Source organism: Tundrisphaera macrotermitis (assembly GCF_051175315.1).
GTDB lineage: Bacteria > Planctomycetota > Planctomycetia > Isosphaerales > Isosphaeraceae > Tundrisphaera.
The window spans coordinates 4,832,581-4,946,535 of the sequence record NZ_CP195100.1; the positions used below are offsets into that span (position 1 = coordinate 4,832,581).

At 70.9% G+C, this 113,955-nt stretch carries 101 protein-coding genes (1 of these 101 only partly in view); 53 read left to right on the plus strand and 48 right to left on the minus strand.

Features of this window, described 5'->3' with window-relative positions; genetic code table 11:
• Positions 1-11 precede the first annotated feature (11 nt).
• Entirely contained in the window at positions 12-830 is an 819-nt protein-coding gene (locus TA3x_RS19515; RefSeq protein ID WP_435016338.1) for a zinc-ribbon domain containing protein, read from the plus strand.
• A gap of 13 nt (positions 831-843) precedes the next feature.
• Here the strand turns inward: TA3x_RS19515 and TA3x_RS19520 are convergent, their stop codons facing one another.
• Positions 844-2,109: a competence/damage-inducible protein A gene (locus TA3x_RS19520; RefSeq protein WP_435016339.1), complete on the minus strand. Its 1,266-nt coding sequence runs from the start codon at positions 2,107-2,109 to the stop codon at positions 844-846.
• 214 nt (positions 2,110-2,323) lie between these two features.
• On the opposite strand from TA3x_RS19520, the gene TA3x_RS19525 reads away from it, so the two are divergent.
• The 5 genes from TA3x_RS19525 (at position 2,324) to mobA (ending at position 5,706) form a co-directional block, all read left to right on the plus strand.
• On the plus strand, positions 2,324-2,920 hold the full coding sequence (locus TA3x_RS19525) for an HNH endonuclease (RefSeq protein ID WP_435016340.1): 597 nt from the start codon (positions 2,324-2,326) through the stop codon (positions 2,918-2,920).
• A gap of 66 nt (positions 2,921-2,986) precedes the next feature.
• Positions 2,987-3,955 (plus strand): NAD-dependent epimerase/dehydratase family protein, encoded by a 969-nt coding sequence (locus TA3x_RS19530; RefSeq protein WP_435016341.1) that lies wholly within the window; start codon positions 2,987-2,989, stop codon positions 3,953-3,955.
• Positions 3,956-3,992: 37 nt separating this feature from the next.
• Complete coding sequence (locus TA3x_RS19535; protein ID WP_435016342.1) at positions 3,993-4,460, plus strand: SMI1/KNR4 family protein; 468 nt, start codon at positions 3,993-3,995, stop codon at positions 4,458-4,460.
• 79 nt (positions 4,461-4,539) lie between these two features.
• Positions 4,540-5,067, plus strand: coding sequence for a ChuX/HutX family heme-like substrate-binding protein (locus tag TA3x_RS19540; protein WP_435016343.1), 528 nt, complete (start codon positions 4,540-4,542; stop codon positions 5,065-5,067).
• A gap of 3 nt (positions 5,068-5,070) precedes the next feature.
• On the plus strand, positions 5,071-5,706 hold the full coding sequence (gene mobA, locus TA3x_RS19545; protein WP_435016344.1) for a molybdenum cofactor guanylyltransferase: 636 nt from the start codon (positions 5,071-5,073) through the stop codon (positions 5,704-5,706).
• 85 nt (positions 5,707-5,791) lie between these two features.
• Here mobA and TA3x_RS19550 read toward each other — a convergent pair whose 3' ends face one another.
• From TA3x_RS19550 to TA3x_RS19565, 4 genes are all read right to left on the minus strand, one after another.
• Positions 5,792-7,897, minus strand: coding sequence for a choice-of-anchor Q domain-containing protein (locus tag TA3x_RS19550; protein ID WP_435016345.1), 2,106 nt, complete (start codon positions 7,895-7,897; stop codon positions 5,792-5,794).
• A 158-nt stretch (positions 7,898-8,055) separates the two neighbouring features.
• The gene (locus TA3x_RS19555) at positions 8,056-8,277 is read right to left on the minus strand and encodes a Trm112 family protein (protein ID WP_435016346.1); all 222 of its coding nucleotides are present in this window, start codon (positions 8,275-8,277) and stop codon (positions 8,056-8,058) included.
• Positions 8,278-8,425: 148 nt separating this feature from the next.
• Positions 8,426-8,848: a Mov34/MPN/PAD-1 family protein gene (locus TA3x_RS19560; RefSeq protein ID WP_435016347.1), complete on the minus strand. Its 423-nt coding sequence runs from the start codon at positions 8,846-8,848 to the stop codon at positions 8,426-8,428.
• Between the two features lie 157 nt (positions 8,849-9,005).
• Positions 9,006-10,097 carry a hypothetical protein gene (locus TA3x_RS19565; RefSeq protein WP_435016348.1) on the minus strand — a complete coding sequence of 364 codons (1,092 nt, stop codon included), beginning with the start codon at positions 10,095-10,097 and terminating at the stop codon, positions 9,006-9,008.
• Positions 10,098-10,338: 241 nt separating this feature from the next.
• Between TA3x_RS19565 and TA3x_RS19570 the strand changes: the two genes are divergently transcribed.
• Together TA3x_RS19570 and TA3x_RS19575 are read left to right on the plus strand one after the other, a co-directional pair.
• Complete coding sequence (locus tag TA3x_RS19570) at positions 10,339-10,908, plus strand: hypothetical protein (RefSeq protein WP_435016349.1); 570 nt, start codon at positions 10,339-10,341, stop codon at positions 10,906-10,908.
• Complete coding sequence (locus TA3x_RS19575) at positions 10,905-11,435, plus strand: hypothetical protein (protein WP_435016350.1); 531 nt, start codon at positions 10,905-10,907, stop codon at positions 11,433-11,435. The genes TA3x_RS19570 and TA3x_RS19575 overlap by 4 nt, the downstream gene beginning before the upstream one ends.
• A gap of 4 nt (positions 11,436-11,439) precedes the next feature.
• On the opposite strand, the gene TA3x_RS19580 is transcribed toward TA3x_RS19575, so the two are convergent.
• The 4 genes from TA3x_RS19580 to TA3x_RS19595 form a co-directional block, all read right to left on the minus strand.
• Positions 11,440-12,999, minus strand: coding sequence for an MFS transporter (locus TA3x_RS19580; RefSeq protein ID WP_435016351.1), 1,560 nt, complete (start codon positions 12,997-12,999; stop codon positions 11,440-11,442).
• Entirely contained in the window at positions 12,996-14,516 is a 1,521-nt protein-coding gene (locus tag TA3x_RS19585; RefSeq protein ID WP_435016352.1) for an efflux RND transporter periplasmic adaptor subunit, read from the minus strand. The genes TA3x_RS19580 and TA3x_RS19585 overlap by 4 nt, the downstream gene beginning before the upstream one ends.
• A 72-nt stretch (positions 14,517-14,588) precedes the next feature.
• Entirely contained in the window at positions 14,589-17,393 is a 2,805-nt protein-coding gene (locus TA3x_RS19590; protein WP_435016353.1) for a PAS domain S-box protein, read from the minus strand.
• A 391-nt stretch (positions 17,394-17,784) separates the two neighbouring features.
• Positions 17,785-18,732: a choice-of-anchor A family protein gene (locus TA3x_RS19595; RefSeq protein ID WP_435016354.1), complete on the minus strand. Its 948-nt coding sequence runs from the start codon at positions 18,730-18,732 to the stop codon at positions 17,785-17,787.
• Between the two features lie 409 nt (positions 18,733-19,141).
• Between TA3x_RS19595 and xseA the strand changes: the two genes are divergently transcribed.
• From xseA to TA3x_RS19610, 3 genes are read left to right on the plus strand one after another with little or no spacing between them, the layout of a single operon-like run.
• Positions 19,142-20,941 carry an exodeoxyribonuclease VII large subunit gene (gene xseA / locus TA3x_RS19600; protein ID WP_435016355.1) on the plus strand — a complete coding sequence of 600 codons (1,800 nt, stop codon included), beginning with the start codon at positions 19,142-19,144 and terminating at the stop codon, positions 20,939-20,941.
• Entirely contained in the window at positions 20,938-21,210 is a 273-nt protein-coding gene (xseB, locus tag TA3x_RS19605; RefSeq protein WP_435016356.1) for an exodeoxyribonuclease VII small subunit, read from the plus strand. Before xseA ends, xseB begins: the two co-directional genes overlap by 4 nt.
• Before the next feature lie 23 nt (positions 21,211-21,233).
• Complete coding sequence (locus TA3x_RS19610; protein WP_435016357.1) at positions 21,234-21,605, plus strand: hypothetical protein; 372 nt, start codon at positions 21,234-21,236, stop codon at positions 21,603-21,605.
• 97 nt (positions 21,606-21,702) lie between these two features.
• On the opposite strand, the gene TA3x_RS19615 is transcribed toward TA3x_RS19610, so the two are convergent.
• The 6 genes from TA3x_RS19615 to TA3x_RS19640 all read right to left on the minus strand — a co-directional run bounded on the left by TA3x_RS19615 (position 21,703) and on the right by TA3x_RS19640 (position 29,468).
• Positions 21,703-21,993, minus strand: a complete 291-nt coding sequence (locus tag TA3x_RS19615; protein WP_435016358.1) for a hypothetical protein — start codon at positions 21,991-21,993, stop codon at positions 21,703-21,705.
• 64 nt (positions 21,994-22,057) lie between these two features.
• Positions 22,058-22,738: a hypothetical protein gene (locus tag TA3x_RS19620; RefSeq protein WP_435016359.1), complete on the minus strand. Its 681-nt coding sequence runs from the start codon at positions 22,736-22,738 to the stop codon at positions 22,058-22,060.
• 634 nt (positions 22,739-23,372) lie between these two features.
• Positions 23,373-23,903, minus strand: a complete 531-nt coding sequence (locus TA3x_RS19625; protein WP_435016360.1) for a hypothetical protein — start codon at positions 23,901-23,903, stop codon at positions 23,373-23,375.
• 302 nt (positions 23,904-24,205) lie between these two features.
• A complete protein-coding gene (locus TA3x_RS19630) occupies positions 24,206-27,304 on the minus strand; it encodes an efflux RND transporter permease subunit (RefSeq protein ID WP_435016361.1) in 3,099 nt (1,032 codons plus the stop codon).
• Positions 27,305-27,320: 16 nt separating this feature from the next.
• A complete protein-coding gene (locus TA3x_RS19635; RefSeq protein ID WP_435016362.1) occupies positions 27,321-28,907 on the minus strand; it encodes an efflux RND transporter periplasmic adaptor subunit in 1,587 nt (528 codons plus the stop codon).
• Between the two features lie 189 nt (positions 28,908-29,096).
• Entirely contained in the window at positions 29,097-29,468 is a 372-nt protein-coding gene (locus TA3x_RS19640) for a hypothetical protein (RefSeq protein WP_435016363.1), read from the minus strand.
• 237 nt (positions 29,469-29,705) lie between these two features.
• Between TA3x_RS19640 and TA3x_RS19645 the strand changes: the two genes are divergently transcribed.
• From TA3x_RS19645 to TA3x_RS19695, 11 genes are all read left to right on the plus strand, one after another.
• Positions 29,706-30,041, plus strand: a complete 336-nt coding sequence (locus tag TA3x_RS19645) for a thioredoxin family protein (RefSeq protein WP_435016364.1) — start codon at positions 29,706-29,708, stop codon at positions 30,039-30,041.
• Positions 30,042-30,223: 182 nt separating this feature from the next.
• Positions 30,224-32,821: a glutaminase domain-containing protein gene (locus TA3x_RS19650; protein WP_435016365.1), complete on the plus strand. Its 2,598-nt coding sequence runs from the start codon at positions 30,224-30,226 to the stop codon at positions 32,819-32,821.
• A gap of 383 nt (positions 32,822-33,204) precedes the next feature.
• A complete protein-coding gene (locus tag TA3x_RS19655; RefSeq protein ID WP_435016366.1) occupies positions 33,205-34,188 on the plus strand; it encodes a hypothetical protein in 984 nt (327 codons plus the stop codon).
• Positions 34,189-34,238: 50 nt separating this feature from the next.
• Complete coding sequence (locus tag TA3x_RS19660) at positions 34,239-34,721, plus strand: hypothetical protein (RefSeq protein WP_435016367.1); 483 nt, start codon at positions 34,239-34,241, stop codon at positions 34,719-34,721.
• A 2-nt stretch (positions 34,722-34,723) separates the two neighbouring features.
• Complete coding sequence (locus TA3x_RS19665) at positions 34,724-35,323, plus strand: PIN domain-containing protein (protein ID WP_435022399.1); 600 nt, start codon at positions 34,724-34,726, stop codon at positions 35,321-35,323.
• Between the two features lie 76 nt (positions 35,324-35,399).
• Positions 35,400-37,727, plus strand: a complete 2,328-nt coding sequence (locus TA3x_RS19670; RefSeq protein ID WP_435016368.1) for a TRAFAC clade GTPase domain-containing protein — start codon at positions 35,400-35,402, stop codon at positions 37,725-37,727.
• Positions 37,728-37,733: 6 nt separating this feature from the next.
• The gene (locus TA3x_RS19675) at positions 37,734-39,074 is read left to right on the plus strand and encodes a hypothetical protein (RefSeq protein WP_435016369.1); all 1,341 of its coding nucleotides are present in this window, start codon (positions 37,734-37,736) and stop codon (positions 39,072-39,074) included.
• Between the two features lie 53 nt (positions 39,075-39,127).
• Complete coding sequence (locus TA3x_RS19680) at positions 39,128-39,976, plus strand: class I SAM-dependent methyltransferase (RefSeq protein WP_435016370.1); 849 nt, start codon at positions 39,128-39,130, stop codon at positions 39,974-39,976.
• A gap of 47 nt (positions 39,977-40,023) precedes the next feature.
• Positions 40,024-40,314 (plus strand): hypothetical protein, encoded by a 291-nt coding sequence (locus TA3x_RS19685; protein ID WP_435016371.1) that lies wholly within the window; start codon positions 40,024-40,026, stop codon positions 40,312-40,314.
• A gap of 31 nt (positions 40,315-40,345) precedes the next feature.
• Positions 40,346-40,678 carry a hypothetical protein gene (locus TA3x_RS19690; protein ID WP_435016372.1) on the plus strand — a complete coding sequence of 111 codons (333 nt, stop codon included), beginning with the start codon at positions 40,346-40,348 and terminating at the stop codon, positions 40,676-40,678.
• A gap of 121 nt (positions 40,679-40,799) precedes the next feature.
• The gene (locus tag TA3x_RS19695; RefSeq protein ID WP_435016373.1) at positions 40,800-41,156 is read left to right on the plus strand and encodes a hypothetical protein; all 357 of its coding nucleotides are present in this window, start codon (positions 40,800-40,802) and stop codon (positions 41,154-41,156) included.
• A 12-nt stretch (positions 41,157-41,168) separates the two neighbouring features.
• Here TA3x_RS19695 and TA3x_RS19700 read toward each other — a convergent pair whose 3' ends face one another.
• From TA3x_RS19700 to TA3x_RS19735, 8 genes are all read right to left on the minus strand, one after another.
• A complete protein-coding gene (locus TA3x_RS19700; RefSeq protein ID WP_435016374.1) occupies positions 41,169-42,500 on the minus strand; it encodes an alkaline phosphatase family protein in 1,332 nt (443 codons plus the stop codon).
• A 126-nt stretch (positions 42,501-42,626) separates the two neighbouring features.
• The gene (locus TA3x_RS19705) at positions 42,627-43,514 is read right to left on the minus strand and encodes a pirin family protein (protein ID WP_435016375.1); all 888 of its coding nucleotides are present in this window, start codon (positions 43,512-43,514) and stop codon (positions 42,627-42,629) included.
• Positions 43,515-43,783: 269 nt separating this feature from the next.
• A complete protein-coding gene (locus TA3x_RS19710; protein WP_435016376.1) occupies positions 43,784-44,560 on the minus strand; it encodes a FliA/WhiG family RNA polymerase sigma factor in 777 nt (258 codons plus the stop codon).
• A 253-nt stretch (positions 44,561-44,813) separates the two neighbouring features.
• Positions 44,814-45,734 (minus strand): P-loop NTPase, encoded by a 921-nt coding sequence (locus TA3x_RS19715; protein WP_435016377.1) that lies wholly within the window; start codon positions 45,732-45,734, stop codon positions 44,814-44,816.
• Positions 45,735-45,817: 83 nt separating this feature from the next.
• Positions 45,818-46,981, minus strand: coding sequence for a GTP-binding protein (locus tag TA3x_RS19720; protein ID WP_435016378.1), 1,164 nt, complete (start codon positions 46,979-46,981; stop codon positions 45,818-45,820).
• Positions 46,978-49,155 (minus strand): flagellar biosynthesis protein FlhA, encoded by a 2,178-nt coding sequence (locus TA3x_RS19725; protein ID WP_435016379.1) that lies wholly within the window; start codon positions 49,153-49,155, stop codon positions 46,978-46,980. Before TA3x_RS19725 ends, TA3x_RS19720 begins: the two co-directional genes overlap by 4 nt.
• A gap of 275 nt (positions 49,156-49,430) precedes the next feature.
• Positions 49,431-50,198, minus strand: a complete 768-nt coding sequence (locus TA3x_RS19730) for an SDR family NAD(P)-dependent oxidoreductase (RefSeq protein ID WP_435016380.1) — start codon at positions 50,196-50,198, stop codon at positions 49,431-49,433.
• Positions 50,195-50,746: a cob(I)yrinic acid a,c-diamide adenosyltransferase gene (locus TA3x_RS19735; RefSeq protein ID WP_435016381.1), complete on the minus strand. Its 552-nt coding sequence runs from the start codon at positions 50,744-50,746 to the stop codon at positions 50,195-50,197. The genes TA3x_RS19730 and TA3x_RS19735 overlap by 4 nt, the downstream gene beginning before the upstream one ends.
• A 129-nt stretch (positions 50,747-50,875) precedes the next feature.
• On the opposite strand from TA3x_RS19735, the gene TA3x_RS19740 reads away from it, so the two are divergent.
• Positions 50,876-51,943: a TolB family protein gene (locus TA3x_RS19740; RefSeq protein WP_435016382.1), complete on the plus strand. Its 1,068-nt coding sequence runs from the start codon at positions 50,876-50,878 to the stop codon at positions 51,941-51,943.
• A 36-nt stretch (positions 51,944-51,979) separates the two neighbouring features.
• Complete coding sequence (locus TA3x_RS19745; protein ID WP_435016383.1) at positions 51,980-52,474, plus strand: DinB family protein; 495 nt, start codon at positions 51,980-51,982, stop codon at positions 52,472-52,474.
• 3 nt (positions 52,475-52,477) lie between these two features.
• On the opposite strand, the gene TA3x_RS19750 is transcribed toward TA3x_RS19745, so the two are convergent.
• A complete protein-coding gene (locus tag TA3x_RS19750) occupies positions 52,478-53,125 on the minus strand; it encodes a uracil-DNA glycosylase family protein (protein ID WP_435016384.1) in 648 nt (215 codons plus the stop codon).
• A gap of 117 nt (positions 53,126-53,242) precedes the next feature.
• Between TA3x_RS19750 and TA3x_RS19755 the strand changes: the two genes are divergently transcribed.
• Positions 53,243-53,701, plus strand: a complete 459-nt coding sequence (locus tag TA3x_RS19755) for a hypothetical protein (RefSeq protein ID WP_435016385.1) — start codon at positions 53,243-53,245, stop codon at positions 53,699-53,701.
• Between the two features lie 68 nt (positions 53,702-53,769).
• On the opposite strand, the gene TA3x_RS19760 is transcribed toward TA3x_RS19755, so the two are convergent.
• The 3 genes from TA3x_RS19760 to TA3x_RS19770 form a co-directional block, all read right to left on the minus strand.
• A complete protein-coding gene (locus TA3x_RS19760; RefSeq protein WP_435016386.1) occupies positions 53,770-54,063 on the minus strand; it encodes a glutaredoxin family protein in 294 nt (97 codons plus the stop codon).
• The gene (locus TA3x_RS19765; protein WP_435016387.1) at positions 54,060-56,147 is read right to left on the minus strand and encodes a molybdopterin-containing oxidoreductase family protein; all 2,088 of its coding nucleotides are present in this window, start codon (positions 56,145-56,147) and stop codon (positions 54,060-54,062) included. Before TA3x_RS19765 ends, TA3x_RS19760 begins: the two co-directional genes overlap by 4 nt.
• Positions 56,148-56,234: 87 nt before the next feature.
• On the minus strand, positions 56,235-57,260 hold the full coding sequence (locus tag TA3x_RS19770) for an FAD:protein FMN transferase (RefSeq protein ID WP_435016388.1): 1,026 nt from the start codon (positions 57,258-57,260) through the stop codon (positions 56,235-56,237).
• A 90-nt stretch (positions 57,261-57,350) separates the two neighbouring features.
• Between TA3x_RS19770 and TA3x_RS19775 the strand changes: the two genes are divergently transcribed.
• The 4 genes from TA3x_RS19775 to TA3x_RS19790 all read left to right on the plus strand — a co-directional run bounded on the left by TA3x_RS19775 (position 57,351) and on the right by TA3x_RS19790 (position 61,763).
• Positions 57,351-58,406 carry a formylglycine-generating enzyme family protein gene (locus TA3x_RS19775; protein ID WP_435016389.1) on the plus strand — a complete coding sequence of 352 codons (1,056 nt, stop codon included), beginning with the start codon at positions 57,351-57,353 and terminating at the stop codon, positions 58,404-58,406.
• Positions 58,407-58,505: 99 nt separating this feature from the next.
• Positions 58,506-59,786, plus strand: a complete 1,281-nt coding sequence (locus TA3x_RS19780; RefSeq protein ID WP_435016390.1) for a Gfo/Idh/MocA family oxidoreductase — start codon at positions 58,506-58,508, stop codon at positions 59,784-59,786.
• Positions 59,787-59,894: 108 nt separating this feature from the next.
• Positions 59,895-60,791: a ThuA domain-containing protein gene (locus TA3x_RS19785; RefSeq protein ID WP_435016391.1), complete on the plus strand. Its 897-nt coding sequence runs from the start codon at positions 59,895-59,897 to the stop codon at positions 60,789-60,791.
• A gap of 93 nt (positions 60,792-60,884) precedes the next feature.
• A complete protein-coding gene (locus tag TA3x_RS19790; protein ID WP_435016392.1) occupies positions 60,885-61,763 on the plus strand; it encodes a DUF1559 domain-containing protein in 879 nt (292 codons plus the stop codon).
• 261 nt (positions 61,764-62,024) lie between these two features.
• Here TA3x_RS19790 and TA3x_RS19795 read toward each other — a convergent pair whose 3' ends face one another.
• Positions 62,025-63,161 carry an IS481 family transposase gene (locus TA3x_RS19795; protein WP_435016393.1) on the minus strand — a complete coding sequence of 379 codons (1,137 nt, stop codon included), beginning with the start codon at positions 63,159-63,161 and terminating at the stop codon, positions 62,025-62,027.
• A 253-nt stretch (positions 63,162-63,414) separates the two neighbouring features.
• On the opposite strand from TA3x_RS19795, the gene TA3x_RS19800 reads away from it, so the two are divergent.
• The 4 genes from TA3x_RS19800 to TA3x_RS19815 all read left to right on the plus strand — a co-directional run bounded on the left by TA3x_RS19800 (position 63,415) and on the right by TA3x_RS19815 (position 71,556).
• Complete coding sequence (locus TA3x_RS19800) at positions 63,415-65,382, plus strand: hypothetical protein (RefSeq protein ID WP_435016394.1); 1,968 nt, start codon at positions 63,415-63,417, stop codon at positions 65,380-65,382.
• Positions 65,383-65,402: 20 nt separating this feature from the next.
• Positions 65,403-66,446: a hypothetical protein gene (locus tag TA3x_RS19805; protein WP_435016395.1), complete on the plus strand. Its 1,044-nt coding sequence runs from the start codon at positions 65,403-65,405 to the stop codon at positions 66,444-66,446.
• Between the two features lie 28 nt (positions 66,447-66,474).
• Positions 66,475-69,252 carry a hypothetical protein gene (locus tag TA3x_RS19810; RefSeq protein WP_435016396.1) on the plus strand — a complete coding sequence of 926 codons (2,778 nt, stop codon included), beginning with the start codon at positions 66,475-66,477 and terminating at the stop codon, positions 69,250-69,252.
• Positions 69,253-69,450: 198 nt separating this feature from the next.
• A complete protein-coding gene (locus tag TA3x_RS19815) occupies positions 69,451-71,556 on the plus strand; it encodes an ATP-binding protein (RefSeq protein WP_435016397.1) in 2,106 nt (701 codons plus the stop codon).
• Positions 71,557-71,583: 27 nt separating this feature from the next.
• Here the strand turns inward: TA3x_RS19815 and TA3x_RS19820 are convergent, their stop codons facing one another.
• On the minus strand, positions 71,584-72,804 hold the full coding sequence (locus TA3x_RS19820; RefSeq protein WP_435016398.1) for a substrate-binding domain-containing protein: 1,221 nt from the start codon (positions 72,802-72,804) through the stop codon (positions 71,584-71,586).
• A 323-nt stretch (positions 72,805-73,127) separates the two neighbouring features.
• Here TA3x_RS19820 and TA3x_RS19825 point away from each other — a divergent pair, with 323 nt between their 5' ends.
• Positions 73,128-74,177: a DUF1559 domain-containing protein gene (locus tag TA3x_RS19825; protein WP_435016399.1), complete on the plus strand. Its 1,050-nt coding sequence runs from the start codon at positions 73,128-73,130 to the stop codon at positions 74,175-74,177.
• A gap of 80 nt (positions 74,178-74,257) precedes the next feature.
• Here TA3x_RS19825 and TA3x_RS19830 read toward each other — a convergent pair whose 3' ends face one another.
• The 4 genes from TA3x_RS19830 to TA3x_RS19845 all read right to left on the minus strand — a co-directional run bounded on the left by TA3x_RS19830 (position 74,258) and on the right by TA3x_RS19845 (position 80,641).
• Positions 74,258-74,647 (minus strand): hypothetical protein, encoded by a 390-nt coding sequence (locus tag TA3x_RS19830; protein ID WP_435016400.1) that lies wholly within the window; start codon positions 74,645-74,647, stop codon positions 74,258-74,260.
• Positions 74,648-74,828: 181 nt separating this feature from the next.
• The gene (locus TA3x_RS19835; protein WP_435016401.1) at positions 74,829-75,902 is read right to left on the minus strand and encodes a DUF1559 domain-containing protein; all 1,074 of its coding nucleotides are present in this window, start codon (positions 75,900-75,902) and stop codon (positions 74,829-74,831) included.
• Between the two features lie 404 nt (positions 75,903-76,306).
• Positions 76,307-77,725 carry a DUF1501 domain-containing protein gene (locus TA3x_RS19840; protein WP_435016402.1) on the minus strand — a complete coding sequence of 473 codons (1,419 nt, stop codon included), beginning with the start codon at positions 77,723-77,725 and terminating at the stop codon, positions 76,307-76,309.
• A gap of 12 nt (positions 77,726-77,737) precedes the next feature.
• Positions 77,738-80,641 (minus strand): PSD1 and planctomycete cytochrome C domain-containing protein, encoded by a 2,904-nt coding sequence (locus TA3x_RS19845; protein WP_435016403.1) that lies wholly within the window; start codon positions 80,639-80,641, stop codon positions 77,738-77,740.
• A 189-nt stretch (positions 80,642-80,830) separates the two neighbouring features.
• On the opposite strand from TA3x_RS19845, the gene rfaE2 reads away from it, so the two are divergent.
• The 6 genes from rfaE2 to TA3x_RS19875 all read left to right on the plus strand — a co-directional run bounded on the left by rfaE2 (position 80,831) and on the right by TA3x_RS19875 (position 85,241).
• Positions 80,831-82,396 carry a D-glycero-beta-D-manno-heptose 1-phosphate adenylyltransferase gene (gene rfaE2, locus TA3x_RS19850; RefSeq protein ID WP_435016404.1) on the plus strand — a complete coding sequence of 522 codons (1,566 nt, stop codon included), beginning with the start codon at positions 80,831-80,833 and terminating at the stop codon, positions 82,394-82,396.
• 54 nt (positions 82,397-82,450) lie between these two features.
• Complete coding sequence (locus TA3x_RS19855; RefSeq protein WP_435016405.1) at positions 82,451-83,242, plus strand: hypothetical protein; 792 nt, start codon at positions 82,451-82,453, stop codon at positions 83,240-83,242.
• 198 nt (positions 83,243-83,440) lie between these two features.
• A complete protein-coding gene (locus TA3x_RS19860) occupies positions 83,441-83,947 on the plus strand; it encodes a hypothetical protein (protein WP_435016406.1) in 507 nt (168 codons plus the stop codon).
• Entirely contained in the window at positions 83,944-84,282 is a 339-nt protein-coding gene (locus TA3x_RS19865; protein WP_435016407.1) for a hypothetical protein, read from the plus strand. The genes TA3x_RS19860 and TA3x_RS19865 overlap by 4 nt, the downstream gene beginning before the upstream one ends.
• 202 nt (positions 84,283-84,484) lie before the next feature.
• Positions 84,485-84,775, plus strand: coding sequence for a ribbon-helix-helix domain-containing protein (locus TA3x_RS19870; protein WP_435016408.1), 291 nt, complete (start codon positions 84,485-84,487; stop codon positions 84,773-84,775).
• 1 nt (position 84,776) lies between these two features.
• Positions 84,777-85,241, plus strand: coding sequence for a type II toxin-antitoxin system VapC family toxin (locus TA3x_RS19875; protein ID WP_435016409.1), 465 nt, complete (start codon positions 84,777-84,779; stop codon positions 85,239-85,241).
• Between the two features lie 34 nt (positions 85,242-85,275).
• Here TA3x_RS19875 and TA3x_RS19880 read toward each other — a convergent pair whose 3' ends face one another.
• From TA3x_RS19880 to TA3x_RS19890, 3 genes are all read right to left on the minus strand, one after another.
• Positions 85,276-85,992 (minus strand): prolyl hydroxylase family protein, encoded by a 717-nt coding sequence (locus TA3x_RS19880; RefSeq protein WP_435016410.1) that lies wholly within the window; start codon positions 85,990-85,992, stop codon positions 85,276-85,278.
• Positions 85,993-86,334: 342 nt separating this feature from the next.
• Entirely contained in the window at positions 86,335-86,754 is a 420-nt protein-coding gene (locus TA3x_RS19885; RefSeq protein WP_435016411.1) for a hypothetical protein, read from the minus strand.
• A complete protein-coding gene (locus tag TA3x_RS19890; protein WP_435016412.1) occupies positions 86,738-87,709 on the minus strand; it encodes a DUF1559 domain-containing protein in 972 nt (323 codons plus the stop codon). The genes TA3x_RS19885 and TA3x_RS19890 overlap by 17 nt, the downstream gene beginning before the upstream one ends.
• Before the next feature lie 209 nt (positions 87,710-87,918).
• Between TA3x_RS19890 and tmk the strand changes: the two genes are divergently transcribed.
• Genes tmk through TA3x_RS19905 form a run of 3 tightly spaced genes read left to right on the plus strand, consistent with a single transcriptional unit; the run spans position 87,919 to position 90,673 of the window.
• Positions 87,919-88,572, plus strand: coding sequence for a dTMP kinase (tmk, locus tag TA3x_RS19895; protein WP_435016413.1), 654 nt, complete (start codon positions 87,919-87,921; stop codon positions 88,570-88,572).
• Positions 88,544-89,578, plus strand: coding sequence for a DNA polymerase III subunit delta' (holB, locus tag TA3x_RS19900; protein WP_435016414.1), 1,035 nt, complete (start codon positions 88,544-88,546; stop codon positions 89,576-89,578). The genes tmk and holB overlap by 29 nt, the downstream gene beginning before the upstream one ends.
• A 39-nt stretch (positions 89,579-89,617) precedes the next feature.
• Entirely contained in the window at positions 89,618-90,673 is a 1,056-nt protein-coding gene (locus TA3x_RS19905; protein WP_435016415.1) for an HAF repeat-containing protein, read from the plus strand.
• 12 nt (positions 90,674-90,685) lie between these two features.
• Here the strand turns inward: TA3x_RS19905 and TA3x_RS19910 are convergent, their stop codons facing one another.
• Positions 90,686-91,693 (minus strand): hypothetical protein, encoded by a 1,008-nt coding sequence (locus tag TA3x_RS19910; protein WP_435016416.1) that lies wholly within the window; start codon positions 91,691-91,693, stop codon positions 90,686-90,688.
• Positions 91,694-91,949: 256 nt separating this feature from the next.
• On the opposite strand from TA3x_RS19910, the gene TA3x_RS19915 reads away from it, so the two are divergent.
• The gene (locus tag TA3x_RS19915) at positions 91,950-92,690 is read left to right on the plus strand and encodes a MerR family transcriptional regulator (protein ID WP_435016417.1); all 741 of its coding nucleotides are present in this window, start codon (positions 91,950-91,952) and stop codon (positions 92,688-92,690) included.
• Positions 92,691-92,751: 61 nt separating this feature from the next.
• Here TA3x_RS19915 and TA3x_RS19920 read toward each other — a convergent pair whose 3' ends face one another.
• Both TA3x_RS19920 and TA3x_RS19925 read right to left on the minus strand, forming a co-directional pair.
• Entirely contained in the window at positions 92,752-93,105 is a 354-nt protein-coding gene (locus TA3x_RS19920) for a hypothetical protein (RefSeq protein ID WP_435016418.1), read from the minus strand.
• Positions 93,106-93,440: 335 nt separating this feature from the next.
• Entirely contained in the window at positions 93,441-94,589 is a 1,149-nt protein-coding gene (locus TA3x_RS19925; protein ID WP_435016419.1) for an IS481 family transposase, read from the minus strand.
• A 241-nt stretch (positions 94,590-94,830) separates the two neighbouring features.
• Between TA3x_RS19925 and TA3x_RS19930 the strand changes: the two genes are divergently transcribed.
• Complete coding sequence (locus tag TA3x_RS19930) at positions 94,831-96,423, plus strand: TlpA family protein disulfide reductase (RefSeq protein WP_435016420.1); 1,593 nt, start codon at positions 94,831-94,833, stop codon at positions 96,421-96,423.
• Positions 96,424-96,441: 18 nt separating this feature from the next.
• Here TA3x_RS19930 and TA3x_RS19935 read toward each other — a convergent pair whose 3' ends face one another.
• The 6 genes from TA3x_RS19935 to TA3x_RS19960 form a co-directional block, all read right to left on the minus strand.
• Positions 96,442-97,005, minus strand: coding sequence for a hypothetical protein (locus TA3x_RS19935; RefSeq protein WP_435016421.1), 564 nt, complete (start codon positions 97,003-97,005; stop codon positions 96,442-96,444).
• Positions 97,006-97,126: 121 nt separating this feature from the next.
• Positions 97,127-97,522 carry a hypothetical protein gene (locus TA3x_RS19940; RefSeq protein WP_435016422.1) on the minus strand — a complete coding sequence of 132 codons (396 nt, stop codon included), beginning with the start codon at positions 97,520-97,522 and terminating at the stop codon, positions 97,127-97,129.
• A gap of 94 nt (positions 97,523-97,616) precedes the next feature.
• On the minus strand, positions 97,617-98,255 hold the full coding sequence (locus TA3x_RS19945) for a DUF1559 domain-containing protein (protein ID WP_435016423.1): 639 nt from the start codon (positions 98,253-98,255) through the stop codon (positions 97,617-97,619).
• Positions 98,256-98,707: 452 nt separating this feature from the next.
• A complete protein-coding gene (locus TA3x_RS19950) occupies positions 98,708-99,436 on the minus strand; it encodes an Imm52 family immunity protein (RefSeq protein ID WP_435016424.1) in 729 nt (242 codons plus the stop codon).
• A 173-nt stretch (positions 99,437-99,609) separates the two neighbouring features.
• Complete coding sequence (locus tag TA3x_RS19955; protein ID WP_435016425.1) at positions 99,610-101,400, minus strand: hypothetical protein; 1,791 nt, start codon at positions 101,398-101,400, stop codon at positions 99,610-99,612.
• 30 nt (positions 101,401-101,430) lie between these two features.
• A complete protein-coding gene (locus TA3x_RS19960) occupies positions 101,431-102,096 on the minus strand; it encodes a hypothetical protein (protein WP_435016426.1) in 666 nt (221 codons plus the stop codon).
• Positions 102,097-102,216: 120 nt separating this feature from the next.
• Between TA3x_RS19960 and TA3x_RS19965 the strand changes: the two genes are divergently transcribed.
• The 4 genes from TA3x_RS19965 (at position 102,217) to TA3x_RS19980 (ending at position 104,483) form a co-directional block, all read left to right on the plus strand.
• Positions 102,217-103,065 carry a carbon-nitrogen hydrolase family protein gene (locus tag TA3x_RS19965; protein ID WP_435016427.1) on the plus strand — a complete coding sequence of 283 codons (849 nt, stop codon included), beginning with the start codon at positions 102,217-102,219 and terminating at the stop codon, positions 103,063-103,065.
• Positions 103,066-103,115: 50 nt separating this feature from the next.
• On the plus strand, positions 103,116-103,622 hold the full coding sequence (locus TA3x_RS19970) for a DUF4279 domain-containing protein (protein ID WP_435016428.1): 507 nt from the start codon (positions 103,116-103,118) through the stop codon (positions 103,620-103,622).
• 294 nt (positions 103,623-103,916) lie between these two features.
• Positions 103,917-104,066: a hypothetical protein gene (locus tag TA3x_RS19975; RefSeq protein WP_435016429.1), complete on the plus strand. Its 150-nt coding sequence runs from the start codon at positions 103,917-103,919 to the stop codon at positions 104,064-104,066.
• Between the two features lie 108 nt (positions 104,067-104,174).
• Positions 104,175-104,483 (plus strand): hypothetical protein, encoded by a 309-nt coding sequence (locus TA3x_RS19980; protein WP_435016430.1) that lies wholly within the window; start codon positions 104,175-104,177, stop codon positions 104,481-104,483.
• Positions 104,484-104,700: 217 nt separating this feature from the next.
• Here TA3x_RS19980 and TA3x_RS19985 read toward each other — a convergent pair whose 3' ends face one another.
• Positions 104,701-105,876 carry a trans-sulfuration enzyme family protein gene (locus TA3x_RS19985; RefSeq protein WP_435016431.1) on the minus strand — a complete coding sequence of 392 codons (1,176 nt, stop codon included), beginning with the start codon at positions 105,874-105,876 and terminating at the stop codon, positions 104,701-104,703.
• 13 nt (positions 105,877-105,889) lie between these two features.
• Entirely contained in the window at positions 105,890-107,053 is a 1,164-nt protein-coding gene (locus TA3x_RS19990) for a PP2C family protein-serine/threonine phosphatase (RefSeq protein WP_435016432.1), read from the minus strand.
• A 293-nt stretch (positions 107,054-107,346) separates the two neighbouring features.
• On the opposite strand from TA3x_RS19990, the gene TA3x_RS19995 reads away from it, so the two are divergent.
• The 3 genes from TA3x_RS19995 to TA3x_RS20005 all read left to right on the plus strand — a co-directional run bounded on the left by TA3x_RS19995 (position 107,347) and on the right by TA3x_RS20005 (position 112,584).
• Entirely contained in the window at positions 107,347-110,022 is a 2,676-nt protein-coding gene (locus TA3x_RS19995) for a M16 family metallopeptidase (RefSeq protein WP_435016433.1), read from the plus strand.
• Positions 110,023-110,349: 327 nt separating this feature from the next.
• Complete coding sequence (locus TA3x_RS20000) at positions 110,350-110,793, plus strand: hypothetical protein (RefSeq protein ID WP_435016434.1); 444 nt, start codon at positions 110,350-110,352, stop codon at positions 110,791-110,793.
• A 201-nt stretch (positions 110,794-110,994) separates the two neighbouring features.
• Positions 110,995-112,584 (plus strand): prenyltransferase/squalene oxidase repeat-containing protein, encoded by a 1,590-nt coding sequence (locus TA3x_RS20005; RefSeq protein ID WP_435016435.1) that lies wholly within the window; start codon positions 110,995-110,997, stop codon positions 112,582-112,584.
• A 12-nt stretch (positions 112,585-112,596) separates the two neighbouring features.
• Here TA3x_RS20005 and TA3x_RS20010 read toward each other — a convergent pair whose 3' ends face one another.
• Complete coding sequence (locus tag TA3x_RS20010; RefSeq protein WP_435016436.1) at positions 112,597-113,388, minus strand: hypothetical protein; 792 nt, start codon at positions 113,386-113,388, stop codon at positions 112,597-112,599.
• A gap of 260 nt (positions 113,389-113,648) precedes the next feature.
• Between TA3x_RS20010 and TA3x_RS20015 the strand changes: the two genes are divergently transcribed.
• On the plus strand, positions 113,649-113,955 hold the start of the coding sequence (locus TA3x_RS20015; protein ID WP_435016437.1) for a serine/threonine-protein kinase. 1,418 nt of this gene lie beyond the right edge of the window; 307 of the gene's 1,725 nt are visible here — the first part of the coding sequence; it begins with the start codon at positions 113,649-113,651; its stop codon lies beyond the right edge, outside the window.

The window sequence follows — 113,955 nt, forward strand, 5'->3', positions numbered from 1 at the left end:
GGTCGAGGCTGATGGAGCAAAAAATGAGTGATCTTGGTTGTGATAAACGCCTTCGGAGACTCCCCGAACTCCCGGACAATCTCGTTCCCCATCCTCGCTTTGGCGTGGCATATCGCCCCGATGTGGTGGTCCCGGCTGATCTCACCCGGCAGAATTTCACGGCCTATCCAATTCCCCATTACGTGGATGTCCTCCGGCAGTGCCGGAACTGCGGACGTCCATTCATCTTCTTCGCCCTCGAACAGAAGCATTGGTTCGAAGACCTCCACTTCCACATCCACTCTAGCCAATGCGTCCGCTGCACGGAGTGCCGCAGGCGTCAACACCACCTGAGCGAGCGCCTTCGGCGTTACTCCCGGCTTGTCGTCCGGGACGACCTGAGCGATTCGGAGTTGGAATCACTGGTCGGCGAGGCGGCTTATTTATTCGGGACGGGTCATCATGTGGGAGAGAATCGTCTCAGACGGATCAAGAATCTCGCCCTGGCCCGAATCCCGGACTCCTTGGCCACGAAACAGATCCTCGCCACGATCGAGGGAATCATCGAAATCGATGGTCAGCGACTGACACCTGTCGAGGCGATGATGCTCCGTGGCATCCTCGGCCTGATCGACGCCGGTGCTTCGGTCGTCAAGGAGGCCGAGGCGAAGGCCACGATCATCCCTGCCGATGACCTCGATCGGGAGCTGATCCCCTCCTACGCCGATTCGTTCAAGACGCTTCTTCGCCGGGGTTTCCTGACCTGGGGTCAGGATCGATACGGTACCTGGGGGGCACGCCCCTCGCCGGCGGCGATCGAGGGGCTTCGTGGGGGCTCGCAGGACTCCTGAGCTTCGGTCCGTCTCACGTGTCGGATCGATTGGAGAGATGCCGGATCGTAAGCCGGGCCCAGTTGAGGGCCTGCTTGGTGGCGCGGCGGCGGATGATCTCGCGGGGCTGTTCGGGGCCGACCTCGATCTTGCGGGTCTGGACCTTCTCGGAGGTGGCGATGCCGAGGTAGACCAGGCCGACCGACTCGGGGGGGACGCCCTCGCCGGGGCTGGCGTAGCCGGTGACGGAGACGCCGATGTCCGAGCCGAACCGCTCGCGGACCTGCTCGGCCATCGCGGCGGCGACCTCGGCGGAGACGGCGCCGTGCTCGATGAGGAGGGACGTCGGCACGCCCAAAACCTGGGCCTTGGCCTGGTTGGAATAGGAGACGATGCTGCCCGGGTAGTAGCGGCTGACGCCGGGGACCGAGGTGAGCTTCTCCGCGATCATCCCGCCGGTGCAGGACTCGGCGGTGGCGATGGTGAGGTCGGCCCGCTTGAGTTCGCGGACCAGCCCGTCGACCACGTCGTCGGCCCCCTCGCCCACGATCAGGTCGCCGAAGCGGCGGTAGATCTCGGCGACGGTCGGCTCCATCAGGGCGACGGCCTCGGCCTCGGTCGCCCCCTCGGCGATCACCCGGAAGGCGATCGTGGCGTCCGACGCGGTGATGCCCACCTCGGGCACGCGGCCCCGGGCGGTGAGGTCCAGGGCGTCGGCCTCGATCTCCGACTCCCCCTTGCCGAACATGTTGATCTTGCGATGGACGATCGTCCGGGAGATCCGCCCGGTGCGGCGGAGCAGGGGGACGACCTGATCGAAGAACATCTGCTTCAATTCGCGAGGGACGCCGGGCAGGCAGGCGACCAGGGTGCCATCGATCTCCATCGCCATGCCGGGCGCGGTGCCGATGGCGTTGGGCAGGGGGGTCGCCCCGGCGGGGAGCAGGGCCTGGATCCGGTTCCGCTCGGCCATCACCCGGTTGCGGCGGGCGAACATGGTCCGGATCGCCTCCAGGGAGGCGGCGTCCTCGACCAGCGTCACCCCGGCCGCGGAGGCCAGGGCCTCGCGGGTGAGGTCGTCCTGGGTCGGCCCCAGTCCGCCGCCGGTGATGACCAGGTCGGCCCGGGCGATCGCGGCCAGGAACACGCCGACGTTTTCCGCGAGGTCGTCCCCCAGCGCGGTGATGTAATGGACCGATATCCCCAGCTCGCCCAACCGCTGGCAGAGCCACTGGCTGTTGGTGTCGAGCGACTGCCCGCTGACCAACTCGCTGCCGATCGCGATGATCTCCGCCTTCATCGTCCGCCCTCGTCCTGCCCGGTCGATTTCGCCCTGAACCTCATCCTAACCGGTCGCTCTGGAGGAGGGACACGGCGACCGTCGGCGATCGGGGCGTTTCTCGCGGCCGTCGGGTATGTTGTAATAGTCCGACGCGCGTCCCGCCCGGTTCGCGCCCGGTCCCGCCATGGGGGTTCGACTCCCCCGGTCCCCTGACCCGCTCGGGAGGCTTCGCATGGTTGGTAGCTGCGTGCTGGAACGTCCGACCCTGGTGCTCAACCGGCACTGGATGCCGGTGAACGTGGCGACCGTCGCCCGGTCGCTGACGATGCTGTGGAACGAGGCCGCCTACGCGATCGACCCCGAGGACTTCCGGCCCTACTCCTGGGCCGACTGGTCGCGGCTCGCCCCGCGCGACGGCGACCCGTTCATCCGCACGGCCGGGTTCCGGATGCGGGTGCCCGAGGTGCTGACCCTGACCCGCCACGACCGGCCGCGTTCCGACGCCGTCACCTTCTGCCGCCGCAACCTGTTCAAGCGCGACCACACGACCTGCCAGTACTGCGGCGCCCAGCCGGGGACCTCGGAGCTGACCATCGACCACGTCATCCCCCGGTCCCGGGGCGGGGCCACCACCTGGGAGAACTGCGTCCTGGCCTGCGTCCCCTGCAACTCGCGCAAGGCCAACCGCACCCCGGAGCAGGCCCACATGAAGCTCCGGAAGGCCCCGGTCCGCCCCCAGTGGAGGCCGTTCTACGACGCCTCCCCGATCCGCATCGAGAGCTGGTCCCGGTTCCTCAGCGAAGCCTACTGGAATGTCCCGATCGACTGATGGGCGCCCGGCCGGCGGGGCCGCCCCCGAGCGGGACGCCCGCCGACCGAACCCGAAGGGTCTCCCATGCATTATCTGATCACCGGCGGCGCGGGGTTCATCGGCAGCCACCTGGCCGACCGCCTGCTGGCCGACGGCCATCGCGTCCTGGTGCTCGACGACCTGAGCACCGGCCGGTACGAGAACGTGGCCCATCTGGAGGGGAGGCCCGGCTTCGAGCTGCGGGTGGCCAGCGTGATCGACCCGGCCATCGTCGAGCGGTGCGTGGTCGAGAGCGAGGCGGTGTTCCACCTGGCCAGCGCCGTGGGGGTGCGGCTGGTGGTGGACCAGCCGGTCAAGACGATCGAGACGATCGTGGGCGGCACCGACACCGTGCTCCGGTCGTGCGCCCGCTATCGCCGCCCGGTGCTGCTGACCTCCACCAGCGAGGTCTACGGCAAGAGCGAGAAGATCCCGTTCGCCGAGGGCGACGACTGCGTGATCGGGCCGACCAACACCCGCCGCTGGGCCTACGCCTGCGCCAAGGCCCTGGACGAGTTCCTGGCCATGGCCCACTGGAACGAGACCCGGCTGCCGGTGGTGATCGCCCGCCTGTTCAACACCGTCGGCCCCCGCCAGACCGGCCAGTACGGGATGGTGATCCCCCGGTTCCTCGCGCAAGGGCTGGCCGGGGAGCCCTTGACCGTGTACGGCGACGGCCGGCAGACCCGCTGCTTCGCCCACGTCGCCGACGTGGTCGGGGCCTTAATCGCCCTGATGGGCCGGCCCGAGGCCCGGGGCAACGTCTACAACATCGGCAATGATGAGGAGGTGACGATCCTCCAGCTCGCCGAGCGGGTCCGGGCCCTCACCGGCGACCGCAGCCCGATCCGGATGGTCCCCTACGGAGAGGCCTATGCCGCCGGCTTCGAGGACATGGTCCGCCGCGTCCCCGACCTGGGCAAGATCCGCCGCCTGATCGACTACCGGCCGACGCGGAAGCTCGACCAGATCCTCGCCGACGTCCTGGACGATTTCCGGGGCCCGCCCCGCTGAACTCCTTCCGCCGTGACCCCGCGGGAGCCTCCGCCCGATGCCCGACGACCTCCGATCGATCTGGGAAGAGGATGAGTGGGACGACCCCGCCCCCGCGGTGAGCGCCGAGCGGGTCCGGGAGTGGGAGCAGGAGTTCGGCGTCCGACTGCCGGCGACCCTCGCCCGGATGCTGATGATCCGGAACGGGGGCGTGGTCCGGGGCACCGATGGGCTGCTCGGCATCGAGCCGCTGGAACGCTTCGAGCCGCTCTCCCTGCCCGAATGGGACCACCTCTTCCGCGACGACAACGACCGGGACGCCGACACCGGGGAGCCGATCTACCGCATCGGCGATCCGGGGCAGGTCTTGCGGATCGGGAATCTCGATGCGAGCCACCTGCTGCTCGACTACAACGCGGGGGAGGAGCCGAGGATCCTCTGGATCGCCGAGGACGATATCGACCTCGACGAGGAGCCCGAGACCTTCGACGAGCTGATCCGGCGGGTCATCGACCCGGGCGATTGACCCCGCAGGGCTCGCCGCCCGGGGCCTCGCTCGGTTATCCTGGATTCCGACAAACCTGGAGATGGCCCTGGAGACGGACATGGAAACGAACGTGGCGACGGATGCCGATGTCTTCGAGCAGATCCGCGAGCAGTTCCGCGCCGACCCCTCGCGGATGACCATGATGGCGGCGCGGAAGTTCGGCGTCCCCGAGCGGGATGTGGTCGAGGCGCTGGTCGGCATCCTGCCGATCGTCCGGCTCGACGCCGGTCGGTTCCGCGAGCTGGTCGAGTCGTTCCCCGCCCTGGGGACGATGCGGGTCTTCGTCCGGAGCCGGGCGGCGGTGATCGAGTCGGTCGGGGAGTTCGGCGGGTTCAGCGACCAGGGGCCGTTCTTCAACGTCCAGACCGACACCCTGGACATGCACATCCTCCACGAGGAGATCGGGTCGATCTACTCGGTCCGCAAGATCGGCCACGACTCGACCTGGGCGACCCACTCGTTCCAGTTCTTCGACCGGGCCGGCGACGCCGCCTTCAAGGCCTTCCTCTGGGAAGACTTCCCCGACGTCCCCGCCGCGCGGATCGCCGGGTTCGACGAACTCACCGCCCGCTTCGCCGCCCCCTGACCCATGAGCATCGGCGGGGTCATCCTCTGCGGCGGCCGGGCCCGGCGGATGGGGAACGACAAGGCCAGCCTCCGGTTCGGCCCCGAGATGTTGCTCCAGAGGGTCGTCCGCCTGGTCGCCGCGTCGGCCGGGCCGATCGTGGTGGTCGCCGCCGCCGCCCAGGATCTGCCCCCGCTGCCTCGCGGTGTCCGGGTCGTCCGCGACCCCGTCCCCGACCTCGGCCCTTTGCCGGGCCTGGCGGCGGGATGCCGGGCCCTGCCGCCCGAAACCTCCCTGGCCTATGCCACCGGCACCGACGCCCCGTTCCTCCATCCGGGCTGGATCGAGCATCTGGCCGCCCTGATCGGCGACCGCGACGCGGCGGTCGTCCATGCCGGCGGCTTCCCGCACCCCCTGGCCGCCCTGTATCGGGTCGCGGCCGTGTTGCCGGCCATGGATGGGTTGATGAGGGAAGGCCGGTCGCGGCTCCGGGACATAATCGACGTCCTCGACACCCTGAAGCTGCCCGCCGAGGCGATGCGAGAGGTCGACCCGGACCTCGCCACGCTCCGCAACCTCAACACTCCCGAGGACTACCGCGAGGCGGAGGCCGAGGCGGGATTCGGCCCGGCCGGCCGTACTGACGGTCCCATCCCCTGATGCGGGGCCGGCGGCCGGACCCTGCTGCTGGCCTCCCGATGCGGCGAGGCGGCCCGCCCTGGGCTCCCGGACCTATCGGGGCGGGTCAGCGACGGCCCGCCTTCGCCGGCTCGCGGAAGGTCGCGACGAAATCGCCGCCGGGCCGGCCGTCGCCATCGCCGTCGAGGAGATGGCCGGCCGCGTCGGCGATCCCGCCCGGGGGCATGCCGTTGAGCGTGAGCCGGAACCGACCGCGGAGGATGAGCCGGGCCGGGGGCCGGAGCGTGACCGTGGCCGTGGCTTGGTCGTAATCCGCCGACCGGATCCGGATCCGGAGATCGTCGCGGGTGCCGAACCGGCCGTCGCGGCCGGGGCCGACCAGGCGATAGTTGGCCAGGTCGGAGGCGCGGGCCGGGTCCAGCGGCTCGCCGAAGGCGAGGGTCAGGGAGGCGTTCCGCCGGCCGAAGTTCGATCGCCGGAAGCCCACGACAGCCGGGCCGATCCGGTCGGGTCGGGGGCCCACGCCGGGGTCGGTCCGGTTGGTCAGCCGGAACGGGATGCCGGCCGCCCCGGAGGTGCCGGCGAAGACGGCGTAGGACCCGGCGATCCCGTTGGCCACGGCCTGGACCGCCGCCCGGCCGTCCGCGTCGATCGTCTCGGTGCCCACGGTCCCGGCAATCGAGGCGCCGGCACTCGGGGCGGCGAAGTTGACCCGGCCGCCGGCCACCGGCTCGCCGAACGGGCTGGTGACGGTCACGGCGAGCGGCCGGGCGAACGTGGAACCGACCGTGGCGGACTGGTCGTCCCCCTCCTGGATGGCGATGACGAAGCCGCGCGACTCGAAGGCGCCGATGTCCGGGGCGGAGCCCTGCGGGCGGGCGACCCCCCGCTGGTCCGTGCCCGGATCGGCCGAGGCGGCCCCGGCGTCGATGGCCGGGCTGCCCGGGACCGGGGCGTGGGTCCAGGTCGGGCCGCCGAAGTCGCCCAGGGGGGAGAGGATGGGGTCGGTGTTCACCAGGTCGGTCGGGTCGAGGGGGACTTCGGGGGCGTCGGTGAACAGGTTGTGGCCCAGCGAGGTCACCCGGCCGTTCATGTTGAACACGTTGCGGCCGAAGCTGGGGACGGACTCGAAGTAGTTGGCCAGGATGGTCGAGCCGATGGCTATCCGGCCGGTCTCGGCGTTGTAGATCCCGTCGCCCGGCCCATTCGTCAGTCGCCCGCCGGCAAAGTTGCCCACGAGGGTGGAGCTGGTGACCGTCAGCAGGCCCCCGTTGTCGATCGCGCCTCCCCGGCCCGTCGAGCCATATCCACTCGTGACGTTGGACGAGTTGCGGCTGAACGTGGAAGTGGTGATCGTCGCCGTGCCCGCGTTGGCGATCCCGCCGCCGTTGCTGGACCCGCCGAAACTCTCGTTGTTGCTGAGGGTGGAGCGGATGACCGTCAGCGTGCCCAGGTTTTCGATCCCACCGCCCGCGCCGGGGCGGAAGAAGAACTGGCCCCCGCCGTTGGCCGAGTTGCGGTCGATCGTGGTGTCGGCGATCGTCATCGTGCCCGAGTTGGCGATCCCGCCGCCCGAGGCCGCCCCGGAGGGCGTCGGCTTCAAATCCTCGCCATTGCTCCCGTTGGCCCGATTGCCTTCGATCCGGGCATTCTCGATCGTCATCGTGCCCGCGTTGTTGATCCCACCGCCCCGGCCATCGCCCGCCCTGATCCCGCCGCCGGGATCGGGGGCCGCCCGTCCCTGGGCCTGATTCCCGGAGACGGTGGCGTCGGCGAGCCGGAGGGTGCCCGCGTTGTCGATGCCGCCGCCGGTCTCGGCCTGGCCGCCGGAGATGGTCAGGCCGGTGATCTCCACCCGGGCGAACGCCGTCACGGTGAAGATGCGGAAGGGGGAGGGCCCCGCCCCGATGCCGCGGGTCACGGTCAAATTCCGCGAGCCCGGGCCGGCCATGGCGATGTCGGTGGACAGGTCCGGCAGGGCGGAGGCCAGGCCGATCTCCCCGACGACCGACGGGGCGAACGCGATCGTGTCCCCGCCCGGGTCGAGGTTGGCCCGCTCGATGGCGTCGCGCAGGGTGCCGGGTCCGGCGTCGCCGGTGCTGGTCACCAGCAAGGTCGCCGGCACGGCCCGCCCTTCCAGGGGCTCCGGACGCGGCGCCAGGCCGAACGCCCGGCGGATCCCCCGGCGATTCCCGTTCGCGTCGCGTCGCATGCCACCCCCGGAGCGCACGGGCCCGTTCGCGTCGGGGCCACGGCGTCCCCACGACCTCCTGAAGTTTACAGGATGGATCGCGGGGTGGCATGGAGACGATGAAATTCTTCGATCCCGGGCATGGGACCGGCGATGCCTCGGGCGGTCGGTCGGCCGGATCAGGCCGGGTTGGATCCGGCGTCGGCCTTGGCGCAGGCCAGGTCATCCAGGCTGGCGACGCCGGGGGGGAGTTCGGCCTCCTCGACGATCATGTTGGGGATGTCGTCGTTGATGGCGAACTTGAGCCCGCAGCGGGTGCAGATCAGCGCGTCCCCCTCGCGGCGGAGCGGGGCGTGGCCCATCGGGCAGACCAGAAGCGACAGGAAATGATCGCTCACCATCGGCGTCTCGGCCCCTCGTCGTTCGGTCGTCCCGGCCCGCCCATCCCGGTCGGGGCGGCGCGGGCGGGGGGATCTGTGGCCCCGGGAAAGCCCCATTATGGGGGGATTTGCGTCCCGTTGAAAGCCGAATTCGCCGCCCCCGCCCGGATCAGCGGGCCGTGCCGTCCTCGACGATCCGCCAGGGCAGTTCTTCGTAGGTCTCCGGGTCGAGCCGCCAGGTCCGGACCTCGGGGGTCGGGCCCAGCAGGGAGACGATGATCCGGGGGACCGGGCCGTAGTGGTTCTCGCGCAGGTCGGTCTTGCTGGGCACGGCGGCCCAGCGCGGGTGCGAGTGGTAGATGGCCAGGATCTCCGCCCCCCGGGCGCGGAGCGACTGCACCGCCTCGATCAGGTCCTTGGGGTCGGCGTCGTACCGGGTCTCGCTGGCCGACGCGTTCCGCATCGGGTGGAACGACGAGACCAGGGAGTCGACCCCGCCCAGCAGCCCGCAGCATTCCAGGGGGGCCTCGCGGACGCAGTGGCCCACCATCGCGTCGTGGATTTCGCGGGGGATCGCGAGGGTCGGGGGCATGGCGGACTCATCCGGGGGCATCGGGCGTGCGGGACGTTCGCCCCGGGCGTGGCCGGGCCGACGGTCGGCCGATCGGGCGCGGACCTGCCCCCATCCTAACCGGATTGTCAAAGAACGTCCGCCGCACCCGGCCCGTTCGGGGCCCGGGCCTCGGGGTTCAGGCCGGTCCCCGGGCACCTCCCCAGGCCATCGCCATGCCTGGAGCGGCGACGGCGGGCATCGGGGCCCCGGTCGTTGGGTTCGTTTCGAAAGGACGCGGCGCCGACGGCTTCGGCTTCGAGACGGGCTCCTCGCGCAGGAGGGTCGGGGAGGGGGACGCGGCCCGGGGACGCGGCTCCCGGGTCGGGGCGGGGGCCGGTGCCCCATCGGCGGCGGCCTGCTTCTCGACCTCGTGGAACTCGCGGAGCGCCCGGAACAGCCCGCGCTCGGCGGCGGCCTCGTACCGGCGGGCGAGCTGCCCCTCTTTCGACGCGTCGAACAGGGCCCGCTCGGACGCCTCGGCGCGGTCGTTGGCTTCGTTTTCGTCGTCCACGATCGCGCGGAGTTCGCCGAGGGCCTGGACCTCGGCGTCGATCAGCAGGGCCAGTTCCGCCCGCGCCCACGCCTTGCGATCCTTCCGATCCAGGCCGGCGCCCTGATCGTCGGTCAGCCCCGAGAAGTCGCCCCCCGCCGCGCGGGCCAGCGGGCCGAACGGGGTGGGCGGGTGCATCCCGACGAAGCGCCCGAGCAGGTGTTCGACCCGGTCGACGTGCGCCTCGGTCCAGCGCACCCGGCGGGGCAGGGAGAGGTCGCCGCGGATCCGGAGCCAGGCGGAGATCACCCAGTCGACCCCCTCGGGCAACTCCAGGAGGCGCGGGATGGCGCGGGTCGGGTCGGCGTCCAGGGTCGCGGCGATGGCGTCGACCTCGGCGCGGCGGGCGTCGTCGCGGGCCTTGCCGGCGTCGCGGACCCGCCGGGCGGTGGCCGCCTCATCGTGCCGCTCGCACCGTTCGAGGCGCCGGGACAGGACGGCAACCCGGCGGAGCAGCATCCGCCCCATCGCGCCCGAGGGCTTCAGCTCGGCCTCGAACTCCGCCGACAGGGCGTCGACCTCCTCGGCCTCGCCGGGGGGGAGGACGACGCCGGCCCCGGTCATCCCATGCTTGAGAGAGTTCCTGGACGAGGCCGCCTTCCCGGCCGGCGACCGGGGGCCGGTGCTCCGGCTCGCGTTGCGCACGTTCGCTGCCAGGCGGGCGGGGCTGCAGGGCATGGCTCGGGCTCCTCGGTGATCGTCGATGGTGGCGGACGACGCCGGAAGCCGGGGCCGTCGCCCGACATAATCTGAATTTCGAGGGGCCTTCATCACACTTTCTGGCCGGGTGCGGCGATTTTCCCCGGAAAGTCGCCGATTTGTCCCGGATGATCCCCCGCCGCCTTCCGGGCCGGGTGCCTTGAGTCGGCCCGGGCGGGGTGCTAGGCTGGCCCTGCCCGACACCCGTCGAGGACCGGCCATGCCCCCCCGCCGCTTCACCATCGCCGATGGGATGATCCTGGTTCCGGCCGCGGCGCTGGGGGCGCTAATGCTTCGCGCCTACCTCCCCGGCCATTATCGCCAACTCGCGATCGTCCCGACCCTGATCCCCGACCCGTGGGGGGCCTGGCGGGTGCATGCCTGGGTGCGCGGGCCGGGCTCCTGCTTCGTCGTGCCCGTGATGGCGGCGTTGATCGTCCTGCGGCTCCGGCCGCCCCGGCCGGGGCGGATCCGGTCCCAGCCCGGCTTCGTCGCCTGCCTGGCGGTGATGCTCGCGGTGCTGGTGGGGGTCGCCCGGGTCGCCACGATCTTCCATCGCCCGAGTTTTCATTCTGAGTCGGGATTCGAGCAGATCTGGGGGAGCGTCACCGCCCGGGCGAGCTGGGCCGTGATGGGAGCCTGGCTCGCCCTCCATCTTTCCGGGGATTGGGACGCCGAGCCTTCGTGGGTCGATCGTGCCGGCCGGTTGCTGGGCGTGTTCTGGATCGCCCCGATGCTGATGCTCCTCGGGGCCCAGTGGCTCGATCGGCTGGTGGAGTTGTGCTCATGACCCCCCGCCGCCGGGCCGAGTTCGCGATCCTGCTGACGTCGTTCGCGCTGGGCGTGGTCCTGGTGCGGTGGGCCGATGAGCAGTTGGGGCCGTTCACGATGCCGGGCGAGGGCTTCCGGTTCCCCGGGCGGCCGGCCTGGTACCTGGCGATGCTCGGGGGCTATCGCCGCCTCCAGAATGCGTGGATCTGGGCCTGCGTGGCCGCCACGATCGGGATGGCGGGGCTGGTGCTTTTGGATGAGCGGTGGCGCCGCCCCTGGCCGGCCGGGTCGATCCTGGTCGCCGTCGCCTTCCTGGTCGGGGGTTCCATGGCCGCGAGTTATGTCATGATCGCGCCGCCGATCTCCCGGCGGGCCGGGCTCTGCTCGGGGCTTCACGGCACGCTGGAAATCGTGGTGCCGGGGGCGGTCCTGGGGGCCTATGTCGGCACCCTGGGGCGGCCGATCGACTGGCGAGGCCGCCTGGTGGGCGGGATGTGGCTCGCGGAACTCGGGATGATGATCGCCTCCGGCCTGATTTTCGGCTGATCGGTCAGGCCGGGTCGGGGGCGGACCGCCGCCGGTCCAGGAGCAGGACGAGCGGGATCAGCGCCGCGGCGGCGACGCCGCACATCAGGAGGGTGTCGAAGTCGGCGAGCGACTGCGCCTGCCGCTGCCGGAGGTCGTCCAGCGACTTCAGGGCGAGCGTCCGGGCGGCGACCGGGTCGCCCGCCGCCGGCCCGGGGAGGAGCCGGGCGGCCGTGCGCCGGAGCAGGTCGACCACGGCCGGGTCCAGGACGCCGAGGTGGGCCTCGGTCAGCCGGCTCAGGCGCGATTGGAGGCCCCGCTCGCCGGCCACGGCGACCAGGCAGACCCCGAAACTCCCGCCCAGGTTGCGGAAGAAGTTGTAGACCGACGCGGCGTCGGCCCGCCGCCCGGGGTCGATCCCGCGGAGGGCGGCGGCGTTCACCGCGCTCAGGGTCAGGGTCATCCCGACGACGATCACCGCCCGGGGCCAGAGCACCTGGTCCGGCGCGATCAGGAGGTTGGCGGAGGAGAGCCACAGGGCGCCCCCGGCGATCGTCGCGAGCCCGGCGGCGGGCATCAGCCGGCCGCCCACCCCCCCGGCCGAGGCCGCCAGCGCCGGGACCAGCACGAGCAGGGCGAGGGCGGCCGGCGCGGCCAGCTCCGCGACGTTCCCCGCGGCGTAGCCCATCAGCCCGACGACCATCCGGGAGATCACGCTCAGCGACCCGATGTAGATGCCCGTGGTCGCGGCCCCCAGGGCGACGCAGGCGAGGAAGTGCCGGTCGCGCAGGAGGTCGAGCCGGAGGAGCGGGTCGGGGGCCCGCAGGGACCGGGCCGCGAACACCCCGAGCGCCGCCGCGGCGCCGGCCGACAGGGCGAGCACCGCCGGGGAGTCGGACCAGTCCCAGGCCTGCCCCTGGACCAGGACGACCTCCAGGCAGGCCAGCCCGGCGACCAGCAGGGCCGCGGCGATCCCGTCGAACCGGCCGGGGGCCGGGCGCCCGGGGGCGTCGTCCGGCAGCCAGCGGGAGCACACCGCCAGGGCGAGCACGCCGACCGGGACGCCGGCCAGGAACATCACGCGCCAGGAGGAGGCGTCGGTCAGCCACCCGCCGATCGCCGGGCCGAACGCCGGGCCGATCAGCAGGGCGATGCTGAAGGCGGCCGCGGGGTTCGGCCGCCCCGGCCTCGCCAGGTCCGCCAGGCTCGCCTGGGCCAGCGGCACGAGGATGCCGCCGAGCAGCCCCTGGAGCAGCCGCGCGGCGATCAGCGAGCCCAGGGAGTTGGCCATCCCGCACAGGGCCGTGGCCAGGATGAACCCGGCGATGCACCCGAGGCACGCCCCCCGTCGGCCGACCCGGTCGGCCAGGCGGGAGGCCAGGGGGGCCGCGACGACGCTGGCCGCCAGGTACGCGTTGACCACCCAGATCGCATCGCGCCGGGCCGCGCCGACCCCGCCGGCCACGTGGCGGGTGGAGGCGACCGGCAGGCTCACGGAGACCACCGCCAGGAGCGTCATCCCGGCCAGGGCGAGCACGGCCGCCATCCCCCTCCGGTCCGGCCCGCCCCCGGCCGGAGGGGTCATCGATCCCGGCCCGACTGGAGCCGGGCCCCGGCGTCGGGCCCGGTGGGGGTCTCCCGCACCCGGACCGCCGGCACCACGGACAGCCCGGCGGCGAGCGGGGCCTCCGGCGAGTTCGGTTCGGCGAGGTCCACCCGGACGGTCAGCCGCTGGACCACCTTGACGAAGTTCCCGGTGGCGTTCTCGGCGGGCAGGACCGCCAGGGCCGCGCCGGTCCCGGGCGCGAACCCGCTCACCCGGCCCCGGAACACCCGGCCCGGGTAGGCGTCGACCCGGAGGTCCACGGGGTGGCCGATCCGGATGGCGTCCAGCTGGGTCTCCTTGAAGTGGCAGTCCACCCAAACCTCGACGAGCGACCGGACGGCCATCGTCTGCTGGCCGGCCACGACGTGGTTGCCGGGGTTGACCGCCCGGCCGGCGACCACCCCGTCGATCTCGGCCCGGACCTCGCAGTAGCCCAGGTCCAGCTCGGCCAGGGCCAGCTCGCGGCGGGCCCGGGCGAGCCCGGCGCGGGCCTGCCGGACGGCCGGGGCGTCGGGCACGATCCGGGCGAAGATCCGGTCGACGTCCCCGGCCGCGTCCTGCTTGCGGAACTCGGCCAGGAACTGGGACGGCGTGGCCTCGCCGCCGGCCAGGGGGAGGCCGACCTTGGCGATGGTCTGGATCAGGTCGGCCAGCGCCTGGCGGACCCCGGAGAAGGTCTGGTCGAGGTCGGCCGGGACCTCGGCCGGGTCGCCGGAGGGCGGGTCGGGCGGGAGCCCGAGCGAGGCGCGGGCGACGCGCACCTCCTCGGCCGCCTGGCGGACCTGGGCCTCGGCCACCCTGGACGCGCTGGTGGCCTGGTCGAACTCCTCGCGGGAGGCCGCGTTCCTCCGGAGCAGCTCCTCGGTGCGGGCGAGCCCGATCCGGGCGAGGTCGCGCGATGCCTCCTTGCTCCGGAGGGCGGCCACGTCGGAGCGGAGGGAGGCCACCTGGTTGTTCACTCCCTCGATGGCCATCTGGAGCTTCCAGCGCTGGGCCCGGGCCAGGGCGAGGTCCCCCCGGACTCGGCTCTCGGCCGCCGCCAGGTCGGCCTCGGCCGTCTCCACGCCGGCCCGCTTCAGCTCGACCTGCTCCCGGTACGGCTCGCGGTCCAGCTCGATCAGGAGGTCACCCTTCCGGACCCGGGCGTTGTTGTCCACCAGCACCCGCGTGACCTGCCCGGCCACCCGGGGGGCGACGAGGGTGACGTGGCCATCCACGTAGGCATCGTCGGTCCTGACGGTGGAGAACCACTCGACGGCCCGGGGCCAGGCCCACCATGCCGCCGCGGCGCAGGCCAGGAGGCCGGCGGCCAGTCCGGCGGCGCGACCCCATTCCCGCCCGCTGGGGGGCGGGGCCGGGGACGCCGGCGACGCGAGCCCCGCCGATGCCGGCGCGTCCGGGGTGGTCGTTTCCTGGGCCGGCTGTGGTCGGGAGTCGTGGCTCAACCCTTCGGACTCGCGGGGGACCTGGAGCGTCGGGATGCCCGGGCGCCCCATCGTACCCCGCGCCGGGCCTCCGTCCCAGGAGGGCCGGCGTGAATTCGCCGGTTGGCCTCGCGCCGCGCCGCGTCATGCCGCCCCGAACTGGCCGAACGGTGCCGGATCCAGGCCGTCGGGGCGGCCGGGGGAGGGGGGGCCGACGGCGGGGAGAAGGGCCGACGGGTCGGGCGGAGGTGGGCCCGCTTCCGGGCCGGGGCGGTGCTGGGTGGTCCGGTCTCGCCCCATCCTCTTGGAGTGGTACAGCGCCTCGTCGGCCCGATCCACGAGGGACCAGGGATCATCCCCGGCGACGCCCGAGGTCGCCACGCCGAGGCTGACCGTGACCGGGCGATAGGGCCAGGGCTGGGACTTCACCGCCCGGCGGATCCGCTCGGCCACCTCCATCGCGCCGCCCGCCCCGGTCCCCGGCAGCAGGATCACGAACTCCTCGCCGCCGTAGCGCGCCGCCAGGTCGCCGTGGCGCAACTCCCCGACGATGGTCGAGGCGACGGCCCGGAGGACCCGGTCGCCGGCGGGGTGTCCGAAGGCGTCGTTGTATTGCTTGAACTGGTCGACGTCGGCCAGGAGGACCGACAGGGGCTCCCCCCGCGCCGAGGAGTTGGCATGGACCGCGGGGAGGGCGTTGTCGAAGTGGTGCCGGTTCTTCAGCCCGGTCAGGCCGTCGGTCGCGGCGACCTCGGCCAGGCGGTCGTTGGCGAGGGACAGCTCGCGGCGCTGTTCCTCCAGCTCCCGGTTCAGCCCGGTGGCGATGCGGAGCTGCTCGGCGACCAGCCGCTGGCTCCGGCGCAGCTCCTCCTCGACCATCAGGCGGGCGGCGAGGTCCATGCGATGTTCGATCTCGGTCATGACCGAGGCGGCCAGGGCGTCGAGGATCTCCAGGTCGACTTCCGACCACTGCCGGGGGGTGAAGTCGATCACGCAGAACGAGCCGAGCACGTTCCCGTCGGAGGTCGCCAGGGGCACCCCGGCGTAGGCGAGGACGCCCAATTCGGAGATCGCGAGGTTGCCGCTGACCCGGGGGTCGACCCGGGTGTCGGGGATCACCAGGGGGGCCGACGATCGGACGACCTCCCGGCAGATCGAGTGCGACAGGGGGGTCTGGCGGGCGGACGACCAGGGCTCCGGCAGCCCGCAGCTGCTCTTGAAGAACTGGCGGCGGTCGTCGACCAGCGACACCAGGGCCACCGGGGCCCGGAGGACCTTGCTGGCCAGGTGCACCAGCCGCTCGAACGCGTGCTCGACCTGGCTATCCAGCAGGCCCGTGCCCCGGAGGGCCGCCAGGCGGGCGGGGTCCAGCACCGGGTCGGGGAGGAGGGCCGGGGGCCGGGATTCCGGCCCGTCCGGCGGGGTCGGGGCGGCGGCCGGCGGCTCCTCCTCCGGCATGTCGTCCGCGATCAGGGCCAGGAAGACCGGGACGATGGCCGGGTCCAGGTGCGTCCCGGCCAGGGAGCGGAGGTGCTCCCGGGTGCGGGCGACGCTCCAGGCGGCGCGATACGGGCGGTCGTGGGTCAGGGCGTCCCAGATGTCCACAACAGCGAACACCCGGGCCGCCAGCGGGATCTCCTCCCCGGCCATCCCTCGCGGATAGCCCGTGCCGTCCCACCTCTCGTGGTGGTAGCGGGGGATGTCCAGCGCGGGTCGGAGGAACTTGATGGGCGCGAGCATCATGGCGGCGAGGTCGGGATGCCAGCGCATGACCTCCCATTCGTCCTCGGACAGGCCCCCCTGCTTCAGGAGGATGGAGTCGGGGATCCCCATCTTGCCGATGTCGTGGAGCAGCGCCCCGCGGCGCACGTGGACCAGCTCGGATTCCGGCATGCCGATGGCCATGGCCAGGCGGAGGGTCAGGTCGGTGACGCGTCGGCTGTGCCCCTCGGTCTCGTGGTCGCGCAGGTCCAGCGCCCGGGCCCAGCCGGCGATCGTCTCATCGTAGGCCTCCTGCAACTCGGCGTGGAGGGCGGCGGCCCGGGCCTCGGCCCGCTTTCGGGGCGTGACGTCCTCGATCTGGGCGACGAAGTGGGCCGGCCGGCCGGCCAGGTCGCGCGCCGCCGAGACGCTGATCCGGGCCCAGACGATCTCGCCCCCCTTGCGGAGCAGGCGCTTCTCCCTCTGGAACGAGCCGATCTCGCCGGTTAGGGTCCTCCCCATCAGCGAGATGTCGGCCTCGCGGTCGTCGGGGTGGGTGATCGACTGGAAGGTCAGGTCCAGGAGCTCCTCCTCGGTGTAGCCGAGGATCTCGCAGAGGGCCGAGTTGACCCGCGCCCAGCGGCCCCCGGGGTCGGCCAGGGCCATGCCGATGGCGGAGGCCTCGAAGGCCCCCCGGAACAGCTCCTCGCCCAGGCGAAGTGCCTCTTCCATCCTCTTGCGTTCCGTGATGTCGGTGGAGATCCCGCAGAGCGCGTAGGGGATCCCGTCGGGGCCGATCAACGGGACCTTGACCGAGATGTAGGTGTGGATCCCGTCGGGATGCGGGGCGACCTCCTCGAGTTCGACGGGGCGGCCTCCCCGCAGGATCCTGATGTCGTTGTCCCGGAAGGCGTCGGCGACCTCGGCGGGGAAGATGTCGTGATCGGTCAGCCCCACGATCGACTCCTTCGTCACCCCGAAGAGCTCGGCCCACCGCCGATTGATGAGCCGGTAGCGGCCCTGCGGATCCTTGAGATAGACGATCGCCTTGGAGCTGTCGACGATCGTCCTGAGGATGTCCTCGCTCCGGCGGCGGGCCTCGTCGGCCGCCTCCGGCGATCCCCCCAGGGCGTACGGCGCCTGGATCGCGTACGAGGCTACGGCGCCGGGCAGGGCGTCCCCGGGAACGGCCCGGGCGATGCCGGCCTCGGCGGGTCGAATCGAGGCGGTCTGGGTCGGTATGACCATCGGCGTGTCCGCATCCGAGTAGCTCGTCGTAGGTCAATGTCCGACGGCCCATGATGGATCCCGAGGGGTGGCACGTCGGCCCGGCCCAAGGTCGATCGTGCAGAATCCGCGGCCTCCCCGGCACTCGGCCAGGATCGATCCGCGGCGGTCGGGTTGGACACGGCACCCGGCACCCGGCGGCTCATCTTCGAGCACCACCCCTCACCCATCGTGAGTGTCTCGCACACACGAGCCTAGGTCACGTTTCCGCCGGTGGGGGACGCCCCGCGGATTCCGCCCCGCCGGCCGCCGCGGGTCCCCGATCCTCGGCCGGCCTTCCCGGCGCGCAAGGCCGCCCCGGAGGCTCGCTCCGGGGCGGCGTGGGCGGCCGGTCGAACGGCGTCCGGGGCGATCAGGCGGCCTTCGGCGCCCGCCGCCGGGCATAGCCCAAGAGGCCGAGGACGCCCACCCCCACCATCGCGATCGAGGCGGGCTCGGGGACGGCCTGGGAGAACGGCTGCCCGGTGAAGTTCGGGAGGTGGACTTCCGTCGTCTGCGTGAAGTTCTTCACGAACAGCGAGCCCTCCTGGGTGTTGAAGCTGGTCAGCGTCGCCTTCGGCGCCAGGACGGCCCCGTAGAAGTTCTGCGAGGCGGTGATGTTGGTGGCCGACGCGAAGTTGAAGATGATGTTGGAGCGATTCTCCTTGAACCCGTCCAGGAAGTTGCCCTGGTTGAAGTTCACGGTCGTGCCCAGGACGTTGATCACGAAGGTCGTGGCGTTGTTGGCGATGAGCTTGTAGCTCTGCGAGAGCTGGCTGCTGAACAGCGAGGCGTCGACGCTGAAGACGGCCACGTTGTTGGCGCCGGCCACGGCGTTGAAGATCACCGGCCCGGGCTGGTTGTTCGGGGCCAGCGTCACCGTGCTGTTGGTGCTCAGGCCGGCATAGTAGGACGAATAGTTGGCGATCTCGGCCGCGGCCTGGCTGACCAGCCCCGATGCGGTCGCGGCGTTGATCCCGATCGAACCGCCGCCGGAGATCCCGAACACGTTGTTGGGGTTGGCGCTCAGCAGGGCGTTGCCGCCCTGGACCTTCAGGTCGTTCGGGTTCAGGTTGCCCGTGATCGTCCCGCCGACGACGAGCCCATAGCCCGGGGAGTTGGCCGGGAGCTTGAAGGCGAAGTTCGACGCGTTGGCCACGTTGACGTTGTTGACGATGGCCCGGCCTTCCACCTCGGACCCCGTGGTCAGGGTGCCGGTGACGACGAGGTTGTAGTCGTGGAGGAAGTCGGCGGAGGCGTGGGACTGGAGCGAGGCGGCGATGATGGCCGATGCGAGGACCCGGGAGAAAATCCGCTTCATCGAGTCTGAAACCCCTGAGGATGGCCCATCCTTGGCGGAGGCCGAGGATCTGACGGCGATCCTCCGGCGATCGGGATGCGATGGGACGCGTGCGGGGATCGCCGCGCGGCGACCCGGGCCGTGGCCGGCCCTCGACGCTCAGGTTTTCTACGTTGGCCGCGTGGATGGAGGGACGGATGATGTCGTTTTTCAACGGCCGGGATGGCTTTAATCAACCGGCCCACGCTCCGACTGGAGTGTGGTGCTTCTTATGGCATCGAATGCCATAATCGCCCAGGGGCCGCGGCCGCCGACCTGTCATCCTGTCCAGGAAATCGCGTTGACGGGCCGGGCCGGGTGTGATTGAGTGGCGGCCTCGGCCCAGGACGGGCCGGTCGAGAATCGCCGATCGAGCCAGGGACCCGGCCGGATGCCCATCGAAACCCGCATCGATCTCCACGTCCCGTTCGCCCAGAAGGACGACGCCAAGGCCCTGGGGGCCCGGTGGGACGGGGCCCGGCGGACCTGGTACGCCCCGCCCGGGACCGACCTCGAAGACTTCCGCCGCTGGATGCCCCCCGGTTTCGCCGCGGCCGAATCCGCCAAGGCCGAGGCCGAGGTGCCGGAGGAGGCCGAGGCGGGCGAGAAGGGGGTCGGGCTGTCGGAGCTGCTGGCCGGGGTCAAGCGGGTCATCGACCGGGGGATGCCGGCGGCGGCCTGGGTCCGGGCCGAGATCTCCGAGCTGAGGAGCAAGAACGGCCACGTCTACCTGACCCTCACCGAGCGCGACGAGCGCGGCGACGCCCTGGCCAACGCCAAGGGGATCCTCTGGAAGACCCGCGCGGCGGGCGTGGCCGAGAAGTTCGAGCGGGCGACCGGCGAGGGTCTGAAGCCGGACATCAAGATCCTCTGCCTGGCCCGGGTCCGGTTCGAGCCCCTGTTCGGGCTCGACCTGATCATCGAGGACGTCGACCCCTCCTACACCCTGGGCGACCTGGCGGCCAAGCTGGCGCGGATCCGCCGCCGGCTGGCCGACGAGCGGCTGATCGGCCTGAACCGGGCGCTGGCCCCGCCCGTCGAGTACGTCCGGGTGGCGGTCATCAGTCCGGAGACATCGGCCGGATTGGGCGACTTCCGCCGCGAGACCGACCGGCTCCAGGCGGCTGGGCTGTGCCTGTTCGCCTATCATGGCGCGACGTTTCAGGGCCCCGGCGCCCCGTCGTCGATCCGCACGGCGATCAACGAGGCATTGGCCGGGCATCGCCGCAACCCCTATGACGCCCTCGTCGTGATCCGGGGCGGGGGATCGGCCACCGACCTCGCCTGGCTCAACGACCTGGAGCTGGCCCGCCTGGTCTGCCAGGCGCCGATCCCGGTGCTGACCGGCATCGGCCACGAGCGCGACGGGACGATTCTGGACGAGGTCGCGCACCGCCGGTTCGACACCCCGTCCAAGGTCGCCCTGCACATCTCGCATTCGATCCGCGACAACGCCTTCGCCGCATTGGCGGCGGCCGGGCGGATCGAAACCGAGGTGGCCCGGATCCTGGCCCACGAGCGCGGGGCGATCGACGCCCAGGCGGGCCGGGTCGAGGCGGGGGCCGTGCAGATGGCCCGCCGGGCCGGGGACGAATCGCGGGCCCTCCGCGACGCGGCCCGGGCGTCGGCGCGATCGCTGGTGCGCGAGGCCGCGACCACGCTCGACCTCGGCCGATCCCGCCTGATCGAGCAGGCCGGCGACGCCCGCGACCGGGCCGAGGGGCTCGCCCTCCGCGCCTTCGAGTCGATCGCCCACCGCTCGCAGATCCGGGTCGAGGCCCTCCGGTCGGCGATCGCCCGGGTGGCCGACGCCGTGGCGATCCGGGCCCGCAATGCCTCCGAGGCCGCCCGCCGGGATGTCGACCACCAGCACGGGCGGCTCGAATGCGACGCGAAGCGGGCCGTCGAGCATGCGGCCGAGGCGTTGGAACGCGATCGGGATGCGATCGCCGAGGAGTCGCGATCCCGCGCCGAGGAGGCGCGGGAGGCGGTGGCGAACCTGGCGCGGATCGTGGTCGGGCTCGGTCCCCGGGCGACGCTCCTGCGGGGGTTCGCCCTGGCCCGCGACGGCTCCGATCGGCCGATCACCGGGCGCGACCAGGCGCGGACGCATCGCGCCTTCACGATCCAGTTCCGGGACGGGGCCATGCCCGTGACCAACCCGGACTTTCAGGAAAGGGATGCCGGATGAGCGACGAACTGGACGGGGCCAGCTTCAACAAGAACTACAAAATCCTCCGCGAGACCGCCGACTGGCTGTCCGGCCAGAAGGAGCCGGACATCGACCGGCTGGTCCCCCGGGTCGAGACGGCCATGAAGGCGTACCAGATCTGCAAGGACCGGCTGGACAAGGTCCAGGCCACCCTGGGACAGTACTTCGACCTGGCCGGCGAGGACGGCGGCGAGCCCGGCCGCCGGCCCCGGATCGCGCCGACCGCCGACGAGACCGAGGTCAACTGACGCCCGAGATCGGAACCTCTGCCATGCGATTCGCCCGCATCGTCTATCGAGTGGCCGCCATCACCGGCCTGATCGGGCTGATCCCGATGTATTTCCTGGAAGGGCGGGTCGGCCGCGACCAACCGCCCGCGATCACCCATCCCGAATATTATTACGGGTTCCTCGGGCTGGCGGTCGTCTGGCAGGTGGCCTTCCTGGCCATCGCCCGCGACCCGGCCCGGTATCGCCCTTTGATGCTGGTGAGCGTGCTGGAGAAGGCGTCGTTCTCCCTCCCGTCGCTGATCCTGTACGTCCAGGGCCGCATGGCGGGGGCGATGCTCATCCCCGTGTCGTTCGACATGGCCCTGGGCATCCTGTTCGCGATCGCCTATTTGAAGACGGCTCCTCGAATCTGAGGGTGATCGGTCAGGTCTCCCCACGGCCACCCGGCCGCAACCTCAAGCGATCCAATGGTTCGATTGGCAAATCTCACCCATCGGCGAGACGCTCCATCTATTTCGGCTCGGGCGGGTCGGGCTCGATGGGCAGCCAAGGGTAGCGGGCGGCCCGCTCGTACTTGGTAGCCAGGTCGATGTGATGAAGTTCCTTGTCTGATAAGTACAAGTCCGGGAACGCTCCCGTATTCGGATGGATTTTCGCATAGGCGAGCCTATGGAGGGTGGCCCGACGTCGGAACTCCGAGGAACGCCTGAGCAGGGACGCAGCCAGGGCGAACACCACGCTAGCCATCGCCACGGCGACCATCATCCGCCGCACAGTGAACCGCACGTGAGGCAACTTCATGCCGGGTCCTCAAGTGGCGAGGGGACGAGCGTGGCGATACTTCGCCGCTGGCGCACGGAGGGATTCATCGAGGTGCGAACCGAGGAGAGGGTTGCGCCGTGGTCGCCTGGTCGAGATCGCCGATCCAGGTGGGCGGTGATGACCGACTCCCCGGCCTCGCCCAGATTCGCCGCGATGCGATCGCCCCCGCCCACCCGGCCGCCAGGGCGAACAGGCAATGGCCGACCACGCGGAATGACTCGTGGTCGGCTGCCCCGGGTAGGAGGCTTCCCCACAATGGCGAGGAGGGGTTCGGGACAGTCTTGATGACCGTCCTCGTCCGCAGCCCTGGCGGTTCTGGGTTCAGGAAGGAATTCCCCCGATTCGCCCTCGCCGGCACGTAGTAGCTGACGGTGGATTTCACCGTTCGCGTCGGGGCCGCTTGCTGATGGGCGTAGAGCAGGAGTCGGGAAGTCGGCAGCCGGGCCAGGCCGGCCTCGGTGAGCACCAGGAAAGCGAGCGCGAAGTAGCCGCCGCCGAATGCGACGAAGCCCAATCTCCCGGCCCGCGGGGCATCCTTCCCGAAAAGGCCGCCGATGATGGCGAGGGCGAGAAGCAGCGTCGTGGCCGTGAGAAGCACATCGGCCAAGGGCTTGATCATCAGGAGCCTGCCTAGCCCGAGGTCGCCGGCCCTGCGGGTGGCGAGGCAGGCCATCGCCACGGCGAGGATGAGGCCCATCAGCGACCGGGTCGAGAAGCGTCGCATCGTGCACCCTTCACTGGAAAGGATTCCGGCGGGATTGGGCCAATGGATGTCAGACCCTTTGGAATGCCTCGTCGCAACTTCCGCCGTTCCAACCGGCCGACTGGCAAGTCTCGTTCATAAACCATCCGTGCCAACCTTCACCAGAGAAGGTCGTGCGAGCCTGGCTTTCCAGTGTGCCCGTTCACGGCGGGGATCATTAGCAGTCCGATGAGTGTGAAGATGGCAAAAACGACGACCAGTTCGCCCGTTGTTAATCGCTTGGCGAATGAAGCCGTGAGAGAGGTCAAGGAGGCGGCTGTAACGATCACGATCCCTAGCCGAAGATTTCCGGGCAACTGGAAGTGTGGGGTGAGCCATCCGAAGCGAGTGGCGATAATCATCGTTGCTACAAGCAGTAACCCTAAAGTTAAGCGAAGTCCGATGTGTACGGACGATAACCATGAGTGCTGATGCATGGCTTTTCCTCGGCGGCTCTTGAACCGCCTGTGTAGTTCGCCGATTGTCAACTCCCGTCGCGACTTCATTCGTTCTACATTCGATGTGACGTAAGTCTTGAACCGGTGGGCAAAACTCTAATGAATTCAGGAGGATATTCACCTGTAAGAGGAGTCGTAGGCTGGGTCGAGACCCAGCTTCAAGGCGTTTGCTGGGTCTCGACCCAGCCTACGACTGCTTGCTTTCGGCGTGTTATCAGCTTGGAAACGACCCCGCCGATCAGGGCCAGGACGAGTTGCGGGAAGGAGAAGATCAGGGCCAGGACGAAGATGCGGGCCGGCAAGTAGGGGAGATAGACTTCCCCATTTATCATGAGTCCTTTCGCCCCGGGGAGATGCCTGGAACTGTAGTCGGCCAGATGTTCGCCGGTCCATCTGAAGGCGTAAGATTGAGCCGAGGGGAAGGCGAGCATCCAGCCCACTTGGGCCAAAAGCCCAATCAGGCCGCCGTACAGGAATCCGACCGAAAACGGGCCTAGCCCGCCGGGAGTCGTCGCGCGGCGGTAGCCGAGGACTGACAAGAAGTTGATCATAACCCATGCGGTATTAATCGATGACTTGGCGAATTCCGTGCCGATCTGACTCGACAAGAACTTGTAGGCGCCCAGATTGACGGCGACCAACATGATCCAGAGCATCGCAACGGTGAGCGAGACTCGCGGCATTCGCATGGGATCTACCTCGGGATCGATTGTCGCATCTCACCGCTACTTCACCCGTTTCCCATTCGATTCGACGTAAGTCTTGAACCAGCGGATGATATCTTGAGGTTTTCGGGGGATATACGCCCGTGACACTTCCGACGAGTGTCGGAAGTGTCGATCTTCGTCGAGCCGAAGATCCTCGTCAACACGGGAGAGAAACGCTCGCATGTGAAAGGAATCCGAGGTCGCTTCCGCCCAGGGCCGGATGCCGGGGCGATGCTCGTCCCCGCGTCGTTCGACATGGCCCTGGGCGTCCTGTTCGCCCTCGCTTATGTGAGGACGGCCCCCGGGTCGGGCGACGCCGTCAACTCGTCCGGCCCTTCCCCGAACAGCAGGTAGAGGACGGGCAGGGCGAGCATGGTGAGGAAGGTGTCGCACGCCATGCCGAAGAAGACGACCGTGGCCAGGGGACGCTGGACCTCGGCGCCGATGCCGGTGGAGAGCATCATCGGCAGGAACCCGAGGGCGGCGACCGTGCCGGTCATCAGCACCGGACGGAGACGCGCCAGGCGGGCCGACTCGATGGCCTCGCGTTTCTCCATGCCGTGCGCGATGCGGTCGCGGATCGCCGAGACCAGGATCAGCCCTTCGAGCATCGACGCCCCGGCCAGGGCGACGAAGCCGACGCCGGCCGAGATCGTGAAGGGCAGGCCCATCACCCAGAGGCCGAACACACCGCCTACCCGCGCGAACAGGACGCCGCTGAAGATCATCAGGGCGTCCCGGATCGAGTGGAATGTGAGGTAGAGCAGGCTCAGGATCAATGCCAGGGCGAGGGGGACGACGATGAGGAGCCGGCGCTCGGCCCTTTGCATGTTCTCGAACTGGCCGCCCCAGCCGATCGTGTAGCCGGGTTCGAGCTTCACCCCCGAGGCGACACGTTCCTGGGCCTCCTCGACGAACGAGCCGATGTCGCGGCCCCGGATGTTGGCCTGGACCACGATCCGCCGCCGGCCCCACTCGCGCTGGATGGTGGAAGGGCCCTCGGCCTCGGCCAGCCGGGCGAGCTTGGTGAGGGGCAGGCGCTGGCCGGTCGCGGTCGGGATCAGGATCCGTTCCAGGGCCCGGGGGTCGTCGCGGTAGGACTCGGGGAGCCGGACCACCAGGGGGAACCGCCGGCCGGGCTCCTGGATCTCCCCGACGTTGATGCCGCCGGCCTCGGTGATGGTGTCGAGGACGTGGCGGGCCGGCACGCCGTAGCGCGACAGGGCCTCGCGGTCGACCTCGATCCGGAGCACGGGCAATCCGGTGATCTGCTCGGTCGAGACGTCGACCGCACCCCGGATCCCCTTGACGACCCGCTCGATCTCGGCGGCCTTGGCCTTCAGGATCTCCAGGTCTTCGCCGAACAGCTTGATGCCGAGGTCGGCACGGATGCCGGCGACCATCTCGTTGATGCGGAGTTCGATCGGCTGGCTGTAGACGGCCCGCATGCCGGGCAGGGTCTCGGTGATCTCGGCCATCGCGGCGACGAGCCCGTCCTGGGTCTTCGCCCTTTTCCAGGCCTCGCGGGGCTTGAGGGTGATGTACACGTCGGAGACCTCGAAGCCCATCGGGTCGGTGGCCACCTCGGCGGTGCCGGTCCGGGTCCAGATCTGGTCGATCTCGTCGGGGAACTCCCCCTTGAGGATGGCCTCGATCCGGGTGCCGTAGGCGATCGACTCCTCCAGGCTCACGCTGGCCAGCCGGATGGTGTTGATCACGATGGCCCCCTCGTTCAGCCGGGGCACGAACTCCGAGCCGAGCGTGGTCCCCAGGATCGTCGTCGCGACCGTGATCACGCCGACGAATCCGAGCGTCGCCTTCGGGAACCGGAGCCCGAGGTGCAGGAGCGGCTGGAACAGCCGGTGGGCCAGCCGATCGACCAGGGTCTCCTTCTCGGACGGCCTCCGGCCGAGCCCCAGCGACGCGAGCGCGGGCATGAGGGTCAGCGACAGGACCATCGAGCCGGCCAGGGCGAAGATGACCGTCAACGCCATCGGACGGAACAGCTTCCCCTCGACCCCCTGGAGGGTGAGGATCGGCAGGTACACGATCATGATGATCAGCTCGCCGAACATCGTCGGCTTGCGGACCTCGACGGCCGCATCCCGGATGATGTCGACCTTGCTCCGCCCCGTCCGGTCGTGGGCGAGGTGGCGGACGCAGTTCTCGACCATCACCACCGAGCTGTCGACGACCAGCCCGAAGTCGATCGCCCCCAGGCTCATCAGGCTCCCGGCGATGCCGACCCGCTCCATCATCGTGACGGCGAACAGCATCGACAGAGGGATGGCCGAGGCCACGATCAGCCCCGCCCGGAAGTTGCCCAGGAAGGCGAACAGGACCGCGATGACCAGCACGGCCCCCTCGAACAGGTTCCGCCGGACGGTGTGGAGCACCTGGTCGACGAGGTGGGTCCGCTCATAGGCCACGGTCACGTCCACGCCGGCCGGGAGGGATGCCTTCACCTCCTGCATCGCCCGGTCCAGGGCCATCGTCACGTCGCGCGAGTTCTCGCCCATCCGCATGAAGGCGAGGCCGAGGACGACCTCCCCCCGGCCGTTGGCGGTCACGCCGCCCCGTCGGATCATGTGGCCGACGCCGACCTCGGCCACGTCCTTGATCCGGATCGGCACGCCGTCGCGGGCGGTGACGACGATCTTGCCGATCTCGTCCAGGGTCCGGGCCCGGCCGACCCCCTGGATCAGGCTCGACTCGCCGGCGCGGACGACGTAGCCGCCGCCGACGTTCTTGTTGTTCTCGCGGAGCGCGAGGGTCACCTCGTCCAGGGTCAGCCGGTACTTGGCCAGCTTGGTCGGCTCGGCGCGGACCTCGAACTGCTTGGCCAGGCCGCCCCAGGAGTTGACCTCGGCCACGCCCGGCACGCGCCGGAGGCGGGGCCGGACCACCCAGTCTTCCAGAGACCGGAGTTCGGCGAGGTCGTAGACCCGGCTGGACAGGAAGTAGTGGTAGACCTCGCCCAGCCCGGTGGCGACCGGCCCCATGGTCGGGCGACCGGCCCCTTCCGGCAGTTGGGCCTCGCCGAGGCGTTCGTTGATCTGCTGGCGGGCGAAGTAGATGTCGGTGCCGTCCTCGAACAGGGCGACGACCTGGGAGAGCCCGAACTTCGAGATCGAGCGGACCTCTTCGAGCCCCTTCAGGCCGCCGAGGGCCTGCTCGATCGGGAAGGTGATCTGCCGCTCGACCTCCTCGGGGGCGAGTTCGGGGGCGACCGTGTTGATCTGGACCTGCACCGGGGTCGTGTCCGGGAAGGCGTCGAGCGGCAGCCGCAGGGCGGCCCGGACGCCCAGGGCGACCAGGATCCCGGCGAGCAGGAAGACGACGAACCGATTGCGCAGGCTGGACTGGATGAGGGCGTTGAGCATCGCGGGCCGGGCTCCTTTATTCGCAGCAACCCGCCCCGATGGCGCCCTTCATGATCTCCGTCTTGAGGAGGAACGCCCCCTGGCTGACGACTTTTTGCCCGGCCTTCAGGCCCCAGGTGACTTCGAGCATGTCGGCCCGGTCGATGGGGCTGGTGGTCACCCGCTGGGGGCGATAGACCCCGTTGCCCTCGGGGAGGAAGACGACGTCCACCCCGTCCTTGCGCTGGACGGCCTCCTTCGGGACGACCAGGGCGGTGTGCTCGGAGCCGACCTGGATGGTGGCCTCGCCGAACTGGTTGGCCCGGAGCTTCCCGTTGGGGTTGGCGACCTCGGCCCGGATCCGGCTGGTCCGGGTCTGCTCGTTGACCTCGGCGCCGATCCAGGTCACCTGGCCGGTGGTGGCGAACCCATCGTCGGGGTTCCCGCCCGATATGGCGAAGCTCACCGCCTGGCCCGGCTTCACCTTCTGGATGTCGGCCTCGTAGACGTCGACCCAGACCCACATGCGCGAGGTGTCGGCGACCGCGAAAAGCTGGGTCGTCGATTGGACGGCCTCCCCCCGGACGGCGTGGCGGGCGACCACGGTCCCGTCGATCGGCGCGACGATGTTCAGGAGGTTCTTGATGTCCTTGGTCTTCTGGATCTCCAGGAGTTCGGCGTCGCCGAAGCCGAGGTTGCGGAGCTTCTGCTCGGCGTCCATCATGCCGGCCTGGGCCTGGTTCAGGGCCGTCATGACCTCCAGTTCCGCCTTGCCCGCCACGGCGCCGCTCTGGAACAGCGACTGCATCCGGTCGGCGGTCGCCCGGGCCAGCTTCAGCGAGGCCTCGGCGGTCAGGTACTGGGCCTTGGCCCCGCTCACCTCGGACGAGTCGACCACGGCGAGCAGCTCCCCCTGCTTGACGGGCTTCCCCAGGTCGGCCCTGACCTCGCGGATGTAGCCCGAGACGCGGGGCGTGATGTCGGCGAAGTGGTTGGCGTCGTAGGCGGTTTCCGCGTTGGCGATCAGCTGGTGGGCGTGGATGTCCTCGGCGACGGCCGCGACCTGGATGCCGATCTTGTCGGCGAGCAGCCCGGAGGCGAGCCGGACGGTCGCCAGCGGCTTGCGGCAGGCCTTCTCCGTCCCGACCTTGAAGATCGGGAGCGTCTTGCCCTCCGACGCGGCCTGGAGGCACTCCCGGCACAGGGCCTCGGGCTTGCCGTGGGCCGAGCACCAGCCGTCGTCCGGCTCGGCCAGCGCGGCGGAGGGTCCGGTGCCGCATTCCGGGCAAAAATGCTTCGGCAGGCCGTGCCCCTTGGGGCACATCTCGATGTTGTTCTTCTTCTCCACCTCCGGGTGGCAGAGCGTGCAGATGTCCTCGGGGAGGTCGCCGTGCTCCTTGCAGAGCAGCAGCTTCTCCTTGAGTTCCTCGTGGCAGAGGGTGCAGAACTTCTCGGGGACGCCGTGCTCCTTGCAGTAGAGGCCGGTGTCATCGGGCGTGGCCTCGGGGGCGGACCCCAGGCGGGCCCACGCGGGCATCAGGTCGGGGCGGACCTTGGAGAGGCCCAGCCCCCCGGCCGCGACGGCCAGGAGGATCACGGACGAGACGATCAGCGTGCGCTTCATCGGATTGTTCCCGCTGCGTGCCAGTGGACCACGGACCATCCGCCCTCTCGCCCGGGAAAGTCCCCGAGGAGTCGTGGCGATGGCGGAATCACGCGGTTGTCGGGCCGGCCGGGGAGGGGGCCGGGAGGCGACGGGGCGCGGGCGCGCAGGGGCGTCCGGCCTCGGTGCCTCGTTGCGGACGGGCCCGACTCAGCAGCGGAAATTCTGGAGGAATGCCCTCACGGCCGATGGGCTCCCCCAGGCGGCCAGGCCGGCGGGGGTGCCGTCCCGGGTGAGGTGGGACGGCGCGTGGGACGGGCCGTGGGCCATCAGCCCCGCGAGCACCCCCAGGGGCAGCGGCAGGCCGATGGCGTCGATGCCCGGGACCCGGACGTCGCCGTTCGGGACGGCCCCCCGGCAGACGCAGCTATCCGCGTCCTCGGGGCAATGGGCCGGGGCCGGCGCCCCGGGCTGGCCCGTGCCGTGATGCTCGTGCGCACCCCCCACCGCCTCGGCCGCCCCGCACAGGAAGGGGCAGGCCAGGATCAGGCCGGTCAGGAAGAGGGTGAAGGCGGTTCGCACGTTCGGAGCCCGGGGAAGGGAGAGGGATGCCCCAACTCCTAGAGTAGGGCAGACGCCGCGCACGTCAAGCGAGGTTTCGGCGTCCGCGGGGGATCGCCGCGCCTCTTCTCATCTCATCGGGCGGCCGGGATGGGATCTGAAGCCCGAATGCCGCCGAGCGGCCGGCATCATTCCTGCCGATGGATCGACCCGATCGCTTCGATTTCGACCCCATACCCCCCGGAGGGATGACCGACGATGTCCCGCCCCGATCCCGACCTCGCGGGCACCCCGACCCGCGCCGAGGTCGATGCCATGGCCGGCCCGGTCCTGCTGGAATTCGGCGCGACCTGGTGCGGCCACTGCCGACAGCTGGCCCCCCAACTGGCGAAGGCCCTGGAGGCCCACCCCGACGTCCGCCACATCAAGGTAGAAGACGGGCCCGGCCGGCCGCTCGGCCGGTCGTTCCGCGTGACCCTGTGGCCGACCCTGGTCTTCCTCCGCGACGGAATGGTCGTCCGCCAGGTCGCCCGGCCGTCGCGGCCCGAGGTCGTCGCCGGGCTGGGCGAGATCGACGGATCGGCGGATTCGTAAGGTTCGGTCATCTATCCGCCGGGGCGACGCGTTGGTTATGATCCTTGGAGACTATTCGTCACGCCGGCGCGGGTGAGGCCCCGCCCGGATCATCTCCGACGACCGATCCGTCGCCGAGCCCCGGGCGAGGCCGCCGCCGCCCGCGCCCGACCGACGATCGGCAGACATCCTGGGGAAGATCGATGCTCCGTGGACTGACCCTCATCGCCGGCTCCGCGATCGCCTTCGGGCTCGCCGGCGCGGCCCCCGCGCCGGCCGCCGATCGCGAACTGCGCCCGCCCGCCGTGCCCCTGATCGCCTGCGACCCGTACTTCAGCGTCTGGTCGAACGCCAACCGGCTGACCGACGCCCCGACCCGGCACTGGACCGGGAAGAGGCAGGCGCTCTCCAGCTCCATCCGGGTCGACGGCAAGCCGTATCGCCTGATGGGGAACGAGCCGAAGGCGGTCCCGCCCCTGGAACAGACCTCGGTGAAGGTCCTGCCGACCCGGACGATCTACACGTTCGAAGGGGCCGGCGTCGGCGTCACCCTCACGTTCATGACCGCCGCGCTGCCCGACGACCTGGACGTCCTGTCCCGGCCCCTGACCTACGTGACCTGGGATGTGGCCTCCCGCGACGGCAAGGGCCACGCGGCCAGGGTCTACTTCGGGGCCAGCTCCGAGCTGGCGGTCGACACCCCCGACCAGAAGGTGATCTGGAGCCGCGAGACGGTAGGAGACCTGACCGTGCTCAAGGTCGGGACCGAGGACCAGCCCGTGCTCCGCCGCAAGGGGGACGACCTCCGGATCGACTGGGGCCATGCCTACGTCGCCGCGAAGGGCGAGGGGAGCATCTCCTCGATCGGGATGGAGCAGCAACTCGCCGATGCATTGGTCTCGGGTCCGGGCATGCAGAAGCGCCCCAGGCAGACCCAATCGCAAGCGGTCCGGGAGGGCGTGCCGACCCTGGCGTTCGCGTTCGACCTCGGCACCGTCGCGGCCGATCGTCCGGCGAATCGCCACCTGATCGTGGCCTACGACGACGAATACTCGATCAGCTTCTTCGGCAAGAAGCTCCGCCCCTACTGGCGGCGCAACGGCGCCGATGCCGCCCAACTCCTGAAGCAGGGCGAGGCCGAATACGAATCGCTGCTCAAGCGCTGCGTCGCGTTCGATGACGAGCTGATGGCCGACCTCGCGAAGGCGGGCGGGGCCAGGTACGCCGCGATCGCCGGGCTGGCCTATCGCCAGTCATTGGCCGCCCACAAGCTCGTCGCGGACGCCAACGGCCAGCCCCTGCTGTTCTCCAAGGAGAATTTCAGCAACGGCTGCATCGCCACGGTGGACATCACCTACCCGACCGACCCGATCTTCCTCCTGCTCAGCCCGACATTGGCCAAGGCGTCGCTGGCGACCGTCCTGGGCTATGCTGCCTCGGACCGCTGGAAGTTCCCGTTCGCCCCGCACGACATCGGCACCTATCCGCTGGCCAACGGCCAGGTCTACGGCGGCGGCGAGCGGAGCGAGGACGACCAGATGCCCGTCGAGGAGACCGGCAACGTCCTGATCCTGCTGGCGGCCATCGCCAAGGTGGAGGGGAACGCCGACTTCGCCGCCTCCTACTGGCCGACGCTGAGCAACTGGGCCAAGTACCTGGAGGCCAAGGGGTTCGACCCCGAGAACCAGCTCTGCACCGACGACTTCGCCGGCCACCTGGCGCACAACGTCAACCTCTCCGCCAAGGCGATCATGGGCATCGCTTCCTTCGGCTACCTGTGCGACCTCAAGGGGGAGAAAGAGGAGGGGGCCCGCTACCGCGCCGTGGCCGCCGCTCTGGCCAAACGCTGGGTCCAGGAGGCGACCGAGGGCGACCACACCCGCCTGGCGTTCGACCGCCCCGGCTCTTGGAGCCAGAAGTACAACCTGGTCTGGGACCGCCTGCTCGGCTTCAACCTGTTCCCGGCCGAGGTGTTCCGGTCGGAGATCGCGTTCTATCTCCGGAATCAGAACGCCTACGGCCTGCCGCTCGACAGCCGCAAGACCTACACCAAGCTCGACTGGATCGTCTGGACCGCCACCATGGCCGACGACCCGGCCGACTTCGAGGCCCTGATCGCGCCGGTGTATCGGTTCCTGGACGAGACGCCGACCCGCGTGCCGATGTGCGACTGGTACGACACCCAGGACGCGAAGCAGTCCGGCTTCCAGGCGCGGTCGGTGGTCGGCGGCGTGTTCATCAAGATGCTCGCCGACCCGTCGACCTGGAAGAAGTGGGCGTCCCGCGACAAGGCCAGGGCCTCCGACTGGGCCCCGTTGCCCAGGCCGCCCGCCCTCACGGCGGTCGTCCCCACCGCCCGGGACCAGGCCGCGTCCTGGCGGATGACGACCCGCAAGCCGGCCGAGGGCTGGGCCGATCCCGGCTTCGACGACTCGGGTTGGGCCAAGGCCGAAGGGGGCTTCGGCACCCGGTCGACCCCGGGCACGGCGGGCGCCCTGCGGACCGAGTGGAACACGCCGGACATCTGGATCCGCCGCGAGTTCACGATGCCCGAGGGCTCGTTCGCCGACCTCCAACTCTCCTGCTTCCACGACGAGGACGCCGAGATCACCATCAACGGCGTCCCCGCCGCCCGGCTCTCGGGCTTCACCACCGATTATGACCTCGTGCCGATCAACCCCAAGGCCCGCGCCACGCTCAAGCCGGGCCAGAACGTGATCGCCGTCCACTGCCACCAGACGACCGGCGGCCAGTACATCGACGTCGGCGTCGTGGACGTGAAGGAGGGCGGCGGGAAGTAAGGTTGAGGATCCCCGGCGATCGCCCGGCATATCCCTCGACGCCCCTCGCGGATCGTCCGGCGATTCGCGAGGGGCGATCGCCGCTTGCCGTTCCCGCGGGCGATGGGCCATGATAGAGTCGGGAGGATCGTCGGAACCGGACCATGCCCGAGACTCGCCGTCCGGGAAGTCTGGATCGGGAGGGGGGGCCGGCTCGATCTTGATCGAGTCGGGCCGATGGCCGGCGCGTGCGACCTCCCGCCCGATTTCGATCCAATCCCCCGGCCCGACGAACGAAGACCCGGTTGACGCGCCCGGCCGGGGCGCCGGCCCGGTGATTGCCCCGACCCCGATGCGATGGCCCGCCCGCCCGGCGGGGAGTCGCCGATCCCGAGGATCCTGCCATGCGTCAGCGAACGAATCGCCGCCCCCGGTTGCTGATGGCGTGGCCCACCCTGGCCCTGGCGGCGGTCGCCCTGGCGGCGTCGGCCCGGCCGGCGTCGGCGGGCAAGATGGCGTGGCTCGACGAGGTGGTCCAGGAGGTCATCGTCGAGGCCCGCGCCGGCGGCAAGGCGATGGCCAACGGGGAATCCTCGGCCATCCGCGCCGGGGGCAAGCTGTTCGTCCGCGAGGCCGACGAGGGGCTGGAGGCGATCGCCCGCCGCTCCGAAGGGATCGCCCGCGCCGGCGGCAAGGTCGAGGCGCCCAGCGAGGCCCTGCTCAACGCCCGGTTCCGCCGCCTGATCCGCCCGGATGCCGACGCCGCCCGCGCCTTCGGCAACCTCGCCCCCGCCGAGAAGAAAGTGGTGGTCGAGATGGGCGAGGCCGCGCAGAGCCTGGCCCGGCGCTATCCCGGCCAGGCCGAGGCGATGGTCCGCGAGCTGGGCACGGAAGGCCTGTCGGCCGTCCGGGTCTACGGCGACGACATCGCCGAGGTGGTCGTCAAGGAAGGCCCCGAATCCCTGGGCGTGCTCCGCAAGACGGGCCGGGGGGGCTGGGAGTTCTTCACCGGGACGGTCCTGCCCCACAAGAAGAAGCTGGCCGCCGCCGGCGTCCTGGCCCTGTTCCTGGCCGACCCCGACAAGTTCGTCGACACCGCCGGCCGCGTCACCGAATACGCGGTCAACGAGTTCGCCAGGGCCGGGCTCAACCTGGCCGGCGCCGTCGGCGCCGGGGCCGCCCGCGGCCTGGAGGGCTCGATCGGCACGACCCTGGCCGCCTACGGCCTCAACCATGCGGTGCTCCGCTACCTCGGCATGGGCCTGGCGGGCCTGCTGGTCATCGGCTCGGCCATGGTCCTGCTCGGCCTGCCGGTCCGCTGGATGCTCCGCCCGATCACCGGCCCGCTGCGGCTGCTGCGGGGCCGTCGCGCCGTCCCGACCCGCTGAGCGGGTGGCCGCCACTTCGAGGAGACCGACGACCGCCGGAGGAGGATCGCATGGCGACGCGGATGCGGGGGGGGAGGCCGGAGACCACGATCGTGGCGGACATCGTCGCGATCAAGGAGGAGTCGATCCCGCTGGTCGTCAAGGTCAAGGCCATGAAGGACGCCGCCAAGATCGGCGTCCCCTGGCTGGCCGAGGAGATCGGCCAGCTGGTCGCCAACGGCTACATCGTCGACTTCGGGATGTTCGTGGACCTCGACGAGATCCGGATCATCCGGGTGGGCGAAGGCGGCGCGGTCGAAACCGTTTGCATCTTGCCGATGGCCGAGATCCTCGGGACCTACGACTCGAGTGTCGTCGATCGCCGCATCCACCAGGATTATCTCCAGAGGCTCGTCGCAAGGTGGTTGGAGCATTTCGCGAAAAGCTATTTTCCCGGCACCCCGCCAGGCGTCGACCGGATCCGCTCGCTCGGACTTGCCGACCTGCTTGAGGGCGCCGAGGTCGAGGAACGATCCGAGTTCATCGTTCGTTGATTGTGTATATCGAGACGAACTTCCTGGTCGGCTATGCCTCGGGGCGCGACCCGGGAGCGGTGGATCTCCTGGCAGCCGCATCGAAGGGCATCCGCCTCGCCGTCCCCGGGGTCTGCTTCATGGAAGCACTCTCCCTGATCGAAGCAGAGCGGAAGCGGACTCATCGCCTCGGCGATGACCTCGGCAACGAGCGGCGATCGGCAGAGCTTGATCTCGTCTCGTCGGACTCGCCCGGTTTGGCCCTCCGCCTCGCACAAGCCCAATCAGGCGTTAGCAAGCGTTTCGAGGTCTTCTCGGATCGACTGGATGAGGTGTTTCTGATCCTTTCCGACGTGGCGGAAATCATTTCTGTTTCTTCAACAGTCCTCCGGTCCCACACCGATCGGAAGGCGATTGCGGAGCCGACCGACAACTTGATCCTGGCCTGCATCCTGGATCACGCCGCCGATCATCACGGTACTCGCAAGGCGTTCTTCTCGGAGAACCGGAAAGACTTCTCCCAGAACACATTCGTGGCCGGGTTGCTCAAAGACGCAGGGATCAAATATTTCGGCCAGGCCGCGAAGTTGTTGGAGTGGGCCGGATCGGGGTCGGGGGCGTAGAATCGGGCGAGGTCCCGGCGGGAGAGGCCGGGGGGCGGGACGAGGGTCGAGGTCCAGGAGGAGTCGAGTTCAGGCCATGTCGAATCGTCGCAAGACCCATCTCGACGCCCTGGAAGCCCGGCTGACCGGGCCCAAGCGGATCGCCCTGTTCGGCCACCGCAACGTCGGCAAGACGACGCTGCTGGCGATGTTCTACCGCCAGGCCAGCACCGGGCAGGTGCCGGGCGTGCGCCTGGCGGCCGTGGACCCCGCCAGCGCCGAGTACCTGGCCGAGAAGATCGCCCAGATCGAATCCGGCGAGCCGCCGGCCGGCACCCTGGCCGAGACCGAGCTGAAGCTCCGGCTCTACCACGGCCCGGCGCGGTTCGACCTGATCTTCAAGGACTACCAGGGGGAGCACGTCACGCTCGGCTCGCAGGAGCCGATCCGCGAGTTCTTCGCCGACTGCGATGCCGTCCTGCTCTGCCTCGACCCCGACGGCTCGACCCAGCCGGCCGAGCGGAGGAGGCGGCAGCAGGAGGTCGAAGAGCTGCTGGAGCGGTACATCGAGAAGTCCGACGACGGCACCGTCGGCCGCCCGGTCGCGCTCCTGCTCACCAAGTTCGACCGGATCCTGGCCCGGGGCGAGGCCGGGCAGGGGCTGGACCAGGTGGAGCGGCTGGTCGAGGCCCGGTACGGGATGACCCGCCACCTGCTGGCCCGGCACGTCCCGGACGGCGCCATGTTCGCCGTGAGTTCCTACGGCCGGGGCTCGGTCGACGGGCGGCCCCCGGCGGAACTGCACCCGCTCGGCCTGGAAGGGCCGCTGTGCTGGCTCGCCGAGCGGTTGGAGGCGGTCGACCGCGACCAGCTCGAATGGCTCTGGGACCTCGCGCCCGACGACCTGCCGCGGCTGGCCCGGTGCGTGGCCGCGTACGAGAAGCGCTACCCCCGCTCCGACCGCTCGGCCGACTTCCGCCGCCGCCTGGCCGAGGGCCGGCGCCGCCGGAGGCGGAAGCTCGTGGTCCGGGGCACGCTGGCCGCCGGGGCGATCGTCGCCGGGCTGGCGGGGTACGACGCCTGGGGCTATCGCAACGCCCTGGCCTTCGAACGCGACACCCCCCCGCAGGCCGTGGCCCGGCACTGGGAACAACTGGCGACCTGGCACCCGACCCTGCCCCTGTTCTGGCCCAAGTCGGCCGTCGATGCCCGGTTCAAGGCCGCCGAGTGGAAGGTGAAGGCGACGCAGGCCCGGATCCTCGCCGGGACCGCCCCGCCCGACGCCGGAGAGAAGCTCGCCCCGCTCAAGGACCAGGTCCCGGAGCTGGTCGACCGGATCCGCGAGGTCGAGGCGGCCCAGGAACGCGAGCGGCAGGAGAAACGCTGGCAGGCGGTCAAGTCCGAGGCCGCCGGGGCCGCCGACGAGCCCGACGCTCCGCTGATGGCGATCAAGGGGTTCCTCCGCGAATTCCCCGACACCCAGCACCGGGCCGAGGCCGAGGCGCTGCTGAACTCGCTCAAGGGGAAGGTGGAGACCCGCCAGTCGGGCCGCGAGCGGCAGATCATCGACGACATGATCCGATCGGCCTCGCTCCCCAACGCCAGCTTCCCCGACCTGATCGACCAGGCCCGCCAGTTCATGGCGGAGCACCCCGACAGCCGCTATCAGCCCGAGGTGGCCCGCCTGCTCGAAGGCTACGTCAAGACGCTGGACGACCGCGACATCGAGAAGGCCCGCGAATTCTCGCGCCGGAACCCCAACGAGTTCGCCCGGCGGATCGAGCGGTACGACGAGTACCTGCGGGCCCACCGCAACGGGGGCCGCTACATCAGCGAGGCGACCGAGGCCAAGGACCGCGTCCTCCGGGCCTGGGACGTGGCCGACTATCGCCGGGGCTATGACCACTTCATCGCCCACCCCAACGACGTGGCCGAGGTGGCGCGGATCCTCCGCGAGTACCTCCGCCACCACCCGGACGGGCAGCACGCCGCCGACGCCAATCGCTACCTGGCGTGGTGGGACAAGGTGTCCGTGCCCAACGACTATCGCGTGACCCTCCGGCGCGGCGAGTTCGACCCCAAGCTCGGCACCGCCTTCGGCGGCGCGCCGGACCTGGGGGTGACGCTCGAAGTGGCCGGGATCTCGTACGGCCCCTCGCCGGTGATCCGCAACAACTTCAAGCCGATCTGGGACTACACCTTCTCGCGGCCGATCCGCTGGAAGCTGGGCGACCCGGTCGTCGTGCGGGTGATGGCCCACGGCTTCTGGTCGGACTCGCCGGCGGTGATCCTGAGCAGCAAGAAGGGGGATCCGCTGGCCATGAAGATGCTGTCCGGCACCATCCGCCCGACCAAGGGGGGGACGACCACCCTGGTGTTCGAATCCGACTTCCCCCTCCCCTCGCTCCCCAAGCCGGGGCCCTGATCCATCATGCCCGGCAAGCCGATCCTGGTGGAGCAGGTGGTCTACGGCAGCTTCGCGTTCTGGGACCGTGGCTATGCGGTCCTGGCCCGATCCCCGGGCGTGCGCGACGAGTGGCTGTCCGACCTGCTGGCCGCGTGCCGACGCTACGGGGAAGCCCCCCGGGGCGCGGCCCCGTCCCCGGCGCTGTTCTCGCTTTCGCTGCCCTCCGGCCCCCGCGCCGTGGTCGGGGTGTTCCCGCAAGGGTGCGACGATCGCGGGCGGCCGGGTGCCCTGGCGTTCCACGGCCTCCTGATCGCCGATCGCGACTATCGCCGGCTCGGGGCCGACCCGTTCGCGTTCGCCGGGGCGCTGCGGGGCGAATGGACGGCCGAGGCCGTGGCATTGCCCGGGTTGACCTGGCCGGAGCCGGCGCCGGGCCCGCCCCCGGAGCCCCGGGCGGCCGAGGATCCCCGCGCCGCGAAGGTCGCCGCCGCGCTGGGCCGGGGCCGTCGCGTGGCCCTGGAGTCCGACGCCCCGATCGACGCGCTGGCCCGCGATGCCTGGCGGCTCCTGCCGGAATCGGCCCGGCGCCGGGCCTCGGTGGCGACCTGGGCCTTCGGCAACGACAACCATTTCGACCTCCTCGCCGCGCCCCGGCTGGCCGGGGTCGCCCTCGACGGGTCTTACCTCCTGCCCGGGCTGATCGACGACCCCGACCCTCTCCCCGAGCCCGCCGACCCGGCCCGGCCCGTGGCCCGTCGGCCGTGGCTGGCCCCGGCGTCGGTCGCGGCGGGGCTCATCCTGATGGCGGCGATCGTCTTCTGGCCCCGGGGCCGCGACGAGGCCGAGCTGGTCGAATCGAGGCCGGTCGTCGGGGCGACCCCATCCCCGCCCGATCCCGCCGAACTCGCGCGATTCGAGGACGGGTTGCGGCGGCTCGCCGAGCGGTTCGCCGTCCCCGATCCCGGCGATCCGGCCGGTCTGATGGCCCGCTTCGCCGAGCAGGTCCGCTACCGGGGGCCGACCTTGACCGATCAGGAGGTCGCGCGGCTGGCCGCCGAGTCCGACCCCGACCGCGATCGGGCCCTGGCCTGGCACGACCAGATCGGCCGGCTTCGCGACGACCGGCCGTGGCCCGAGGACTTCGCCCGGCTCGACCCGGGCCGGCAGATCGTCGCCTTCGCCGGATCGTATCATCTGGACGGGAAGGATCAGCCCATCGCCGGGATCCCGGACGCCCTCGACGAGGCCCTGTCCCGGCCCGGCCCGGTCGTACCGACCCCGCTGGCCTCGCGTTATCCGGCCCTGAGCGATTACACGCGGTTCCTCGCCCGCCTCCCCCGGAGAAAAGAGGGAAGTCGCCCGTAGCCATGCGGGGATCGGCCGGGGACAATGTGAGCCATGCCCAGACCCTCGCCGGCATGACCGTCGGTCGTTCCGACCGGGTGCCGGCCCTCGCCACGACGGCCCGCACCGTGCCCGAAACCACCGATCGCCAGGACCGCCAGTGGAGCCGCCAGGCGGCCAAGTATGACGACCTGTTCCTCGACCCGTTCCGCCCCGGCGTCGAGAACCCTTTGATCGACGCCATCCGGGCGATCCCCGACCCCGGCTCCAGGCAGGTGGCCGACCTCGGGTGCGGCACCGGCCCCTTGATCCCGCTGCTGCTGGAACGCTTCGCCGGGGTGGTGGCGCTCGACTTCGCCCCCAAGATGGTCGACGTCGCCCGCAAGCGGCTGGTCGCCGAGGGCGTGGAGGGGGCCGACCGCGTCCGGTTTATGGTCCGGCCGATGTATGAACTGGACGAGCTGCGCGGCCAACTGGACGTGGCGATCGCGGTCAACTCGATCGTCATGCCCGACGTCCGGGACATCGACCGCACGATGGCGGCGATCCGGGCCGCCTTGAAGCCGGGCGGGACCTTTTTGGGGATCCTGCCGTCGATGGACGCGATCCATTACCATACGATGCTGCTCAACGACGAGGCCCTGGACCGGGGGCTGAGCCCCGAGGAGGCCGAGCGTCACGCCGCCTTCCAGGGGGAGCATCACTTTTACGAGTTCGCCTTCGGCCGGTTCCAGTTCCGGGGCCTCCACCAGAAGTTCTGGCAGCCGTTCGAGGCCCACCACCGCCTGAGCAAGGCGGGATTCGTCGACGTCGCGCTGGAGAAGGTCCTCTATCCCTGGGATGACACGATCACCGGCGGGCCGGCCTTCGCCGACCATCCCCGGAGCTGGGACTGGTTCTTCCGCGCCCGGGCCCCGGAATAAGACCGCCTCGCCTCCCCGATCATCCTGACCCCGACCGGAACCGCCCCATGTCCCCCGACCCGCACGCACCACGGACGCAGGAACAATCGATCAAGGCCCGGAAGCACCAGCTCTTCGAAGATGACGACGTCGTCTCCTCCGGCCCCTCGCTGCCGTTCCCCGAACTGCTCAAGGTCACGCCGGCCGAGCCCCTCTCGCCGGCGATCAAGGCCCTGCTTTGGGTCGTCGGCTCGCTGGTGGTGCTGATGCTGCTGGCCGCGCTCCTCACCTCCGGCGGCCGAAAGAAGCCCAAGAAGGCCGGCGCCTCGGTCGCGCCGGCCGTTCGCGCCTTGGGATGAACCGGTTCCTCGTGGTTTGGGCGACTCTCCAGTGAATGAGATCGACCCCAAGATACGGGCCGATGCCGCGCGGCGATATCTCGGCCTGCGACGCAGGTACTGGCGGTTCTTCCGCGTCGCCATCTCGTTGCTTGCGGTTGATCTGGTCCTCTCCGCCGTCGGTCCGCGATTGGGGCTGGATGTCGGCGACTGGCTGGTCGATCCTTTCGCCATCGGGTTCGTCTTGTGCGCCTTCGGCAGTCTCATCACGTTGCCGGCGCTGAGAAATTTCCGTTGCCCGCGATGTGGCGAGCGGTTCACTCGCTTCTATGCTCACACTCGGCCCATCCCGGCCTGCGAGCACTGCGACCTCAACCTGCTGTGATGCGCGATGCTCCTGGATGAAAAATTCGATCCGTCGGCTGAGTTTCCCGCCGGTCGGATCTCCTCCACGGCGATGCCGGCCGGTCTCCACGATCCGAGCGAACGAGAAGGGTGGAAGTCCGTTGGGCGAGATCGACGACGAAGCCAGGGCCGATGCTTCGCGGCGTTTCATGAGCCTGCGAAGGAGGTCTTGTCGATTCTTCCTCGGCATGCCCGTGTTTTGGTTGATGGGGGTGATCACTTCCGCCGTTTGTGAGCGATTTTGGCCGGCCGGCAAGGCCATCATGGCCGTCCCGCTCCTCGGGTTTCTGACGTGCTGGGTCGGCGCCGCCCTCGCGTGGTCCGGGCTCACGGAGTTCCGTTGCCCGCGATGCGGCAAGCGGTTCATCATGTCCTGGTCCAATACCTTGCCCACCGCGGCCTGCAAGCATTGCGGCCTGTACCTGGGGAGGCCGCGGCGGGGCTGGACGAGGGGATGACGAACCATCACCTCAATGGCCGGCGTCGAGGATCTCCTCCAGGACGCGGCCGTCGGACTGGTCGAGGGTCGTGCCGAGCAGGCGGGCGACGGTGGGGGCGACGTCGACGTTGTCGACCGTCGGCAGGGTGGCACCGGCCTTGATCCCCGCGCCCGAGGCGACGAACACGGCGTTCATCTCGGCGACGGTGGACAGGTAGCCGTGCGACCCGGTGGGCGGGTCGTTGGCGACGACCTCATCTTCGCCCTTGAAATCGCCCGCCACGGAGTAGCCGGCCTTGGGCACCAGGATCAGGTCGCACATGGCGCCCGGGGGGCCTGGCTTGGGCATGTGGAGCCGGGGGAAGTCCTCGGGGCCGAGGATCGATTCCACCCCCTCGGCCTCGGCGAACAGCTTCTTGACCGCCTCCCGATCCTGGTCGGCCGTGTCCGGGTCGTTGAGGTAGACCATGCCGATCCCGCCCTCGGGGATGACCTGGACCCGGGCCGAGGTGATGGCATTCCCGTCGGTGGCGAGGAAGCCCCGGCGTCGGAGCGCGACGTTGGGCCGGAGGGCCTTCTTGACGGTGCTGAAGCCGTGGTCGGCCAGGATGATCACGGTGGTCCGGTCGCGGACCCCGGCCTGATCCAGGGCGCGGAGGACCCGGCCGACGTTGGCGTCGGTCAGGGCGGCGGCGGTGTAGCCCGGGGTTGTCCTGGGGCCATACTTGTGGTGGGTCCCGTCCAGGTTGAGCAGGTGGAACGCCATCAGCCGGGGCATCCGGTTCAGGATCACCCGGCAGGCGGCCTCGGTCCACACGTCGTCGCGGTTCACGGGGCCTCCCCGTTCGAACCGGGCCAGGTGGCCGGACTGGGCCAGCTCCTCCTTGAGCCGGGGGGTGGTGTACCGGAGCTGGTCGGGGACGTCGGGGAAGTTGTCGTCGATCGACGATGAGCCCCGGGTGCAGGGCCAGTTGATCGCGGCCGAGGTCATCCCCTTCGCCTTGATCACGTCGAACAACAAGGGCACGCCGACCAACTCGGCCTGGGTCTTGGCCGGGACGACCCGGGCCGGCATCGCCTTGCCCTGGCGCTCCAGGACGCCGTTGAACAAGACCCCGTGGCGCTCCGGGTGGACGCCGGTCATCAGGGTCGTGTGGTTGGGCCAGGTGACCGAAGGGTTGGAGACGATCATCCCCGCCTCGGACCAGGCCCCCTTGGCCCGCAACGCGCGGATCTCGGGCAAGGACGCCTGCGGGTCGTCGAGCAGGTAGGCGGGCAGGCCGTCGATCGTGATCACCACCACATTCCGATCGGGGGCGTCGGCCGCCCGGACTGTGCCCGCGATCAGCAACAGAGCCAACATCCATCTCGTCATGACCGGACCTCACTTCTCGGCGTCGAATTCATTCGGGAGACGCCGAGCATCTGACCACGGCCCCGCCCCGCCCGCAAGCGCCGGGCGGGGCGGGGCCGGGATCTTCATCGAACCTTACCGGGCCGCGCCGGCGGGCTCGATCACGCCCATCTTGCCGGACTGGAAGTCGGCGATGGCCTGGCGGATCTCCGCCTGGGTGTTCATCACGAACGGCCCGTAGGCGGCGATCGGCTCGTCGATCGGCTCGCCGGCCAGGACCAGGATCTTGCTCCCTTCGCGGGCCTCCAGGGTGAAAATCTCCTCATCGCGGGGGAAGACAATCAGGTCGGACTCGCCGGCCACCTGCCCGTCGCCGACCGCGACCTGCCCCTTGAGCACGACGACCAGCTTGGTCCAGCCGGCCGGGCGGCGGAACTCGACGCGGGCCCCGGGGTTCAGCTCGGCGTCCCACAGGTCCAGGGGCGTGAACGTCCGGGCCGGCCCCCGGGCCTCGCCGAGGCTGCCGGCGATCACCCGGAGCGTGCCGGCCCCGTCGGGCAGGGCGACGCGGGGGATCTGGCCGTCGACGATCGCCTGGTAGGCCGGGGACGCCCCCTTGTCGCGGGCCGGGAGGTTGACCCAGAGCTGCACCATCTCGAAGACGCCGCCCTTGGAGGTGATCTCCCGGCCGTGCTTCTCCTCGTGGAGCAGGCCCGACCCGGCGGTCATCCACTGGACGTCGCCGGGTCCGATCCGCCCGCCCCCGCCGGCCGAGTCCCGGTGCTCCACGTCGCCCGAGTAGGCGATGGTCACCGTCTCGAACCCCTTGTGGGGGTGGGAGTCGACGCCTCGGGGCTTGTCGGTCGGGCCGAACTCGGCCGGGCCGGCGTAGTCGAGCATCAGGAACGGCGAGGTCGTCCGGGAATCGGCCGGGTTGCCGTGCGAGAACAGGCTGCGGACCGGGAAACCGTCGCCGACCCAGTGGCCGGCGGGGGCGCGTCGGATGGCGATCGTGGTCGACATGATGGGCTCGATGACCTCGCGGATAAGTCGTGATTCGGATGCGTCACGACCCCATGATAGGCCCGTCGAACCCATGGACAAGTCGGCACCAGACCCCTCCCAGGGCACCGATCGGATACCGACCCGGGTTTGGTCCGGGCCCAAATCGAGAGCCCGCCCCGCCGCCTCCCGGGTGGGTCCGGGGGGGCGGCGGGGCGGGCTCGGGGATGGGATCGACTGCGGGGATGAGGGCGAGGCCCGCTCGTCCGGGCCGGTCGGATCGGGCCGGATCAGGTGCCGAATTCGGGGCGGCGGGCGGAGAGCTGGGCCTGGAGGCGCTGGATGATCGACGAGTGCATCTGCGAGACCCGCGACTCGCTCAGGTCGAGCGTGGCGCCGATCTCCTTCATCGTCAATTCCTCGTAGTAGTAGAGGATGATGATGAGGCGCTCGTTGCGGTTCAGGCCCTTGGTGACCATCCGCATGAGGTCCTTGCGCTGGAGGCGGAGCGTGGGGTCTTCCCCCTTCTTGTCCTCCAGCACGTCGATCTCGCGGACGTCCTTGTAGCTGTCGGTCTCGTACCACTTCTTGTTCAGGGAGACGAGGCCGACGGCGTTGGCGTCGTTGGCCATCTTCTCGAATTCGGCGGGGGGCAGGCCGAGGCGTTCGGCCAGCTCGGTCTCCGTGGGGGGGCGGCCGTGCAGGGCTTCCAGCGCCTTGCGGGCCTCCTCCAGCTTGGAGTGCTTGGACCGGACCAGGCGCGGGACCCAGTCCATCGTGCGGAGTTCGTCGAGCATCGCCCCGCGGATGCGGGGGACGCAGTAGGTCTCGAACTTCACGCCGCGCGACAGGTCGAAGGCGTCGATCGCGTCCATCAGGCCGAAGACGCCGGCGGAGATCAGGTCGTCGAGGTCGACGCCCTCCGGCAGCCGCTGCCAGATCCTCTCGCCGTTGTATTTGACCAGCGGCAGATAGCGTTCCACCAATCGATTGCGCAGGGGCGTGGTGGGGTGTTCCTTGAACTCGCGCCAGAGTTCGGTCACATCCACGTCCAGCTTGGTTGTCATCCCTGACCTCCATGTCGGCGTCGTGAGAGGGGGCACATCCTGTGCTCGCGGCGGTCGACCGGCGTTCCGGCCGACCGTCCCGCATCCGCCGTCCGGCCCGGCCCGACCCCGAAGGGGCTGGCACCGGCTCGCGTCCGACGTCCTCTCGCGGTCCAAGGAACCCGTATCAGAATCAGTATCGGCCAGTCGGCAGGATCGTCTTGAGCCTTGCCGACACGATAATCGGAATGACCGGACACGCCGGCCGGATTTTTCATCGAGCGACCCGACCCAGGGCCCGGCGGGCCGCCAGCGCGGCAAAGAACCCGGGGCGGCGGGGGCGGGGCGAGGCCGGGCCCGGGCGGCAATCCACCACGGCGCGGGCCAGCCTCCGCACGTCGCGCGAGGCGACCGATGTGGGCGAGGCGATCGAGAACGGCGTCCGGGCCCGCACGGCGAGCGGCACGTTCGCATCCGCCCGGACGTAGCCCAGGCCGTCGACCACGGCGCCGAAGAACTGGCGGCTGGAGGCGGTGAGCCGGGCCAGCACGTCGGCCGCCTCGGCCGAGTTCCGCGCCTGGTTCACCACGGCTCGGAGGATGGTCGGGGCGTCGAGCCGGCCGTACCGGCGGATCGCCGCGTGGGCGTCGGCGGTGGAGGTCGGCTCGGGGGTGGTGACCAGGATCACCTCGTCGGCGGCCGCGGCCAGGGTGCTGATCGAGGCCCCCAGGCCGGTCCCGGCGTCGATGATCAGGTAGTCCGCCCCCTTCTCCAGGTCGGCCAGCTCGTCGATCAGGCGGCGGGGGGCATCCCCCAGGGCCTCGATCAAGGTCCGTGCGCCGTGGGCCCCGGGGACGATCCGGATGCCGCCCGGGCCGGAGACGATCGCGTCGTCCAGCGGCCGCCCCCCTTCCAGGACGTCGCCCAGGTCGCACGCCGGCGCCAGGCCACATAGCAGGTCGATGTTGGCCAGGCCGAGGTCGGCGTCGATCAGGACCACCCGCTCGCCGCGCTCGCCCAGGGCGATCGCCAGGTTGAGCGCGAGGTTGGACGTGCCGACTCCCCCCTTGCCGCTGGTCATCACCAGGGACAGGGCGGTCGACGGCGGCGTGGCCGTCGGGGGGGCCTCGGCGAGCGCCACGGCCCCCGATCGCGCCCGGACCAGTTCTCGGAGCCCGTCGGCTTGGTCGGACATGATCCCTCCGGTCGGAAAGGGCGGGACGATCCCGCTGGTGCTGGGTTCTGGCGGCGTTTCGATGCCGTACGGGTCGGGGCAGTTCAAGCGACGACCTCCTGGCCCAGGATCAGCCGCGCCAGGCGGGCGCGGTCGGCCGGCTCGATGTCGTCGGGGACGGCCTGCCCGGTGGTCAGGTAGCTGACCGGGCGGTCGGCGTGGCCCAGCACGGCGAGCACGCCGCCCAGGCCGTCGGCCTCGTCGAGCTTGGTCAGGATCAAACGATCGGCCCGGGCCACGGCGAACCGCTCGACGGCGGCCCGCAGGCTCCGCTCGCCGGCCACGGCGCTGAGGACCAGGTGGACCTCGTCGGGCCGGACGGCGGCCAGGAAGTCGGCCAGCTCGCGGATCTTGACCTCGTCGCGCGGGCTCCGCCCGGCGGTATCGATCAGGACCAGGTCCACGTCCCCCAGCTCGTCGATGGCCCGGCGCATCTCCGACGGGGCGTTGGCCACGGCCAGGGGCAGGTCGATGATCTCGGCGTAGGTCCGGAGCTGCTCGACGGCGGCGATCCGGTAGGTGTCCACGGTCACCAGGCCGGGCCGGAGCCCGTGGGAGAGCTTGAAGTTGGCGGCCAGCTTGGCCACGGTGGTCGTCTTGCCCACGCCGGTCGGCCCGACCAGGGCGACCACGCGGCGGGTGCCGGGCACGGCGGCGATGGGCGGGGCCACCGGGACGCACGCCTCGACCGCCTCGCACAGGGCGTCGCGGAGGGCGCCGGGGCGGTGGAACTCGTCGGGCTCGATCCGGTCGGCGACGTGGCGGACCAGCTTGCGGGCCAGGACCTCGGGGACCTCGGATTCGAGCAGCTGGGCGTAGATCGGCACCAGCCCGGCGGGCAGGTCGGGCAAGAGGTGGTCGATCCGCCCCTGCCGGCTCAGGTCCGAGACCATCGCGTGCAGGCGGCCGAGCTGCTCGCCGAACTGGGCCTGCAGCGCGTGGTTGGCGGGCGTGACGATCGCGGCCGATCCGGCGGACGAGCCGTCGGCCGAGGCCGTGACCTCGATCATCTCCCGCCCGCCCAGGCCGAACAGCCGGCGGCGGCGGACCTCGCGAGTCCCGTGGATCACCGCGCGGCTTCCCAGGTCGCGGCGGACCTGCGCCAGCGCTTCCTTCATCGTCCCCGCCCGGTAAGTCTTCGAGCCCGCCATGCCGTTCTCCGCCTCCTCGATTTTCCGGATCGAACCTCGACGCGTCGCGACGGTCATTCGTCGCCGATCCCGACCAGGGCGGCCGAGCCGGCCGTCGAATAGGAGGTGACCACCGGGATCTCATCCTCGACCACCGTGCCGACCGACTCGATCGGCGTGTCCCGCGGGATCTCACGCTGGCTCAGGACGATCAGGCGGGGCAGGTCGGCCCGGGTCAGGTCTTTGAGCACCGGCCGGGCCTCGGCCGACCCCAGGACGATCGGCGGGTGGCCCGCCTCGATCATCGGGGCGATGGCCCGGGCCACGGCGCGGACGATGCCCTGCGTGGTGGCCGCGCCCAGGGCGGCGGCCGGCCGGGTGTCGTCCAGCCCGCCCACCACGCCGAGCCGGGCATCCAGGGCCCGGGCCAGGGTGGCCACGCGGAGCCGTCCGTCGGCCCCCAGGTATTGCTGCGTGATCCGCCGGGCCAGCCCGCGCCGGACCCGCTCGATCAGCACGTCGATGTCCTTGGTCCGGGCGGCGTGAACGGCCAGGGTCTCCAGGATCGTCTCCTGGTCGCGGACGCTCACCCGCTCGCGGAGCAGGCCTTGCAGGACCTGCTGGACCTCGCCGGCCCGGAGCAGTCCGGGGACGACCTCGTCGACCAGGGCCTGCGACGTGGTCCGGGCCCGGTCCAGGAACCGGCCGACCTGGTCGCGGCTCATCAATTCGTCGGCGTGGCCCAGGACGATCTCGCCGAAGTGGCCGGCCACCACGGCCGACGCCTCCAGGACCCGGCACCCCGCCAGCTCGGCGACCTCGCGGCCGTCGGCGTGGATCCAGACGGCCGGCTGGCCGGTGGTCGGGTCGACCCCGTCGCGGCCGTCGGGGCGGGACCCCAGCCCGGCGGGCGGCACAGCCAGGAGCCGGCCGGCGTAGGCCACGCCCTGTCCCACCACGGCGCCCCGGAGCTTGAGCCGGTAGTCGTGCGGGCCGAGGCCGATCTCGTCGCGGATCCGCACCTGCGGGACGATCAGGCCGAGGTCGCGGGCCACCCGCTGGCGGATCGACCGGAGCCGGTCCAGCAGGTCGCCGCCCCGGGTCGGGTCGGCCAGGCCGATCAGCCGGTAGCCGATCTCCAGCTCCAGCGGGTCGACGTGGAGCAGTTCCTCCATCCGGTCGACGGGCGTCTCTGGGTGGGCCGGGGCGGCCTCGGCCGGCTCGGGGGCCTCGTTTTCCGCGTCGTCCTCGGCCGGCTTCCGCTTCGCCAGGATGTACGAGCCGGAGCCCAGCGCGGCGGCCAGGGTCAGCAAGGGCAGCTTGGGCAGGGGGGTGAGGGCGAGCAGGCCGAGGAACACCGCCGACGCCCCGAGCACCTCGGCCCGGCCGAACAGCTGCCCGACCACGTCGGCCCCGATGTCGCTGTCTTCCGACGACCGGGTCACGATCAGGCCGGAGGCCAGCGAGATCAGGAACGCCGGGATCTGGCTCACCAGCCCGTCGCCGATCGTCAGCTTGGTGAAGACGTTGACCGCCTCGCCCACGGGCATCCCGTGCTCGAAGACGCCCAGGAACAGCCCTGCGCCGATGTTGATCAGCGTGATCAGGATGCCCGCCACGGCGTCGCCGCGGACGAACTTGCCGGCCCCGTCCATGGCCCCGAAGAAGTCGGCCTGGCGATACACGGCCTCGCGGCGGCGCTGGGCCTCGCGCTGGTCGATCAGGCCGGCGGACAGGTCGGCGTCGATGGCCATCTGGCGGCCGGGCAGGCCGTCGAGCATGAACCGGGCGGCGACCTCGCTGATCCGGGTGGCCCCCTTGGTGATGACCACGAACTGGATCACGATCAGGATCGCGAACAGGATCACGCCGACCACCACGTTGTCACCCGCGACGAACTCGCCGAAGGCTTGCACCACCCCGCCGGCCGCGTCCAGCCCGTCGGCCCCGTGGGTCAGCACCAGCCGGGTGGTGGCGACGTTGAGCACCAGTCGCGTCAGGGTGGTCGTGAGGATGATCGTCGGGAACGCCCCGAACTCGTGCGGGGCGCGGATCGACAGGGTGGTCAGCAGGATGATCACCGCCAGCGTGATGTTCAACGCCAGCAGGAGGTCGAGCACCGCCGGGGGCACCGGGACGATGAACACCAGGATGGCGCCGATCAGGGTCGCGGGCAGGGCCGCGCCGGCGATCCGGGCCAGTCCGGCGCCCGAGTTCGGGCCGGCGGCGGTAGTGTGCAGAGCGGGAGGCATCCGTTCCTCTCCTCGACCCAAGTGTGACGGCGATGGCGGCCCGGGAGGGGGCCCGATCCTCCATGATCGCGGCGGCGAGCATCCTTGCTCGGCGATGCCGCGGCATGGCCTGTGTGCGGGTGGACGGCCTGGCTCGATGGTGGGTGCGGGCTCGGTGGGGCGTCGTCAGTCGGCGTCGGACGTGTGGCGGGACGATACTCCCGATCGGGGCGAGTGTCCAGGGGAAGAACCCCCCGGCGGGCAGTTTGGCCTCGCCGCCGGAGGTTTTCTTTAACTTATTCCGGGCCGGGTGCGATGAATCGGCCTCCGTCAACCCGGAAGCAGGCCCCGGTGGCGAAATCGGTGCCTTCCAGGAGGTAGAGGATGAGGTTGCTGAGGTCGTCCGGCGTGCCCCGGCGGCGCAGGGGGGTGGCGTCGACCACGGCGGAGACCTCGGCCGGGGAAAGGTCGGGGGGCGGCTCGATCATGGCGGGCTGGACCAGGTTCACCGCGACCCGGGGGGCCAGCTCGGCGGCGAGGGCCAGGGTCATCGCGGTGAGCCCGCCCTTCGCCACGATATAGGGGAGATAGCCGGGATAGGGGCGATCGGTGGCCCAGTCCCCCACCGTGATGATCTTCCCCTGGAGCAGGCCCTCACCGGGGTCGGCCGGGCGATCGACCATCCGCCGGGCCGCCGCGACGGAGGTGTGATAGGGGGCGGCGAGGTTGGCCGCGATCATGGCGTCGAAGTCGCCCGGGGCGAGGGTCGCCAGCGGCGTCGGCCGGTAGATGCTCGCCATATTAATCAGGACGTCGAGCCGGCCGAACCGCTCCACGACCCGGTCGACCGCCGCCTCGGCCTGGGCGGCGTCGGACAGGTCGGCGGCCACGGCCAGGGAGCGGGTGCCCCGAGCCTCGACGGCGGCGGCGGTCCGCTCGATCGCCTCGCGGCTGGTCATGTAGGTCAGGCCCACGTCGGCGCCGCGGGCGGCGAGGAGCAGGGCGAGTTCGCCCCCGACCCTGCGGGCGCCGGTGATCAGGACGGATTTGCCGCGGAGGTTCATAGCCCGGTCCAGGGGATGTCGGGCGACCCGGCGCGGTGGTTCGCGGCGCGGGCCAGCACGAACAGGAGGTCGCTCAAACGGTTGAGGTAGGCGATCAGGTCGACCGGCACGTCCTGGCCTTCGATCCGCCCCAGGTGGACGGTGGATCGTTCGGCCCGCCGGCAGATGGTCCGGGCCAGGTGGAGACGGGCCGCGGCGGCGGTCCCGCCCGGCAGGATGAACTGGGTCAGCGGGGCCAGCTCGGATTCGAGGCGGTCGATCTCCGATTCCAGCCGCCCGGCCAGTTCCGGCCCGACCGCCTTGTGGAACCGGCCCGAGGGGTTGGGGTCGGCCAGGGCCGCGCCCACGGCGAACAACTCGTCCTGGACCCGGGCGAGCAGGGCGTCGATGTCGGCGTCGAGCCCGCCCGAGGCCCGCGCCAGGCCGAGCACGGCGTTCAACTCGTCGACCGTGCCGTAGGCCTCGATCCTAGGGTCGTCCTTGGCCACCCGGCCCTGGCCCAGCAGCCCGGTGGTGCCGTCGTCGCCGGCCTTCGTGTAGATCTTCATGGATCGCTCGCGTCCCGATCGGCGCCCGCCATTCATTGGCGGGCCGCCCGCATGGCCCTATACTAGGCGCTCGCCCCGCGACCGGGAAGCGCAGCCGGCTCGCCCCTCACCGACGACGGAGACCTTCGCATGCTCGCCCAACTGGCCCTGGCCTTCTCGGTGATCGCCCAACCGCCGGCCCCGCCCGACACCCGCGAGGCCGATGCCGCCGAGGCGGTGCATCTCCGGAACATCCGCCAGGTGACGACCGGGTTCGCCAAGGCGGGCGAGGGCTACTTCCGCCGCGACGGCCGGGCCATCATCTTCCAGGCGGTGCCCAACCCGCCCCCGGGCGTGTTCGCCATCCCCAAGGCGAACCAGGACGATTACCAGATCTTCACAGCCGACCTCGCAGACGGGTCGGTGCCGAAGCAGGTCAGCAACGGCCGGGGCAAATGCACCTGCGCCGATTTCCGGCCCGACGGCAAAGGCGTCCTGTTCGCGTCGACCGAGCTGCACCCCAGCCTCGACGAAGCGGCCAAGCCCGGCGGCCCCAAGGCCCCGGCCTACAGCCGGTCGGAGCGGTATCGCTGGGATTTCGACCCCAACATGGACATCCTCATGGCCGGGCTGGACGGGTCCAACCCCACCCGGCTGACCGACACGCCGGGCTACGACGCCGAGGGGAGCTACTCGCCGGACGGCAAGACCATCGTCTTCACCTCGATGCGCGACGGCGACGCCGAGATCTACCTGATGGACGCCGACGGCAAGAACCCCCGGCGGATCACCCACGCCAAGGGGTACGATGGCGGCCCGTTCTTCTCGCCCGACGGCAAGCGCCTGCTGTATCGGAGCGACCGCAAGGAGAACGACCTCCTCCAGCTCTACATCTGCAACGTCGATGGCACGGGCGAGCGGGCCCTCACCAACAACGAGTTCGTGAACTGGGGCCCGTACTTCCACCCGGACAACCGCCACATCATCTATGCGACCAGCCGCCACGGCCACGGGAATTATGAACTCTACCTGATGGACGTGGATTCCGGGGCCGAGGAGCGGATCACCTTCCGCGAGGGGTTCGACGGCCTGCCCGTCTTCTCCCCGGACGGCAAGAAGCTGATGTGGACCTCGGGCGGACGCACCGCCGACAAGAAGAGCCAGCTGTTCATCGCCGACTTCGAGATGGGCGTCGCCCCCCCCTCCGCCGCCCGCTGACGGTTTCCTCCCCTCTCCCCTTCAAGGATGCGACGAATGGATGCCAAGGTCCCCTGCCGCCAGACCCTCCAGGGCAGCGACATGTTCGTCGGGATGTATCTCAAGGATCTTTCCGACGAGGATATCCTGATCAAGCCGCTCCCCGGGATGAACCCGATCGCCTGGCAGCTCGGCCACCTGATTTCGGTCGAGCGGATGATCCTGGAGACCATCCAGCCCGGTTCCAGCCCGGCGTTGCCGGAGGGGTTCGACGCGGCCCACGGCAAGGGCAAGGGGCAGGCGGAACCGCCCGCCGGCTTCTCGACCCTGGCCGAATACCAGGCCCTCTGGAAGGCCCAGCGCGACGCCACCCTGGCCTTGCTGGAAGCCCAGTCCGACGCCGACCTCGACAAGCCCAACCCGGTCGAGCGGCTCCGGCACCGGGCGACCACGCTCGCGGAGCTGTTCAACTTCATCGGCCTGCACACGATGCTGCACGTCGGCCAGTTCGTCGCCGTCCGCCGCGCGAAGGAACGTCCGATCGCCCTCTGACCGTCAGATCCCCAACTCGTCGACCCACCCGCGGAGGTGGCCCATCGCCCGCGCGACGGCCTCCACGTTGGGCGGGTCGTTGTGCCACCGGCTCACGCCCGACGGGTGGGGCAGGGGGAGGTAGCGGATCCCATCGACGACCCGCGCCGTGCCGACCACGGCGGCCAAAGACGGCACCGGCCCGAGGATCGTCCGGATCGCCAGCAGGCCGATTAAAAGGACGACCTCGGGATCGACCAGCGTCACGACCTCGTCGAGCCAGGGCCGGCACAGGGCCCGCTCGGCCGGGGTGGGGAGCCGGTCCCCCTTCGCGCCCGGCAGCCGTCCGGGGTAGCAGCGGGTGACGGCGGCGAAGTGGATCTTCCGCCAGAAATCCTCGCGGGCGATCCCACCCAGCTCGAACCAGGCCCGCAATCGATCGCCCGACGGCCCGGTGAACGCCGGGACGTCGTTGCTCCCCCTTAGGCCCGGGGCCTGCCCGATCAGGAGGATCCGCGGCCTCGGCACGCCGGGGTCGGGGTCGCGTGCGATCGGCACCGATTCCCGCTCGTCGAGGAACCCGGCGCGGTGGCACTTCCGGCACGCCCGGACCCGGGCATTGAACGCCCGGATCAACGACTGCGTCGGGTCTGATCCCGGATGAAATTCCATTCGGAATCACCTTGGTGGACGCTTTTCACGCATGTGGTACAAGTGTAAGATAAGGCGAGAGAGGATGCCGACCTCGGTATCCCTCGTCGGACGGTGATCTTGGCCCAGAGGATCTCGATGAGACGTGTTTTCCTCGAATGGGCCCTGATCTTTGCCGTCGGGATGACTCTTTCGCTCACATCCCTCTGGGCAGTTTCCAGGTTCTTCGATCGAAGGATTTATCACCTGAGGATTCAGACTTCGCCGAGCCTGGGAGATCATTTTTACGTGATCGTGGGCGGCGGTGATCTCTCTTTATGCGACGATTTTGACTCGGATGCCTCCGGTAACATCCGACCCTACATCGTCGATCCACGGCGGATGATCGCTTCGGACATCCTCCGGGGAGATCGCGCCGGGCAATTCACGGTCCCCGGGATCGATCTGCATTATTATCGCTTGATGCCGGCCGGATCCGTGATCTGGTCGCTGAGGTTGTCTCTCCTATGGCCCTCACTGATATCCCTGTCGGGTGCATTCGTCCTTCACTCGCGGCTGAAGAGGCTGCAGTCCCGTCTCGGGCGAGATTCCGCTTGAAACATCAGGCCGAGGCCCGAGTCGCTGCGTCGGTTCGGGCGGGCGCATCGCCCGACCTGTGCGGGAGGTCAAATCGCCGATGCGGCCAGCAGGCGGTCGAGCAGGACCGGGTTGATCAGGCCCCGGAACCGGACCTTGTCGTCGATCACCACGACCGGCGTCAGCCCCTCGAAGTTGCGGGCGAGGTCGGGGTCGGAGGCGATGTCGATCGTCTCCACGACCAGCGCCGGGTGGCGCTCCTGGGCGTCCGCTAGGACGGCCAGGGCCTTGCGGCAGCAGTCGCAGCCGTCGCTCGTGTAGACGGTGGCGACCACGGCCTTGGTGGAAGGGGCGACGGCGACGGGGCGGGCGAGCAGGCTCATGATCGGTCCTCCGGGATCGCGCGGACGTCGACGAGGTTGTCGAAGAAGGTGGCCCCGCCCCCCATGTCGGTCAGGGCCGAGGACGTGGTGCAATTGGCGTTCCCGCCCCCCGGCACCAGCTTGTTCCAGTAGAGCCCGGTGGCCACCGCCACCCCCGGCCGCACCGAGCCCGCCAACGCGACCCGGGCCCGGAACCGGCCCCGGTCGTTGTAGACCTCGGCCCACTGGCCGTCCACCAGCCCCCGGCGGGCGGCGTCGGCCTCCGACATCTCGACGGTCGGGTCGCCGGCCGCCGCGCGATGGCTGGCGGAGTTGGCGAACGTCGAGTTGAGGAACTGGGGCCGGGGCGGGCTCAGCAGTTGGAGCGGGTACGACGCCGCCAGGTCGGGCCGGGTGGCCGGGTCCTCCAGGGGCGGGGTGTAGGTCGGCAACGGGTCGAGCCCGGCCGCCTCCATCGCCTCGGAGTAGAACTCGCACTTGCCCGAGGGGGTGGGGAAGCGCCCCTCGGCCAAAGGCAGGAACGGCGCGGGGATGCCCAGGCGGATCGAGGGCTCGTCGCGGAGCCGTTCCAGGGTGATTCCCTCCAGGTGGGGCCCGCCGTCCAGGGCCTCGCGGATCAGGGTCTCGTCGTCGGGGAACAGTTCGGGCTCGAACCCCAATCGCCCGGCCAGGGCGCGGAAGACGTCGGTGTTGGACCGGCACTCCCCCCGGGGGGCGATGCTCGGGGTGTTGAGCATGACGAAATGATGGCCGTAGGAGCCGTGGAGGTCGGGGTGCTCCAGTTGCGTGGTGGCGGGCAGGACGATGTCGGCGTAGTCCGCGGTGTCGGTGGCGAACTGCTCGTGGACGACCGTGAACAGGTCCTCCCGCATCAACCCGGCGATCACCTTCGCCTGGTCGGGGGCCACGGCGGCGGGGTTGCAGTTGTAGACGTAGAGGGCCCGCACCGGAGGGCCGGGCAACTCGCCGGCCAGGGCCTCGGCCAGCTGGTTCATGTTGACGGTGCGGGTGCCGGCCGGGGAGAGGTCGGGCCGGGTCAGCCGGTCCATCGCGAAGTCGTAGGTGCCGCTGGTCGAGAGCAGGGCCCCGCCCCCGGCATGCTTCCAGGCCCCGACCACCGCCGGCAGGCAGGCGATGGTCCGCACGGCCATGCCGCCCCCCCGATGGCGCTGGAGGCCGTAGTTCAGGCGGATCAGGGACGGGTGCGACCCGGCATAGAGGCGGGCGAGATCCTCGATCGCCTGCGGCTCCAATCCCGTGATCGCCGCGACCCGATCGACCGGGTACTCCTCCAGGGCGCGGCGGCGGAGCTGGTCGGCGCCGACGGTGGCACGACTGAGGTAGTCCTCGTCGGCGAGCCCGTCGCGCCAGAGGACGTGCATCATCCCCAGGGCGAGCGCCGCGTCGGTGCCGGGGCGGGGCTGGATGTGGAGGTCGGACCGCGTGGCCGTGGGGCTGCGATAGGGGTCGATCGCCACCAGGGTCGCCCCGCGCTGGCGGGCCTTGACCATCAGGCTCCACAGGTGGCTGTTGGTGTGGGCGGTGTTCGACCCCCAGTTGAGGATCAGGCGGCAGTCGGCCGCCGCCATCGGGTCGGCCCCCGGGTTGCCCCGGCCCATCGTGTAGCCGTAGCCCGCCGCCCCGGCCGAGGCGCAGATGGTCCGATCGAGCAGGCTGGCCCCCAGCCGGTGGAAGAACCGGCGGTCCAGGCTGCTCGCCTGGAGTTTGCCCATCGTCCCGTAGTAACTATAAGGAAGGATCGCCTGGGGCCCGTCGGCCGACCCGGCGATCGCCGCGAACTTCGCGGCGATCTCGTCGAGGGCCTCGTCCCAGCCGATCCGCCGGAACTGCTTCGACCCCTTGGGGCCAACCCGGCGGAGCGGCGTTTCCAGGCGGTCGGGGCTGTACACCCGGTCGAGGTAGCGGGCCATCTTCTGGCACAGGAACCCCCGGGTGAACGGGTGATCGGGGTCGCCCTTCAGTGCGACGGCGCGGCCCGCCTCCACCGTCACCAGCATCGAGCAGGTGTCCGGGCAATCCAGGGGGCACACCGCCTTCACCACCCGCGAGTCGTCGTCCGCCACGGCGCATCCCCTCCCCGGTCCGCTCGTCCGCCCGCCGATCGCCCATTGTAGGCCCGCCGGGATCGCCCCGCCAACCGAGGGTGCCCCTCACGGGTTGGAGGGCCAGCCCTTCGAGGTGGTTCGCTCGACGCCGTCCGGGCCGATGCGGAGGAACAGGGCCGAGGCGCCGGGGGTGGACTCGACCAGGGCCATCCCGCGCCCGGGGCCGAGGATGCAGGCGGCGGTGTCCAGCGCGTCGGCGGTCGTGCCGTCCGGGGCGATCACGGTGACGCTCCGGCGCTCGGTCAGGCCCAGGCCGGTGCGGGGGTCGACGACGTGGGAGTAGCGCACGCCGTCGATCTCGACGAACTGCTCGGCGTCGCCGGACGTGGACACGGCGGCGTCGCGGAGTTGGATCGTCGGCCCGGTCGCGTCGGACTCGACCGGCGACAGCGACGCCACGGAGATCGTCCAGCCGTCCTGGCCGGGCGGGGGCCCGGACACGACGATGTCGCCCGACCCGGCCACCAGGGCGCGGTCGATCCCCTCCCGCTTCAGCACAGCGATCGCCTCGCCCGAGGCGTATCCCTTGGCGATCGCCCCCAGGTCGAGCCTGGTCCCGGGGCGGGTGAGTTGGGCAGTCCGCGCGGTGGGATCGAGCCGGATCGTGTCGCCGCCGACCAGGTCCAGCGCTTTCCGCAGGAGGTCGGGGTCGGGCATCTTGCGGTCGCGGCGGGCCCGTCGCCAGAGCCGGACGGCCGGGCCGATGGTGATGTCCAGCGCCCCGTCGGACCGGTGGTAGAACTCCTCGGACCGCGCCAGGACGGCGAACAGGTCCGGGCCGACCGGCACCGGGGGGCCGCCGGCGCGGTCGCAGAGCCGCATCAATTCGCTGTCGGGGCGGTAGTCGCTGAGGGCGGCGTCCAGCTCGGCGATCCGGGCGAAGGCGAGCCTTGAGGCGCGAGTGGCGGCGGCCTCGTCGGGCGAGTAGAATAGGACGCGAAACTCGGTCCCCATGTGGGGCTCGGCGAAGCTCCAGCGTCGTAACGGCGCGGGCCGATCCTCGCCCGCCCGGGCCGGGATCGTCGCGGCGAGCCCCACGGCGATCGCAGCCCAGAACCCCCGTCGGACCATCGTCGATCCTCCCCTTTATATGCCCGCGGTCGACCGCCCCGGGGTTGCAGCCCCCGCGCCGCGCCGGCCGATCCCAGGAGATTACCACACGTGCGCAGGATCCCGAAGCCTCGGCCCGCCGCCCTCCTCCTGCTGGCGGCGTTCGGCGTCGCCGCCCCGTCGGCCCGAGCCCAGGAGGCGCCCCCGACCGCCGAGACCGCGGCCCAGATGAAGCCCTACGTCCAGGACATCGCCGGCTCGAAGCTCAAGTTCGAGATGGTGCCGATCCCCGGCGGGACGTTCGTCCTGGGCAGCGGCGAGGACGAGGAGGACCGCAAGGAGGACGAGGGGCCGACCGTCAAGGTCGAGATCGCCCCGTTCTGGATGGGGGCCAAGGAGGTCACCTGGGACGAGTTCGACGAATACTGCTTCAGCCAGGACATCAAGCGCAAGGAACGCGCCGGGGTCGACCTCGCCAATCAATCCGAGGCCGAGAAGAAGGCCGACGCCTCGACCCGCCCGACCAAGCCCTACGCCGACATGACCTTCGGGCTGGGCCACGACGGCAACCCGGCGATCTGCATGACCCACCACTCGGCCATGGAATATTGCCGGTGGCTGTCGGCCAAGACCGGATTCAACTATCGCCTGCCGACCGAGGCGGAGTGGGAATACGCCTGCCGCGCCGGGTCCACCACCCCCTACAACTTCGGCAAGGACAAGGACAAGCTGGGCGACTATGCCTGGTACGTCGAGAACGCCCAGGGGCCGCAGAAGGGGGGGCAGAAGAAGCCCAACGCCTGGGGCCTGTATGACATGCACGGCAACGTCGCCGAGTGGTGCCTGGACTTCTACAAGCCCGACGCCTACGCCGAGTTCGCCAAGATGGGCGACCTGGCCACCCGGCCGGTGATCCTGCCCACGGCCAAGGAATATCCCTACGTCGCCCGGGGCGGGTCGTGGGACGACGACGCCGAGGACCTCCGCTCGGCCAGCCGCAAGGTGTCCAACCGGGAGTGGTCGGTGCAGGACCCCCAGAGGCCCCAGAGCATCTGGTGGCACACCGACGCCACGTTCGTCGGGTTCCGGGTGGTCCGCCCGCTGGTCGAGCAGGAAAATCTGCTCGGGTTCCGGTCCCCGGTTGTGAAGGGGAAGGGCACCCGGTAGGCTGCGTGGTGAGCCGCCTTGCCGGCCTCGCCCGCTTCCGTCGTGCCTCCCCGCCCATCCCGTCCGCCACATAGACCGAAAACGTCCGGAGACCGTCTCATGACCGATCCCGTCGGGAACACGAGCGCCTCGCGTCGCGACTTCCTCAGGACCTCCGCCCTGGCCGCCGCGGCGACCGGGCTGGTCGCCACGCCGTCGGTCCACGCGGCCGGCAGCGACATCATCCGGGTCGGCCTGGTCGGGTGCGGGGGCCGGGGCACCGGCGCCGCCGAGCAGTCGATCAACTCGTCGTCCAACGTCAAGCTGGTCGCCATGGGCGACCTGTTCCGCGACCACCTGGCCAACGCCCGCGAGAAGCTGTCGCGGTTCGGCGACAAGGTGGAAGTGACCGACGACCGCTGCTTCGTCGGTTTCGACGCCTACCAGAAGGTGATCGACGCCGGCGTGGACCTGGTCATCCTGGCCACCCCGCCGGGCTTCCGCCCCGCCCACATCAAGGCCGTGGTCGACGCCGGCAAGCACCTCTTCACCGAGAAGCCGGTCGCCGTCGACGGCCCGGGCATCCGGATGGTCCTGGCCGCCGCCGAGAAGGCCAAGGAGAAGAACCTGGCCGTGGTCGCCGGCACCCAGCGCCGCCACCAGGCCGGCTACGTCGAGGCCATGAAGCGGATCCACGACGGCGCCATCGGCGACGTCCTGACCGCCCGCTGCTACTGGAACCAGGGCGGCCTGTGGAAGCGCGACCGCCAGGAGTCGTGGTCCGACGTCGAGTGGCAGGTCCGCAACTGGCTCTACTTCACCTGGCTGTCCGGCGACCACATCGTCGAGCAGCACGTCCACAACCTCGACGTGGTCAACTGGGCCATGGGCGCCCACCCGACCCGCGCCGTGGCCCTGGCCGGCCGCCAGGTCCGCACCTCGCCGGCCTATGGCAATGTCTTCGACCACTTCGCCGTGGATTATGAGTTCGCCAACGGCGCCCACAGCCTCAGCATGTGCCGCCAGATCGACGGCTGCGAGAACAACGTGTCCGAGTCGATCGTCGGCACCAAGGGGACCTTCGACCTCCGCCCCGGCCAGTACCGCCTGATCGGCGCCTCCGGCGCCCCGCTCCGGTTCAAGGGGGAGCGCAACCCCTACGAGCAGGAGCACATCGACATGGTCGAGAGCATCCGCTCGGGCAAGCCCCTCAACGAGCTGAAGACGGTCGCCGAGAGCACCCTGACGGCGATCATGGGCCGGATGTCCGCCTACACCGGCAAGGCCGTCACCTGGGAGCAGGCCCTCAACTCGGAGCTCAACACGATGCCCGAGAAGCTGGCCTTCGGCCCGATGCCGACCCCGCCCGTCGCCGTCCCCGGCGAGACCCCGTTCGTCTGATCCGACCGGCCCCGGCCGATCGCTCGCCGACCCCACCGACGCCACGGGTCCCCACGATCGGGGGCCCGTGGCGTCTTCGCGACCCCACCCCACCCGCGAGGCACACCCATGACGCAACGATTCGGATGGATGGCGCTGGCCGCCCTGGCGGCGCTGGTCCCGGCCCCCGCCCCGGCGCAGGCCGAGGACGCCAAGATCGTCCTCGTCGCCGGCAAGCCCAGCCACGGCCCCGGCGACCACGAATTCAACGCCGGCTCCAAGCTGCTGGTCGACTGCCTCAAGCAGATCCCGGGCATCGACCCGGTCTTCGTCGCCGGCGGCTGGCCGGCCGACGAGTCCGTCTTCGACGGCGCCAGGGCGGTCGTCTTCTACATGGACGGCGGCAAGAACCACCCGATCATCCAGGGCGACCACCTCGACAAGATCCAGAAGCTGATGGACAAGGGCGTCGGGCTGGTGGCCATGCACTACGCCGTGGAGGTCCCCAGGGACCGCGGCGGCCCCGAGTTCCTCCGCTGGATCGGCGGCTACTACGAGGACCGATTCTCGACCAACCCCCACTGGACGGCCGACGTCGCGACCCTGCCCGAGCACCCGATCACCCGGGGCGTGAAGCCGTTCGCGGTCAAGGACGAGTGGTACTACAACATCCGCTTCGCCCCCAAGGGGGAGGGCCCCGCCGTCACCCCGATTATCGTGGCCAGGCCCGACGAGGAGACCCGGCAGGGCAAGTCCTCCTCGCCGCGCGGCCCGTACCCCCACATCGTCGCCGACAAGGGCCGCGAGGAAGTGCTGGCCTGGGCCATCGAGCGCCCCGACGGCGGCCGGGGCTTCGGCTTCACCGGCGGCCACTCGCACAAGAACTGGGGCAACGACGACTTCCGCACCCTGGTCCTGAACGCGATCGCCTGGTCGGCCAAGGTGGACGTCCCCTCGCAGGGCTTCCACATCCCGGTGAGCGACGAGAAGCTCGCCCAGAATCTCGACCCCAAGGGCAAGAAGTAATCGGACAACCGTCCGGGTAGGATGGAGATCGGATCGCGCGGCCCGCTCCCACCCCGGGGCGGGCCGTCCGGCCATCCACCCCGGGAGGTTGCCATGATCCGCGCCATCGAGTCGTTCCGCCGGGCACCTGCGGCCCGCAAGGCCGGCGTCCTCGCCATCGTCCTGGGCCTGCTCGCCGGGTCGGTCGGCCTGGGGCGGATGGCGATCGAGGCGTCCCGCGAGTCGGCCCGGCGGTCGCAGTGCCAGCTCAACCTCAAGCTGATCGGCATCGCCCTGTCCAACTATCAGGTTGCCAACGACTGCTTCGTCCCGGCGGCGTTGCCCGGCGAGGGGACGACGCCCGACCGTCGCGTGGGCTGGCCTTTGGCCGTCCTGCCGTACCTGTTCTGCCCCCATTGCTGGGGGATGGACAACTACGGCCGGATCGACTTCGCCAAATCCTGGGATGCCGGGGTCGCGGAGCCGTATGGCTACCGGCCCATCACCTACCTCGAATGCCCCTCCTCGGCCCATGCCCGCGAGCATGACGGGCAGTCCGGGGGAGCCTGGGGCCGCCGCCAACCTGCGAAAATCCTGGAGCCCACCACCTACGTGGGCGTCACCGGCCTGGGCCCGGACGCTGCCGCGTTGCCGAAGACGGACCGGCGGGCGGGGATGTTCGGCGACGATCGGCGGATCACCCCGGCCGACCTCCGCGACGGGGCCGCGACGACGATGATGGTGGCCGAGACCGCCGACCTCCGCCCCCCCTGGACGGCGGGCGGATCGGCGACGACCCGCTGCGTCGACCCCGCGAAGCGGCCCCACCTCGGCCCCGGCCGCCCGTTCGGCGGCAACCATCCCGGCCGCACCGAGGTCCTGTTCGCCGATGGGTCGGTCCGCCCGATCCGGGACGGGATCGCCCCCGAGGTCTTCGAGGCCCTGTCCACGATCGCGGGCGGCGAAGCCCTGCCCGGCGGCTGGGATCGCTGACCGGGGCGTGAGCGAGGAACGTCCTGCGATTCCGGTCGGCATCACCCCCGCGACCCGGGCGTTGGGTGGCTGTGGTTGGCTTGCCAACCACAGGACCGGTGATGTGGATCGATGGGTCCGGCCACCAATCGGGCCGATCGCGCGTCCCGGGTCCGTCTCGTCGGCCCCGTGGTTGGCAAGCTGTGCGATGCAGGGACATGGGTGGCGCCGGGCGCAGGGACATGGGTGGCGCGCCCGGCCGATCGAAGTTTACACCATCGTCTATGCCGTCACGCCGGGCTTCAACTGCTCCGCGGCGATGACCCGGGCCCGGTGGGTCCCGTAGTACACCTCCACCTGGTGCCCCTGGTCGGCCACCCTCACCCGCTCCCCGGACAGCCCCACCCCCACCTTGATCCGGGCGCGACGCCAGCGGATCGACCCGTCCTGGCCCACCACCCGCACCTCCGCGTCGGCCGGGTAGGTGATCTCGGGCACCGCGTCGGGCCGGCGACGCGGGCTGGGCGCCCAGCGGGTCGCCGGCGGCTCATCCCCCAGCGCCTCGTGCGGCCGGACCGAGTTGTACACCGGCCGCCACGCCTCCAGGTCGGCCCGGAAGTGCTCCGACTCATCGCGCCTGACCTTGGGCCAGACCTCGCGTTCCAGGGTGCCGTGGAACCGCTCGACCTTGCCCTGGGTCTGCGGGTGGTAGGCCCGCCCGTGCAGCGGCCGGATCCCCAGGCGGATCAGCCAGGCGTCGAAGCCCGACAGCCCCACCCCGGTGTTGCGGGCCGAGAAGGCGTTGTCGCAGAGGATCGCCTCGGGCATCCCGACCTCCCCGTACAACCCCCACAGGACCGCCTGGGTGGTGGCATAAGTCATGTCGGCGCAGGGCCTCAGGGCGAGCAGGTAGCGGCTGTGGTCGTCGATGATCGAGAGCGTGACGACCCGGGCGCGGCCGACCTCCAGCGGCCCCTTGAAGTCGAGCTGCCAGAGCTGGTTGGGCCCGGGCCTCTCGAACCGCTGGGGGGCCGGGGTGGGCGGCGGGGCGGCGGCGGGTGCGGCGACGCGGCCGTGGCGGCGAAGGATCGCGGCGATGGTGCGGATCGGCGGGGCCTGGTGCCCCTGGGCCTTGAGATGGGCGTGGAGCTTGCGGGGCCCCCATCCGTGGCGATCGCGGGCCTCCAGGACGATCAGCTCCCGGTCGTCGGCGGTGCGGGAGGGGCTTCTGGCCGGGCGTCGAGAGCGGTCGGCCAGGGGGCGATCGGGCTCGGCGTCGTGGCGGGCCAGCCACTTGAAGGCGGTCTTGCGGCTGACGCCGTAGCGGCGGGCGGCCTCGGCGACGGAGAGGCCGGCGGTGCGGACGGCATGGACCAAGGCGATGCGCTGCTCGGTCACGGGATCGACTTTCCAGGGCATCTCGGGCCTCCTTTCGAGGCCCGATTCTCCCCTCCAGGCGCCACCCATGTCCCTGCACTCACCGTAACCCATGTCCCTGCATTGAACAGCAAGCCAACCACAGCCACCCGGCCGCTGATCGGGAAGGGGCAGAGTAAAGCCCCTGGCGACCGGCGGCATCGACCCCGCGACCCGGGCGGGCGGACTCGGTACAATCAGGGTTTGGAATCGGACGGGGCGAGCTGGCCCGGTCGGGATCGAGGGAGACGCGGCGATGTCGATGGCGGACGGAGAAACGGAGGTCGGGGCCGGGGAGGCGGCCCGTCCGAGCCTGGGGTGGGCGGATTCGGTGGCCGCGAGGCCGATCGGGTTCGGGTGGGATGCCGAGGCGGTCGCCTTCGAGGCCGGGCGGGGCACGCCGGCGCTCCTGTTGGTGGCCGCCAATGGCGGGCGGCTGGCGCGGTTCTACCGGCCGGCCGGCGAGCGCGACGGTCGGCCGTTCTACGATGCCGGGACCGAGGTCGAAGGGCTCCAGGGCCTGCGCTGCCTCTGCCCGTTCCCGGCCCGGGGCGGGGGCCGGCTCGACCTGATTGCGATCGGCCCCGACGGCCTGGTCCGGCTCCGCGACGAGGGTTCGCCCGACCAGCCCCGCTACGCCGCCCCCGAGCCGCTGGGCCTGCCCGCCGACCTCGGGCTGGGCGAGGTCCGGGTGGCCCAACTCGTCGCGGTGGATTGGGACGGCGACGGCAAGCTCGACCTTTTGGTCGGGCTCGATGACCTGGCCGACTACTGGCCCGACGGCGAAGAATTCCCGCTCGAACAGCAGGTCGGATTCGACCAGGGGGGCGGCCACCCCGGCTACGACGACCAGGGCCGCTGGCGCGGGCAGACGCCGGAAGGCAGGATCCGCTGGATCAAGAACGTCGGGGACGACGAGCATCCCCGGTTCGAGGTCCAGGACGAGATCGACGCCGACGGCCGGCCGATCCAGGTCGGCCTCCACCCCGCCCCGCTGATGATCTCGTGGCACGTCGAAGGCAACGCCGAGTTCTTGCTGGCCGACGAGGGCGGGCGGGCGCGGGTGTTCCGCAACTTCGGCGGGATCCTGCCCCCGGCCGTCCTCAGCCCCCGGACGATCCGGGTCGGCGATGCTCCTCTGGCGCTCCCCGAGGACCGGACCAACGTGTCGGCGGCCGACCTCGACGGCGACGGCCGGGCCGAGCTGATCGGCGGCCAGCGCGACGGCCGGGTCTTCGCCATCCGCACCGCCTCGCTCGACGCGGCCCGGCCCCCGGAGCTGATCACGCAGGAGCCGGGGCCGCTCTGGCTGGGCGGTCATGCGGTGGTGGCGGCGGCCGACCTCGACGACGACGGCGGGCTCGACCTCGTCGTGGGCGACGGCCCGGGCCACCTGTCCTGGCTCAAGGACGTGGGCACCGGCGTGGAGCATCGCTACGGCCTGCCCACCCGGCTGGAAGCGGGCGGTGACCCGTTCCGGCTCGACCCCGGCGTGGACGGCCGCCTCCTGGGCCCGGCCTCGCCCCGGCTCGGGTATGCCTGCCCGGCGGTGGTGGACTGGACCGGCAACGGCCGGCTCGACCTGATCGTGGGGGGGGCCGGCGGTGAGGTGATCCTCCTGCGCAACGACGGGGCGAAGTACGACCCCCGGTTCGGCTCGCCGGTCGGCCTCCGCTGCGCCGGGTCGCCGCTGGTGACCCCGCCCCGGGTCCGGCCGGCCTGCGCCCGGTGGGGCGGCGACGGGCCGATGCACCTGATCGCGCTCAACCTCCAGGGGTTCCTCTGCGTCTACCGCCAGCGCGACCCGCACGCCCTGGACGCCCCGGTGCCGCTGGTCGACTCGCTGGGCCGGTTCATCCGGCTCGACGGCGGGTTCGGCCTGGCCGGCAACGTCTCGCTGTGGGCCGGCCCGTGGACCGAGCCGGGTCGGGTCGACATCCTGGTCGGGCTGTCCCGGGCGGCGGCCCCGTTCGTCGTGCCCGCCGTCACCGGACGGCCGGGCGTGCCGCCGGCGGGCCCGACCGTGCTCCTGCTCGAAGACCGGGGGCTGGACGGCTACGTCCCCCGGGTCGTCGGCTTCCCCGACGGCGTCCCGCTGGGCCTGGGCGGCGACGCGTGCAGCCCGTCCGGCGTCTCGGCGCGGGGGGACGGCACGCTCGACCTCCTGGTCGGCTCGGACGACGGCCACGTTTACCTGTTCCGCCGCGAAGACCTCCGCTGGTGAGTCGAAAGGAGCCCTCCCGAATGCCCGGCCCGAACCGAACTCCCGACGACCCCCAGCCGATCGCCGACGCCGCCTCCTTCTTCCAGCCCGAGGAACGTCCCGCCCCACCCCCGGCGCCCCGGGGCGGGGCCGACTTCGGCACCGACGAGATCCGGGTCGTCGACTGGATCGCGGACCCGGATCCGACGCCGGCGGCGCCCGCCCGCCCGCCCGCGCCCGCCCCGTCGCCGCCCGGCGATGACGAGTATGGCCTGATCGGCGGCCCGCCCGAGGTCGCCGAGGAGGAGCCTCCGCCCCGCCCGGTCGACCTGCCCAAGCCGGAGAAGCGGGTCCGCCGGCCGGTCGAGCCCGAGCCGGCCGAGCCCCGCGCCAAACGCCCCTACGACGAGATCGAGGAGGAGCCCTCCCCGCCCCGGAGGCGTCGCAAGGGGGCCGAGGTCCAGTCCGAGGAGGACGCGGAGGCCGATCCGCTCTGGACCCGCTGGGCCGAGGTCAACGGCACCGTGATGCGGATCGCGGCGGCCGTGGCCGGGGTGATCTTCGTGGCTTACCTGCTGACCTACGTCGCCTGGCCCCTGGTCTTCTTCTGGCTGATGATCGGGTTCCCCGCCGCGGCGCTCCTCAGTTACCCGATCCTGATCACGATGGAGCGGCCGGTCCGGATCACGCCCGAGCAGGCGGTCAAGGACTTCTACGCCGCGGCGTCGCACCACTTCCCGCACTACAAGCGGATGTGGCTGCTGCTCAGCTCGGCCGGCCGGGATGCGGGGCCGTTCCGCTCGTTCGCCGATTTCCGGTCGGCCTGGGAGCGGAAGGTCGCCGCCTGGAAGGGGACGCGGGTCAAGAAGTACGCCCCGCTGGAGTTCCAGGTCCAGGACTTCCGGGCCGACAAGAGCGTCGGCCAATCGTCGGTGTGGGCCGAGTACACGCTTCGCATCCGGCCCCGGGACGAGGCCTCCGGCGAGACCCTGGCGACGATCCGGATGGCCCACGGGCTGGTCAAGGGGGAGGATCGGATGTGGTACCTGAACCGGGGGCTGCCCGACGCGGCCGACGGCGACTGAACCCCGGAATGCGGCAGGAGGGCCGACCGTGAAAGTCCCGTTCCGCCTCGCCCGGTCCGCGGGCCCCGCGTCCTCGCCGCCGGCGGCCGTCCTGGTGGAGACCGATCGGGTCGAGCCCCTGCTCGGGCTCCTGTCGCGGCTGGGCCCTGGACCGGCCCCGGCCATCCACCGGGTCGCGGGCGGGTTCCTGGTCCGCCTGGGGGCGGGGGCCGCGCCGCCTCCGGGCTCGGCCCGGCTCCGCCGCCTGTCCGGGGGCATTTACCTGCCGGCCGACGCGGAGCTGGTCCCCGGCCTGCTGGACGACGAGGCCGAGGCGTTCGGCCGGGGGCGGGGCGTGGTGTTCGCGCCGGGGGGCCGGACGCTCGGGTTCGACCCGGACCGGCCGATCGGGCTGCCCTCGCTGGTCGTCGCCGAGGCCGATGCCCCGCCCGCCGCCTGGGAGCCGTTCCCCGACCGCCCGGCGAGGGTCGACCGGATCAGCGAGATCGTCCGGGACCTCCCCGACGAGGCGGCCGCGTCGATCCTGGGCCGCGCGGGCGACGGCGATCCTTCGGGGATCGGCTCGGAAGGCCCGCCCCGGCCCGAAGCTTCGGGCCCGGCCTCGACCCTGATCGGGCGGGCCATGATGGGGCTGGGCCGGGGGCTGGTCGGGCTCGGCAAGGGGATCGGGAGCCCCGGGCTGGCCGGCCTGGGGGCGTCGTGGATCGTCGGCGCGGTGGGCCGCGTGCCCCGGCTGACCGAGGCCCTGCTGGGCCGGCAGGAAGGGGCGATCCGCGAGCTGATCCGCCAGTTCCGCGACGGCGAGGTCGACCGGGCGCTCCGGCACGCCGTGCCGATCGGCGGGCCGGGCGAGGCCGATGGGCCGGCCGCTCCCGCCGGCGACCGGCTCCCGGGACAGGACCCCCGCTACTCGCTGGCCGCCCTGCTCGGGTCGGGGCGCGGCCGGGGGGCGGCCGGCTGGCAGGTCGCCGCCGACGTCCACGCCGAGCTGGCCCGGGCGTACGGCAAGGCCGCCGACGACGCCGAGAACGCCGGGGACTTCCGCCGCGCGGCGCTGATCCGGGGCCGCCTGCTCCACGACTACCGGGCCGCCGCGATCCTGCTGGAGAAGGGGGGGCTGCACCGGGACGCCGCCGCCCTCTACCTGCATCGCCTGGACGACATCCCGGCCGCCGCCCGCTGCTTCGAGGCGGCCGGCGAGCCGGACCGCGCCCTCCGGCTCCTCCGCGACCGCCGGATGCACGCGGAGGCGGGCGACCTGCTCCGCCGGCTCGGCGACGAGGACGAGGCGGTCGCGGAGTACGTCGCCGCGGCCCGGCTCCTGTCCCACGGGCCCGCCCACGACCACCTCGCGGCCGGCGACCTGCTCGCCACCCGCGCCCGCCGGGCCGACCTGGCCATCGCCGCCTATGTCCAGGGCTGGAAGGCCCGCCCGGCCCGCAACGCGGTCCCGTGCGCCCTGAGGATGGCCCGGATCCACGCCGACGGCAAGGCCATCGATCCCCTGATCGACCTGGTCGACCAGGCCGACGCCTGGTTCACCCGCCCCGGCCTGGCCACCGAGGCCAACGCCTTCTACAACGGCCTGGCCGGCCTGGCCGACTCCCTCGGCCTGGCCGACGCCCGCGACGACCTCCGCGACCGCGCCCTGATGGGGCTGGCGGCGCAGCTCCGCCGCGTCGCGGGGACGTACCTGCGCCCGGGATTCCTGACCTCGACCTACGTCGGGAGCTGGACCGCATGGTCCGCCGACGTCGTCGCCGACGCCACCCACGCCATCGCGGCCGCCGTGGACCGCCCGCAAACCATCCCGACGTTCCGCCCCGCGCCCCGGCGGATCTCCGCCACGGGATATGGGAATGTGACCGCCACCTGCCACGCGCCCGGCTCGGGCGACCTGTTCCTGGGCTTCGATGACGGGGCGATCGTCCAGGTGCGGGTGGACAACGGGGAGATCTCGCGGCTGCCGGATCGCAGGGCTCTGGGATTCCCGCATTCGATGGCCGTCGATGCGGAGGGCGGCCTGATCATCGTCCTGTCATCGGGATCCGGCAGCCTGGTGGAAGGCTGGATCAGAAAAGCCGTCCCCGGAGGATGGACACCCATCGAGTACCATTGCCGAGACTCGATCGATGGTGCCTCCATCACGCCGATCGTCCAGTCCGGCAAATTCCTCAACTTCGCCCTATGTCATCCGTCGGGCTCCATGTTCGGCGGGCATTATTCCTTGTTGGCCGAACTCCACATCGGCCGGGCCAGGATCGACTTCGCCGAGGGATTGCCTCCCGTCGCTCTCCCCGTGGCCGCGCAAGGCCCGGTGCCCCGGTCGACCCTGATCCCCCACGCCCGGGGTTGGTTGCGTGTCGATCATCGCGGGGTCGTGATGGGCCGATTTTCGACGGCCTGGACCCCTTCGCGACCGGACGGCCATCCGGTCGGCGCAGTGCCCGTGTCCTGGCTCGATGTTGCTCCTGGGCAACTCGAGGTGGCCGGTCTGGATGACGCGGGTTTGGTCTGCTGGTCAGCCTTGCACCTCGATGACGCCGGGGAGGCGGCGACTTCGAAGTACTTGGGGAAGGGCCATCCGTCTTACCGAGCGGTGGCCCTGGCGAGATCGGGGCTGGTCGCGGCGGCGCGGCAGGGCCGGGTGGATTGGCTGCGTCGGGGCCCGAAAGGCCTGGCCCTGATCGGATCGGCCGACCTGGACCTGGCGGAGGTCGCGGCCTGCTTCGCCAACCCGAGGACCCGCGAGGTGGTCGTGGTGGGGGCGGACGGGACCTTGGCGTGCGTGCCGATCCCGGATTGAGGGATGTAGGGGCGTTGTTGCCCGTCCGATCGCCTATCGATAACATGGGGTCTCCCGCAGGACGAGGTGCGATGTCCGGCCCTCGGTCCCTCCGACCCCGGTCTGCTGCGGGCCCTGAGCGGCCCGCGTTCGGCGGAGGGTCCGATGATCAGGATGATCGACGTTTCCGGCACAACACCGCGAGGCAGCGAGGTTGTCATGCCCGAGCAGGTGGCTCCGATGATCCTGGGCGACGGGGTGGTCGACCTTTCGGGTGAGGTCGAAGCACGCCTCGCCGCCGAGTCGGGCGGCCGACGTTACCGCTTCCTGGCCAAGGCGATCCCGCAGATCGTCTGGACGGCCACGCGGAACGGCCGGATCGACTCGTTCAATCCCCGATGGTCCGAGTACAGCGGCCTGTCGGCCAGCCAGGATGACGTCCGGGGCTGGCATCGGGCGCTGCACCCCGACGACGTGGGGCGGTGGCGCGAGGGGTGGGAGCGGGCCAGGGCCTCGGGCGTGGTCTTCGAGATCGACGTCCGGCTCCGCCGCGCCGACGGGACCTATCGCTACCACCTGGCCCGCGCCCTGCCGGTGGTCGACCGCGACGGCGGGATCATCAAGTGGCTGGGCACCTGCACCGACATCGACGACCAGAAGCGGGCCGAGGGGATGCTCGCCTTCCTGGCCGAGGTCAGCTCGATCCTGGCGTCGTCGCTCGACGACGCGGCGACCGTGGCCGAGGTGGCGCGGATGGCGGTCCCGCACATCGCCGACCGCTGCCTGATCGACGTGATCCAGGCCGACGGCGCCACGCGGCGGCTGGCCGTGGCGGACCCCGCCGAGGCCCCCGCCTGGAAGGTGTTCCGCCCCGAGCCACCGGCCCGGGGGGAGGCGCCCCGGCCGACCCGCGCCGTCCGCCCGGAGCTGATCGACGACGTGGAGAGCCACGCCTCGCGCTGCGAATGCGACCACGAGCACCTCGGGCTGCTCCGCGAGCAGGGCCCGGTCTCCTCGGCGATCCAGGTGCCGCTGGCGGCCCACGGCCGATCCCTGGGGCTGATCTCGCTGGCCATGGGCGAGTCGGGCCGCCGCTACGGGCCGGGCGACCTGACGATGGTCGAGGATCTGGCCCGCCGGGTCGCCTCGGCGGTGGATAACGCCCGGCTGTTCCGCGAGGCCCGGCAGGCCCGCGTCGAGGCCGAGGCGGCCAACCGCGCCAAGGATCGGTTCCTGGCGGTCCTGTCCCACGAGCTGCGGACCCCCCTGACCCCGATCCTGGCCGAGGCGTCGGCCATGCTCGACGACCCCCGGACCCCGCCGGCCCTCCGGCCGTTCGTGGAGATGACCCACCGCAACGTCGAGCTGGAAGCCCGGCTGATCGACGACCTGCTGGACCTGAACCGGATCGGCCGGGGCAAGCTCCGGCTCTCGCGCAAGACGGTCGACATCCATCGCGCGATCCGCCAGGCCCTGGAGATCTGCCGGCCCGGCCTCCGCGCCGCCGGGCTGACCCTGGAGGTCGAACTCGGCGCCGCCCGATACCACGCGGCGGTCGACCCGGCGCGGTTCCAGCAAGTCATCTGGAACCTGCTCAAGAACGCGACCAAGTTCACGCCCGAGGGGGGGACCGTCGCGGTCCGGACCCGGGACGACGGGCCGAGGATCCTGATCGAAGTGGCCGACACGGGCATCGGCATCGAGCCCGATGCCTTGCCTTTGATCTTCGACGCCTTCGAGCAGGGGGGGGCCGCGGTCACCCGCCGGTTCGGCGGCCTGGGCCTGGGCCTGGCCATCAGCCGGAGCCTGGCCGACGCCCACGGCGGCAGCCTCCGCGCCGCCAGCGCCGGCAAGGGTCAGGGCTCGACCTTCACGCTCGGCCTACCCGCCGTCGCCGCCCCGGCGCAGCGCCCCGAGGATGCGCCCCCGCCGGCCGCCCGGCCGGCCGATTCGGCCTCGCTGCGGATCCTGCTGGTGGAGGACAACGCCGACACGCTCCGGGTGATGTCCCGGCTGCTCGCCGGCCGGGGGCACAAGGTGACCACCGCCGCCGACGTGGCCTCGGCCCTGAGGGCCGACCAGGCGGGCGAGTTCGACCTGATCGTCTCGGACCTCGGCCTGCCCGACGGCAGCGGGATCGACCTGATGAAGATCCTCCACGCCCGCCGCCCGGTCCCGGCGATCGCCCTGTCGGGCTTCGGCATGGACGACGACCTGGCCCGGAGCCGGGAGGCGGGCTTCGCCGCCCACCTCACCAAGCCGGTCGAGTTCCCCGACCTGGAGGCCACGATCCGCCGCGTCCTGGCCGACCGCCCGGTGGCCTGACGCGGCGTCGCCCACCGGCCGGGCGCGTCAGTTGCCCGGCCGGATCGACCGGGCCCGCTTGCGGAGCCCGGCGGGCGTCTGGCCGATGCGCTCCCGGAAGACCTTGCCCAGGTACTCCTGGTGGCCGAACCCGCAACGCTCGGCGATCAGGGCGATGGGCAGGTCGGTCTGGGCGAGCATCTCCCGCGCCCGGCCGACCCGGGCGTTGATCAGCTCGTCGAGGATCGTGCTGTCCAGGAGCCGCCGGAATCGCCTCTGGAGCGTGCTCCGGGACAGCGACACGTGCTGGCAGACCTCGTCCACGCCCACGCCCCGGCAGGCGTTCTCGCGGATGAAGTAGATGGCCTCGGCCACCTCCGGGTCGGTCAGGGCCAGCACGTCGCTGGACTGGCGGGTGACCACCGCCTCCGGCGGGATGTAGACCGCCGTGTCGTCGGCGATGTTGCCGGCGCGGGCCCGGTCCAGCAGGGCCGCCGCCTCGTAGCCGACCCGCTCGTGGTTGGGCACGACGCTGGACAGGGGCGGGTCGGAGATGAAGCAGATCGGCTCGTCGTTATCCACGCCGATCACGGCGACCTCGTGCGGCACCTTCACGCCGCTCCGCCGGCAGGCCTCCAGCACCTTCTGGCCCCACGGGTCGTTGCAGGCCATCACCGCGCAGGGGCGGGGCAGGGTCCGGACCCAGTCGGCGAGGTGGTCCTGCTCCGACTCCCAGGTGACCTGGCCGGTCGGCAGGGCGTGGATCAGGCATTCCCCCCCCGCCTCGCCCACGGCGCGGACGAACGCGTCGCGGCGCTGGTCCGACCAGTTCAGCCCGTTGATGCCGCAGAAGCCGAAGTGGCGGAAGCCGCGCTCCAGGAAATGCCTGGCGGCCAGCCGGGCGATGGCCCCGTTGTCCACGTGGGCCAGGGGCAGTTGCGGGCGCCGGACGACGCCCAGCACGTCCACGGCCGGCAGCCCGGTGGCCACCACGGCATCGGCGATCTGGGCGTTCTGGAGCCGGGCGATGATCCCGTCGCCGTCCCAGCCGTCGAGCCACGACGGCACCAGGTCCTCCAGGCTCCTGGGCTCGAAATAGATCGACCACGGCCCGTGCTCCCGGACGTAGCGCGCGATCCCCCGCACGATGTCGCGGCCCGAGGCCAGCGACGTCTCGACGATCAGGGCGATGTGCGGCCTGTCCCGGGCCGGATGCGACGGTTTCCAATCCAACGCCTCGCCCCCCCGATCCCGACTGTCCGGATTCATCGTAGACTCCACGGCCCGGCCTCGCATCGCCTGTTGAGATCCGCCCGGCCGGCCCGGCCTTCTATTCTGCGTCGGATGACCCGAACTTTCCAACAATTAACCCGATTGCGGCTGGCTATCGGGGTTTCACGGGTCCTACAATACTGTCTAACGTGCGAATCCGCCCCGTCGCGACCCTCCCCTGCCGAACGCCGAAGTCCGCCGGATCGGGCCCTGGCGCCCGCTCCGGGGCGGATCCGGTACGGGTCATTCATGCGAACCCGGGGCCGAGGAACACCCTTCCGATCCCCTTCGTCACTGTCCCCATCCGCCTGGAGGGTTTCATGAGAGTCGCGAGGCGCCGTGGTTTTACCCTGATCGAGCTATTGGTGGTGATCGCGATCATCGCGGTGCTGATCGCCTTGCTGCTGCCCGCCGTGCAGGCCGCGCGCGAGGCCGCCCGCCGGTCGCAGTGCGTCAATAATATGAAGCAGTTGGGCATCGCTCTCCACAACTATACGACTGCCAATAACGACACCCTCCCCTGGTTCCTCGGGCCGTGGAGCGACGACTGGTCGGGCCACGTCATGCTCCTCCCGTTCCTGGAGCAGACCCCGCTGTTCAACAGCATCAACTTCGCCCACAACTATACGTATGATGCCATGAACCTGACGGCCACCCGGACGCCCGTCGCCGCGTTCCTGTGCCCGTCCGACCCCGACCGGATCACGACCGCGGACGGGCATAATAACTACATGATGAACTGCGGGTCGGCCCCCAACGTCTTCTACGGCGGCGACGGCGGGCGGAGCGTGGCCAACAGCATCAACGCCGGGCCGTTCCAGTGGGCGGGCGGCGCCAACGGCCAGAAGTCGACCTTCGTGAAGCTCGGCGACATCAAGGACGGCACCAGCAATACCGCCGCGTTCAGCGAGCGGGTCAAGGGGATCGGCACCAAGAACAGCGCCCAGTTCGACACGACCAAGCCGACCAGCTCGATCTTCCAGGGGACGCCGCCGGGATCTGCCGCCGAGGACATCTTCCCGGACGCCGTCTTCAAGTCGTGCTCGGCCCTGTCGCCGACCCCCTCCACGACCCTGTACTCGACCACGGTCGGCTACGGCGATATCTCGCCGTCGGGGGGCAAGTGGTTCGCCGGCCTGGCGGCCTACACGGGCTACAACCACGTGATGCCGCCCAACTCCTGGAGCTGCGCCTACGGCGACCCGGTCGGCGCGGGGGCCTTCGTGGCCAGCAGCCGCCACCCGGGCGTGGTCAACGTGCTGCTGGCCGACGGCTCGGTGCGGGCGGTCAAGGGGACGATCGACCAGAAGACCTGGGCGGCGGTCGGCACCCGGGACGGTGGCGAGGTCATCTCGTCCGACGCCTTCTGAGCCACGCCGCAGGCGCGAACATGGGGCCCCCCGCGACGGCCGGACGCCGATCGCGGGGGGCCCCTTCGTTTCGAACCGGATCAGCGGCCGCCGGTGCCCGACTTGATGTCGATGTCGTGGGTGTTCGACCCTTCCTTGACGTCGAAGTCCGAACCCACCTGTCGCTTCAGCTCGGCGCTGGAGATGCGGATCGAGTTGGGGCCGACCAGGGTCTCGATCTTGTAGGACCCGCCCTCGATCTTGGCGGTCGTCGAGGGGGCCGACCGGCGGTTGATGTTGGCCGGGTCGAACAGGATCTCCCCCTTGGAGATCGGCCGGCCGTCGACGATGACCTTGCCGGAGACGGTGGCCTTGGTCATCGAGTCGGTGATGGGCGGGGGCGGGTCGTAGCTCGAGCAACCGGCCAGCCCCCCGGCCAGGGTCGCCGCGATCAATGCGGGCCGGGCCCCACGCCACAGTAATTGAACCATCGTCGCGGCACCTTTCGGAGAGGGGGAAATGCCACCGTCGTCTTGGCGGGGCCGGGAAGTGGGACCGCCTCGACCGCCCGGCCCTGGCGGGCTGGGGGCGGGTCGAGGCATGGGAGGGCGCAATGCCACGGTTCGTGTCGCGGGGCCGCCCGCCTGGCGCGGCCCGCTCTGGTCCGATCGATCAATAGGAATCGGAGCTGAGGACCTCGCCGTTGCCCCGCGTGCCCAGCGCCCACCAGGTCGCCTGGGCGACGGTGTCCTTGATGAACTTGACGCTGCCGTCGGCCATCAGGACGTTGACGCCGCCGGGGTGGGAACTCTGGGCGTTGGAGTAGTCCATCGAGGCGCCGTCGCAGCCCCCACCGCAATCGGTCCGGCAGGCCGACCACTTGTACTTGGGATTGTTGGGGGTGACGACGGTGTTGAACAGCGTCCCGCCCATGCTCCCGATGCCCCAGTCGTGGCCGTGGCCGGTGGACAGGTTGCCGGCGTTCGAGGCGACGAACTTCGACGAGCAGATGTCGAGATCCTTGAAGACGTTGGCCGGGTTGGTGTTGGCGTCCAGGAAGTAGGCCGCCCCCGACAGGCCCGCCCCCATGACCATCGTCCCCGGGCGCGGGGCCGGGCTCGAACCGCCCACGAGGCCCTCCGAATAGGCGATCGTGTTGGACGTCCCGTCGATGACGTCGCGGATCCCGTAGGACAGCTTCATCCCGAACATGCCGGTCGTCGGGAACGCCTGGAAGATCTTGTTGGCCACGGTGCTGCCGCGCGGCGGGATGTCGTCGCCGGCGTTGGTGGTGGTGCCGACGCTGGCGAAATAGGAGTTCATGTTGGTCCGCCCGATGTTGCTATCCGACGGGCACATGAACGAGTTGATCTTGGTCTCGTAGGCCGTCCTGTTCTGGGCGTTGTCGCGGCATTCCCACGAGAAGTTGATCGAGCTGTACAGCGGGCCCTGCTCGATGAAATTCAGCATCATGGCCTGGGCCGACCAGTTGTTCCAGGTCGCCGCGCCGCCCCGGTTCAACGACGCGCCCATCGGGAACCCGTCGTTGGTGGAGTGGTAGTTGTGCATGGCCAGGCCGATCTGCTTCAGGTTGTTGACGCACTGCGTCCGGCGGGCGGCCTCGCGCGCCGCCTGCACGGCGGGCAGCAGCAGGGCGATCAGCACCGCGATGATCGCGATCACCACCAATAGCTCGATCAGCGTGAAACCGCGGCCCCGGCCTGCCCTCAGAGACGGAGTTCTCATGATGCGACGACCCTCGCGTGAGTGGGATGGGATGATGGATCCCGGCAAGTCGATGAGTGAGGCCGGCTACCAGCCCTTGCCAGGCGTACATCCGACCGAGTTTCCCTGCCAGCAGCGGGCGTGCCGGCCGGGGTCGGTGGGGAGGTGTCGGCGAATGGGGTGACCGGATCTCTCCAACAGTATGAAATTTGGCGGAGGCTGAAAAGGGGCGCAGCGAGAATTTCTTCCCGGGATCGGCCGGACGGCGGGATGCCGCCCGGCGCGGGTGGATCTGGGGCAACACGGCCCCGCGGCGGACGCGGGACGCGCGGCCGTCGGGGCGTGTCGGGCCGGGGATGGACCGGGATCGGGGGGGGAAGGGCCGCGATGGCCGGGCAGGGGGGGCGACCCCCGACCCCGGCCGGTCAGGCCAGGATCGGCGTGATGACTTCGCCGTGGACGTCGGTCAGGCGCATGTCGCGGCCGCCGAAGCGGTAGGTGGTCCGCTTGTGGTCCATGCCCAGCAGGTGGAGCATGGTCGCGTGGAGGTCGTGGACCTCGACCTTGTCCTGGACGGCGTGGTAGCCGTAATCGTCGGTGGCGCCATGGATGGTGCCCCCCTTGATGCCGCCGCCGGCCAGCCACATCGTGAACCCGAACGGGTTGTGGTCGCGGCCGTCGGTGCCCTGGGCCATCGGGGTCCGGCCGAACTCGCCGCCCCAGATCACCAGGGTCTCGTCGAGAAGGCCCTTCGCCTTGAGGTCGGCGAGCAGCCCGGCGATCGGCCGATCCACGGCATGGGCGTTCTTGGCGTGGCCGCCCTTGAGGTTGGAATGCTGATCCCAGCGGTCCGTCCCCAGGTTGGGGCAGAGCAGCTCGACGAACCGGACCCCGCGCTCCACCAGCCTCCGGGCCAGCAGGCACTCCCGCCCGAAGATCTGCGTGGCCGGGTCGGGGTCGTCGAGGCCGTAGAGGGACCGGGTCGCCCGGGACTCGCCCGCCAGGTCCATCAGGTCGGGCACCGAGGCCTGCATCTTGAAGGCCAGCTCGTAGTTGGCGATGGAGGCTTCCAGGGCGTCGGGCTTCCCCATCCGTTCGGATACGCCCCGGTCCAACGCCCGCATCAGGTCCACCTGCCCGGCGCGATCCCGGGTCGGGGACAGGTTGGCGACCGGCTCCCCCCCGGGGCGGAAGATCGAGCCCTGGTAGGAGGCGGGCAGGAACCCCGGCCCGAAGCAGTCGACCCCGCCGGGCGGGATCAGCCCCCCGTTCAGGACGACGAAGCCGGGCAGGTCGCGGCTCTCGCTCCCCAGGCCATAGGCGGTCCAGGCCCCGTGGCTGGGGCGACCCTGGAGCCCGCTGCCGGTGTGCATGAAGTAGTTGGCCGCCGTGTGCTCGGAGAAGTTCGAGACCATCGACCGGACGATCGCCAGGTCGTCCACGCAGCCGCCGACGTGCGGGAACAGGTCGCTGACCGGGATGCCGCTCTCCCCCCTCGGCCGGAACGCCCAGGGGGATTTCAGCACCTTGCCGACGTTGTTGAACTGGGTCGGCTCGACCTTGGCCCGGATCGGCTGGCCGTGCTCGCGATCGAGCCGGGGCTTGGGGTCGAACGTGTCCACCTGCGACGGCCCGCCGTCCATGAACAGGAAGATCACGCTCCGGGCCCGGGCCTTGAAGTGGGTGGGCCGGGGGGCCAGGGGATCATCGCGGCGCGTGGCCTCGCCCGCCTTCGCCTCGTCCCCGAGCATCGTCGCCAGGGCCACGGCGCCGAAGCCGTTGGCGCAGCGGAGCAGCATCTCGCGGCGGGTGGCCGGGGCGTCCTGGAAGCGTCGGCAATGCATGGGGGCCTCGGCTCACGGGATGAAGGTGAATTCCTTGACGTTCCACAGGACGTGGCCCAGATCGGCCCAGGCCGCCAGCCGTCCCTTCGGGTCGTCGCCCGTCGCCGGCTGCCGACCCTGGATGAAGCCCGCGGCGGCGGCCAGTTCGTCGGGCCCGGGCGGCCGTCCGAACGCGGCGCGATACATGGCGACCACCGACGGCCCGATCGGGGCGGCGGGGTCGGGCCGGGCCCGTTCCGCCCAGAGGGCGGCCTGCTGATCGAGGAACGGGTCGTTGAGCAGCGTGAGCGCCTGGGCCGGGACGTTGGAGGTGTTCCGCCGGCCCATCGACGAGGCGGGCGTGGGGAAGTCGAACGCCAGGAGCATGGGGGACAGGAAGTTGCGCCGGACGGTGAGGTAGACGCTCCGGCGGCCGTCGCCGTCCAGGGGGCCGGACCGGGCGGGCCGTCCCCGCCCTTCCATGAACGAGGTGAGGTGGGGGGCGACCCCCGGGCCGTACAGGGTCCGGTCGAGCCGGCCCGACACGGCCAGGATCGCGTCGCGGATCGCCTCGGCCTCCAGCCGCCGGACCTCGCGGCGGTGCCAGAGGGCGTTGACGGGGTCGCGCCCGTCGGCCTCGGGGTCGGGCCGGCTGTCCATCCGGTAGGCCCGCGAGCCGACGATCAGCCGGTGCATCGCCTTGATCGACCAGCCCGATCGGACGAACTCGGAGGCCAGGAAGTCGAGCAGTTCGGGGTGGGTCGGCGCCTGGCCCATGACACCGAAGTCGTCGACGCTGGCGACGATCCCCCGGCCGAAGTGGTGGTGCCAGAGCCGGTTGACCAGCACCCGCGCCGTCAGGGGGTTGGCCGGGTCGGCGATCCGCCGGGCCAGTTCGAGCCGGCCGCTCCCCTCGGGCGAGCCCGAAGGCGCCGGGCCGGCGATCGCCTCCAGGAACCGCCGGGGCACCGCCTCGCCCAGGCTGGACGCACTCCCCCGGATGTGGACCCGGTCGTCGATCCCGGTCCCGTCGGCCAGGGCCGAGGCCAGGGTCGGCTCGGGGATCTCGGCCTCGATGGCGCGATACGCGGCGACCTGCGGGGCGAAGTCGGCGACTCGCTCCGCCGGGATCGGGTCGGGGAGGGGCAGGGGCGGGAACGCCGGGGGGCCGTCCGAGAACCGGACCTCGGCCACGGCGATGAACCCGTCGCCGGGCGGGATCGCGGACTGGCTCCCGGTGAAGTCGGCCGCGGCCCCGTCGGAGAACTCCAGGTAGGCCGGGCGGCCGATCCAGGGGGCCACGTCCAGGGTGATTGGGCGGAAGTCGTCGCCGTGGTTGACGGCGACGGTCAGCTCGCCGTAGATCGGCGACCGGATCTTCTCGAAGCCGTCGATCACCAGGTTGATCCGCCCGTGACGCCCGGCGGCCAGGACGTGGACCTTCCCCTTCGCCAGGGTGAAGGTCCGCGATCGCAGGGCCCCCCGCAGCCGGTCCGAGATCGCCCCGCTGTGGGCCACCCCCGCCGGCAGGCGTCCCACGCCCGGGACGACCCGGATGGCGCCCTCGGCCGTCGGCCCGGGGCCGAAGGCATCGCCGGTCGCCCACCAGCCGCCGTAATCCGGGCCCGAGAAGTCCTCGAAGACCTCGTCGGATCGGGGGGCGGGCGCGGGGGGAGCGGGCGGTGGGCCGAGCTTCGCCGCCAGGTCGGCCCGGATCGCTTCCAGCTTGGCCACCCGGGCGGCGATCCGGTCGGGCGGGTCGAGGAACGCGAGCTGGTGGCGCGAGCTGGCCAGGTAGCCCGACAGGGCGTAGTAGTCGCGGGTCGAGATCGGGTCGAACTTGTGGTCGTGGCACCGGGCGCAGGCGACCGTCAGGCCCAGGACCGCCTTGCCCAGCACGTCGATCTGGTTGTCGATCCGGGTGGCGGCGTCCTCGCGGAGGTCGACCGGCGAGTGGACCCCCTCGTGGAGCCGCCAGAAGCCGGTCCCCACGACCGACTCGTTCATCCCGTCGGCCGGGTTGCGCCGAGGGTCGGGCACGAGGTCGCCGGCCACCTGCTCGACCAGGAACCGGTCGTAGGGCAGGTCGGCGTTGAACGCCCGGATCGCGTAGTCGCGGTATCGGTACGCCTCGGGGATGTCGTAGTCGAACTCGTGCCCCGAGGTCTCGGCGAACCGGGCCAGGTCGAGCCAGTGCCGGGCCCAGCGTTCCCCGTAGTGGGGCGAGGCCAGGAGCCGCTCGACGACCTTCGCATCGGCGTCCGGCGAGGCGTCGGCCAGGAAGGCGTCGACCTCCTCGGCGGTCGGCGGCAGGCCGATCAGGTCGAACGTGAGGCGGCGGATCAGGGTCGTCCGATCGACGTCCCCGGCCGGCTTCAGCCCCTTCTCCTCCAGCTTCGCCAGCAGGAAGCGATCGACCGGGTGGGCCGACCAGGCCTCGTCCCGCACGGCGGGGGGCCTCGCGTCGGCGACGGGCTGGAAGCTCCACTGGGCCTTCGCCCGGGCCGCCAGGTCGAAGGCGGGGGCGGGGCCGGGGGTGTCGGGGCGGTCGCCGTCCGGCCAGATGGCCCCGCGCTCGACCCACCGGGTGAGGATGGCGATCTCCTCGGCGGGGAGCTTGGATTTGGGGGGCATTTGGAGTTCGCCGTAGTTGATCGCGTCGATCAACGGGCTCTCGCCCGGCTTGCCGGGGACGATGGCCGGGCCGGTGTCGCCCCCCTTCATGGCCCCGTCGCGGCGGTCGAGCCGGAGGCCCCCCTTGGCCTTCTCCGGGCCGTGGCAGGACTGGCAGCGGGAGGCCAGCAGCGGCCGGACCTGGCGCTCGAAGGCCTCGGCCTCGGCGGGGTCGGGCGGGGCGTCGCCGCGAACCATCCCGGGCACGATCAGGGCCAGCAGGGCCGCCGCGCCGGCCCGTCGGAGGAATCGGGTGATGTCCATCCGGCCATCGTAACCCGAACCCCCGGCCCCCGCATCGGGGAACGGCCGAAAAACGAAACTCCCGTTGACGGCCCCGGGCGGGCCGCTACGCTGGGCGATCGATCGCGGGGCGGGGGGAGGGAACCGGGCCGATGGGCCCCGGCGCGACGCCCCCGGCGCGGTCGGACGGTCAGGGAGGACCGACTCATCATGGCCTTCGACTTGATCCGGCGCGTCCGGACGCTCGGGAACCCTCGCCTGCTGGTCGTCGGCGACCTGATCCTCGACCGCTACATCTGGGGCGACGCCGAGAGGATCAGCCAGGAGGCGCCGGTCCCGCTGCTCCGGGCCGATACCCGGGAACACCGCCTGGGCGGCGCCGCCAGCGTGGCCACGATGCTCGCCGCCCTGGGGGCGAAGGTCCGCCTGGTGGGCGGCGTGGGCCGCGACCCCGAGGCCGGGCACGTCCGGGCCATCCTCGGCGACATGGACATCGACGCCGACCACCTCCTCGACCTGCCCGACCGCCCGACCACGCTCAAGGAGCGGTACATCGGCCGGGCCCAGGACCGCCACCCCCAGCAGATGATCCGGGTCGACTACGAGACCCGCGACCCCATCCCAACCGCCGTCGAGGACGACCTGATCGGCCGCCTGCCGGCGCTGGTGGCGGACTGCGACCTCGTGCTGATCTCCGACTACGACAAGGGGATCTGCACCCCCCGGGTGCTCCAGGCCCTGATCCGCGCCTGCCGCGACGCGGGCGTGCGGGCCGTGGCCGACCCGATCCGGGGCCGGGACTATACGCGGTATGCGGGCGTCCACTGCATGACCCCCAATCGGCTCGAAGCCCAGATGGCGACCGGGATGACGATCCAGACGCCCGAGGACGCCATCGCGGTCGGCCGGACGCTGGTGGAAAAGCTCGGGATGGAGTCCATCCTGGTGACGCTCGACCGCGACGGGATGGCCCTGGTCCGCGCCGACGGCCGGTCCGAGATCGTCCCGACCCGGCCGCGCCAGGTGTACGACATCACCGGGGCCGGGGACATGGTCCTGTCGATCGTCGGCCTCTGCCTGGCGGCCGGGGCGGACTACGACGAGGCCGCCGCGCTGGGCAACGTCGCGGGCGGGCTGGAGGTCGAGAAGATCGGCGTCGCCCTGCTGTCGCGCCAGGAGATCCTCTGCGACCTCGTCGAGCACCACCGGGGCGACGAGGCGGGCAAGGTCTTCGACCATGACACCCTGTTGGCCGAGGTCGGCCGCCGCCGCGAGGCCGGGCAGCGGATCGTCTTCACCAACGGCTGCTTCGACCTCCTCCACGTCGGCCACGCCCGCCTCCTGCGGCAGGCCGCCGCCCTGGGCGACTTCCTGGTGGTCGGCCTGAACGCCGACGCCAGCGTCCGCCGCCTCAAGGGGCCGTCCCGGCCGATCAACGACGAATCCTCCCGCGCCGAACTGCTGGCCGCCCTGGAATGCGTCGGCGCCGTCGCCCTGTTCGAGGACGACACCCCGCTGGCCCTGATCGAGGCGATCCGCCCGGACGTCCTGGTCAAGGGCGGGGATTACACGCCCGACGAGGTCGTGGGCCGCGCCGAGGTCGAGGCCGCCGGAGGCAAGCTCGTCCTGATCCCCCTGGTGGAAGGCCACTCGACCACGGGCATGGTCAAGCGGGCCTCCGAACGCACGGTCGCCCTCCACGCCGCCGAGCCGGGCGTCCCCGCCCCGGCCGCGCGGAATGCCGCCTCGCGCAACGTCATCCGCTATCCGGATTGAATCTCGTGAGGAAGGGGCCACCCGAAGGTTGGCCCCGGGGGCGAGGTGGACTCCATGGGCGTCGAATATAGACATTACCTGATCCCCGAGGACAACACCTTCCGACCCGGCCCGGAGGAGCTGTGCCGGCTGGTCGACGCCCTGATCGGAGGCGACTTCGTCGCCGTGCCCGGATCGGATCGCTTCGCGAGGATGTCGGCCAAGGCATACTCTTCTTACAACAAGGTGGCCCTGGAGACCGGGTGTTTCATCGATCTGGGAGACGACGGTCGGCCCCCGTTCGACGGCCGAGTCCCGTTCGCCTGCCCGCCCTCGGCACAAGACATCGCCGCCCTTGGCGATCGGGACTACCGACTCGTCTGGCCCGTGGAGAGCAGCAACGAGTCGGGCCTCGAATACCCGCTCACGCCCTTCCCCGAGTGGGGCGATGCATATTACGACCTGGAACTCCGCATGGCCGGCGATTACGTCTACCACTGCTCCGGGCTGATCGACCCGTTCGACGACGTGGCCTGCCGTTGCGGCCTGGGCCTTGACTACTCCGAAGACGATACAGACGCCGCCCTCGATCGACTCCTCGTGTTTCACGAAACCCGCATCCGTCGGCTCTGCCCGGGCTGCGGGACGCAGTTCCGGCCCCAGGACAGGACGGCCCGGGTCCGTGACGGGCGGAGTGGCGAGGTGGTCGATCGACCGGGAGGGGCGACCTACCGCTTCGCCATCGTCGTCGATTGCGGCAAGGGGTTCGCCAGGGAGGGATGGCCGATGCGGGCTTCACAAGCGTTCCTGAAGGCTCTAGAGGGGGCCCTGGGGCGGAGATTCTATCAGGTCGGGGACATCTATTAAGGTAAGGCCGATGCCGGTCATCTCCCATCGAAATGAGGGCCTTGGGTGGGCACCGCTCGCCGCTATCGGCGTCGGCGGTCGGTCCCGCCTCGGCGGGAATTCGGGCCGGAACGCGGAGCTTGAGCCCCCCCCTTCTCCCGGTTAAGATGCCCGACATGGCCATGCCATGATTCGACGGATCATGTGGGATTTCCCGGCATGCGAATCCCCAGGCTGAGCGTCCGCGCGATGATGCTCATCGTGGCCGTCGTCGCGGTCCTCAGCCTCGGCGCCCGGCAATACCTCGACCATCGCGAGCGGCTCCGGCTGTTCCGATCGAGCTCCAATTCGATCGGCGGATCCCTCGGCGTGCAGAGGGACCGCCGGGCGGAGTTGCGGGTCGGCGAACCGTTCCCCGTGACGATCGACTACAACGTGGGCCTGCGCCGGCGCAAGCCGCCGCCGGGCGTCCTGTTCCCGGTCTGGGGCGAGGCCTGGATCGAGGACGCGGCGACCGGCCAGGCCGTGGACGGCTTCTCGTTCGAGGTGACCCTGGCGACCGGGGGGATGGAGTCGGCCAAGGGCTCGCTGGCCTGGGACGCCGTGATTCCGAAGCCGGGCAAGTACAGCATCAAGCATTACCTCTGGTACAAGACCCCGCTCGGCGAGTGGCAGGGCATGAGCGGCGGTTCGCAATCGGGCCTCGATATCGCGGAGGGAAAATGAGGTTGCCCTACCGCCGGATCGGCAAGACGCTGATCATCATCATGATCCTCGCCCTGGGCCCCGCCGGCTATTGGCTCGGCTATCGGGATGGGCTCCGCGACCGGGGGACGCAGATGCGTGCCATCGTCCTGGTCCGCCGGAAGCCGGGGACCAACCAGCCCTCCGGCCAGAGCTACCTGTGGTACCACATCGGGAACCCCCTCGACGTGATGAGGATGCGGGCGAAGGAGGCGGAACTGAAGGAGGCGAAGGCCGAGTACTACGTCGCCAAGGGGAAGCTGGAATCGACGCTCACGATCGAGCCCGATCCGCGTCGGGCCACCGCGCATCCTTGAACCCGGCCGGTCCCGCCGGCGACCGGCCTGATCCCCCCGCCATCTCCTCGCGCCGGGCGTCCCAGGTCGCGGAGGATGAACGCCGCTCACCGTGTCATGTGATTTCGTGATCATTGATTCCGGGCGTAGCCTGCTGGTGCCCGAAGGGGCTTGGCGGGGAATCGCGGCCTCGACTAGGATGGTCTCCATGAGGAGCCGAATCATGACCATCCATCTTCCCGATGATCTGGAGCATTCGATCCGTTCTCTGGTGAAGGGAGGGCGTTACTCCTCGGTCGATGAGGCGATGACCGACGCGGCCCGGCTGCTCCTCGGCCAGGCTTCCTCGGCCGGTCACACGACGACTGAACGAGAGATCCTCCAGCACATGTTGGATTCCGGATTGTTGAGCCAGTTGCCCGATACCGAAGCCGATCACGATGATCACGACGACCAACCAATCGTGATCGATGGGGAACCGCTCTCCGAAACCGTCGTGCGCGAGCGGCGCTGAGGTGGCGGCCTACTTCCTGGATACCAGCGGGCTCGTCAAACGCCACGTCGACGAGGCCGGATCGACCTGGGTTCGTGCTTTGACACAACCCCGGGCCGGGAACACCATTTTCCTGGCACGCATCACGGCCGTCAAAGTCGTCTCGGCGATCACCCGGAGGCAGCGTGGGGGCAGCCTCTCGATCAGCCAGGCCTCGGCGATCCTGGGGCATTTTCGTCGGCACCTCGCCCAGCGTTATCACGTCCTGGAACTGACTTCGTCACTCCTGTCCGATGCCGGACTCCTGGCCAGGAAGCATGGACTGCGGGCCTACGATGCCGTCCAACTCGCCGCGATGCGGGAAGTCGCCGAACTTTATCGATCGGCGGGCCTCGGCCGCGTCATCCTGATCTCGGCGGATCGTGAACTCAACGTCGCGGCCGAAGACGAGGGATTGGCCGTGGACAACCCGAACAGTCATCATTGATCGGCGAGGCCTCGGGGGCTTCGGATTCGAGCCATCACGATGGCGGGAAGAGGTAGAAGACGTCGGACCGGAGGACGTATTTGCGGCCGGCCGAGAGTTCCCGGCCCTCGTGCCAGCGCTCGTGCGGGAAGAACAGGGCGTCGCCCGCGTGGGGGACGACGACCGCTTCTTCCCGGCGGCCTCCGGGCGACCGGGCGTCGGAGTAGAACACCGTCTCGCCCCCGGCGAACCCTTCGTTGAGGTAGAACAGGCAGGTGAGCCGGCTGCGCTCGGTCGGCGAGCGATGCACCACGCCGTCCCTGTGCGGCCGGAACCGCTGGCCGACGTCGTAGCGGTAGAAGCGGAAGTCCTCGTCCAGCCCGACGGCGGACCCGCCCTCCAATTCGGGCGGGACGAACGGGCGGCAGCGATCCCAGAGGGCGGCCGACAAGGTTGGGTCGGCGAACGCGACGCGGTCGTTGTCCCGGAGGTCCGTCCGCATCCGGGGGCCGGATGCGGTGCGCACCGAGGCTTTCCGGAAGCCGAGGCCCTCGCCCCGGTCGATCAGGTCGCGGCACTCCCCCGGCGTGAGGAGGCCGGAGACGGTGAACACGTTCTCGGCGAGCACCGACTTCATCGCGTGGACCTCGACTCCGGCGGCGGCGTCCGTCCCGCGATCCCCATCATAGTCCGGGGTGAGGTGCGCGGCGCCCCCCTTCCTGGCCCATCGTCTTCGAAACCGGGGGGAGGCCCGGCTTCCAGGGTCAGGCACGATCCCGGTTTGCGAAATGCGGGGTCGCGCTGTTTTGCCACCGATGGGGTACGACGACCGCCCGGCAGGCCACCGGGCTCGGGTCGTGCGAGTCGGCTGGGTGTGCCTTTTGATTTTGGCGTTCTGGCCCCCGGGTGGCTGTGGTTGGCTTGCCAACCACGGCACCGGTGAGACGATCGCGGGGTGATGGCCATCGCGGCACCGGGCCAGGTATCATCGACGCCGGCCATCGATCGCCGGGCGGGCTCGTCGGCGCCGTGGTTGGCAAGCCAACCACAGCCACCCAGGACCGCCGAACCGAGGGCCAAAATCAAAGGCACACCCAATCGGCTCCCCCGGCGGTCAGCCGCGTCCGGCTCGTTTCGGGAGGGCCTTCTTGATCTCCGGGAGGGTCCGCTTCTCGACCCGCTCCCGATCCTCGGCGGTCGGGCGCTGGCCGTCGCGCAGGGCGTAGGCGAGCCCCTGGGCCCGGTCCCAATCGCCGGCCCGCGCGGCCTCGATGATCGCGCGGAAGGCGCCCGCCTCCCCCTCGTTCAACTCGGAGGCGGCGGCGAGCCCGTCGATCTCCGCCGCCGCGCGGTCGATGATGCTGGGGTCGCGGGTGGAGGTCCCGGTCGCGAGCTTCTGGACCAGTTCGCGATGGCCCGGGGTCACCTGGGCCTGGCCGCAGCCCGAGAGCGGGGCGGCCAGGAGGATCAGGGTCAGGTGCCACCTCGGCCGGCGGGCCGGCCGATCCCGGCCCGGCTCAGTACTGGTCGCCACCGATCACCTCCCCCTTCCGGCAGGTCGCCAGGGCGGCCCAGGTGCGCTGGTTGATCGTCTCCTTGATGAACCGGACGCTGCCGTCGCCCAGCAGGATGTTCGCCCCGCCGGGATGCTCGGCGTACATCTGGCAGACGTGGCACATGCGAGAGTTGGGCGGGTGGATCACGTCCCCCTCGCCGGCCGCCGGGCCGCTGTGGGTCAGCACCAGCGTCGCGGCGTAGTCGCAGCCCGAGAAGGCGAACCGCGGCCTCGGGCAGACGACCGCCCCGGGGACCACCCCGACCCACGTCTTGTCGCTCAGGATCGGCGAGTGCTCGCCCATGAACAGGGTGTTGCTCAGGCCGTCGGTGACCGAGGCGACGGTCAGGAGCGAGTTGCGGTAGAACGGGCCGTCGGCGATCGCGTGGTGCTCCTCCACGCCGTAGCCCCAGGGTTCCTCGTTGCCGGCGTTGAGGACGTAGTGCGACCGGGCGAAGGTCGCCAGGACGGCCCCCGGCTGGTCCTTCACGTCGAAGGTCCGGCTCGGCTCGCTGACCGACGGGCACAGGAAGGCGGAGAGCGAGGTCCGGGCCCCGGTGGTGTTGGCCGGGGACCAGCACGGGACGCCGACATTCATCGCCTGGTAGACCGACGCCTGCTCCATGTAGCCCAGCAGGGCCGTGCCGTAGGCCCAGCCGGGGCCGGCATCCAGGGTGTTGGAGTCGGGCGTGCCGTGCACGCCGCCCCCGCCGCGCCGGGTCATGTAGCCGGGCGGGAAGCAGCCGTTGCCGCTCTCATAGTTGTGCATGGCCAGGCCGAGCTGCTTCAGGTTGTTGGTGCACTGCGAGCGCCGGGCGGCCTCGCGAGCCGACTGCACGGCCGGCAGCAGGAGCGCGATCAGCACGGCGATGATGGCGATCACCACGAGAAGCTCGATCAGGGTGAATCCGCGCGGTCGATGGTTTTGAGTCACGGGAGGAAGGATCCTGTTCGGGGGAAAATCGACATTTCACAGAAGCTAATGCGCGGATTGGATTTCGTCAACAATAATTTTGGTCGACCAAAATCGCTTGTTTGGGCGCCGCCCATCCCGGTCCGGCTGGTCCTGGCCGTGGCTAGGGGGTACGATCCGTGTTCGGGCGCGGCGCGGGCGGTAATCCGGACGGGCGAAGGGTGGCGAACTTGGCGGACGATGCATCCCGGGCGACGGGCCGATTCGTGGTGCTGGAAGGCCCCGATGGCGGCGGCAAGACGACGCAGGTGGCGCGGCTGGTCGCCTGGCTGGGCTCGGCCGGCCGGGAGGTCGTGGCCTGCCGCGACCCGGGCGGGACGGCGCTGGGGGATCGGCTGCGGACCCTGGTCAAGGACCAGGCGGAGGTGGCCATCGGCATGAGGGCCGAGATGCTCCTGTTCATGGCCAGCCGCGCCCAGATGGTCGACGACGTGATCCGCCCGGCCCTGGCGCGGGGGGCGGTGGTGGTGGGCGACCGCTACCTGCTGTCCAATGTGGTGTATCAGGGATATGCCGGCGGGCTGGACGTGGCCGAGCTGTGGGCCGTGGGCCGCGCCGCGACCGGGGGATTGATGCCCGACCTGACGCTGGTCCTGGACGTGCCGACCGGCGTGGCCCGGGAGCGGATCGGCGGGTCGGGGCGGGACCGGATCGAGGGGCGGGGCGAGGACTATCGGGAGCGGGTCCGGCGGGGGTATCGAGACGCCCTGGCATCGTATCCCGGTACGGCTGTGGTTGTGGACGGGTCGGCCGACGTCGAGGCGGTCGCGGATCGCGTGCGGAGCGAGGTGGAACGTGCCCTGGCATTCCCTCCGAGGTCATGATCGGGTCGTCCGGGAACTCCGCGCCGGGCTGGAGCAGGGGCGGCTGCCCCACGCCCTCCTGTTCGTCGGCCCGGAGGGGATCGGCAAACGGGCGTTCGCCCTGCGGCTCGCCCAGGCGTTGCTCTGCGAGCGCGTCCCCGAGGCGAAGCTCGACCCCTGCGGCGCCTGCCCGAGCTGCCTCCAGGTGATGGCCGGGTCGCACCCGGACGTCCACCAGGTCCGCAAGCCCGACGACAAGAACAAGCTGTCCATCGAGGTGATCCGCGACCTCAACGTCGAGCTGGGGCTGAAGCCCTCGCGCGGGTCGCGGAAGGTGGCGATCGTGGACGACGCCGACGACCTCAACGTCGAGGCGGCCAACGCCTTCCTCAAGACCCTGGAGGAGCCGGCCCCCGGCTCGGTCCTGATCCTGGTCGGCACCTCGGCGGAGATCCAGCTCGATACGCTGGTCTCCCGGTGCCGGGTGGTCCGGTTCGACCCCCTCCCCGACGCGGAGCTGGCCGCCGTCCTGCTGGAGCAGCGAGTCGTCGACACCCCGGAGGACGCCGCCCGGCTGGCCCGGCTGGGGGAGGGGAGCGTGGCCCGAGCCCGGGGGCTGGCCGAGCCGGCGTTGGCTTCGTTCCGCCGCGAACTGATCCACGCGATGGCCTCCCCCCGGGGGTTCGACCCTTCCCTGCTCGCCCGGAAGGTCGACGCCTTCGTCAAGGAGGCCGGCAAGGACGGGGCGGCCAAGCGCGACCGGGCCCGGCTGGTGATCGGCGAGATGGCCCGGATCTTCCGGGGGCTGATCTGGCGGTCCGCCGGCCTGGAGGCCCCGTCGCCCGACCCCGCCGACCGCGAGGCGGTGGGCCACCTGGCCGACCGGGTCGGACCCGACGCCGCCCTGACGCTGTCCGACCGCTGCGTGGAGGCGGATTACCAGGTCGGGCGCAACGTCTCGATGCCGATCCTGCTCGAAGCCCTGATGCACGACGTCGGCCACCTGACCAACCCCCGCCCGCGTTGAACCCCACCCCGCCCGAAACCGCATCCCCCGAGGTCCCCCATGGCGCGCCCCTTCTGGATCTTCACCCTGCTGGCCTCGGCGGCGATCGCGGCCGATGAGCCCCGGAAATACGAGGTCGTCACGCCCAAGCCGACCGGGATCGTCGGCATCGACATCAACGAGAAGGGGGACGTGCTCGGCTACGAGTGGGTCGAGGAGAAGGAGCTTCCCGGCGTGATCAGCCAGGTCCCGTTCCTGGCGAAGGGGGGCAAGGCCGACGCGATGGCCCGGCTCCCGCTCCTGCCGACCTACACCTTCACCTTCCCGGCGGCGCTCAGCGACACCGGGCTGGTGGTGGGCCATGTCGGCAAGCCGCCGGGCCGCCCCGGGACCAGGGTCCTCATGCGGACCCAGGCGTTCGCCTGGGACGAGGCGGGGGGGATCCGCGGCCTCGGGGTCCTGCCCGACGACTGGGCGTCGATCGCCTCGGGCGTGACCCGCGACGGCCGGTGCATCAGCGGCTATTCGGTCGGCGAGAACCGGGTCCGCGCCTGCATCTGGGAACGCGACGGGGACGGGTGGAAGGGGACCGCTCTGCCGCATGCCGAACAACTCCGCTCCAACGTGGTGCCGATCAGCCCCGACGGCCGGTACATCGCCGCCGTCGAAAACCTGACCCCGTGCCTGTGGACCCGGGGTGCGGACGGGGCGTGGACGCGCGAGGCGATCGGCGGGTCCAACTCGATCTTCCCCCGGGCCGTCGACGACGCCGGCCGGGTGGTCGGGCTGAAGCATGGCGACAACGACGGCCACAACCTCCCGGTCCTCTGGACCCGCGAGGGCGGCTGCAAAACGTTGGAGCTGCCGGAAGGCTATGTGGGCGGCGAGGCCGTGGCCATCAACGCCCGGGGCGAGGCGGTCGGGTTCGTGGACGGCCCCCACGGCGGGGAGATCGGCCCCAATGGGTTCGTTTACGCCGACGGCAAGCTCCGGATCATCACCGAGGGGGGGCCGACCTTCAGCTCGGCCACCGGGATCAACGACCGGGGCCAGATCGTCGGCGTGGTCGAGCAGGACGAGGAAGCCCCCCCGCCGGCCCGGCCCGCCACCCCCTGACCCGGCCCGGGATCAGCCGGGCCCCCCGATGGCCGGCCCTCCGCCCCGGGCCTGGGGGCCCTTCGGCTTCGTTGGGTTCGTTCGGCGCGGGCCCGGGGACCGGGGCGCCTCGGCGGCCGGGGTCGCCGGGGAGGTGGCCCTGGCCCGGGGCGGGGCGGGGGGCGATTCCGGCTCCGGTTTAGGTTCCGGTCCCGGCCCGGCCGCGGCCACGGCGGCGGCCCGCTCCTCGACCTTGTGGAATTCGCGGAGGGCGCGGAACAGCCCGCGCTCGGCGGCGGCCTCGTGGCGCCGCGCCATCTGGGCCTCATCCGACGGGTCGAACAGGGCGCGGTCGGCCGCCTCGGCGCGGTCGATGGCTTCGTTTTCGCCGTCGATCCGCACGCGAAGATCGCGCAGGGCCGCGACCTCGGCGTCGATCAGCGCGGCCAGTTTTTCGAAGGCCCACGCCTTGCGCTTCTTGCAGTTCAGCCCGGCCCCCTGGTCGGCGGTCAGGCCCGAGAAGTCGCCCTGGATGGCCCGGAGGATCGGGTGGAACGGGGTCGGCGGATAGATGCCGGGGTGGCGGCCCAGGAGGCTGTCGAGACGCTGGTCGTCGTGGTGGTTCCAGGCGAGCTTGCCGGGCCGGTCCAGGCGGCCCCGGAGGACGTGCCACGCCTCGATCAGCCCGTCGATCCCCTCGGGGATCTCCTTCATCCGGGCGACCGCGCGGTCGGGGTCGGTGTCCAGGAGGGCGGCGAGGACGTTGACCTCGACGCGGCGGGCCTCGTCGCGTTGCTTCTGGGCGTCGCGGACCCGCCGGGCGGTCATGGCCGCCTCGTGCCGGCCGCAGCGGTCGAGACGGGCCGAGAGCGTGGCGACCCGCCGGATCAGGATCCGCCCCAGGAGGCCGGACGGCTTCATCTCCCGCCCCAGGCCGGCGGCCAGGGCGTCGACCTCGGACAGGTCGGCGTCCATCCCGGGCCGGGGTGATCGCGACTCGGCGAGCGCGTTCGCGGCGAGGCGTTCGGGGGTGCAGATCATGGCGCGGTTTCCTCGGGGGCGTCGAACGGGGGGCAGGGCGCCCGACAACGGGGCCGTCGCCCGATATATTCAGGATTTTTTGCCATCGATATCTCACTTTCTTTCAACCGGGGCGGAATTTCCGCCGGCCGGCCGCGCGGGGCCCTCCGAAATTCGTCGAAATCCCCCCGGTTCGCCCTTGATCCTCACGCAACGTGAGGATGTACCATTCCGTCGCCGCCCCGATCCCGGGGTGCGATTTGGCGGGGAGGTTGCCATGCGATTCCAGGCCTTGAAGGTGGGCGAGCTGGCCAGGCGGACCGGCCTGACTATCCGCACGCTCCACCACTACGACGAGATCGGGCTGCTGAGGCCCTCGCTGCACACCGAGTCGGGGCACCGCCTTTACGCGGCGCCGGACATCGCCCGGCTGCAGCAGGTGGTCTCGCTGCGGCAACTCGGCTTCTCCCTGGAGGAGATCCGCGATTGCCTCGACCGGCCCAGCTTCTCGCCGCTGGAGGTGATCGCCCGGCACCGGGCCCGGCTCCGGGAACAGGTGGAGTTGCAGCGGCGGTTGTGCGAGCGGCTCGACGCGATCGCCGACCGGCTGCGCGCGGCGGGGGAGGTCTCCGCCGACGAATTCCTCAGGACGATCGAGGTGATGACCATGTTGGAAGAGCAGTTCCAGGAGGCGGCCCGGCGGGTCGGCCCCGAGGAGATGCGGGCCGTCGAGGAGGGCTGGACCGCCCTGCTCGCCGAGGTCCGGGCCGGCCGCGACCGCCTCGACCCGGCGGGCGACGAGGCGCAGGACCTCGCCCGGCGCTGGGACGCATTGACCGAGCGCACCATGCGCGGCTACCGGGATTTCCCGGAGCTGAAGGGGGCCATCGCGGAGAACTACAAGCAGGGCCGCCACGAGGGGGACGACCGCGCCCCGCAGGCCGCCGACTTCGCCTTCATCGAGCGGGCGAAGGCGGCCCGGCCGGCGTCGGGCGGCGGGGAAACCCCGTGCGGCTAGACATCGGCCGACGGCCGGGGGCGGGGCATGCCCTCCCCCCGGCCCGGACGCCCGGGATCCGTCAGGCGTACGCCTCGGCCCAATCGGCGGCCCGGGCCGGCTTGGCCGGGGCCCGGCGGCGGAGCCTCAGGACGCCGAAGGCGGAGCCCAGGCCGGCCATCACGGTCCAGGCCACCAGGATCGGCACGAACACCTCGTCGACCTCGTCCAGCACGGCGAGCGGCCCGAACACCAGCGCGGCCCAGAGGGCCAGCAGGCCCAGGATCCGCGTCGACTTCACCGCCAGGGGGAACGCCCCCTGGATGGCCCGGGGCAGCGCGACCAGGGGGAACCAGACCGCCCCCCGGATCCCCGCCCTCAGCGCCTCCTCGATCGCGTCGAGCGTGCTCCGCCCGTCGGCGTCCGGCTGTCCCATTGCGATGGCTCCAATTCGACTCCGGGATCCCGCCCCCTTCGCTGTTCGTCGCCCGCGTCCCGTTATTGGGCCACGCCGGCGAAACACGCGGACTGCCCTTGGATTTTGGCCTTTGGTTCGGCGGTCCTGGGTGGCTGTGGTTGGCTTGCCAACCACGGCGCCGGCGCCATGATCGCGAGGCGATGACCATCGCGGCACCGGGCGGAGAATCATCCACGCCGGCCGACGATCGCCGGGGCGGGCTCGCCGGCGCCGTGGTTGGCAAGCTGTACGGTGCAGGGACATGGGTGGCGCCGGGCGCAGGGACATGGGTGGCGCGCCCGGCCGATCGAAGTTTACACCATCGTCCATGCCGTCACGCCGGGCTTCAACTGCTCCGCGGCGATGACCCGGGCCCGGTGGGTCCCGTAGTACACCTCCACCTGGTGCCCCTGGTCGTCCACCCTCACCCGCTCGCCGGACAGCCCCACCCCCACCTTGATCCGGGCGCGACGCCAGCGGGTCGACCCGTCCTGGCCCACCACCCGCACCTCGGCGTCGGCCGGGTAGGTGATCTCGGGCACCGCGTCGGGCCGGCGACGCGGGCTGGGCGCCCAGCGGGTCGCCGGCGGCTCATCCCCCAGCGCCTCGTGCGGCCGGACCGAGTTGTACACCGGCCGCCACGCCTCCAGGTCGGCCCGGAAGTGCTCCGACTCATCGCGCCTGACCTTGGGCCAGACCTCGCGTTCCAGGGTGCCGTGGAACCGCTCGACCTTGCCCTGGGTCTGCGGGTGGTAGGCCCGCCCGTGCAGCGGCCGGATCCCCAGGCGGATCAGCCAGGCGTCGAAGCCCGACAGCCCCACCCCGGTGTTGCGGGCCGAGAAGGCGTTGTCGCAGAGGATCGCCTCGGGCATCCCGACCTCCCCGTACAACCCCCACAGGACCGCCTGGGTGGTGGCATAAGTCATGTCGGCGCAGGGCCTCAGGGCGAGCAGGTAGCGGCTGTGGTCGTCGATGATCGAGAGCGTGACGACCCGGCAACGCCCGACCTCCAGCGGCCCCTTGAAGTCGAGCTGCCAGAGCTGGTTGGGCCCGGGCCTCTCGAACCGCTGGGGGGCCGGGGTGGGCGGCGGGGCGGCGGCGGGCGCGGCGACGCGGCCGTGGCGGCGAAGGATCGCGGCGATGGTGCGGATCGGCGGGGCCTGGTGCCCCTGGGCCTTGAGATGGGCGTGGAGCTTGCGGGGCCCCCATCCGTGGCGATCGCGGGCCTCCAGGACGATCAGCTCCCGGTCGTCGGCGGTGCGGGAGGGGCTTCTGGCCGGGCGTCGAGAGCGGTCGGCCAGGGGGCGATCGGGCTCGGCGTCGTGGCGGGCCAGCCACTTGAAGGCGGTCTTGCGGCTGACGCCGTAGCGTCGGGCGGCCTCGGCGACGGAGAGGCCGGCGGTGCGGACGGCATGGACCAAGGCGATGCGCTGCTCGGTCACGGGATCGACTTTCCAGGGCATCTCGGGCCTCCTTTCGAGGCCCGATTCTCCCCTCCAGGCGCCACCCATGTCCCTGCACTCACCGTAACCCATGTCCCTGCATTGAACAGCAAGCCAACCACAGCCACCCGGAGGCCAGAATGCCAAAATCAAAAGGCTCACCCAAACACACGTATTGCGTTCGGACGACACTTGTCCCAGGCGGCCGGGGCGGCTAGGATGAGCCGATTATCCGACACCTGTCCCATATTTCCGGTGCGCCATGCTCCCACATGCCCGAGGGCTCGGCCTCGTCCTCCTGATGGCCGCCTTCGCCGGGGCGGAGACCCCCGATGCCGCGGTCTTGGTGCGCAAAGCCCGCGCCGACGAGGCGTGGATCGACCGGGTCGACAGCTTCCAACTCAAGGCCGAGGTCGTCTGGGAACGGACCCCACGCGGGATCGCCCGGCAACGCAAGGAGATGCAGGCCCAGTTCCCCGGGGCGAACCTCGACGGGGAGTTCAATCTGCAGCCCCGGGGCGTCCAGCAGGTGGAACTGGCCTTCGACCGCCGCCGTGTGATGATCCGGGATGTCTGGCCCTGGGGCGTCGATGATCTGCGGGTCTGGGACGGCCGGAGGTACGTCGGCCGGGAATCCCCGAAGGATGCCGCCAGGCGGGACAGCATCATGATCGCGCGGGAACCGGAGCATCGCCTGAATCAGGTGATGGCCGACCTGTCCAGCTTCCGGGCCCGGCCTCACGGGTTCTGGTGGCTGCCGGCCGCGGACCGCGAGCAGCTCGCCGCGATGACGACCCGGCCGGAGGAGTTCGCCTACGCCGGCCGCGACCGCTTCGAAGGCACCGAGTGCGACGTCGTCTGCCGGTGGGGGAGTTGGGAACGCTATTACATCGCCGACGGCCGGCTCCGCGGGCTGAAAGTCGGCGCCCAGGCCCGGCCCATCTTTGATGCGAAACTCCTGGAATTCCACCGCCGCGAAGGGATCCCCCTCTTCGCCCGGTCGGCCGAGGAGGCCCGGGCGATCAACCTCCGGCTCTCGGCGAAGATGCTGGAGCTGACCGAACCCTCCCACGAGTTCGGGCTGGCCGACTACCGGGAGATCACCCCCGGCTGCTGGCTGCCGATGACCCAGACCTGCACGCTCCGGTTCATCGACGACGACGGCACCAACGCCGTGGACCTGACCAAGACGGTCCGGGTCACCGAGGCCCGCGTCGGGGAACCCTTGCCCGATGCGCTCTTCGAGGTCGAGATCAAGCCGGGGGCGCAGGTCCACGACCAGACCGGAAACCCGCCCCTGTCCTATCGCCACAAGGCCGCATTCTCGCCCGAGGAGTGGGCCGCGATCGTCGCCGAGGGGAAGGCCCGCGCCAAACGCGACGAGGCCCGCGAGCGGAAGCAGGCCGCGCTCGTCGGCCAGCCGATCCCCGACTTCCCGGCTGGGGCGACCTGGACCGACGGCCCTCCGCTCGACCGGGACGACCTGAAGGGGAAGGTCGTCCTGCTCGACTTCTGGGCCGAGTGGTGCGGCCCCTGCCGCACCGACCTGCCGACGCTGGCCGGGGTCCACGAGAAACGGGCCGAGAATGGCATCACGGTGATCGGCGTCCACCCCCCCGGCAGCGACCCGGACGCGATCGCGAAGGTGCGGCAGGACTTCCACCTGGCCTATCCCACCGTCGTCGATGTCGTGCCCCCGGATGGGGCGACCTCGTGGGGGGCGTTCTACGAGAAGCTGGGCGTGAACCGCATCCCCCACGCCGTGCTGGTCGGTCGCGAGGGGAAGATCCTCGCGACCGGGGAGTTGAACGACGTGCTGGGACAGGCCCTGGAGATCGGCCGGGAGGGCCGGTGACGCCTCCCGACCCAAGATTCAGCGGCCGTCGTCCTTGAGCCGGTATTCGACGTAGGGCGGGCTGGTGTCGAGGTCCAGGTGGATCGCCTCGTGGAGCCGGCCGACGAGGACGCGGATCTCGACGGCCCGCTCGTGCAGGGCATCGGCGCGGCGGCGGACGTCGGGGTTGGTCCGCCCGTCCATCCGGTCTTCCAGGTGCTCGGACAGGCGGTACAGCTCGCGGGCCGCCCGTTCCATCTGGCGGGCGTGGCCCCGGATGTCCTGGTTGTACTCGCGGGCCTCGGCCATCTCGATGGCGAAGTTGCGGAGCTGGTAGCGGAGGTCCACGAGCTTGTTGTATTCCGGGGCCCTCCGGAAGAACTCCAGCTCCTGCCGATAGGCCCACATCTCATCGCGGAGCCGGTTCATGAGCTGGGCGACCCGCCGATCGACCAGGATCGGCGGCGGCGGCCGGAACGCCCCGGGCTGTCCCGGCGGGACGAACCGGGGACCTCGATTGTCCTGCGGCGGCTGGGCCCGGGCGTGATCGGGCGTGAGCAAGGCGGCCGCGGCCATCACGGCCGCCAGGGGGACCCATCGCATGCGTCGTCCTCCGGAACCAGGGCGGAACCCGCCCCGCGCGGCGTGCGGGCCATCTCCCGCGCCCGGCGGGGCGTTACCCTTCACCACGGGCAAACCCCGCGCCAGGATCGACCCGAGAGGTTCAACCCGCCTCGGACGGGCGGGCCAGGGCCGTCCGGCCCATGACGGCGGCGGCCAGCCAGGTCGCGACGCCCATCATCGCGCCGAAGGCCACGCAGACGACCGTCGCCCCGGCGTAGGCCGCGGGCCACGAGCCCGGCAGCCCCGCCCGGACCGGCCCCAGGATGAAGAATGGCAGGCAGATCGCCGCGTGCAGGAATCCGCCCACCGCCCCGCCGCGAATGCCCCGGCCCCCGCCTCGGCGATCCCAGAGGATGCCCACGAGTGGGGGCACGACCATCAGTGCCGGCGCGAAGTGGCCGGGGGCAGCCCGGGCGACGATGGCCAGTCCCAATGCGCACGCCCCGATGGCGGCCATCAGAACGACCAGGGTGAGTCGGGGGCGGGTCGGACGCATGGCCGGATCCTTGGGGGACGCCCGTCAATGCTGGTGATGCTACCAGCATACCAAGATCTTCATCCCTTCGCCTGGTGGGGGGCGCCCCTGGCGGCTATCCGTTGCCGCGACCGATCAGCGCAAGGATCGTCTCGGGTGCCACATTCCGGCCCACGAACCGGGGCCAGCCGTCCGTGTAAGCGGCATAGAACCCGTCCTCGAACGAACCCCCGAACTTCGGCAACGGTTTCCCCTCGTCGTAGGGCAGGTCCTCCGGCTTGGCCCAGGGGACCGGATCGGCCGCCTCGACGACCAGGAAGGTCGGGTTGGCCACTCGGACACGTCCCAGGATCTCGGGGCCATCCTCCCCGTCGAACAGGGCCCCCGGGCCGACGATCGCCTGGTAATGGGTCGCGTGCGGAATCCCGTCCGTCCGCGTGGCCGACGCGTAGACGCGCGGCATCTCCTCCAGCAACGGCCGGTTGTGCGGGCTGTCCCAGGCTTCGTCGAGGTGGAACTTCCGGTAGAGCGAATGCTGCTCGACGAAAGGCAGGATCGCGACCCGCCAGCTCAGGAGCGGCCTGCCGTCCTTGCGGATCGCGGGCGCGGGGAGCTGCCCGCCGTTCGCCTTGGCGAAGTTGTGCAAGGCCAGGGCGATGAACTTCAGGTTGTTGGCGGCCCTGGCACGGGGATCGGGATGGCCGAGGTAGTCCTCGCATTTCCAGGGGACTGGCTGCGATGCGGGCTGATTCACCGCTCACCTCCGGAGGTTGGATGATCGTGGCCTGGGGAATCCCTCCGCGACGCCGCCCGTCAGACTCCCGGATCGATGCCGGTGCATATGCGGTCGGAGAAGGCTCGAACAGGCCACGGAGAGGGATTCCCCATCATGAATCCGACTATTGTCGGAGATTGCCAGCTTCGTCGAGCCGAAGGCCCTCGTCAATGGGGGGAGATCCGTTCGCACGTCGCATCGACCCGAGAGATCAGGCTCGATCGCGGGCGACCTCGCCCGAGCATCGATAGGAAGCACAATTTCTCACGTTTGAGAGCGTGCGATTCATCGCCCCGTCATCCCCCCGGCAAGACGACCCGGGTCGGGTTCCGCCACACGCGGGCGATCGGTTGGGCCTGGGGGTCGGGGGGATCGGTGCCGAAGAACATCGACGGGCGTGCCATCCAGGAGTCTTCCAGATCCCCGAGAAGTTATCGGTTCGACCTCTCTACACCGCCTCCATTAAGCTTGGAGGCGATGAGCTTGGCTCGTCTCAGGTGGTTACCGTTGGCGGTAGAGAACCGCTGCCTGGTGGCGACGATCAGTTGACCGGCCTCCCCGATCGGGATGACCTCGATCGCACGGTCGAATTCCGGGAGCACCAGCCTTCGGTTGGCCACATATGTCATCCAACCCACGTCGATCTCTTGGTCTGGGTTGCCGAGTTCATCGTCGAGCCTCCCGGACCAGACCTGACCGACCTCCGGATCCCAGCACGCGATGATGAGCCGACAGTGGCCGATTAGCGATTCGGCACGGCACAACCTCTTCCCAGCGGACCCGGTGGCTGGCAAGGGCATGGTGATCGAGTTGAGAACATAGTGCGAATAGCCGCCACAATTGATCCGAAGGGTGAGATCCCAAAGACCTCCGGTCGCCAGGTTCACGGTGAAACCGAGTGGGGCAATCGGCTTGAATGGCGCGACCTCCTCCCTCTGGATCTCCCGACGGCACAACTCCTCAATCGCTCCGGTCTCAAGGAGGAGCGGAGCGCTTTTGGATTGATCCGACCCTCGGCCACTCCGCGGATACCAATGGGAATAAACCGTATCAAATGCCGTCAACTGCTCCAGGTAGAGGAGGAGGCGAGCCGCGACCTCCTCGACTCCCTCCCGACGTGGTCCCCAGAAGAACCGCAGCAGGAACGTCTCTTGCATCATCGGTTCTTCTTGTGCATTTCCATGAATCAATTTGATGTGAATATCTGTGATTCTGATTGGCCTAAGCATGTTCGTGCTTGGGCGGCCGTGGCTGGCTGCGGGCCATCCGGCCGGAGAGCCTGCCGCGAGCGATCATGCGCCGGAGTTTGCGGGTTGGCACGTAGCCGCGATGATCATCCCCCCGGCAAGACGACCCGGGTCGGGTTCCGCCACACGCGGGCGATCGGCTGGGCCTGGGGGGCGGGGGGCTCGGTGGCGAAGGTGGGCGGGGCGCCGTCGCGGCCGGGGGTGGCGTAGAGGGGGACGGTGGTCGCGGGGGCGTCCTTGAGGTCGGCGGGCAGGGCGTGGATCTCCAGCGCGCCGAGTTTGACGGGGATCGTGCCGGGGGCGGGGCGGTCGCGGGCGAAGAAGGCGATGGGGTGGCCGGGGGTGCGGAGGGCGTAGTCCTGGCCCTGGCGGTAGACCGGGACCGGGAGGTTGAGCCGGTCGTCGCCGAGGTCGAGCCGGTACATGATCTGGTTGTAGTCGTAGCGCGGGGTGGGGTCGGTGTTGCCCGAGAACGAGGCGGTGTAGGTGCCCTCGAAATAGATCGTGCGGCCGTTATCTTTGGCGAACTCGGGGTGCTGGCGGGGGTTGTAGAACGAGTACTTGTCGTGGGTCACGACCTTGCGGGCGTACACCCAGGGGCCGAGCGGGGCGTCGGCCTCGGCGTACCAGATTTCGCCGAGGTTCGACGAGGTGCCGCCGATCTCGCAGGCGATCATGACCCAGCGATTGCGGAACGGGTTGGGGAAGGCCGAGCCCCGGTGGGCGACGACCGTCCGGCCGGTGTCGGCGTCGCGGAGCGGGTGGAGGGCCTGCTCGCGGTCGATCCGCCCGGCGCGGATCCAGCCGTCCTCGTCCGGTCCGTCCAGGGTCGGGGCGCCCTGGCGCCACGCGTAGCGCGGGGCGCCGGTTTCGTCGCGGTCGATCTTCGGCTGGGCGGTGGTCGAGCCGGGGAGGAGGCAGGTGAACGCCTCGTAGCGGGCGAGATCGAGGTAGGCCTCGGCCGTGGCCGGGACGCGGACCAGGGGGTAGGGATCGGCGAAGTAGACGTAGTCGACCCCGCCCTCGCTGTGGCGGGACGGGTGGCCGAACGGGCGGATCGGGGCGTCCAGCGGGATCGGGGCGGCCTTGGCGAACCGCTCCGTCCTGGGGTCGAACTCGATCAGCCCACGCTCATAAGTCTCCATCGGCGGCTTGATCTTGGCGTAGGCCGCGAACAGGCGCTCCCGGCCGGTGGCGTCGGGCACGACCGTCACGCCGTCGATCCAGGTCGGGCCGGGGCCGGGCATCTTGGCCGACGCGGCGGCGAAGCCGTCGGGGCCGGTGCTGTAGTCGAGGTCGACGCCGAGGTCGGGGTCGAGCCCGCCGTCGGCCGGGAATTTCGACGAGGCGGTCGGGGTGTCGAACAGCCCGAGCGGATATTTGGGCCGGTTGGTATCCCCCCAGAACCAGCGGATCTTGCCGCCGAACAGGGCGATCTGGACGCTGTCCGAGCCGAACACCTGGGCGTTCAGGGCGGGCTGGCGGATCGGCACCGGCCGGCCCAGCAGGAGGCTGTCGCGATAGATCCCGCCCCCGGTCACGCGGTAGCGCCGTTCCGCGATGTTGACCCGGCGGACCTCGATCCGCGCGACGCCCCCGGGCTTGACGTTCAGGGCCTTGCCCGCCTGGCCGAACCCGTCCTTGGGGAAGTCGTAGCCGTGCCCCTTGACGTGGAAGAAGACGGGCTGATCCATCAGGCCCGGTTCGTCGAACGCCGCCAGGCCGTGGCTGTCGGTGACCAGCCGGATGTCGTTGACCGTCCGCAACTCGATCAGGGGCACGCCCCGTTTGGTCTGGGCGTCGACGACCTCGATGGCGAACGGCGTGGGGCGGTCGGCGGCGATCAGCGCCAGGGCGAGCAGGGCGGGCCAGGTCATGGTGGGGGTCCCGGGGAGGGGATGGGTCGATCAGGGGCCGGTGACGATCGTGAGCCGGGGGCGATTTTCCGGCTGGCGGGCCCCGACGCCGAAGAAGGTGGCGGCGACGTGGGCGTCCTCGGGGGCGATCACGATCCGGATCGTCCCCCCGGCGCGGAGCCGGTCGTCCAGCGCCTTGCGGGCGGCGTCGTCCAGCGCGATCGGGTACGGGTCGGCGTCGCCGGTGCCCCCCTTGGCGTAGTCGGCCAGGCCCAGCGGGATCAGGCCGGGGATCTGGTCCCCCAGGCCGCCCGGGGCCTTCGGGTCGAACCGGAGCGGCTTGCCCGCGTCGTCGAGCTTGCCCCCGGACTCGCCGGCCAGGAAGAGGCGGATCCGGCCGTCGCGGCTGAACCGGGCCACGCTCTGGGTCAGGGTGAGCGTCGCCTTCCGGACCTTCTCGTCGGCCGAGGCGAGCTTGGGGGCGGGGAAGTCGAGGATCGCGAACCCGGCGAACTTGGGGTCGGAGCCGGCCTTCGGCCCCTGGACGTTGGCGTAGGTCTTTCCCGCCTCGCCGGGGCGGGGCCCGGCCGGCTGGACCAGGAGGCTGTCGGCGGCCACGGCCTCCAGGTCGGCCGCGACGGCGACGCCGGCCCCCATCGCCAGGGCGAGCCAGGCGGCCAGGACGATCGGGGTGCGGGTTCGCTCGGGTTGCGTCATGGCTCGGGGCTTCCTAGACTCGGTCGTGGCGGCTCGGGCCGATCGGAGACGCCGATTGTACAGCCGCCCCGAGGCCGGGGAAACCGCCCCAGCGCCGGGCCCTCCAGGGAACCCCCGCCGATGTCCGAATCGCCCACCTACCGGGTCGCCGTCGCCCAGATCGACCCCAAGATCGGCGAGGTCGCCGCCAACCTCGTCCTCATCCTCGACGGGGTCGACGAGGCCGCCGCCGGGGGCGCCCACCTCGTGATCTTCCCCGAGTGCGCCCTGTCCGGCTACGGCTTCACCAGCAAGGAGGAAGCCCTCCCGTTCGCCGAATCGATCCCCGGCCCCGCCACCGACGCCGTGGCCAAGGCCTGCGCCCGGCTCGGCCTGTTCGCGATCTTCGGCCTGCTGGAGCGGGACGGCGACCGCCTGTTCAACGCCTGCGTGCTGATCGGCCCCGACGGGCTGGTCGGCTCGTACCGCAAGATCCACCTCCCGTTCATGGGCGTGGATCGGTTCGCCACCCCCGGCGACCGCCCCTTCGAGGTGCTCGACGCCGGCGGGCTGCGGGTCGGGATGCACATCTGCTACGACGGCGGGTTCCCCGAGCCGGGCCGGGTCCTGACCCTGCTGGGGGCGGACCTGCTGGTCCTGCCGACCAACTGGCCGGTTCGCACCGAGGCGATCGCCGAGCACCTCATGATCTGCCGGGCGATGGAGAACGTGATCTTCGCCCTGGCGGCCAACCGCGTCGGCGAGGAGCGCGGGTTCCCGTTCCTCGGCCGCTCGTCGATCGCCGGCCCCAACGGCGAACTCCTGGCCCGCGCCGACGACCAGCCCGGGATCATCTACGCCGACATCGACCCCGCCCGCGCCCGCCAGAAACGCCAGGTCCGCGTCCCTGGCCAGCACGAGATCGACCGCATCGCCGACCGCCGCCCCGAGTTCTACGCCTCGCTGATCGAGCCGAAAGGCCGGGTGTAGTCCGGTCGGGTGGGCATCGCCCACCGCATCGTCACCGATGGATCGGGCCGGTGGGCGATGCACCCTTGCAGGACTCAAACCCAAAGGCGGGCGAGGTCCAGGAGGATCAATCAATGTCAACATCGATGAGCTCGGACCGAGTCATCAGTATTTCATTGAAATTAACCAGCCTCTCGCTTTCGCCCGAGGAGATTATCGATATTTATCCGATCGCATATACGAAGAAATGGACGAAAGGGGATGCGATTGGTAGATCATCACTTCACCGCAAGCACAACGGAGTGTCCCTCGAGCTCCCGTGCGAAGCTGGATGGGAGCTCGAGCCAGTCATCTTGAAATTGCTCGACATGCTCGACCCTGCCAAGATTCTATCAGGGAACTTGATGTCAAATGGCATGATCGAATGCGAATTGTCATGCACGATTGTTTTTTCCTCCAGTCCGCCAAGTTGTTATCTCAATCCGTCGACTCTCAGGAGGATCGCAGATCTGGGATTCTCCTTGGACATCGATCTCATCTATGCACCGGTCGAAGAACAAGATCATCTAGTCCCGTAGGGTGGGCATCGCCGCCGCGTCGTCACCGATGGATCAACGCCCTGGGCGTGCCCACCCTACGGAACTCGCCTCGGCCTGGACCTGCTCCCTGGCGTAGCGGCCGGCGACCGACCAGGCGCGATCGCTGGGGATGCTCGGGCGGGCCGGCGATCCGGGGAAGTGAACCGAACCGCACGAAACAGAACCGAAGATTTTATGCGATGACCGCGATGTCACGTCGCTGGATCGCAACGTAAAAGGTGGCAAGGATGCGACGTTGCTTACCTGCATGCATTACGAAGGAGCATCGGATCCATGTCGATCACCCCCCGGCCGTCCCGCCCGACCAGCCCGTCTCCCACCGCCCTGGTCACGATCCTGGCCTGCCGCCGCGCCCTGCTGCGGGGCGAGTTGCTCCGCAACATCGCCGCGGCGTCGCGACCCTCTTCCCCCTGCTCACGCTGAGGCCAGGCCGATCGCCTCGGTTCGATATCATCGTCCATCCCCGTTCGCGATGGGGAGCGTCACCATCGCGGGATCTGACGGATCTTCCCCGAACTCCGGGACCAACTCATGCCCCAGACGACGTTGAGACCATACACCAGGCCGCATCCGCTGCGGGATTTCGTCTCGAGGGCGATGGCCGAGCGGGACAGTTATCTCATCGACGCCAGTACCCTCGCCCTCCAATTGTCCGGCGCCCTGATTTGTGGCGAGGGGGGAGCGAAGAAGAATGCGGCCTACCGCGTCGTGGCCGAAGATATCCTGGATCTCATGCGTGCCCAGGGCGTGCTGACGGAGGTCGTTCTCGGTTGGTATCAGCCGGCGACCGGCGACTCGGATCAGGTCCGATCCATTCCCGAGTACGCATCTTACCGTTGAATCGGCGGTCGCGCCGGGGAGAGGGCGGTCATTTGTCGGTGCAGGGCGAGTCATAGGTGAAGCCGCCGGCCCACGCCTCGTCCATCTGGCCGTCCAGTCCGGTAGGGTGGGCATCGCCCACCGCATCGCGACCGATGGATTGAGCCGGTGGGCGGTGCCCACCCAACCCGCCTACCGGACTCATGGCCGCTTTCCCTGATTGAGTGCCTTCTTCGAGTCAGGCGGTCAAGGCCCGGTCCAGGTCGCGCCAGAGGTCGTCGACGTCTTCGAGGCCGACGGAGAGGCGGATGAGGCCGGGGGTGATCCCTTGCCGGGCCCACTGGTCGGGGGTCTGGGAGCGGTGGCTGGTGGTGGTCGGGTGGCTGAGGGTGGTGGAGACGTCGCCCAGGCTGGGGGCGTAGGGGATGTGGGCGAGGGCGCGGATGAAACGGTCGGCGCGGTCGCGGGAGCCGACGTCGAACGAGATCATCGCGCCGAAGCCGCCGGGGAGCATCCACGAGGCGAGGTTGTGGTCGGGGTGGGACGCCAGGCCGGGGTAGTGGACCCGCTCGACGGCGGGGTGGGCTTCGAGCCGATGGGCGAGGTCGGCGGCGGTGGTGCTGGACCGGGCGACCCGGACGGCCAGGGTCGACAGACCCCGCAGGGCCATCCAGCTATCGAACGGGTTGCCGGTGAGGCCGAAGGTCGAGGCCAGGTGGGCGATCCGCGCGAGCCGGTCGCGGGGGCCGACCAGGAGGCCGAGCGTCACGTCGCTGTGGCCCCCGATCGCCTTGGTGGCCGAGTGGATGACGTAATCGGCACCCAACTCCAGCGGGCGGCAGAGCAGGGGGGCGAAGGTGTGGTCGACCGCCAGCGGGACGCCGCGTTCCCGCGCGATCCGGGCCAAACCGGCGATGTCGGCCAGGCGGAGCAGGGGGTTGGACAGGGTCTCGGTGAAGACCAGCCGGGTCTGCGGCGTGAGGGCCCCGGCCAAACTCTCAGGCCGCGTGGCGTCGAACAGGTCGTGGCCGATGCCGAACCGGGACAGCTCCCCGCCCACCAGGGTCATGGTCCGGCCATAGAGCCCTTCGGACAGGGCCACGCGGTCCCCCTGGCCGAGCAGGGCGAGCATCAGGGCCGCCTCGGCGGCCATGCCCGACCCGCACACCAGGGCCGCCTCGCCCCCTTCCAGCTTCGCCACCTTGTCGGCCAACTGCGCGGCGTTGGGGTGGCCGTCGCGGGCGTAGATGAAGCCGGATTCGCGGCCCTCGTATAACGCGTCCACCCGGCCGGGGTCGCCCACGTCGAAGACCGACCCCAGGACCAGGGGAGGGGCGAGCGGGGGGCTGGACAACTCGGCGGGCGCGGGTGGGCGGGCGCAGATCGACGCGGGATCGGACTCGGGCTCGGTCATCGCGGCTCCCCGGTCAGCCCCCGTTGGACGCGCCCATCTTGCGGTGGATCCGCCCGGCCGTGCCGAGCATCTCGATCGACTCGCCGAGGTCGCGGAGCGCCAGGCGGAGCCGGCCGGCCTCGCGGGCGGCGCCGGCCTGCCGTCGGCGGGCGGCCAGCACCGGCCACTCGACCGGCCAGGTCTGCTCGATGGCGACCGCCTGGATCTTGCGGACGAGCTCGGCGAGGCTGTCGACCAGCTCCTCGGAGATCGGGCACTCGCAGGAGCGGTAGCGGTGTTCTTCCTCGGCCGGGGCCTCGGGCCCCTTCTTCTTGCCGATCAGGCCGGACAGGTTCTTGATCCACCCGTTCTTCTTGGCCGCGTCGGGCCGGGGGCCGTCGGCCATGGCGGGGGCGTCGGCGGCGGAGTCGGGGTCGACCCAGGGGCCGATCCGGGCCAGGACCACGGTGATGTTGTCCAGGCCGCCCCGGAGGTTGGCCAGGTGGATCATGTACCGGCAGGCGTCCTTGGGGTGGAAGTTGCCGGCGAAGGCGCCCATCTCGTGGTCTTCGAGCGGGCCGGACAGGCCGTCGGAGCAGAGCAGGAAGACGTCGCCCTGCTCGACCGGCCAGGGCCCCTCGATGTCGACCTCGATGTTGGGGTCGGGGCCGAGGCTGCGGGTGATCACGTTCCGGGGGACGGCCTTGCTCGCCTTGTCGGCGGGCAGGAGCCCGCGCTTGACCAGTTCCCAGGCCAGGCTGTGGTCGAAGGAAAGCTGGTCGATCCGCCCCTGGCGGACGCGGTAGACCCGCGAGTCGCCGATGTGGGCGATCATGGCGCCGGCCGGCAGGAGGATCAGGGTGGAGGCGGTGGTGCCCATCCCCTGGAAATCCTTGTTGGCCGTCGCCTTGCCGTGGATCAGGACGCCGACTTCCTTGTAGGCCTTGACGATCGCCTCGGCCGGGGGGCCGACGCGGGCCTTGATGTAGTTGTGCGGGATGTTGTCGCAGGCCAGCTTGCTGGCCAGTTCGCCGACGGCGTGGGCGCCCATGCCATCGGCGACCATGAAGACGTGCCCACGCTGCTTCCAGGTCTCCGCCTTCGAGGCGTGGACGATCGTGTGGCTATCCTGGTTGTTCGAGCGCCGCATGCCGGTGTCGGTCGCGGCGGCGTCGACGATGATGTCGTCCCAGTTCACGACCGGACCTTGGTTCGGGCCATCTCGGTATCCACGCCATCGCCGCCCGGGGCTCCCGGCATCGGGCGACGCCGACGATGCGCGTCGCCACGGCCCGGAGCCATCTGATCCCACCGGAGAGCGGACATTGTATCCCAACCGGGCGGGGTGAGGAAGGATTTCCCGGCGGGGCCGCCCCGCGCATCGATCATCGATCGGGGTGCGCGGGCCGGTAGGCACGGGACATTACTTGGGTTAATGTGGGGTTGTGACGAACCCGGCCCGAATTTCCTCGCGTGGGACGCCCCCGAACCGTGAATCCCCCCCTGAAGCTCCCCGAGATCCGGTTTGCCAGGACGACCCTGGGCAATGGCCTCGACGTGATCGCCCGCCGCCAGGGGCCGCTGCCGGTCGTCGCCGTGAACCTGTGGTATCACGTCGGCTCCAAGAACGAGGAGCGCCGGCAGAGGGGGTTCGCGCATTTATTCGAACACCTGATGTTCGAAGGCTCGGAGCATTATCCGGGCGACTTCTTCAAGCCTTTGCAGAAGAAGGGGGCGAGCATCAACGGCTCGACCTCGTCGGACCGGACCAACTACTTCGCCGACCTGCCCGCCGCCCACGTCGAGCTGGCGTTGGCGATGGAGTCGGACCGGATGGGGCACTTCCTGCCCGCGCTGGACGACCACAAGATCCGGGTGCAGAAGGACGTGGTCAAGAACGAGTACCGCCAGAACGTGGCCAACCGCCCCTACGGGATGGCCTGGCGGCTGCTCTCCGAGGCGTTGTATCCCCCCGACCACCCCTATAGCTGGACCACGATCGGGGTGATGGAGGACGTCGAGGCGGCGACCCGCGACGACGTGGAGGCGTTCTTCCGCCGGTTCTACGTCCCGGCCAACGCCAGCCTGGCGATCGTCGGCGACATCGACGAGGACCGCGCCTTCGCCCTGGCCGAGCGCTACTTCGGCGACCTGCCCGGCGGCACCCGGTCGCTGACGCCCCACGCCCCCGACGCCTCGCTGTCCGAGTCCAAGACGATCACGGTCCGCGACCGGGTCGAGCTGGACCGGATCTACCTGAAGTGGCACACGGTCCGCCAGTTCGAGCCCGACGACGCCCCGCTGGTGCTGCTGGCCGACATCCTGGGCCGGGGCAAGACCAGCCGCCTGTTCCGCCGCCTGGTGGTCGAGACCGGGCTGGCCCAGGACGCGTCGGCCTACCAGTCGGGCCGGGAGCTGGCCGGGTCGTTCGGCGTGACCGTGACCCTGCGCCCCGGCCAGTCGTGGGAGGAGGCCGAGGCGATCGTCGACGAGGAGCTGGCGCGGATCGCCGGCCGGGGCGTGGAGCCCGAGGAACTCACGCGGGTCCAGAACGGCCGCCTGGCCGGGTTCCTCTACGCGCTGGACAACGTGGGCGGGTTCGGCGGGGTGGCCGACCGGCTCAACGCCTTTAACATCTACCTGGGCGACCCCGGCCGGATCACCTCCGACCTGGCCCGCTACCAGTCCGTCACGCCCGAGGACATCCAGGACGCGGCGCGGGACTACCTGGCCGGCAAGCCCCGCGTCGGCCTGACCGTCCTGGGCCGCAAGCCGGCCCCGGCCGCGCAGCCGCTCGACCGCAAGGTCCCGCCCCCCGCCGCGCCGGCCGCCCCGTTCCGGGCGCCGGTGCCCGAGCCGAGGGTCCTGCGCTGCGGCGTCCCCCTGTGGGTGATCCCGCGCCGGGACCTGCCGATTGTCGCCGCCACGTTCATCCTGGACGCCGGGGCCGCCACCCACGGGCCGGACCGGGGCGGGCTGGCCGGGCTGACCGCCGACCTGCTCGACGAGGGGACGGAGAAACGGACCTCGCACCAGATCGCCTTGGCCGCCGAGGGGATGGGGACATCTCTGTCCGTCTCCGCCGGCTGGGACGGGGCGTCGGTCGGCTTCCAGTGCCTGACCCCCCACCTGGCCGCCAGCCTCGACCTCGCGGCCGACGTCCTGCTCAACCCGAGCTTCCCGGCCGAGGAGTGGGACCGGATCCACGCCCAGACCCTGGCCGGGCTGCGGGCCGGCCGCGACAGCGCCGAGACCCGCGCCGGGCGGGCCCTGCTCCGGGCCCTGTACCCGTCCGACCACCCGTTCCGCCTGCCCGTCGACGGCGACGAATCGACCGTGGCCCGGCTGACCCGCGAGGACGCCCGCGCCTTCCACCGGGCCCGCTACGTCCCGGCCCACGCCGCCTGCGTGGTGGCCGGCGACGTCGACCCCGAGGCGATCGCCGCCCGGATCGACGACGCCCTGGCCGGCTGGTCGGGCCCCGCCCCGGAGACGCCGCCGGCCCTGGCCCGGCCGGACCGTCCGTCGGGCATCCGCCTGCTGTTGCTCGATCGCCCCGGCGCCCCGCAGGCGGTGGTCCGGGCCGGGCACGTCGGCACCCACCGGCTCGACCCCGACTACACCGACCTGATGGTCTGGAACCAGATTTTGGGCGGGCAATTCACCTCAAGGCTCAACAGCAAGCTCCGCGAGGAGAAGGGCTTCACCTACGGGGTCCGCTCCCACTTCGATTGCCGACGCGCCGCCGGGCCGTTCCTGGTCTCGTCGTCGCTCCAGGCCGACCGCCTGGGCGAGGCTTTGGAAGACCTCCGGGGCGAGGTGGCCGCCCTGCTCAACGACCGGCCGCCGACCGCCGCCGAACTCGACGACGCCCGCCGCTCCCTCATCGAGGGGCAGGCCCGCCAGTTCGAGACCCCCTCGGCCCTGGTCGCCCGCTATGCCGGGCTGTTCCTCCACGGCTTCCCCGCCGACCACCACGCCCGGTTCGCCGAACGGCTCGAAGCCGTGACCCTCTCGACCCTGGTCGAGGCCGCCGGCCGCCAGGTCGCCCCGGACGCCTTCACCATCGTGGTCGTGGCCGACGCCGACTCGGTCGCCCCCGCCCTCGAATCGCTGGGCTGGGCCGAGGTGGAACGCTTCGACGACCGGGATCAGCCGGTGGGTTGAACCGATCAGTCGCCGCTCATGATCTACGTCGCCCCGATTCGCTTGCCATGTCTCGCCGATCGACCGAACATCGCCTGAAACCGTCTGGGTGGCTGTGGTTGGCTTGCCAACCACGGCGCCGGCGAGCCCGATCGTCGTCGATGCCCAGGGTCGACCGGCCCAGCATCGAGTCCTCTCGCGACAGACCTGATCCCTCAAGGAATGTCCAGGGCTCGAATCGTCAAGGTCATCGCGGTCGTACGGTCGGCCGACCTCGGCCATCGAAGTGGATCAGGCTCGTGGGCGCCGTGGTTGGCAAGCCAACCACAGCCACCCGGCCGCTCAGGAATGGGTCGTCTCCCCATCATCGAGGACTTCCCGGGCTTCGCGTCGGATCGAGTCCCAATCGGCCCGGGTCATCTCGATCGTTTCCCCCTCCAACCCTTCGAGCAGCTTGGCATCGAGGGCACGGCGGGCTCTTCGTTTCATCGCATCTGCGACCATCTCATCAAGTTCCTCGGCCGCATCTCGCATCGATCCCAGGACCGGATCGGGGCCCGACGCTCGTTCGCTCGCGGCATTCATCAAGCCGATCGGGCCCTGGTCGGCCGTGCCGGCGATCGGGCGATCCTCCTCGCGGACGGGCATGCCGAACATCCGTCGGAGGGACTCGGCCACGGCGTCGTCGATCGAGGAAAACTGACCCCCGAGGACGCGGGCCCGGAGCATGGCGATAAGGTCTTCGGGCAGGTCGATGTCCATGGGCATGTTCTCAGGGCGGCCCAGGATTGAAGGATAGGGGGACGGGCGGCGTCTTCATCGTAGCGGGGAGAATATCCGCCGACAATTCGAGGTCGGGGTGTCTTCCCGATGCGGCCGGCGGCGTTACCATAAGGGGGTGATGGTGCCCGGCCGCCCTCTCTCGCGGTCCCTCCCGGCCGCCGTCGTCCGACCGCTCGATCGTCCGAACCGGCCCCGGGGACCGTCGCCATCATGCCGCATGCTGCTCGACCGCGCTGGAGGCGGATCGCCGGGGTCCGCGTCCGTCGGCTCCTGCATCGCCTCGACCGGGAGGCCCCGGCGTGGGTCGAAGACCTCCCGTCGTGGGGGACCAGCCTGCTGATCCACGCCGTGGCGCTGGTGGTCCTGGCGACGTTCGCCTACGTGACCTCCGGGCCCGCCGAGAGCGAGTTCGCCGGCTCGTTCATCGCGATGCCCACCGACGACATCACCTCGCTGGGCCCGGCCGACCAGTCGGGCGACCCGTTCAACGCCGAGCAGACCCCGGACACGCCGTCGCTGGCGATCGAGCCGGCCGACGCGACGATCGCCCAGCCCCCGCCGTCGGAGCGGCTCCGGTTCTCGCCCGATCTGGTGGTCGCCAGCCGCTCGATCCGCGATGACGCGGCCGGCCTGTCCGCGGAGATCCGGGCCGCCAACGGCGTCCGGGGCGGGCTCTCGGGCGTCAAGGTCCACGTCGAGGACATGACCGCCCCGTTCGCCGGCCGGATGGCGGGGACCAAGGGGGAGATGGTCCGGCGCGAGGGGGGATCGACCAGGTCGGAGAAGGCCGTCCAGGAGGGGCTGGCCTGGCTGGCCCGCCACCAGGCCAAGTCGGGCGGCTGGCACCTCAACGTCGCGGGCGAATGCAACCGCGAGCCCGGCTGCCCCGGCGAAACCTTCGCCGAGTGCGACACCGCCGCCACCGGACTGGCGCTCCTGCCGTTCCTGGGCGCCGGGCACATCCACACCCAGCCCAGCCCCTATCAGGAGAACGTCCGGCGCGGGTTGGAATGGCTCCTGGCCCACCAGTCCAAGGAGGGGGAGCTGTTCATCGAGGGCTTCCCCAACGCCCAGTTCTACGCCCACGCCATCGCCACGATGGCCCTGTGCGAGGCCTACGGGCTGAGCAAGGAGGACCGGCTCAAGGAGCCCTGCCAGCGGGCCATCGGCTTCATCGAGCGCGGCCAGAACAAGCAGGATGGCGGCTGGCGCTACTCCCCCGGGATGCCCGGCGACACGTCGGTCCTGGGCTGGCAGATGTTCGCCCTCCGCTCGGCCCGCCTGGCGGGGCTCGACGTCTCGGCCAACGTCCTCAAGGGCTGCTCGCACTACCTGGACCTCGCCGCCGGCGATCGCAACGGGACCGCCTACGGCTACATGCCCGGCCGCCCGCCCACCCCCACGATGAACGCGGAGGGCCTGCTGTGCCGCCAGTACCTGGGCTGGACCCGCGACAAGCCGGCGCTGGTCAAAGGGGTGAATGCCGTGTGGGGCGAGCTGCAGATGTCGGGCGAGCGGAACATCTATTACTGGTACTACGCCACCCAGCTGCTGCACAACATGCAGAACAAGGCCTGGCGGCAGTGGAATCCGAAGATCCGCGACGGGCTGGTCGCCACCCAGATCGGCGGCGACGGCTGCGACCGGGGGAGCTGGAGCCCGTTCCTCCCCCAGCCCGATCGCTGGGGGCTCCGCGCCGGCCGCGTCTACGAGACGGCGCTTTCGGTCCTGACGCTGGAGGTGTATTACCGCTTCCTGCCGCTGTATCGCCCGTCGGTCGCCGAAGCGCCGAAGCTCTGAGGCCGGCCGGGATCAGGGGGCGAACTGGTGGAGCGGCATGGTCTTGTAGAGGACCAGCCGCGACACGTCCAGGCCGCGGACCCCGGCGGTCTCGGAGACGACGTAGACAAGGTCCCCCGGCCGGGCATAGGAGGACGTGCCCGGGGTGATCTGGGTGACGGTCAACCCTTCGGGGCCGGGCATCACGGTGAGCTGGTTGGAGCCCATGACCGCGACCCGCACCGGGTTGGTGCCGATCGGGTTGCCCACGACGTGCATCTGGTTGGGGGTCATCCACTCCTGGGGCGTCCAGAAGTTGGTGATCCCCTCCACCCGCATCTGGTCGATGTCGAATCCCGTGATGGTCCGGTTGAAGCCGTGGGAACTCTGGTAGGTGGGGGTGACCAGCGACCGGGCGTCCGCCTCGTAGACGTCGATGTGCTCGGCGACCATCGTGTTGTTCTGCACCCCGAACCCGTTGACCTCGATCAGCGATTGCGGGGTGAGCAGGTCGGGCGAGCTGGGCCACCGGACCAGGAACTGGCGGATGTTCTCCACCGGGATCGGGAACTGCTGGCCGCGTTCGTTCTGGACCACCAGCCACTTGGGGGTGGCCGTGATGATCTCGCCCCATTCCCCCGGGGCCTGCTGCATGGCGTCGGGCAGCACCCGCGCCACCGGGGTCTGGAAGGCGCTGCCGTCGGGGTTGGCGGCGGTGATCCCGTAGGGCGGGACGATCGGGTTCTGGGCCTGGGCCTGGAGGGCCAGGCCGGCGGCCGCCAGGCCCAGGGCCGCCGCGAATCCCACTTGCACGCGGATCGTCATGGCCGTCTCCCCCGTCGCGCCTGGTCCCCGGTCGCGCCGGGCCCGGTGCCGGCGATCGTCCCGGATCAGCTTCGAATCTACCACCCCGAGGCGCGGGAATCGACCCTCGGCGGCGTCGAATTCTCATGTTCGATGGGGAGTCCCTCCGGATTTGCGGCGGCGGGCCGGATGGCGTACACTGGTCGACGGCTCGACGCGGGCGGCGCGCGATGGGCGTGGCACCGGCCCGGCGAGCGGCCCGGGATGACGGTGCGCCCGCCATGAGCCAGCCGGACGGAACATCCCCGACCACCGACTTCTCCCAGGGCGACCCCGCGGCCCCGGCCCCCAACGACGGCCGGCGGCCCATGGAAGGATTGACCCTGGGCGACTTCCGGATCGGCCGGCCCCTGGGCAAGGGGGGGATGGGCGAGGTCTATGCCGCCCACCAGATCAGCCTGAACCGCGAGGTGGCCCTGAAGGTCCTCCGCAAGGACCTGCTCACCAACCCGACCTACCTGGCCCGGTTCGAGGCCGAGGCCCACGCCGCGGCCAAGCTCAACCACCCGCACATCGTCCACATCTATG

Bases quoted from the DNA above. Each gene is read 5' to 3' on its own strand.
- TA3x_RS19795 (WP_435016393.1), bottom strand. From the start codon at position 63,161: ATGCCCTGGAAAGTCGATCCCGTGACCGAGCAGCGCATCGCCTTGGTC.
- TA3x_RS19830 (WP_435016400.1), bottom strand. From the start codon at position 74,647: ATGGTTCAATTACTGTGGCGTGGGGCCCGGCCCGCATTGATCGCGGCG.
- TA3x_RS19590 (WP_435016353.1), bottom strand. From the start codon at position 17,393: ATGGTCATACCGACCCAGACCGCCTCGATTCGACCCGCCGAGGCCGGC.
- TA3x_RS19610 (WP_435016357.1), top strand. From the start codon at position 21,234: ATGCGATTCGCCCGCATCGTCTATCGAGTGGCCGCCATCACCGGCCTG.
- TA3x_RS19835 (WP_435016401.1), bottom strand. From the start codon at position 75,902: ATGAGAACTCCGTCTCTGAGGGCAGGCCGGGGCCGCGGTTTCACGCTG.
- TA3x_RS19745 (WP_435016383.1), top strand. From the start codon at position 51,980: ATGGATGCCAAGGTCCCCTGCCGCCAGACCCTCCAGGGCAGCGACATG.
- TA3x_RS19920 (WP_435016418.1), bottom strand. From the start codon at position 93,105: ATGGGACAGCCGGACGCCGACGGGCGGAGCACGCTCGACGCGATCGAG.
- TA3x_RS19630 (WP_435016361.1), bottom strand. From the start codon at position 27,304: ATGCTCAACGCCCTCATCCAGTCCAGCCTGCGCAATCGGTTCGTCGTC.
- TA3x_RS19570 (WP_435016349.1), top strand. From the start codon at position 10,339: ATGCCCCCCCGCCGCTTCACCATCGCCGATGGGATGATCCTGGTTCCG.
- TA3x_RS19725 (WP_435016379.1), bottom strand. From the start codon at position 49,155: ATGCCTCCCGCTCTGCACACTACCGCCGCCGGCCCGAACTCGGGCGCC.
- TA3x_RS19815 (WP_435016397.1), top strand. From the start codon at position 69,451: ATGCCCGAGCAGGTGGCTCCGATGATCCTGGGCGACGGGGTGGTCGAC.
- TA3x_RS19670 (WP_435016368.1), top strand. From the start codon at position 35,400: ATGTCGAATCGTCGCAAGACCCATCTCGACGCCCTGGAAGCCCGGCTG.
- TA3x_RS19905 (WP_435016415.1), top strand. From the start codon at position 89,618: ATGGCGCGCCCCTTCTGGATCTTCACCCTGCTGGCCTCGGCGGCGATC.
- TA3x_RS19710 (WP_435016376.1), bottom strand. From the start codon at position 44,560: ATGACAACCAAGCTGGACGTGGATGTGACCGAACTCTGGCGCGAGTTC.
- TA3x_RS19625 (WP_435016360.1), bottom strand. From the start codon at position 23,903: ATGCGAATGCCGCGAGTCTCGCTCACCGTTGCGATGCTCTGGATCATG.
- TA3x_RS19635 (WP_435016362.1), bottom strand. From the start codon at position 28,907: ATGAAGCGCACGCTGATCGTCTCGTCCGTGATCCTCCTGGCCGTCGCG.
- TA3x_RS19705 (WP_435016375.1), bottom strand. From the start codon at position 43,514: ATGTCGACCACGATCGCCATCCGACGCGCCCCCGCCGGCCACTGGGTC.
- TA3x_RS19940 (WP_435016422.1), bottom strand. From the start codon at position 97,522: ATGCGTCCGACCCGCCCCCGACTCACCCTGGTCGTTCTGATGGCCGCC.
- TA3x_RS19750 (WP_435016384.1), bottom strand. From the start codon at position 53,125: ATGGAATTTCATCCGGGATCAGACCCGACGCAGTCGTTGATCCGGGCG.
- TA3x_RS19575 (WP_435016350.1), top strand. From the start codon at position 10,905: ATGACCCCCCGCCGCCGGGCCGAGTTCGCGATCCTGCTGACGTCGTTC.
- TA3x_RS19820 (WP_435016398.1), bottom strand. From the start codon at position 72,804: ATGAATCCGGACAGTCGGGATCGGGGGGGCGAGGCGTTGGATTGGAAA.
- TA3x_RS19825 (WP_435016399.1), top strand. From the start codon at position 73,128: ATGAGAGTCGCGAGGCGCCGTGGTTTTACCCTGATCGAGCTATTGGTG.
- TA3x_RS19930 (WP_435016420.1), top strand. From the start codon at position 94,831: ATGCTCCCACATGCCCGAGGGCTCGGCCTCGTCCTCCTGATGGCCGCC.
- TA3x_RS19645 (WP_435016364.1), top strand. From the start codon at position 29,706: ATGTCCCGCCCCGATCCCGACCTCGCGGGCACCCCGACCCGCGCCGAG.
- TA3x_RS20005 (WP_435016435.1), top strand. From the start codon at position 110,995: ATGCCGCATGCTGCTCGACCGCGCTGGAGGCGGATCGCCGGGGTCCGC.
- TA3x_RS19595 (WP_435016354.1), bottom strand. From the start codon at position 18,732: ATGAAGCGGATTTTCTCCCGGGTCCTCGCATCGGCCATCATCGCCGCC.
- xseA (WP_435016355.1), top strand. From the start codon at position 19,142: ATGCCCATCGAAACCCGCATCGATCTCCACGTCCCGTTCGCCCAGAAG.
- TA3x_RS19910 (WP_435016416.1), bottom strand. From the start codon at position 91,693: ATGATCTGCACCCCCGAACGCCTCGCCGCGAACGCGCTCGCCGAGTCG.
- TA3x_RS19720 (WP_435016378.1), bottom strand. From the start codon at position 46,981: ATGACCGTCGCGACGCGTCGAGGTTCGATCCGGAAAATCGAGGAGGCG.
- TA3x_RS19770 (WP_435016388.1), bottom strand. From the start codon at position 57,260: ATGGTCCGACGGGGGTTCTGGGCTGCGATCGCCGTGGGGCTCGCCGCG.
- TA3x_RS19760 (WP_435016386.1), bottom strand. From the start codon at position 54,063: ATGAGCCTGCTCGCCCGCCCCGTCGCCGTCGCCCCTTCCACCAAGGCC.
- TA3x_RS19925 (WP_435016419.1), bottom strand. From the start codon at position 94,589: ATGCCCTGGAAAGTCGATCCCGTGACCGAGCAGCGCATCGCCTTGGTC.
- TA3x_RS19740 (WP_435016382.1), top strand. From the start codon at position 50,876: ATGCTCGCCCAACTGGCCCTGGCCTTCTCGGTGATCGCCCAACCGCCG.
- TA3x_RS19965 (WP_435016427.1), top strand. From the start codon at position 102,217: ATGTCCGAATCGCCCACCTACCGGGTCGCCGTCGCCCAGATCGACCCC.
- TA3x_RS19955 (WP_435016425.1), bottom strand. From the start codon at position 101,400: ATGACCTGGCCCGCCCTGCTCGCCCTGGCGCTGATCGCCGCCGACCGC.
- TA3x_RS19785 (WP_435016391.1), top strand. From the start codon at position 59,895: ATGACGCAACGATTCGGATGGATGGCGCTGGCCGCCCTGGCGGCGCTG.
- TA3x_RS19715 (WP_435016377.1), bottom strand. From the start codon at position 45,734: ATGTCCGACCAAGCCGACGGGCTCCGAGAACTGGTCCGGGCGCGATCG.
- TA3x_RS19730 (WP_435016380.1), bottom strand. From the start codon at position 50,198: ATGAACCTCCGCGGCAAATCCGTCCTGATCACCGGCGCCCGCAGGGTC.
- TA3x_RS19870 (WP_435016408.1), top strand. From the start codon at position 84,485: ATGACCATCCATCTTCCCGATGATCTGGAGCATTCGATCCGTTCTCTG.
- TA3x_RS19805 (WP_435016395.1), top strand. From the start codon at position 65,403: ATGCCCGGCCCGAACCGAACTCCCGACGACCCCCAGCCGATCGCCGAC.
- TA3x_RS19565 (WP_435016348.1), bottom strand. From the start codon at position 10,097: ATGCCCTGCAGCCCCGCCCGCCTGGCAGCGAACGTGCGCAACGCGAGC.
- TA3x_RS20010 (WP_435016436.1), bottom strand. From the start codon at position 113,388: ATGACGATCCGCGTGCAAGTGGGATTCGCGGCGGCCCTGGGCCTGGCG.
- TA3x_RS19655 (WP_435016366.1), top strand. From the start codon at position 33,205: ATGCGTCAGCGAACGAATCGCCGCCCCCGGTTGCTGATGGCGTGGCCC.
- TA3x_RS19580 (WP_435016351.1), bottom strand. From the start codon at position 12,999: ATGACCCCTCCGGCCGGGGGCGGGCCGGACCGGAGGGGGATGGCGGCC.
- TA3x_RS19800 (WP_435016394.1), top strand. From the start codon at position 63,415: ATGTCGATGGCGGACGGAGAAACGGAGGTCGGGGCCGGGGAGGCGGCC.
- mobA (WP_435016344.1), top strand. From the start codon at position 5,071: ATGAGCATCGGCGGGGTCATCCTCTGCGGCGGCCGGGCCCGGCGGATG.
- TA3x_RS19585 (WP_435016352.1), bottom strand. From the start codon at position 14,516: ATGGGGCGCCCGGGCATCCCGACGCTCCAGGTCCCCCGCGAGTCCGAA.
- TA3x_RS19530 (WP_435016341.1), top strand. From the start codon at position 2,987: ATGCATTATCTGATCACCGGCGGCGCGGGGTTCATCGGCAGCCACCTG.
- TA3x_RS19615 (WP_435016358.1), bottom strand. From the start codon at position 21,993: ATGAAGTTGCCTCACGTGCGGTTCACTGTGCGGCGGATGATGGTCGCC.
- rfaE2 (WP_435016404.1), top strand. From the start codon at position 80,831: ATGGCCTTCGACTTGATCCGGCGCGTCCGGACGCTCGGGAACCCTCGC.
- xseB (WP_435016356.1), top strand. From the start codon at position 20,938: ATGAGCGACGAACTGGACGGGGCCAGCTTCAACAAGAACTACAAAATC.
- TA3x_RS19860 (WP_435016406.1), top strand. From the start codon at position 83,441: ATGCGAATCCCCAGGCTGAGCGTCCGCGCGATGATGCTCATCGTGGCC.
- TA3x_RS19845 (WP_435016403.1), bottom strand. From the start codon at position 80,641: ATGGACATCACCCGATTCCTCCGACGGGCCGGCGCGGCGGCCCTGCTG.
- TA3x_RS19915 (WP_435016417.1), top strand. From the start codon at position 91,950: ATGCGATTCCAGGCCTTGAAGGTGGGCGAGCTGGCCAGGCGGACCGGC.
- TA3x_RS19515 (WP_435016338.1), top strand. From the start codon at position 12: ATGGAGCAAAAAATGAGTGATCTTGGTTGTGATAAACGCCTTCGGAGA.
- TA3x_RS19950 (WP_435016424.1), bottom strand. From the start codon at position 99,436: ATGATGCAAGAGACGTTCCTGCTGCGGTTCTTCTGGGGACCACGTCGG.
- TA3x_RS19735 (WP_435016381.1), bottom strand. From the start codon at position 50,746: ATGAAGATCTACACGAAGGCCGGCGACGACGGCACCACCGGGCTGCTG.
- TA3x_RS19650 (WP_435016365.1), top strand. From the start codon at position 30,224: ATGCTCCGTGGACTGACCCTCATCGCCGGCTCCGCGATCGCCTTCGGG.
- TA3x_RS19700 (WP_435016374.1), bottom strand. From the start codon at position 42,500: ATGTTGGCTCTGTTGCTGATCGCGGGCACAGTCCGGGCGGCCGACGCC.
- TA3x_RS20000 (WP_435016434.1), top strand. From the start codon at position 110,350: ATGGGTCGTCTCCCCATCATCGAGGACTTCCCGGGCTTCGCGTCGGAT.
- TA3x_RS19560 (WP_435016347.1), bottom strand. From the start codon at position 8,848: ATGCCCCCGACCCTCGCGATCCCCCGCGAAATCCACGACGCGATGGTG.
- TA3x_RS19790 (WP_435016392.1), top strand. From the start codon at position 60,885: ATGATCCGCGCCATCGAGTCGTTCCGCCGGGCACCTGCGGCCCGCAAG.
- TA3x_RS19555 (WP_435016346.1), bottom strand. From the start codon at position 8,277: ATGGTGAGCGATCATTTCCTGTCGCTTCTGGTCTGCCCGATGGGCCAC.
- TA3x_RS19685 (WP_435016371.1), top strand. From the start codon at position 40,024: ATGTCCCCCGACCCGCACGCACCACGGACGCAGGAACAATCGATCAAG.
- TA3x_RS19960 (WP_435016426.1), bottom strand. From the start codon at position 102,096: ATGACGCAACCCGAGCGAACCCGCACCCCGATCGTCCTGGCCGCCTGG.
- TA3x_RS19540 (WP_435016343.1), top strand. From the start codon at position 4,540: ATGGAAACGAACGTGGCGACGGATGCCGATGTCTTCGAGCAGATCCGC.
- TA3x_RS19855 (WP_435016405.1), top strand. From the start codon at position 82,451: ATGGGCGTCGAATATAGACATTACCTGATCCCCGAGGACAACACCTTC.
- TA3x_RS19755 (WP_435016385.1), top strand. From the start codon at position 53,243: ATGAGACGTGTTTTCCTCGAATGGGCCCTGATCTTTGCCGTCGGGATG.
- TA3x_RS19660 (WP_435016367.1), top strand. From the start codon at position 34,239: ATGGCGACGCGGATGCGGGGGGGGAGGCCGGAGACCACGATCGTGGCG.
- TA3x_RS19550 (WP_435016345.1), bottom strand. From the start codon at position 7,897: ATGCGACGCGACGCGAACGGGAATCGCCGGGGGATCCGCCGGGCGTTC.
- TA3x_RS19980 (WP_435016430.1), top strand. From the start codon at position 104,175: ATGCCCCAGACGACGTTGAGACCATACACCAGGCCGCATCCGCTGCGG.
- TA3x_RS19935 (WP_435016421.1), bottom strand. From the start codon at position 97,005: ATGCGATGGGTCCCCCTGGCGGCCGTGATGGCCGCGGCCGCCTTGCTC.
- TA3x_RS19780 (WP_435016390.1), top strand. From the start codon at position 58,506: ATGACCGATCCCGTCGGGAACACGAGCGCCTCGCGTCGCGACTTCCTC.
- TA3x_RS19680 (WP_435016370.1), top strand. From the start codon at position 39,128: ATGACCGTCGGTCGTTCCGACCGGGTGCCGGCCCTCGCCACGACGGCC.
- TA3x_RS19520 (WP_435016339.1), bottom strand. From the start codon at position 2,109: ATGAAGGCGGAGATCATCGCGATCGGCAGCGAGTTGGTCAGCGGGCAG.
- TA3x_RS19865 (WP_435016407.1), top strand. From the start codon at position 83,944: ATGAGGTTGCCCTACCGCCGGATCGGCAAGACGCTGATCATCATCATG.
- TA3x_RS19840 (WP_435016402.1), bottom strand. From the start codon at position 77,725: ATGCATTGCCGACGCTTCCAGGACGCCCCGGCCACCCGCCGCGAGATG.
- TA3x_RS19535 (WP_435016342.1), top strand. From the start codon at position 3,993: ATGCCCGACGACCTCCGATCGATCTGGGAAGAGGATGAGTGGGACGAC.
- TA3x_RS19620 (WP_435016359.1), bottom strand. From the start codon at position 22,738: ATGCGACGCTTCTCGACCCGGTCGCTGATGGGCCTCATCCTCGCCGTG.
- TA3x_RS19675 (WP_435016369.1), top strand. From the start codon at position 37,734: ATGCCCGGCAAGCCGATCCTGGTGGAGCAGGTGGTCTACGGCAGCTTC.
- TA3x_RS19975 (WP_435016429.1), top strand. From the start codon at position 103,917: ATGTCGATCACCCCCCGGCCGTCCCGCCCGACCAGCCCGTCTCCCACC.
- TA3x_RS19525 (WP_435016340.1), top strand. From the start codon at position 2,324: ATGGTTGGTAGCTGCGTGCTGGAACGTCCGACCCTGGTGCTCAACCGG.
- TA3x_RS19985 (WP_435016431.1), bottom strand. From the start codon at position 105,876: ATGACCGAGCCCGAGTCCGATCCCGCGTCGATCTGCGCCCGCCCACCC.